The organism is Bradyrhizobium sp. CB82 (assembly GCF_029714405.1).
Classification (GTDB): domain Bacteria; phylum Pseudomonadota; class Alphaproteobacteria; order Rhizobiales; family Xanthobacteraceae; genus Bradyrhizobium.
In genome coordinates this window covers 3436684-3546374 of record NZ_CP121650.1, presented here as the reverse complement: position 1 = coordinate 3546374, position 109691 = coordinate 3436684, and the positions used below count along the sequence as shown (strand labels likewise).

The window sequence follows — 109691 nt, the reverse complement described above, 5'->3', positions numbered from 1 at the left end:
TGGTGGCGCTGGTGTATCTCGTCAATGCTTTGCTCGGGCTGCTGCCAACGATCGGCGGCGCAGCGATCTCGCTGCAACGATTGCTGGGCCTCGTGATGGCTCCAGTGTGCTGGCTGATGGGGCTGCCATGGGATCAGGCGGTGACGGCGGGTAGCCTGATGGGCACCAAGACGATACTCAACGAGTTGATCGCCTATGTCGATCTGTCGAAACTCGCCCCCGACGCGCTCGATGCGCGCTCGCGCCTGATCATGCTCTACGCGATGTGCGGCTTCGCCAATTTCGGGAGCCTCGGCATCATGATCGGCGGCCTCGGTGTCATGGCGCCGGAGCGACGCGAGGAGATCAATGCCCTCGGGCTGAAGTCGATCGTATCGGGCACGCTGACGACGTGTTTGATGGGCGCGATCGTGGGAGTGCTGACGTAGACTCTCTCCGCCCGTCATTCCGGGGCGCCGCGCAAGCGGCGAGCCCGGAATCCATCGGGCCGCAATACGAGCTGTGAAATGGATTCCGGGCTCGCGACTTTCGTCGCGCCCCGGAATGACAGCGTCTTACGCCTTCAATTCCACCGTCTTGAACTCGGCCGGCAGGATGATCTCCAGCAATTCCACGTCGTCGGAATAGTCGAGGATCATGTGCTTGATCTTCGGCGGCTGGGTCCAGGCACTGCCCGCTTCCATCAGCGTTTCGCCCTGGCCTTCCATGTAGGTCTTCACCCAGCCCTTGAGCACGTAGACCATCTGGAATTCGACGTCGTGATAGTGGAGCTTTGACACCTCGGCCGGATTGCACGGCGGCAGCAGGCGGATGACGTGGGCTTGCGCGAGTCCGTGGGTCGCAGCGGCGATGCCGAGATCGCGATATTGCGCGTAGGCGCGCAGGCCGTCGGCCTTGAAATCCTCTTCGCGGTGATGGCTGACGGCGATGCGCTGCTTGGGCCGGGTACGTGTCTTGGCAGGAGTCTTGGCGAGTGTCGTGCGAGCTTTCGCCTTCACTGCCTCGCGGGCTGAAGACCGCGTGGCGACCTTGTTGCCGTGCCATTTCTTCTTTACCGCGGATTGCGCCGCGCTGCGCGATGTCACCTTGCGCTTGACCATTGTTGCCTCCCTGATCTTTGTTCTGGAGGCGAAGGCTAACACAGAATTCGGAATCGTAAGGGTGGGTTAGCCGAAGGCGTAACCCACCGCTTCTGTCGACGCGCGGAGAGCAAAGAGGTGGCTTACGCTGCGCTAACCCACCCTATACGAGGCGCGGCAGCCTCAGTTCAACCTGAACACGCCATCGACCGCGCGCAGCTCGGCGGGCTTGATCAGCTTGGAATGCGCTACCGTCACCGAATAAAGGGGACCGTCGAGCTTCTCCTCCCAGAAGGCGAGGAAATCCGTCAGCGCCGGGAATTTCGGAAACAGATCGTAGTTCTGCCAGATGTAGGTCTGCAGCAGCGAGGGATGATCCGGCATCCGATAGAGGATCTGCGCCGTCGTCAGCCCGTAACCCAGCAACTGTTTCCGGAAGTCGTTGGAAACACCCCCAACCCGCAAGCTCATGCCAGCCTCCTTTGCAGGAGCGCATATTCAAGGGGTGGCCTGCTCGGACTGGCCCAAAGAGCCACCCGGTGGAGATGCGCTCACATGAGAGAAATGTGACGCATACGGCCAACCCATCTCAAGCCCAAAAGTTTAACAAGTTGTTGAAATTCAATGCTTTAGCAGCAGATCGGGGGGTCTGCTAATAGCGCGCGAGGCCTCGTTTAACGATGGTAAATGATTTTGGCAGACAGGCCTTCTGAGTGCTGATTTTTCTGCTAGAAGCCCTTGCTCCCGTAAAAAACCTGTCCTATCTCAGTTCTCGCCTGCGCTAGCACTCGCAGGCAGCGACTGCTAACACCCAAAAATCTCCAACTCGTGCAATTGCTTAGGAGGACTGCATGAAATTCCGTCCGCTTCACGACCGCGTCGTGATCAAGCGCATCGACGCAGAAGAGAAGACCGCTGGCGGCATCATCATTCCCGATACGGCCAAGGAAAAGCCCTCCCAGGGCGAAGTGATCGCCGTTGGCCCGGGCGGCCGCGACGAGAGCGGCAAGCTGATCCCGATCGACGTCCAGGTCGGCGACCGCGTGCTGTTCGGCAAGTGGTCGGGCACCGAGGTCAAGATCGACGGCCAGGACCTGTTGATCATGAAGGAAAGCGACATCATGGGCGTGCTCGAAGCTCCCGCTTCGAAGAAAAAGGCCGCCTAATCCAGCCGCTCGCACCGCTCACCCCTGAGGAGCGCCTGCCGGGCGCCTCGCCAAGGGTGAGATAAGACCAAGACAACTCAGGGAAACCAATATGTCAGCCAAAGAAGTGAAATTCGGCGTCGACGCCCGTGACCGCATGCTGCGCGGCGTCGAGATCCTCGCCAACGCCGTGAAGGTCACGCTCGGTCCGAAGGGCCGCAACGTCGTTCTCGACAAGTCGTTCGGCGCTCCCCGCATCACCAAGGACGGCGTCACCGTCGCCAAGGAGATCGAGCTCGACGACAAGTTCGAGAACATGGGCGCCCAGATGGTGCGCGAAGTCGCCTCCAAGTCCGCCGACGCGGCCGGCGACGGCACCACCACCGCGACCGTGCTCGCGGCCGCGATCGTCCGTGAAGGCGCCAAGGCGGTTGCCGCCGGCATGAACCCGATGGACCTCAAGCGCGGTATCGACCTCGCCGTCGACGCCGTCGTTGCGGACCTCGAAAAGAACACCAAGAAGGTCACCTCGAACGAGGAGATCGCCCAGGTCGGCACCATCTCGGCCAACGGCGACGCGGAGATCGGCAAGTTCCTCGCCGACGCCATGAAGAAGGTCGGCAACGAGGGTGTCATCACCGTCGAGGAAGCCAAGTCGCTCGAGACCGAGCTCGACGTCGTCGAGGGCATGCAGTTCGATCGCGGCTACATCTCGCCCTACTTCGTCACCAACGCCGACAAGATGCGCGTTGAGATGGACGACGCCTACATTCTCATCAACGAGAAGAAGCTCTCCTCGCTGAACGAGCTCTTGCCGCTGCTCGAGGCCGTGGTGCAGACCGGCAAGCCGCTGATCATCGTCGCAGAGGACGTCGAGGGCGAGGCGCTCGCCACGCTCGTGGTGAACCGTCTGCGCGGCGGCCTGAAGGTCGCGGCCGTGAAGGCTCCGGGCTTCGGCGATCGCCGCAAGGCCATGCTCCAGGACATCGCGATCCTGACTGGCGGCCAGGCAATCTCGGAAGATCTCGGCATCAAGCTCGAGAACGTCACGCTCAACATGCTCGGTCGCGCCAAGAAGGTGATGATCGACAAGGAGAACACCACGATCGTCAACGGCGCCGGCAAGAAGGCCGACATCGAGGCGCGCGTGGCCCAGATCAAGGCGCAGATCGAGGAGACCACCTCGGACTACGACCGTGAAAAGCTCCAGGAGCGTCTGGCCAAGCTCGCGGGTGGCGTCGCGGTGATCCGCGTCGGCGGCGCGACCGAGGTCGAGGTGAAGGAGCGCAAGGATCGCGTTGATGACGCGATGCATGCGACCCGCGCGGCGGTCGAGGAAGGCATCCTGCCGGGCGGCGGCGTCGCCCTGCTCCGCGCCACCGAGCGGCTGAAGAACCTGCGTACCGCCAACGACGACCAGAAGACCGGCGTCGAGATCGTGCGCAAGGCGCTGTCCGCGCCGGCCCGCCAGATCGCGATCAACGCCGGTGAAGACGGCTCGGTGATCGTCGGCAAGATCCTCGAGAAGGATCAGTACACCTACGGCTTCGACTCGCAGACCGGCGAATACGGCAACCTCGTCACCAAGGGCATCATCGACCCGACCAAGGTCGTGCGCACCGCGATTCAGAACGCCTCCTCCGTGGCGGCGCTGCTGATCACCACCGAGGCCATGGTCGCCGAGCTGCCGAAGAAGGCCGCTGCCGGCCCCGCCATGCCCCCGGGCGGCGGCATGGGCGGCATGGACTTCTAAGGTCCGACGCTCTCGACGAAGTGCGAAACCCCGGCAGCAATGCCGGGGTTTTTGTCTTTTTAGTATTCTACCAAAGGTCGTACCGCCTTTGTCAGTCCGGGGCGGCGCGCAGCGCGGAGCCCGGAATCCCTTTCACCAATCGCACATGGCCTATACGCATGGCCTATTACGTCTGCCTGCTCGCCAACAAGAAATATGGAACGCTATATATTGGCGTGACGAACGACATCGTCCGTCGCATTCGTGAGCACAAGACCAAGTCGCCCCTGGATTCACCAAAAAGTACTCAGTGGACAAGCTGGTCTGGTTCGAAACCTACGATGACGTCACGACCGCCATTGAGCGCGAGAAAGAATTGAAGAAGTGGCGAAGGGACGAAAGGCTTCAATCGACGCGCGCGACAACGCCGATCTCACCAGACAAACGAAAGGCCGCCCGTGGGCGGCCTTTCTGACGTCACGCGCTCTCAGGCGCCTTGAGGCGCACCAGCCGCGTCAGCAGGGCATCGAGGCCCTCGCCGTCACCGGCATGGAGGTCGATCCGGCCGACCTTCTCGACCAGCCGCTCCAGCGACTCCAGCTCCTTGAGCCGCAGCAGCAGGGGGTTCTCCTCCATCAGGCGGGCGGTGTTCAGAAGCGAGCGCGTCGCCGCGGTCTCTTCCTGCCGGCGGATCAGGTTCGCCTTCGCGACCCGCTCCGCTTCCACCACCTTGTTCACCAGCTCCCGGATTTCGCCGGGCAGGATCACATCCTTGACGCCGAGCTCGGTGACCTCGACGCCTGATACCGCGACGCGTGCGCGCACGTAGTCGCGCAGCTCCGCATCCAGTGCCGCCTTTGCAGACAGCACCTCGTCCAGCGTGCGGCCCGCCACCGCCTCGCGGATTGCGAACTGCACCAGGCGGTACAGCCACGCATCCACGTCGGGCATGGTTGCGACCGTGCGCTCGGGATCGACCACCCGGCGGAACGCCGTCAGCGTCACCCGCAGCGCGATGCGATCCTTGGTCAGCATCTCCTGCGCGGTGATCTCGACCGTCTGGGGCCGCAGGTCGAGGCGCTTCACCTCGATCTTGCGGCCGACGATCCAGAACGCGTGCCGGCCGGGCGCAAGCCGCTCCACGAGCCGGCCCTCGACATAAAGCAGGCCTGCCTCGTGGTTCTCGACCACCGTCTCGCTCACGACGGTCGAGCGGTTGCGCTCGATCATGGTCAGATGCCGCGCGTCGACACGGGGATCGCGCGACACATCGATGCGCTCGACATCGATGCGGGTTGCGACCTTCCAGTAGACGCGCACCTGCCAGGGCGTCATCAGATGCACGGGCCGGCCGTCGAGGCTGACGATGGCGACCTCGTCCGCCTTGGTCTCGACCGCTTCGAACAGCTCGACGGCAAGATCGGGCCGCGCGGCCTTCAGCACTGCGTAGCGATTCGCGGGGAATTCGCTGCGAACCACATCGAGCACCTCGGCCTTCAGCTCGTGCAGGGGATCGAACAGGCGATGCCGACCGGGCGCGAGCACGCGCACGAGCTGCCCGTTGCGCGTCAGCAACGCACGCTCGCCGTCTTTCACCGTCACGTTCAGCATCAGCAAGTGCCGGATCATGGCACGCCTCCATCATTTGCGCCCGGCCGCAAGCGGTCGGACGGCGGGTTTCGTTTGCAAAGGATGCGAGGACGCGGACGACGCTTCCTGAGAAATCGGCGGGCCGAGGCTTGAGCCTGCATGACGACGGGCGCACGCGCGCAATCGCTCGAGGTGTCTCGAGCGGTCGTGCGGAGCCACCCGGTGTCAGCGCAAGCGGTATCCGCCGCGGCGCAAAGCCGGTTTCACAGTGTCGTTGCTCGGACGAAAGCCTTTTGGGCGATGCGGCCGGACGGCGACTGAAGCGCGCGTCCGGTCCTCTTCAGAGGTATCAGCTTCGTAGGCTGAAACGGAGCGCTGGAGCGGGATTCGAACCCGCGTCACGATGATTAAACGTCATCTGCTCTACCACTGAGCTATCCTTTGTGGAGCAAGAGACCGGAATCGAACCGATGCCTTCGGGTTTCAGCCCGACGCTCTCCATGAGCTACGTCCTGCTTTTCTATCCTTCGTTCGGCGGAACACGAAACCGGAGACCGGCCCGCGCCAGTCGGGATCTCAGAGAGCCCGAGCCCGTGGCCATCGCAAAGGAGCGCGGACATAAGGCAAGCGCGGAGCCTTGGCAAGAGATTTTTTGCGTCGTGATTTTCCGATCTGCGAGGTCTTACGCCTGATGAAACGCGAAATCCCGAAAGCAGGCGCGCACCCACTCGATCGTCAGGCGCGCCGCGGGATCGCGCTTGAGATGGTTTTGCACAAGCAACCAGACGTCGCGGCGCTTCGCGAGCAAGGTGGCGCGCAGGCTGCGATCGGCGAGCAACGGCTCGCAGCTATATTCGGGCAGCACGCCAATCGCCTGATGCGACCGGATCATCGTGCGGATGACGCGGATGTTGTCGGTGACGCAGCGCGCATTCTTCAGCCGTTTCGCGCGCAAGAATTGCGCGTCGGGAATCACGTCGAGTTCGTCCGGGTAGGCGCACACGATCGGGTCGCTCTCGCCACGGTCCGCTGGCTCGAAGAAATACAGGCGCACATCGGCGAGTTTCGAGATCGTGAAGTCGCCCTTGTCGGGCTTGCGCAGGCGGACGGCGAGATCGGCCTGCCAGCGCGAGAATTTCACGTTCTCGCTGGAGGTGAGGAATTGCAGCGTCAACCCGGGATTGGTGCGCAGGAAGTCGCTCGCGCGCGGCGACAGCACCTCCTCGGCGACCGTGTTGGTAGAGGCGATGCGCAGGCGTCCCACCGGACATGCCAGGCTCTCACTGAGGCGACCGATCTCGGCGGCATGTGCGGCCATCGCCTCGACATGCGCCAGCACCGCCTCGCACTGCCGCGTCGGCTTGCGGACGCCGTCGGCGGCCTCGAACAGACGCAAACCGAGCGCACGCTCGATGCGCGACAGCCTGCGCCTGCCGCGCATCTCGCCGACCGCGAATTCCTCGTCGGCGACCGCTTCACGGTTGCGGATGCGCATCTCACCTGGGCCTTGCTGCTGCTCCGTCCCGCAGGCGTCGACATTGCGCAATGGCCGCCGCTGGTCAGCTATCTGACCCGCATGCAGGCGCGGCCCGCCGTGCGGGACGCGATCGCGACCGAAATGGCGCTTCGCAAAACGGTGGCGGCTTAGGGACTCACTCGACCCGCGCGAGCACGGCGAGCTTGCGGATGCCTTTGTTGCGGTAGGCGTCGAGGAAGGCGGAGTAGTCGCGGAACGACACGCAGCCGTTGGAATCGCCGTTCGGCCCGAGCATGAAGGTGTGCGCCAGCAGGCCGTCGCGGCCGTAGATCGCGTTCTCGCCGCCGATCGGCGTCAGCCGCAGCGCCGGCACGCCGTGGAACAGCGCCTCGCGCGGCTTGAGCGTGTAGATGTGCGGCGGCGTCACGCCGCGCATGCGGACGCGCGATGAGCGCGGGTCGTCGAGATTGGAGCCGAGGCCGGAATGCGCCTCGAGCTTGGTGCCGTCGGGCAGATACACCGTCTTCGCGGTGATGTCGTAGACCGCGGTGTCGCGGTCATAGGGCGGCGAACCGCCGAGCATCGGGTTCTGCTCCTTCGGCGCGATGCTCGCGGTCACGCTGGCATCGGCTGAAGCGTAAGCCAGCAGGCCGCCTGACGGCTCGCGCTTGCCCCAGAGCTTCTCGACCATCGACTGCCGCGGCGAGGCGATCGCCATCACCGCCGCCTTCGCGCGATCCGCGAAAGACTTCGTGGGCTTCGCTTCTGGCACGCGCGCGGCCTCGGCCGGCTCGGCCGAGGCAACCTGCACCGGCGCATCTGCGCCGCGCTTGGCCTTCGCGGCGTCTGCGATCTTGGCGGGGCCCTGCGCCTTCGGCGCTTCCGCAACCTTCACGGGCGCGGCGGGCTTCGCAGTGTCCTTGGCGTCCGCCACCTTCGTTGCGGGAACCTGGGGCGCGGCGCTCGCCGCGTTGGACTCCACGCTCTGGGGGGCTGCGGCGGCAAAACGCTCGTTGAACATTTCGCGGGTCATCGGCGTGACCACCTGCCCGCGATCGGGCAGCATCGCGAAGACTTCCTTCACCGCCGCGCCGGCCTCGCGCAGCGCAACCTTCGGTGCGCGCTTGATCACGGGCTCGTCGTAGCCGGCGGTGCCCACGGTCGGATAGACGCTCGCGCCGAAAATGTAGTTTTGGACGGTCCAGCCGGCGCCCAGCACGAGGCAGCCGATCGCGGCGGCGCCGACGATGGTCTGGGTGGTCAGTTTCCGGGAAGACTTCCGAGAAGATTTCTTGGACTTCCGTGCCGCGTTACTTTGCGCAGCGATACTCGTACTCATTCGCCTTGCGTCCAGGACGGTGTCACTCAGTCCCCCTTCGAAGTGCCGCTGCTGGTCACGGTCCGAGAGCTGCATCTCGCAGAGGGTCGGAGCGTCATTAAGGCGACTTTTAGTTAAATGCGGATTAAGTTCGGGCGGATGTAGGGCATCTCGTTAGCGCTGTCCCATTTCGAGAAAAAAGCACGTAAAGATACGGACTTAACCAAGGTTGTTAACCATGATTCTCGACCGATTCAGCGAGTCTCATGACGCATCCAACCAAGGCCTTTTCGTGATCTTCAACGCAGCCTCGATCATAACGACCAAGCGTTGCGCGAGGCTGGCGGACTCCTCCGATGCGACACGCGATGCGCTGGCACACATCGATCACATTGCGCGACGAATGACACGCGACACGGCGCGCTGACCGAGAGTCGATCACGCCCTCGTCTGGCAAAGAGCCCCGCGGCAAAATAGGTCCCACCTCGGCACTTTTCGGCAGCCTCCGCGCATGATACGGTCCCGTATCAACATCGCCTTGAAATGTGCCGAGCACGCCAATGGAGGCTGGCATGAGAAGGGTCGCGCACGCCGGATTTTGGGCTCTCTTGTTGATCGGACAGGCTCTCGCTCAGCCAGCCAGCACGGGTTGCACGTCATCGCCGTCAGCCGCCGGAACGCAGGCCGCTAATACGCAGACTTGGCGCTGCGACAACGGCATCACGATTGTTGCGGAAAATGGCGCCAGATTTGAACTTAAGGACGCCAACCGCGACGGACATATCGACTCGGTCGAGTTGAGCAGCAAGGCGCTGCTGGTCGAGGTTCCCAAGAAGCCCGGCGGCAATCCCTTCAAGGTGCTGACGCCGCAGGCGATCGCCGCGGTACGTGGCACGAGATGGGCAGTCGATGCCGCCGACGGCAGCAAGACGTCCGTGTTCGTCGCCGACGGACGCGTCGGCGTCAGCCGCAGGGCCCGCGGACAGGCCGTCGTGCTCGGACCGGGCGAAGGCGTGGACGTCGAGGCGACCGGCATGGCGGAGGTCAAGCGCTGGGGCCAGCCGCGCATCGACGCCTTGATGGCAAGACTCGGACAATAGAGACTCGGACAATAGAGACTCGGACTATAGGTGATGACAGCAGAACGACGGGTATGAGTGGCCGACGCGTTCAGATCCTGATTGCGCTGATCCTCACCGCGCTGTGGGGCGCCGCCATTTACATCGCTCACGCGAACGGCCATCTGCGGTTTCTCGATCGTCTCGAGGCGACGTTGACGGACTTGCGAACGCTGGTGCGCGGCGTGCGGCCAGCGCCAGATCTCGTGACCATCATTGCGATCGACGACGCCGTCGTGAAGCGCGGCGGCCGCTATCCGCTTCCCCGCGCCGACCTGGCGCGCGTCGTCGATGCCGTCGCGCAGTTCAATCCGAAGGTGATCGCCGTCGACCTCCTGCTGGTCGATCGTGGCGCCGGACTCGGCGATGCCATGCTGGCGCGTTCACTCGCTGCCGGCCCAACGGTCCTTGCCGCCGCGGCGATCTTTCCAACCGCCAGCGATACCGTGGCGACGAGCAGCGAAGGGCCACTTGCCGCCCTGCCCCAGGCCGAGCGTTTCCTGCTGCCGCTGCCGGCCTTCGCCGATCATGCCGAGGTCGGCATCGTCAACGTTGCGACGGGGCAGTCCGGCTCCCCGCTCTCGATCCCGATGTTGTTCCGGACGGGCGACAGGGTCGAGCTGTCGTTTCCGCTCCGGGTGGCGAGCCGCGCGCTCGACCAACCGCTGACGATTGCACCCGATCACCTCATGCTCGGCGATCGTACAGTCCCGACCGACACCGACTTTTCGCTACCGATCACCTATTACGGCCCGCGCCGCACGATCCGCACGTTGAGCGCGCAGAACGTTTTCGACGGCACGCTCGATCGCGGGACTATCGAGAACCGGATCGTCGTGATCGGCGCCTCGGTCGCCGGCGGCGGCGATTTCTTCCCGACGCCGTTCGATAGCCTGATGCCCGGCGTCGAGGTCGTCTCGACCGCGATCACGCATCTCGTTGCCGGCGACGGCATCGTGCGCGACCGCAAGGTTCACATCGCCGACGCATTCGCCGCGACCCTGCTGCCAATGGTCCTGGTAGGCCTTCTGGCGTGGCGGCGGAGCGCGATCGGCCTCACTGTGGCGGCCGTGGTGGTGATGGCCTGGGCCGCGCTCAACCTGCTGGCGTTCACGCACGGCATCTGGCTCAACGCCGCAACCACGCTCGCGGCCGCAGTGCCGCCAGTTGCGGTCTTTGCCGGCGTGCAATTGTGCGCGGGAGGTCGCAGAACGCAGTACCTGACCGCAAGGAGCAGATCGCTGGCGCAATTCCAGGCGCCCGCCGTGCAGGAGTGGCTGGCGCGCGATCCCGATTTCCTGGCGGAACCGGTCCGCCAGAATGCCGCCGTCGTCTTCATCGACCTCTCCGGCTTCACGGCGCTCAGCGAACGGCTCGATCCGGACACGCTTCGCGACCTGTTGAAGGCGTTTCATGCGCTGGTCGACAAGACGGCTGTCTCGTGCGGTGGAATGATCACCGGATTTCTCGGCGACGGCGCGATGATCCTGTTCGGCCTGCCGCGCGCAGCGCCTGACGACGCGGCCCGGGCCGTCAAATGCTCGGTCGACCTGCACCGCGTTGTGGAAAGCTGGATGGCATCGCTGCCAGCACCGTCCAGGGATCAGCTCGGCTTCAAGATCGGCGCGCATTTCGGTCCGATCGTCGCCTCGCGTCTCGGCGGAAGCCACCAGCACATCACCGCGACCGGCGACACCGTCAACGTGGCGAACCGGTTGATGGAGGTCGCCGCCCAGCACGATGCGCAGCTCGCGTTCAGCGATACCCTGCTTGACACGGCCGACTTCCGCGGTGGTCCCCACGGCATTCTGACGGGACCGTTGCAGACACCGGTTCGCGGCCGCTCCGGAGCGGTCACCGTCTGGTTCTGGCACGAAGAGCGGCAGCCGGGACAGGCCGCGGCTGAGGCCGACGTCGCCGGCTGAATGCTCGAAACCTCTTACCGGACTTCCGGCGGCGGCGAACGGTCGAGAACCTCGCCTTTGGTGCCCTCCAGCAAATCGATCCCGTAGGTCTCGACGACGAGCGGCCCCCGCTTGCGCTGCAATTCCGCTACGCGCGTCACCTGCGTGAAGTTCTCGTTGAGGAAGGGATGACCGTCGGGACGCAGCTCGTCGACATAGAGCAGCTTGCCGGCGAGCAGCTTTGGATCGGGCTCGCCCATATTGACCCACCGGATGCGCTGGTCCCGCTGGACCACGCACGTGCCGCGCGGCAAATAGAAGGCGAGCCAGGCCGTGGTGCCGTAGTCCGGCGCCAGGATGCAGGTCGCGCCGGTCTTCACGCGCACCGCCTCGATCTCGGCTGCGAGCGGGCGCCAGCCGACGCCGACGCTGCGCACGGTGGCGTCGCGGCGATAGCCGGACAGCCAGCCGGTATTGGCCTGCACGATGAGGGCCGCAAACATCACGATGCCGGCGGGCGCTGCCCATTTGAGGCAGAATGCGACAAGTTCCTGCTGTCGCGGCTTCCATTGCGCGATGTGGGCGGCGACCGCAGCCGCGACCGCGAAGGCGGGATAGACCGGCGCGAACCAGTTGGCCTCGACGCGGGCGTGCAGCGAATGCCAGACAAAATAGACGACGATGGTCCAGAACATCGCCTCGACCAGGATGCGCGAGGCCGACGCGCCGATCCTACGCCATGTCAGCACATGAAGACCCATCGCACCGAGGATGAAGACGAGCGGAGTTGCGAATGCAAACTGCGTCGGGATGAGCTCGGCGATGAAGACGGGACGGAAATCCTCGATCCGCGCGCGACCGAACTGCTTGAGGAACGACACCCATTGATGGTCGGCATTCCAGAGCACCACGGGCGAGAAGATCGCAAACGCCACGATGCCGCCGAGATAGGGCCAGGGCGAGATGAACCAGCGCCGCAGCTTCGGCACCGCGGCGAGCCAGATCAGGATCGCGACGCCGAAGAACAGCGCGGTGTATTTCGACAGCAGCGCAGCGCCGACCGCAGCGCCCACCGCAAGCCACCACACGCCGCGGCCGGTCTCCAGCACCTTGGCGAGGAAAAACAGCACGAAGCTGGAGGCGACCAGCAGCGGCGCATCTGGCGTGACGATCAGCGTTCCGACCGCGGCCATCAGCGTCGCGTTGAGCAGGATCGCGCTGGTTGCGGCAACGCGCGCGCCGCCGAAGAGGATCGCGGCGGCGCGATACACCGCATAGCTCATGGGCAGTGCGAGCAGGATCGAGACCAGCCGCACGCCGAGCTCGGTATCGCCCGCGATAATCGTGCCGGCGCGGATGACGTAGGCGACCATCGGCGGGTGGTCGTAATAGCCGCCCGCAAGGCTCTTCGACCACATCCAGTAATAGGCTTCGTCGAACGTGATCGGCGTGAAAGCGGCGGCGACCAGCCGCAGCACGACCATTGCAATGATGATCAGCGTGGCATTACGGACGATGCGCGCGTCGGCCCCGCCCATGATGCGCTATTTCTTGCGCCAGACGAACAGTCCGGACATCGCGTAGTTCCACACGACGCCCATCAGCGCGCCGGCCATGCCGGCAAGCCACCAGATCGGCTCCTGGTCGTAGACCGAGAAGGCGACGCCGACATTGGCGAACAGGCCGACGCTACAGACGATGTAGAAGGCGATCAGGCCGCGCAGAATCGCAAAGCCCTTCAACCGCTGGTCGCGATAGGTGAGGAAGTTGTTGAGGATGAAGTTGCTGGTCATGGCGACGAGCGCGCCTGAGGCCTGCGCCTCCGCGAACGGAGCCTTGAAGATCTCGAGGGCGATGAACAGCGTCGCGAGATGCACGACGAGGCCGATGCCGCCGACCATCGCGAACAGGAGGAAACGCAGCGACACCGCGTCGTTGGTCAGCTTCGCCAGCACCAGGCCTAAGAAGTCCAACGCGACCATGGAATCGAGCTTGCTCTCGCCATGCTGGCGCGCGCCGAAGGTGTAGGGAATTTCGATCGTGCGCAGCGTGCCGCGCGCGGACGCGACGACGTCGAGCAGGATCTTGAAGCCATGCACCGAGAGTTTTGGCGCCAGCTGCTCGAAGCGGTCGGTGCGCATCATGAAGAAGCCGCTCATGGGGTCGGCGATCTCGACCTGCAGCACCTGCTTGGCGACTTCGGTCGCAAGCGCGCTGGCGCCGGCGCGCTGCTTGTTGAAGCCTTCGCTCTTGTAGCCCTCGATATAGCGGCTGCCGACGACGAGCTCGGCCTGCCCGCTCGCGAGCAGCGAGAGCATCTTCGGCAATTGCGTCTCGTCATGCTGAAGATCGGCGTCGATCACGGCCGCATAGGGCGCGCTGGAGGCCAGGATGCCTTCGATGCAGGCGCCCGACAGGCCGCGGCGGCCGATGCGGCGGATGCAGCGCACCCGGCTGTCATGCCTGGCGAGCGCCCGCACCACGTCCCAGGTACCGTCGGGCGAATTGTCGTCGACGAACACGACCTCCCAGGCGATGCCGTCCAGGGTCGCCTTTAGCCGCCCGTACAGGACCGTGACGTTGTCACGCTCGTTGAAGGTCGGGACGACGACGGACAATTCCGGCGACCGTTGACCGGGCTGCGGAGCTTGCTGTGGGCTTTCGGGGCCCGGTCTGATCGCTTCATTCATGACGGGGAGCGTATATCCGCCGCATCCTGCGATGCCAAGCCGAGGTTTTGAGGGGAGAGCGCCGAAAAGGGGTCCAAAAATGCCAACGACCCCAGAATAACGGGCTCGCGTACATCCGGCGCAGCCGAGCTATTCTAAGGTCGTTTCAGCGCCGGAGGGGTGAGCTGCAACGTCGCTGTTAAAAGGTAAATGGGAACTGCCATGGCCGTCCGCAAGGGCGCAAAATCCCTTCTGAGGCTCTTATTGGTTGGGCACTTCCCGAATGACCGGCCCCCGCGGGGCCGCTGCGGCAGGGGCCGGGGTAGCAGCCGGTGCAGGCTGGGCTGCAGCCTTCGGTTTCGGCGGCTTGCCATACTGGCCGATCGGCCCGAACACTACGGCGACCGCCAGCACGATCGCCGCGACGATCGCGCCAAAAATGCCTCCGACCGACTCAGACGTCATCCTGCCCGTTCCCGCTCCGATGAGCCCTTCTGATATCACGGAAGCGCGGCCGGCCGGAAGGGCCGCGGGTTCCGACGGTTAATTCTGGGGCGAATGGCGATTGCTTCTCCTCCCCGATTCGCTATTCGCCACTCGCTATTCGCCTCGGTCGGAGGCCGGCGCTTCGCGAAGCCTGTCACAGGCAGTGCCAATAGTCGTCGCGGCCCTAAATCGCCAGCTTGTGCGCGCCTCCCGCGTCGTCGTCATCGGCAATGGCAGCAGACGTCACCATGACCAGCGCCAGCGCGATCAGCATCCGCATCTTGTTCTCCTGTTATCGCAGATCCCGATCGCGAGCTTAGACGGGGCGTCGCAGCTGGCCATTCACATCTCGTTTGATTAGGATGTACGCCCTCCTCCCATCCGCGCGAGATCCTCCGTGGCCAAAGCAAAACCCGCGTCGCAAAAATCGGGCAACATCTTCATCGGCATTGGCGGCTGGACCTTCGAGCCCTGGCGCGGGGTATTCTATCCGGAGAAGCTCGCGCAGGCGAAGGAGCTGTCCTATGCCGCGTCGAAGCTGACCTCGATCGAAATCAACGGCACCTATTACGGATCGCAGAAGCCGGAGAGCTTTCGCAAATGGGCGTCCGAGGTACCCGATGGATTCGTCTTCTCGGTCAAGGGACCGCGCTTTGCCACCAACCGGAGGGTGCTGGCGGAGGCCGGCGACTCCATCAAGCGGTTCTACGATTCCGGCGTGTTGGAGCTGCGCGACCGGCTCGGCCCGGTGCTCTGGCAATTCGCGCCGACCAAGAAGTTCGACGGCGCCGATTTCGGCAAGTTCCTCGAGCTGTTGCCGCGCAAGCTCGATGGACGCGCGTTGCGCCATGTCGTCGAGGTTCGGCACGATAGCTTCTGTACGCCCGACTTCGTCGCGCTGCTGCGCGAGTTCAAAACGCCTGTGGTGTTCGCCGAGCACGGCAAATATCCGGCGATCGCGGACGTCGTCAGCGATTTCGTCTATGCGCGGCTTCAGAAGGGCAGTGACGAGTTGAAGACCTGCTATCCGCCGAGGGATCTCGATGCCTGGGGCAAGCGGTTTCAGGCCTGGGCCTCGGGCAGTGAACCGGACGACCTGCCGAAGGTTGACAATGCAAAGCCCAAGAAGGAGCCGCGCGACGTGTTCGCCTATGTCATCCACGAGGGCAAGGTGCGCGCGCCGGCCGGCGCCATGGAACTGATCGCACGGGTCGCCTGAGGTCTGGCATGGCCAAAGCGAAAAAGCTCTTCACCATCGGCTACGAGCAGACGCCGCCCAAGGCGGTGCTGGACGAGCTGGAGCAGGCCGGCGTCAAGCTGCTCGTCGACGTGCGCGCGGTGACGTCCTCGCGCCGGCCGGGCTTTTCCAAGAAGCAGCTCGCGGCCGGGCTCGACGAGCGCGGCATCGCTTATGTCCACCTCGCGGCGCTGGGCACGCCGAAGGAAGGACGGCTCGCCGCGCGCAGCGGCCAGTATGCGGCGCTTGAAAAGATCTACACAAAGCATCTGAAGACGCCGCAAGCGAAAGAAGAGCTCGACCAATTGTCGGCGCTGGTGAAGGAGGGCGGCCCCGTCTGCCTGCTCTGCTACGAGCGCGACCACACCCACTGTCACCGCCAGATGATTGCGGAAATCATCGAAGAGCGCGATGGCATGAAGGTGGAGAATCTGGCGGCGCCACAGCACTAGCCGTCATTCCGGAGCGCGCGAAGCGCGAGCTATGATGCGCAATTGCGCATCCGAGAATACGAACTCTGCGGCCCGACAGATTCCGGGCGCAGCGCTTCGCGCTGCCCCGGAATGACGACGCAGTGAGGGTCATGCCTCCCCCGCCAGCCGGAACGTTCCTTCCATCATCTGCACGCACTGGCCGCCGACATGGGAGGACAGAAGCGCGCCGTTCTGCTTCACCGCGCGCGTCAGCAGGATGCTCGGCCTGCCCATGTCAAAACCCTGGCCGATCGTGAGCTTCAATTCGCCGTCGCGCGAGGGATCGAGATCGGCGAACAACGCCGCCGCCGCGACCGTGGCACTGCCGGTGGCGGGGTCCTCGATCAGGCCGCTGGCGCCGGGGAAGAACATCCGCGCCTGGAGATCGCAAGGCGCTTCCGCCGCAGGCACCTCGCGCGTGTAGAAGTAGATCGCGAAGGCGCCGTCACGCGGCAACACCCGGCCGAAGGCCGCGGCATCGGGCTTGGCCCGCCGCAGCGCATCGCGCGAGCGCACTTCCGCCACCAGGGACGGCGTTCCGACGCTAACGACCTGCGGCGCGTGGCGATCGGCCGTGATGTCCATCGCGGTCAGCGATAGACAGGCTGCGACGTCATCAGCGGAGACTTGCGAGAGGCGGCTCAGCGGCTGTGGCGCGGTGAGCTCGGCGTTGACCACCCTGCCCTGCTCTCGCCGGATGTCCACGGGCACGAGGCCAGCCTTCTCCTCGAACAGCAGACGCGACTTCGGCTCCCTGGCGATCGTCGCAAGCACGAACGCCGTGCCGACATTGGGATGCCCGGCAAAGGGTAGCTCACTGACGGGCGTGAAGATGCGCACCTCGGCATCGTTCGCCTTGTCGCGCGGCGGCAGCACGAAGGTGGTCTCGGAATAGTTGAACTCGGTCGCGATCGCCTGCATCTGCTGCGTCGACAGCCCGCCGGCATCGAGCACGACGGCAAGCTGGTTGCCGCCGAAGGCGCGGTTGGTGAACACGTCGACGGTGATGTAGCGCCGTTGCATCTTTCTTGCCTCACTCAAATTGCAGCCTCAACCGGCTGCATCGGCATGCATGTTACAGGCCGAAGCTATCAGCCGTCATGCCCCAAAACTCGGAGCACTCGGTGCAATCACGTGAAGAGATCAGAAGCGGAAAAGCTGAAACGGCGACGCCAGCACCTGCGCGCGCTCGCCCTTGTCAGGCACGATCTCGTCAAGGAAGCGGCGGTTTTTCTCGTAAGTCTGCGTCGCCTCGAACTGCGTGTGCGGCCAGTCGCTGCCCCACAACAGACGGTCGAGACCGCAGGCGGTGCGCAGCAGCGGATAGGCTTCCTTCGCAAAGCTCTCACCGGCGGCGCCGTTGCGGTACGGCGCGGAGATCTTGACCCAGACGTTTCTGGTCGCACCCAGCTTCAGCACGCCCTGGAAGCCGGGATCGGCGACGCCAAGTTTTGGATCGGGCAGCGCGAAGTGATCGAGCACGACCGTGATGCCGCGGTCGAGTAGCTGCGGCGCGAGCATTGCGAGATCGGAGGCATTGCGCTGGATCTCGACCTGCCAGCCCAGTGATTTGACGGATGCGAGCAGCGCCTTCCATTCGGGGGCAGCAAGATCCGGCAAGGTCTGGCCGACGAGATTGAGCCGGATGCCGACCACGCCGGCGCGATCGAGCGCGGCAAGCTCCTCCGCTGGAACCGCGGGATCGATGACGGCGATGCCGCGCAGCCGGCCACCGGCCGCCTTCAGGCAGTCGACGAGATAGGAATTGTCGGTGCCGAGAAAGCTCGGCTGCACCAGCACGCCGTTGGTCATGCCGTTGCGATCGAGCTGCTGCAGATAGAGATCGAGCGGCGCGTCATAGTCCGGCGCATAGCGCCGGCCGGGCGCAAGCTTGAGGCCGCGATGGAAGACGTGCGCGTGGGTGTCGATCGCCGGCATCGTCACTTCACTCATCGCCCTGCCCGCACTGGCGAGCACTGAGGCGAGGGCAACGGCGCCCGCGCCGAATTGACGGCGCGTGAGGCCGTGTTCGCTTGTCGTCATGTTCGTAACTCCACATTCGCAGGTCAGGCGCGCCCGGCGGCGGTCTGCTCAAACACCTTGCCGCGGGTTTCGGGCACCATCAGCACCGCGATCAGCACCAGCGAATAGGCAAAGGCCGCATCGATTCCGATCGCAGGTCCAAGGCTGATGTGGTCGCTGAGATAGCCGACGAGGAACGGAAAGGCGGCGGAGACGACGCGGCCGAAATTGTAGCAGAAGCCGACGCCGGTACCGCGCACGCCGGCCGGATAGAGCTCGCTGAACAGCGCCGCCATGCTCGCCGGAATGCCCGCGGAGAAGAATCCGAGGGGGAAGCCCAGCACCAGCATCTGCGAATTGGTCAGCGGCGCGAAGATGTAGATGAGCACGGTGACGATGCAGGCGGCGGCGAATGACGCGACGTTCGCGCGCCGGCCGATGCGGTCACTGATGATACCGCTCGTCACGCAGCCGCAGAAGAAGGCAATGATGATCACGGCGAGATAGCCGCTCGAGCCCAGCACCGACAAATGGCGTACCTCGCGAAGATAGGTCGGCAGGAACGTGGTCAGTGCGGCGTAGCCGCCATGTGCGCCGATGCCGAACAGGCCGCCAATCAGGGTCGCGCGCAGCACGTCGGGATGAAAGATGCCTGTGAGCGTGGCGAGGAATGGTGGCTCGACTTCGCGCGATACGGCGCGCTGCGGCTCCTTCAGGCCGCGCCGGATGAAGATGATCAGCAGCGCCGGCAATAACCCGATCGCGAACAGGATCCGCCAGGCGATATCCGCCGGCGCATAGGTGAAGACCAGCGCAGACAAGAGCACGGCTGCGCCCCATCCCACCGCCCAGGCACTCTGCACCGAGCCGAGCGCCTTGCCGCGATGCTCGGGCCGGATGATCTCGGCCATCAGCACTGCGCCGCAGGCCCACTCGGCGCCGAAGCCGAGACCCTGAATGGCCTTGAGCACGAGGAGCTGGGTGTAGCTCATCGCGAACGCGCAGGCGAAGGTCGCAAGTGCGAACGTCGCGACCGTGATCTGGAGTGCCCTGACGCGCCCGAAACGGTCGCCGAGCGCGCCGCCGAGCCAGCCGCCGAAGGCGCCGAAGAACAGCGTGATCGAGCCAAGCAGGCCGGCATCGGCCTTGGTGATGCCGAAAGCCGCGATCAGCGCAGGGATCACGAGACCGAACATCTGGACGTCGAGCGCATCGAGCGCCCAACCGCCAAAGCTTGCCCAGAAGGTGCGCCGCTCGAGCGGCGAGCTTTCGCTGTACCAGTTTGCCATGGTCTCTCCCCTGAATTCTTTATTGCTTGAATGTCGTTGTTATCGGCGCTTACCGGATCTCGGCGTGGTATCGGAAGCGGTTGGCCGGCCCGCGCGAGCGGCGCCATTCGATCGGGCGCCGCTCGAGATCGAGCGCAAGACGCTCGATGACGATCAGCGGCGCATGGGCCCCGAGCCGCAACAGGCGAGCCTGCATCTCGCTCGCGGTCTCGACCGTCAGGATTTCCTCGGCCGACACCACCACCTCGCCGCAACGCTCCTCATAAAGCGGATAAAGCAGGTCGCCGAACTCGGACGGGTCGAGGTCGAGGATCGCCGCGAAGCGCGACTTTTGCAGCCAGATCTCTTCGGCGAGCAGCGGCACGTCGTCGATCAGGCGCAGACGCGACAGGCTGATCACGGGCTCGCCGACGGGAATGCGCAGCGCGGACGCGACGGCGGACGTTGCCGGCACGCATTTCCGCCTGAGGATACGGCTCTGCGGCACGCGGCGCTCGCCGCTCTCGGACTGGAAGCGGAAGAAGCGGAACAGCGAGGAGTTGAAGCGCGCGCGGCGGACGAAGGTGCCGCGGCCCTGTTGGCGCTCGAGGACTGCGTCGCTGACGAGCTGATCGATTGCCTTGCGCACGGTGCCGATCGCAACGCCGTAGTGCGCGGCGAGCTCCGATTCGGACGGGATCGGCTCGCCAGGCCGCCATTCATTGCGATTGATCCGCGCGGCGAGATCGTCGCGCAGGCGCTGATAGCGTGGCAGGCGGTCGTCGAGCGGGGCGGAATTCATATAGTCATATAGATGACTAGATGAAGGGGGAGTCAAGGACTACTAAAATACCATCGATCAGCCCGAATCAATGGGGCTGTCGCTTTGGTCGGCAAGCGTGCGCGGTCATCGCAGACGAAGAACCTACGCAGCGGTTTGCGAGGTCGGGTTGGCACACTTCGCCAACCCGTCCTCGTCTGCTTCGATCGTCAGTTCATCGTCTTCGGCATGCATGGCGGCTCCTTGTAGGGCGCGGTGGCAAACGCTCCCTCTGCTGGAGCCCTCACGCAATCGGCAGCCGCGTGCGGTTGGGGCACGGCGCGCCGTGCGGCGACGTCGCGGGCTGCTGCGGCTTGCGTTTGATAGACGGCAGCGGCGATCAGGGCGGCCGAGACGAAGGTCAATCGGGTCCTTGGTTTTCTCCACGTGACAAACGGAAGCCGGGACGTTTCCGACTTCCAGAATGCAAGAGCGGAAAGCTGCTGGAGATATTTCATCACGCGCCTTCAAGGAAACGCGAGGTCTGTCTGAAGGCGTCGAAAGCACCCCTACCCCAGTTGAAAGACCGCCATCGGCCGCTCGTAGCCGCGCACCTCGACCTCGCCGAGCGCGACGGCGTCGCCGCCGTCATCGCCCAAGGCTTCGCGCACGGCGGACGAGATCAACAGCTGCGAGCCGAAATCCTTGTTCAGCGCCTCGAGCCTTGAAGCGAAGTTCACGGTGTCGCCGATCACCGTGTATTCCTTGCGCCGGGGCGAACCGATATTGCCGGCGACGACCTCGCCGAAATGGATGCCGATGCCGATCCGCAGCGGCCAGCTCGAGCCCGCATTGATGCGATCCATTGCCGACAGCATCTCGCGGCCGGCGGCGACCGCGCGGTGCGCGGCATCGGATGCGGCAAGTGGAGCGCCGAACAGCGCGAGGAAGCCATCGCCCAGAAACTTGTTCACGATGCCGCCGTGGCGGTCGAGGATGTCGACCAGCACGGCGAAGGCGCCGTCGAGCCGGTCGACCACGTCCCGCGGCGAGCGCGAGCGCGCGCCGGCGGTGAAACCGCGGAAGTCGACGAACATCACCGCGACGCGCCTGATGTCGCCGCCGGCGCTGGTGCCCTCCGCCATCAGCCGCTCGACGACCTGCGGCGAGACGTGCTGGCCGAACAGGTTCGTCACGCGGTCGCGCGCGGTCGCGGCGGCAATGCTCGCGGCAAATTGCCGGCGCAGCTGCGCGCCGACGGCGCCTGCCAGCACGCCGCAGACCAGGATGATGACGCTGCGCACCGCGTGGAAGTAGATCAGAGGTTCGTTCGAATCGCTGGCGGCATTGAAGTACATCGCGACCGCAAACAGCTCGGCCGCCGCAACAAAGCCGGTGAATGTGGAGATCCGGAAGTCGAGGCGCAATGTCGAGAGAATGATGAAGATGAAGTAGACCAGCGGCGAGGCGAAGCCGAGCGCCTGGCTCGCGCCCATGCTCCGGACTTGCAGCAACAGGATCACGGTGGGCATTGACGTTTCGATGAATGCGCCGATGTAGCGCCTCACCACCGGCAGGTCGCGGTCGAGCTTGAGGTTTCGCCTGATCTGGAAATGCACCCAGACCTCGAACAGGATGAAGCCGATCAGGAGGCCATAGACCTGGCTCAAGCCGATCGTCCCGCGCCACACCCGTTCCACGACACGGGGATCGAGCAGATCGATCCCCGTGAAGAACAGCACCATGACGCAGCCGGTCACAATCAGCGACCGCACCCGCAGCAGTTCGGTCCGGAGCACCTCGCGCCCCAGCTCGCGCTCGAAGTCCTCGGACATGCCGCCCCGCCGCCGTGCTTTCCTGCTGGCAAAACCGACCATCTCGCCCCCTTGTTGCGGAGGTATTTTGCCTCAATCGAGCGTGCGGCGGAAGCGCGTCACGGCGATGACCATGGCGACCAGCATCAGGGCTGCCAGCGCCAGCGTGTCATATTGCAAGTTCTGGACGGTTGCGCCCTTGAGCATGATGGCGCGGACGATACGTACATAATGCGTCAGCGGCAGCCCCTCGCCGAGATATTGCGCCCAGACCGGCATGCCAGCGAACGGGAACATGAAGCCGGACAGCAATATGCTCGGCAGGAAGAACATCATCGACATCTGCATGGCCTGGAGCTGGTTCTGCACGATTGTGGAGAAGGTGTAGCCGATCGCGAGATTGGTGGTGATGAACAGCGTCGAGAGCAGCGCCAGCAGGGTGAGGCTGCCGAGCACGGGCACGCCGAACAGCAACACGCCTATCGAGAGGATCAGGAAAGCCTGGATGAAGCCGACCAGCACGTAAGGGATGATCTTGCCGAACATCACCTCGACCGGCCTGATCGGCATCGACAGCAGGCTCTCCATGGTGCCGCGCTCGACCTCGCGCGTCACCGACAGCGCGGTGAAGATCAGCATGGTCATGGTCAGGATGGTGCCGACGAGGCCCGGCACGATGTTCAGCCGCGAGGACGCGGCCGGATTGTAGCGGGCGTGCGCGCGGATCTCGAACGGCATCTCCGGGGGATCGCCGATATAGAGATCGTGCGCAAGCGCGGTCTGCACGATCATGCCGAGCGAGCCTAGCGCGGCGCTGGCCGCGACCGGATCGGTCGCGTCGGCGGCGACCAGCAGCGCCGGCCGGTCGCCGCGCCGCACCGCCCGTTCGAAGCCGCGGGGGATCTCGACGCCGAACAGCACCTTGCCGGATTTGAGCAGGTTGTCGAACTCGTCGACGTCGTGCACCTCGCGGGTGAAACGGAAATAGGCGGTGTTCTCCAGCGCCTTCAGCACCGAGCGCGCGAGATCGCTGTCCTCCTGGAGCAGCACCGCGCTCGGCAGGTTGTGCGGCGTGGTGTTGATGGCGTAGCCGAACAGCAGAAGCTGCATCACCGGGATCATCACGATCATGGCGAAGGAGACGCGGTCGCGCCGCAGCTGGATGAACTCCTTCACCACCATCGCATAGGAGCGCCGCCAGAATCCGAAGCGCTCGCGGATGTCGTGACCTTGATCCGATACGTTGATGGCGCTCATTGGAAATTGTCCTTCGAGCGGTTCATGAGTTCGATGAAGACGTCTTCGAGCGAAGGATGCGATTTCTGCCAGTGCAGGCCGGACCTGTCGCGCCAGGGCGCGATGCTGACCTCGAGGGCGGTGACATCGCGGCCCGAGACGTGCAGCGAGGTTCCGAACGGCGCGACCATATCGACACCGGGCTTGCCGGTGAGATCGGCGGCGAGGCCGTTGAGGTCATCCCCAGTGACGGTGTAGGTGGTGAGCGCGGACTTCGCGATCACCTCATCCACCGTGCCGTGCGTCAGGAGATGACCGTAGGCGATGTACGCGATCTCGTGACAGCGCTCGGCCTCGTCCATGTAGTGAGTGGATACCAGCACGGTGAGGCCTTCGGCGGCAAGCGCATGGATCTCGTTCCAGAAATCGCGCCGTGCCTTCGGGTCAACGCCGGCGGTCGGCTCGTCCAGCAGCAGGAGTTGCGGATTGGGCAGCGTGCAGGCGCCGAGCGCCAGCCGCTGCTTCCAGCCGCCGGAGAGCTCGCCCGCAAGCTGCTCCTCGCGGCCGGAGAGACCGAGCCGGTTGATCATCTCGGCTGCCGCGCCGCGCGCGTCGCGCATGCCGTAGAGCCGCGCGACGAATTCCAGGTTCTCGCGCACCGAGAGGTCCTGGTACAGGCTGAAGCGCTGGGTCATGTAGCCGACCTGGCGCTTGATGCGCTCGGCGTCGCGTTTGATGTCGTAGCCGAGGCAGGTGCCCTCGCCGCTGTCGGGCGTCAAAAGCCCACAGAGCATGCGGATGGTCGTGGTCTTGCCGGAGCCATTGGGACCGAGAAAACCGTAAATCGAGCCGCGCTTCACCTGCATCGACAGATCATGCACGACCTCGCGGCCGCCAAAGGACTTTGTCAGCCCCTTGACGTCGATCGCGATACCGTTGCCGGCTGTCCCGTTCATCGCTTGTCCGCTATCGGAGTCTTGATTTCAGAAGACTTGGGATTGAGATAGACGTCGATCGGTTGCCCCACGCGCAGCGCATCGGGCCGCGAGGGCCGCGCCTGGATCAAATAGACGAGCTTGTTGCGCTCATCGAGGCTGTAGATGACGGGCGGCGTGTATTCGGCCGTGGTCGCGATGAAATAGATCTTCGCGGTGAGATCGGCCGCGCAATTGTCGCAGACCACCCTCACCTGGTCGCCGATCGCAAGCTTTGGCAGCTCGGTCTCCGGCACGAAGAAGCGCAGTTTCATGTTGCCGGGCGGCATGATCGACAGCACCGGCCGCTGCGCGGCCACCATCTCGCCCTCGCGGAAATAGATCTGCTGGATCGTGCCGGCGACCGGCGCAAAACCCTTTCGCCGCGCCAGCCGCGTCTCCGAGGTCGCAACGCGCGCCTCCGCGACCCGCAAGGCGGAGACCGCGGAATCGAGATTGGCCTGCGTGCCCGAGCCCGTCTTGCTGAGCGAAGCCGCGCGATCATAGGTCTGCTGCGCATTTGCCAGCGTCGCCTTGTTCTGGTTGAGATCGGCGAGCTGGAGATCGTCATCGACGGAGTAGAGGGCATCGCCGACTTTCACTTCCTCGCCCTCGCGGACGTTGAGCTTGGTCACACGCCCCGCTTCATCGGGGCTGACGAAAATCATGTCGGCCTCGACCCAGCCCTGGAAGCCAGGGTCGCGCTGTTCCTTGCAGCCCGCAAGCCCGGTTGCGAGCACAGCGACCACTGCAAATGCAAAAACTGCTTGCGACGACCTCATGTCGTCCTCCGTTCGCCGAAAATCAGATCAAGATGGACGCGCAGCATCGCCTGCGCATCGAGCGGCGCGTGCCGCGCAAACAGGCTCTGCCAGATCACCGCGGTCAGCGCCGGCGCGACCAGGATCTGCGGAAAGCGCGCCAGGTTCTTCTCGCGGATCTCGCCGCGGGCGATCCCGAGCTCGATCAGCGCGCGCATGCCGGCGATCCCGCGCGACACCACCTCGCGATAGTAGAAGTCGGCCACGGCCGGAAAGCGCGGCCCCTCCGCCACGATCAGGCGCACGAGATCGCCACGCCTAGTGTTCGCAACCTCCTTCAGGAAGTTGGTCGCAAAGGCTTCGACGAGGTCGCGCACCGAGCCGGTTGGCGGCGGCAGCGTGGTAAGCCGCTCGACCACCGGCACGATGACGATGCGCACCAGCTCCTCGAACATGGATTCCTTGTCCTTGAAGTGCAGGTAGATCGTGCCTTTGGCGACGCCCGCGCGCTTCGCGATGTCATCGAGCCGCGTCGCCGCGAAGCCGCGCGCGATAAATTCCTCCAGCGCCGCCTCCACGATCGCAGCGCGCCGCTCCGCCGCGCGCGCGGCGCGGTTCGAAGCGGGAGCCGCAGCCTCTTCGCTGGCTTCGGGCATCTTGGCCTTGGCGCCGGTTGCTGACGGCAAGGCTGCTTTGGTCGGCTTCTTCGTCATTCGGCATTTATGACTGACTAGTCAGTCATAGTCAAGCGTTCAATTCGCCCGATCGCTATTGCGACGAATTAGTATTGACTAATGCATTAGTATGTACTAATTGAATGATCATGCTTGAAGCCGCCCCAAACCCCGTCACCACCGTCATGCGCGCTCTCGCCGATCCGACCCGCCGCGCCGTGTTCGAGCGCGTCTTCGAGAGCAAGGAGATCAGCGTCGCGGAGCTGACGCGCGGCAGCGGCGTGACCCAGGGCGCAATCTCGCAGCACCTGAAATCCCTCAAGCAGGCCGGTCTCGTCGCCGAGCGCGCGGAGGGCCGCAACGTCTATTACCGAGCCGCGCCGCAAGGTCTCGAGCCTCTCGTCGAGTGGATGGATCATTACGGCGTCTTCTGGCGCGAGCGTTTCCACAATCTGCGTGAGCTCTTGAAGGAGATCGACCAGTGAATGCAGCGGAGTTGAAAGCCCAGACCAAGGACATCGTCATCGACGAGGTCTTCCCTCACGCGACCGAGACGATCTGGAAGGCTCTGACGAGCGCGCAGTTGATCGCGCGCTGGCTGATGCCGCCGACCGGTTTTGAAGCCACCGAAGGAAACCACTTCACGTTCCAGACCACTCCGGGAGGCGCGTGGGATGGCGTCATCCATTGTCGGGTTCTGGAGGTCGTGCCGAACCGGCGCCTCGTCTACGCCTGGAAGGGCGGCGACGAACGCAACACCGGCTACGGCGCGCCGCTTGACACCGTCGTGACGTGGTCCCTCACCCCCGTCGAAGCTGGCACGCGGATCCGCCTGGTTCATGCGGGCTTCGTCATGCCCAGGAACGACTCCGCCTACAACGTCATGAGCGGTGGCTGGAAGAAGGTCGTCCGCCAGCTCGGCGAGATCAGCGGCGAAGAGTGAGCAGGAGATATCGCGATGACCAAGCCCTATACCGGCGGCTGCGCCTGCGGCGCGATCCGCTATTCGATTGCCAGTGAGCCCCTCTTCGCCAACCACTGCCAGTGCCGGGACTGTCAACGTGAAAGCGGCACCGGCCACGGCTCGTACCTCACCTTCGCGCGCCCCGGCGTCACGCTGACAGGCGAGGCAAAGCAATGGGACATGGTCGGCGACAGTGGCAACGTGAAGACGCGCGCCTTCTGCTCCGTGTGCGGCTTGCCGGTTTACATGACCTTCGCCGCGATGCCCGACATCTTCACCATCCGCGCCGCGAGCCTCGACGAGCCGGCCCGCTACAAGCCGCAGGTGGTCACTTACGCCGCGCGCGGACACGGCTGGGATCACCTCGATCCGAGCCTGCCGAAGTTCGAGGCCATGCCGCCGGCGTGAGGCGCCGGCGCCAGAGCGCGCGGCCTTTTGGTACCAACAATTTGGCCACGAGTTCGCTTCACCTCTCCCGCTTGCGGGGGAGGTCGGCGCGAAGCGCCGGGTCGGGGGCTCTCTCCGCGTCGGGATTGTCGATTGCGCAAGCACCCCCACCCCAGCACCGCCCCACAAGCGCCCCGCAAGCGGGAGAGGGAGCGCACCTCTTTCGTGGCAGCACTCAAACCTCGCCTCACAACGCTCTAGCCAAAATCGAGCACCATCCGGCCGTCAATCTTGCCGGCCTTCATCTTGTCGAACACCGTATTGATCTCGGCGAGCGGCACCTTGGTGACTTCGGCGTGCACCTTCCCGTCGGCTGCAAAGGCGATCGCCTCGTCGAGATCCCTGCGGGTGCCGACGATCGAGCCGCGCACGGTGATGCGCTTCAGCACGACGTCGAAGATCGGGGTCGGGAATTCCCCGGGCGGCAGACCGACGAGACTGACGGTGCCCTTCCGGCGCACCATCCTAAGCGCCTGCGCGAAGGCGGCCGTCGAGACTGCGGTTACCAGCACGCCATGCGCCCCGCCCCCGGTCGCGGCCAGCACTTTTTCGACGGCATCGGCATTCAGCGCATTGACGGCGAGGTCGGCGCCGATCGAGCGCGCCAGCGCGAGCTTGTCCTCTGCGATATCGATCGCGGCAACCTTGAGCCCCATTGCCTTGGCGTATTGGATCGCGACGTGGCCGAGACCGCCGATGCCCGAGATCACCACCCACTCGCCGGGCCGCGCCTCGGTCTCCTTAAGTCCCTTGTAGGTCGTCACGCCGGCGCACAGGATCGGCGCAACGCCGGCGAAATCGATATTGGCCGGCAGCTTCGCCGCGAAGGCCGCAGAGGCGATGACGTATTCGGCAAAGCCGCCATTCACGCTGTAGCCGGTATTGTGCTGGTGTTCGCACAGCGTCTCCCAGCCGGTCTCGCAATATTCGCAGTGCATGCACGAATCGTGCAGCCATGCGACCCCGACGGCGTCTCCGACCTTGAGGTTGGTGACGCCGGGTCCGAGCGCCGCGACGGTGCCGGCGGCCTCATGACCGGGAATGAAGGGTGGAACCGGTTTGACCGGCCAGTCGCCGGACGCGGCGTGCAGGTCGGTGTGGCAGACCCCGCAAGCCTTCACCTTGACCAGGACCTCACCGGGACCCGGCTGTGGCACCGGCACATCCCGGATCTCGAGCGGCTTGCCAAGCTTGGTGACGACGGCGGCTTTCATGGTCGGCATCGGTCTGCTCCTTTGCATTTGCGCGAAAGGCAGACTAGTGACCGCGCGCGATGCGCCCTTGATTGACGTCAAACGGCACAATGTTTGCGCACGGCGAAGCAGCAGTATCAAAGCAGTGACAGCAATTTCGCGTGAACGCGCCGACAGCGTCAGCTGTGGAACCTCAAGCCGTCGACAATTTTATCGACCACCTTGCGCTCGGCGCGGATCGCGATGCCGACGAGATTGAGATCGGCACGGCTGACCGCCCTCACCGCCTGGCGATTGGCGGCATCGTGCGTGGTCGCGAACATCTCCTCGGTATAGACCGCCGGCGTGACGTTGCGCGACAGCGCGCGATCGAGCGCGCGGGACAAGGCCGGACCATCGGCGCCGTAGATCAGGATCGGCTGGCCGATCAGGGAAAGATATTTCGTCTCCGAGGCGTCCTCGTAGGGCTCGCCGATGCATTCGGGAAAGGCAGCGGCGATGCCGCCAGCGAGGAACGATGCGACGTTGAGCTTCTGCCAGGTCTGAAGGTCGTTGCGGATCACGACGGCGATCTTGGTGTCGAACTGCATCTGTGCCCCTCACGCGTCATTCCGGGGCGCGTCGAAAACGCAGGCCCGGAATCCAGAGGTTTTATGACACAAGATTCCGGGTTCGCGCTACGCGCGCCCGGAATGGCAGAGGAGAGATCACCCCTTGGCGTCGCAGGCCCAGGCGCGGATCACACATTCCTTGCCGCCATATTTGTAGCATTCGCGCGTAGCGGCGTTGAGCGTGGTCGAGATCTTCGGCTTCACGGCATAGCCATAGGCGCCGCAGGGGTTGGCGAGATCGACTGACATCGCGGCACAGGCGCGCTTCATGGTCACAGTCGTGCACTCGCCCTTGCACTGCTTTTGTGCTGCTGCCCGCGCCGCGGCTTCGCCGGGAAAGTCATAGGCATGGCCGTAGGCGCCACATTTGCCGACCGCGAAGGCGCCGGCGGCGTGCGCGTCTGTGACGTAGCGCGCTCCCGCCACGGCAACGCTCAGCCCAAAGAAAAACACCGCGCAACGGCGCGCGACGACGTTGGAAGCCATGGAAATTCCCCTCCCCCCAGGCAGGTGCGGGCGACTCTAAGCGCGGCTCGTTTCCACTTGGTGAACGAGTGGTTGGAAAGGCATATCGGACGAACGAAATATACATTCGAAGCGGTCGCCTGGAACGGCATCAGCGCGGGCGCCGACACGTTCACGTTTAACAGCGGCGACAAGGCCAAGCTGACGAAGGGCGGCGTCGATCTGAAGGCTGCCGGCAGCGAGAAATTGTCAAGCACCAAGAAGTAGGCGAGCGAAGCGATCAGCTTCCCACCGCTTTGGTTTCCGTGAAGACTGTAGTGGGTTACGCCTTCGGCTAACCCACTACACGCATCTACAGCGCCGCTATCCGCGTTTTGCCGCTTCCAGTGCCTGCGGGGTGTCGATGTCGAGGAAGGCGCTCTCGCCGTCGACGGGCACTTCGGCCACGACTTCGGCATGCTTGGCGATCAGGTGGCGCGCGCCGATGTCGCCGTCGAGCGTCATCAATTCGCTGAAGAAGCGGCGCGACCACAGCACCGGATTGCCGCGGCGGCCTTCGCTCACGGGCACCGCAATGAGGTTGCCTCGGTCGGGCGCGAAACTGTCGATGAGGCGGTCGATCAGACCAGCATCGATCAGCGGCATGTCGCCGAGGCAGACCAGCGCGCCGTCGCAGGTCTCCGGCACGGCCGCGATGCCGGCCTTGACTGAACTCGCGATGCCGCCGGCAAAATCCGGATTGCGAACGAATTTCACCTTCAACCCGGCAAGCGCCTGCTCGACCAGCTCGGCCTGGTGGCCGGTTACGACGATCACCTCGGACGCTTTCGAGGCCAGCACCTGTTCAGTCGCGATCTGCACCAGCTTCTTTCCCTCGAGCTCGGCGAGCAACTTGTTCGGTCCGCCCATCCGGGTCGAACGCCCGGCGGCGAGCACGATGGCCGCGACGTGGCTGTTGCCTTCGGCCTCGGGTTTTGCGCGCGGCTGCGGCCGCGTGACGATCTCCATCAGGAGGCCGCCAACGCCCATGCCCATCAGCTCGGCGCGCGTGACCTTGATGCCGGCAAGCAGCCGCATCAGCACCCAGTCGAAACCGTTCTCGACCGGCGAGCGTGCGCAGCCCGGCGCGCCCAGCACGGGCACCCCGCCGGCGCGCCCGATCAACAGCAGATTGCCGGGGTCGACGGGCATGCCGAAATGCTCGATCGCGCCGCCGATCTCGGTAATGGCAGCCGGGATCACGTCGCGACGATCGGCGATTGCGGAGGCGCCGAACACGATGACGAGCTCGGCGCCGAGGCCGAGCAGCGCCCTGATCGCAGCCGACAGCGCCGTCTCCTCGTGCGGAACCCGCCGCTCCGCGATGATGGTCGCGCCGGCGGGCGCGAGCCGCTCGGCGGTCACGCGCAGCGTCTTGTCGACGACCTTGGAGGATAACCCCGGGAGCAGGGTCGAGACCACGCCGACGCGCTTGATCACGTAGGGCGCAACGCGCAGCACCTCGCGGCCGGCCGCCTTCACCGCGGCATCGCGCAACGTTCCTTCAACGCCAAACGGGATGATCTTGACGGTGCCGACCATCTCGCCTTCGACCACCGGCTTGAAGGCAGAGAGTGTTGCAAATGTGATGGCTTCGTCGACATTGTTGATGCGGTCGACCGCAGCGCGATCGATCACCAGCACGCCCGGGCGCGCCGCGAACAGATTGGCGCGGCCGGTGAAGGCGCGCTCGACATGGATGCCCTCGCCGCCGACGGCCTCTGCAATGCCGGCAGCCGCGACGTCCTCGGAGACGTCGCCCTGTTCCATGCGCACCACGACGATGTCCTTGATGCCGGCGCGTGTAAGCGCCTCGACCTCGGCAGGCCCGATCGTCGTGCCCTTCTTCAGCACCAGTGGACCCTGGCGCAGGGTGTGGACGGTCACACCGCCGATCGCATCCTTCGGACTCGCCGGGCCGAACTTCATGCCGCTTCTTCTTTTTCTTTCGGAGGCAGGCGGAGCACCGCCGTGATCTCGGCCATGATCGACACCGCGATCTCCGACGGCGAGACCGCGCCAATTGCAAGACCGATGGGCGCGTGGATGCGGGTGATATCAGAGTCCTTTGCGCCCTGCGCCCGTAGCCGGTCGCCGCGCTTGGCGTGCGTCTTCCGCGAGCCGAGCGCGCCGATATAGAAGCAGTCGCGCTCGAAGGCGTGCAGCAGCGCGGGATCGTCGATCTTGGGATCGTGCGTCAGCGCGACGAAGGCGGTGTAGCGGTCGATGTTGAGCGGCGGCAGCGCGACGTCGGGCCATTCCGCGATCAGCGGCACGTCCGGAAAGCGCTCGGGGCTCGCAAAGGCCGTGCGGGGATCGACGACCGTGACGTCGTAACCGAGCGAGCGCGCCATCGGCGCCAGCGCCTGGCTGATATGGACGGCGCCGATGATCACCATCTTCGCGGTCGGCGCATAGACGTTGAGGAACAGCTTCCTGCCGCCGACCTCGACATTGCCGCTCTTGCCCATGCGGAGCTGCTTTTCCAGCTCGGCGCGCAGCGGATCCTTGGCAAAATCTCCGGCCTTCACCAGCCGCTGCTCGCCACTCTCCGTATCGGTGACGAGGATGACCGGCCGCCGCGCGGCGCGCTCGGCATTGAGTTCGTGCAGGGTTTCCAGCTTCACGGCTAGCCGACCTTTTCGACGAAGACGCGGATGGTGCCGCCGCAGGACAGCCCGACGTTCCAGGCGGTCTCATCGGCGACGCCGAACTCCAGCATCTTTGGCTTGCCGCTCTCGATCACATCCATGGCCTCGGTGACCACCGCGCCTTCGACGCAGCCGCCCGAGACGGAGCCTAGAAATGTACCGTCGTCGTTGATCACGAGGCTCGAGCCCGCGGGCCGCGGTGCCGAGCCCCAGGTCTCCACCACCGTTGCGAGGGCGACGCCATGGCCGGCCTTCTGCCAGTCCTCCGCCGCCTTCAGGATATCCTCGTCGCGATCGAGCATGGCCTACCTCTCAAGCTGCGGAACGGATCAGGCTGCGGTGATGCGGCGGCAGCGGCTGGGAGAGCGTCTTGATCAGCTCCTGGATCGAACTCAAATTATGTACGGCGCGGAATTCGTCAACGTTGGGCAGCATCATTTTGATACCCTGCGCCTTGGCTTCGAAGCCGCCGAACCGCAGCAGCGGGTTCAGCCAGATCAGGCGGCGGCAGGAGCGGTGCAGACGGTCCATCTCGAAGGCGAGCTTGGAATCCGCTTCGCGCTCCAGCCCGTCGGAGATCAAGAGCACGATCGCGCCCTGGCTCAGCACACGCCGCGCCCACAATTTGTTGAAGTTGTGCAGCGAGGTCGCAATCCGCGTGCCGCCGGCCCAGTCTTCCACCGCGGCCGAGCAGCTTGCCAGCGCCTCGTCCGGATCGCGCTGGCGGAGCGCACGGGTGACGTTGGTGAGGCGGGTGCCGAACAGGAACACGGAGACGCGCTTGCGGGCGTCCGTGATGGCATGGAGAAAGTGCAGGAACAGGCGGGTGTACTCGCTCATCGAGCCCGAGATATCGAGCAGCGCCACGATGGGTGCCGGCTTCTCGATCCGCCCGAGGCGGTGGATGTCGATGATGTCGCCGCCGGTATGGAGCGAGGCACGCAGCGTGCGGCGCAGGTCGAGGCGCAGGCCGCGTGGATCGGGCCGGTGCCGGCGCGTCAGGAGCTCGGCCTGCGGCAGCTTCATCTTCTCGATCGCACGCAGCGCCTCATTGATCTCGGCGGCGCTCATCTGCGCAAAATCCTTCTTTTGCAGGATCTCCTTGTCGGAGACCGACAGGCGCAGATCCTGCTCCTGGCGCTGTGGCGTCTCCGTCATATGCGGCTGCGACAGCGCCTCCTGGACCCGGCGCGAGGCCGGCGGCGGCTTCTTCTTGGCGTGATCGGGCAGCGGCACCGAATCCAGCATGTGCTTCCACTCTTCGGAAGGCCGGAAGAACAGATTGAAGGCCTGCCTGAAGATCAGCGCATGCTCGTGGCGCTTGACGAAAATCGCCTCCAGCGTGGTGAAGACGTCGGCGCGGCTGCCGATGTCGATCACCTGGAGCGCGTTGACGGCGTCGATCACCGCGCCGGGGCCGACGGGAAGACCGGCGGCACGAAGCGCGCGGGCGAAGCCGACGATGTTGTCGGCGAGCTGCTCGGTCCTGTCAGGCGCAAGGTGATTGATGGCCATGGTCCAACACCCTCACTCGTCATTCTGGGGCGCCGCGCAGCGGCTAACCCGAAATCCATTCCCCGCAGTCCGTGCGGCCCGATGGATTCCGGGCTCGCGGCTCTGTCGGCCCCCCGGAAATGACGACCTTCCTCATGGCGCGAGCTAACTCTCGCTCGTCGCGTCCTTCAGCACCTTCTGCAAGGCATCGCCCTGCATGCGGACGATGTCGTCCTGATACTTGAGCAGCGCCCCCAGCGTGTCGCCAACCACTTGCGCCGTCAGCGAACGGGCGTCGAGCTCGGACAGTGCCGTCGCCCAATCGATGGTCTCAGCGACGCCTGGCGACTTGTAGAAGTCCTGGTTGCGCAGCGCCTGCACGAAGCGCACGACCTGCTGCGACAGCTTTGCCGCGATGCCAGGCACGCGCGTCTTGATGATCGCGAGCTCGCGCTCGGCGGAGGGGTAGTCGACCCAGTGATAGAGACAACGCCGCTTCAGCGCGTCGTGGATCTCGCGGGTGCGGTTGGAGGTGATGATGACGATCGGCGGATGCGGCGCCTTCACGGTGCCGAATTCGGGGATGGTCACCTGGAAGTCGCTGAGGATTTCGAGCAAATACGCCTCGAATGCTTCGTCGGCGCGATCGAGCTCGTCGATCAGCAGCACCGGCGGGCCTGCAACGTCGGGCTCCAGCGCCTGGAGCAGCGGCCGCTTGATCAGATAACGGTCGGCGAAGATGTCGGACGAGAGCTGCTCGCGATCGGTATCGCCGGCGGCCTCCGCCATCCGGATCGCGATCATCTGCGCGGCGCTGTTCCACTCATAGACCGCGGAGGAGACGTCGAGGCCCTCATAGCATTGCAGGCGGATCAGCTTGCGGCCCAGGGCCGCCGACAGCACCTTTGCGATCTCGGTCTTGCCGACGCCGGCCTCGCCTTCCAGGAACAGCGGCCGCCCCATCCGCAGCGACAGGTACGTCACCGTCGCCAGCGACCGCTCCGCGAGGTAGCGGTGCGAAGTGAGGAGTTCGAGCATCGCATCGACCGATGCCGGCAGTGCCGCTGCAATCATGAAAGAGCCAGTCTCGCTACGCCCGAACCGGGCTCATCACTCTTTGGCGTTGGCAGCGTCGACGGCGCGCCGCGTCAGCACACCGATCAGGTGCGCACGATACTCCGCGCTGCCGTGGATATCGCTGTTGAGGCCTTCCGCCGGCACGTTGATGCCGTCGAGCACCTTCGAGGAGAAGCGCTTCTTCAAGGCTTCCTCGAAGGCGGTGACGCGGAACACGCCGTCCGAGCCGGCTCCGGTGACGGCGACGCGCACATCCGACGGACGCCGCGCCACGAACACGCCAACCAGCGCATAGCGCGAGGCCTGGTTGCGAAATTTGATGTAAGCCGCCTTCTTTGCCAGCGGGAACATCACCTTGGTGATGATCTCGTCACCTTCGAGCGCGGTCGAGAACAGACCCTGAAAAAATTCTTCCGCCTTCAGGCGGCGCTTGTTGGTGACGATGGTGGCGCCGAGCGCGAGCACCGCCGCCGGATAGTCCGCGGTCGGGTCGTTGTTGGCGAGCGAGCCGCCGATGGTGCCCTTGTGGCGGACGGCCGGATCACCGATTCCGCCGGCAAGGCTTGCGAGCGCCGGGATCGCCTCGCCCACGACGGCCGACGTCGCGACATCGGCGTGCTTCGCCGTGGCGCCGATCACCAGCGAACGGCCCTTCATCTCGATCGTGTCGAGACCTTCGATATGCGAGAGATCGACCAGATGCGGCGGGCTTGCGAGGCGCTGCTTCATCACGGGAATCAGCGTGTGGCCGCCGGCGATCACCTTGGCGTCCTCGTTCTTCACCAGGAGATTGGCCGCCTGCCGCACGGTCCCGGGGCGATGATATTTGAATTCGTACATAATGGACTTCCTGATCGCGAGATGCGCGCGAGTGTCGGTTTACGCGAGGTCGGATTTCGCCATCGCCTTCGCGCCGGCGGCGATCGAGGCGACGATGTTCTGGTAGCCGGTGCAGCGGCAGAGATTTCCTTCCAGCTCCTCGCGAATGGTGTGGTCATCGAGCTCGTGGCCCTTGCGTTGGACGATGTCGATCGCGGTCATAATCATGCCGGGCGTGCAGAAGCCGCACTGCAAGCCGTGATGCTCGCGGAAGGCCTCCTGCATCGGATGCAGCGGCGCGCCGTCAGCCGCCAGCCCCTCGATGGTCTTGACCTCATGGCCGTCCGCCATCACCGCAAGCGTGGTGCAGGATTTCACGGCCTTGCCGTCGAGATGCACGACGCAGGCGCCGCACTGCGAGGTGTCGCAGCCGACATGGGTCCCGGTCAGCCGCAGATGCTCGCGCAGGAACTGCACCAGCAAGGTGCGGGGGTCGACGTTGGCGTTGACGGGACTGCCGTTCACGATAAGGGAGATTTTGGCCATCAGGACTCTCTGGTCAGCACCCCGCCGGGTCCCGGCGAAGCGGTTCTTATAGTTATTCCAACCCATCATATGGGCCATTGCACCTTCGGGCAACATCGCCCGAGATGCAGGCAGTTATGCCTTAAGGCGTAGGGCTAACCCTGTACCGCCTTGGCGAAGTTCGCGAAAAATTCGTCGGCGAGCTTTTTGGCGGCGCCGTTGATCAGGCGCTGGCCGAGCTGCGCCAACTTGCCACCGATCTGCGCCTCGACATCATAGGAGAGCAGCGTGCCGCCATCCTTCTCCGACAGCTTCACCGTCGCGCCGCCCTTGGCAAAGCCGGCCACCCCGCCCTCGCCCTCGCCGGAGATCTTGTAGCCGTTCGGCGGGTCGAGATCGCTGAGCATCACCTTGCCCTTGAAGCGCGCCGACACCGGGCCGACCTTCATCTTGGCGACCGCGCGGAAACCGCCGTCGTCGGTCTTCTCCAGTTCCTCGCAGCCGGGGATGCAGGCCTTCAGCACCTCGGGTTCGTTGAGCTTGGCCCATACGGATTCGCGCGACGCCGCAAGCTGGACTTCGCCGTTCATTGTCATGGCCATGGACCGCCTCCCGGGATCACTGATGCGACGCTGCTCAAGTAACGCAGGGCCGCAGCAAAGGAAAGGGCGGCCGACGATCACATGCAATGCATATTCGCACTGCAAAAAGCTTGCGCGAACGGTTTGGGATTGGCAGACGCGGCTCTTGGTGGTTAGGTCCCGCGCAACATGAGCACATCCCTCTCCCCTCTGCTTGCGCCGATGCTGTCGAGCGCGGCCATGCGCGCGGTCTGCGATGACCGGGCTTACCTGCAAAACATGCTCGAATTTGAGGCAGCGCTGGCCCGGGCGGAAGCTGCGACCGGCGTGATTCCGGCAAGCGCGGCCGGCCCGATCGAAGCCGCCTGCAAGGCATCGGCGTTCGACCTTGCCGCGCTCGCGGAGGCCGCCACGAGGTCGGGCAATCTGGCGATCCCCCTCGTCAAGGCGTTGACCGCCGACGTCGCCAAGGCCGATGCGGAGGCCGCGCGCTACGTGCATTGGGGCGCGACCAGCCAGGACGTCATCGACACTGCGACCATGCTCATGCTTCGCGCCGGGATGGACGCGCTGGACTCCGACCTCAGCCGCGCCATCAAAGGGCTTGCCGCACTGGCGCGCAGCCATCGCAACACCGCCATGGTCGCGCGCACCTGGCTCCAGCACGCGCTGCCGATGCCGTTCGGGTTGAAGGCTGCCGAATATGCCGCAAGCCTTGCCCGCGCACGCTGCCGGTTGCGGCGGCTGCGCCGCGAAGGCCTCGCGCTGCAATTCGGCGGCGCCGCGGGCACGCTCGCAGCGCTCGGCGACAAGGGGCTTGTCGTCGCCGAACGACTTGCACGGGAGTTGAACCTGCAGTTGCCCGAAGCGCCCTGGCACACCCATCGCGACCGAATCGCCGAGGCGGCATCGGCCCTTGCGATTCTTGCCGGCAGTTGCGGCAAGATCGCCCGCGACGTCTCGCTGATGATGCAGACCGACGTCGCCGAAGCCTTCGAGCCCGCCGGCGAAGGCCGCGGCGGCTCCTCGACCATGCCGCACAAGCGCAATCCGGTCGCAGCCGCAAGCGCCCTTGGGGCCGCGACGATGGCGCCGCAATTGGCCGCGACGGTATTCGCGGCTCAAGTGCAGGACCACGAGCGCAGCGCAGGCCCGTGGCACGCGGAATGGCCGACGCTGCCGCAATTGATGCTGGTCGTCTCCGGAGCGCTCGCGGCCATCGTCGACATCGCCGAGGGTCTCGACGTCGACACCGCGCGCATGCGCACCAATCTCGATGCGACGCATGGCCTGATCATGGCGGAAGCCGTCACTTTCGCACTCGCCGAGACCATCGGCAAGAGCGACGCGCATCATCTGGTCGAGGCTGCCAGCAAGAAGGCGGTTGCCGAGAACAAGCACCTGCGCGACGTGCTCGGGGCTGATCCGAAGGTCACCGCGCATCTTGCGCCGGAAAAAATTGCGGCATTGTTTGAGCCGATGGCCTATCAAGGCGCTTCCCAAGCCTTGATCGACCGGCTGCTCGACAGCCTCGACCGCGAATAGAATGGAGACACCGCCATGCCCATGATCGATGCCGACGGTTGTCTGCTCAATGTCTCCGTCGAGGGCCGCGATGGCGGGCCGACCCTGATGCTCTCCAATTCGCTCGGCACCACGCTGCAGATGTGGGAGCCGCAAATGAAGGCGCTGACGCAGGTGTTCCGCGTCATCCGCTATGACCGCCGCGGCCACGGCAAATCAAGCGTGGCCCCCGGCCCCTATTCGATGGAGCGCTTCGGCCGCGACGTGCTGGCGATCCTCGACGACCTCAATATCGCGAAGGTGCATTGGTGCGGCCTGTCGATGGGCGGAATGGTCGGGCAATGGCTGGGCGCCAATGCACCCGAGCGGTTCGGCAAGATCATCCTCGCCAACACAAGCTGCTACTACCCCGATCCGACCAATTGGCTGAACCGCATCAAGGCGGTCAGGGAAGGCGGTATCGCGGCCGTCGCCGACACCGTCATCGCCAGCTGGCTGACGGCCGATTTCCGCGAGCGTGAGCCGCAGATCACCGCGAAGATGAAGGCGATGCTGGTGGCCTCGCCCGTCGAAGGCTATCTCGCCTGCTGCGAGGCGCTGTCGACGCTCGATCAGCGCGCGTTGCTGCCGAAGATCAAAAGCCCGACGCTGGTGATCGCCGGCCGCCACGACATGGCAACGCCGATCTCTGCGGGCGAATTGATCCGCAGCCAAATTCCCGGCGCCAGCATGACCATCATCGATGCCGCCCACATCTCCAATGTCGAGCAGCCGCACGCCTTCACCGACGCGGTGGTCGGCTTCTTGACGCAACGGTAGTTTCACACAAAGCGTCATTGCGAGGAGCGTAGCGACGAAGCAATCCAGACTTTCTCTGCGGAAACATATCTGGATTGCTTCGCTACGCTCGCAATTACGGAGGAGGAGACACGCATGGACGACGAGAAGCGCCGCGATGCCGGCATGAAGGTGCGCCGCAAGGTGCTGGGCAACGCCTGGGTCGACAAGTCGGTTGCCAACCGCAATGCGTTCAACACCGATTTCCAGGACCTGATTACCCGCTACGCCTGGGGCGAGATCTGGACGCGGCCGCATTTCGACGAGCGGACGCGGCGCGTGCTCGTCATCGGCACCATGGTCGCGCTCGGGCAATGGGACGAATTCCGTTTGCACGTGCGCGCTGCACTCGCCGAGGGCGCCTTCACCGCCGACGACATCAGGGAAATCCTGTTGCAGCAGGCGATCTATTGCGGCGTGCCGGCGGCCAACCACGCCGTCAAGGAAGCCTCAGCGATTGTGCAGGAGCTCGGCCTGCTCAAAAGCTAGCGGAACCTTGGCCGCCAGAGCATTGGGTGCCAGAGCCTTGGGTGCCAGAACCTTGGCTTCCAGAGCATTGCTTTCAACAGGTCGCCGGGCCGGCTGCTCGATCAGGAGCACGACGGCGGCGCCGAGCAGCAGCAGCAGCTCGGTGGCATGCAACCTGAGGGCGGCCATCTCGCCGACCTTCGAGGCCATCACCATGCTCGCAAATGACATCAGGCTGCCGATGAAAAGCGCAATCCCGAGCGCCTCATCGGAGCCGCCGGACCTGCGCACCCGGGGAATCGAGAGCAACGCCAGAAAAATGGCGAAGAACGCCACCACAGTGAGGCGGCCGAGCGCCAGCAGCCACGCCGCGCGGACCGTGCTCATGCCTGACATCTGGAGCTGGTCGCTGATGAACAGCGCCACCGCGACGCTTGGCCGCTCATAGAGGCCGTGCACGGGGGCGACCATGATGTTGAAGGCAATCAGCGTCCAGGCCGGGATGAAATAGGCGGCCAACAGCACGCCATTGATCGAGCCGATCCGCCAGTTCTTCAGCATTGCCGCTTCCCGTTTGATTCCATTGGACCCGAGCCGGTCGGGCCTTTGCGGCAGCTAACTCCCCTCGACTCGAGGCGGCAATTTAAACTCTTTGTTTACCTTAACTGCTGTGGATAAGCCTCAGCCGGGCAAAAGGAAAAGTCCCGCCTTTCGGCGGGACTGTCACAACTTCAACGTGCTTCGAGATCAACGTTGGTCCTGACCATGCTGACCGGGCTTGTCGCCCTGACGCATCGGATCCTGCTGCTGCTGTCCGGGCTTCTGACCGCCACCCTGCTGCTGCTGATCAGGACGCTGGCCGGGCTTCTGATTCTGCTGGCCCGGATTCTGGTTCTGCTGCTTCGTCATTGCGGGAAACTCCCTTATTGGACGTCAGAGCCAGATAACGGCCGGCCTCTCTTTTGGTTGCTTGGGAACCCGGGTTCCCCCCCAAGGTGGTGGAACCGGGATGCAAAATGAACTCTGTACAAGCCTTTATACCAAGGCCAGCCCAGTTGCGGCGGCCAGTTCCCTCCTGTTACAAGCAACGGAATGCTCAAGGGCTGCCGGGGCCCAAGAACTCTCTCTCAAGAGCTCCCTTTGAGCCGCGTCAGTTCCAGATAACGGCAGCCCATGGACTATTTCGCGCAGCAACTCATCAACGGTTTCGTCCTCGGTTCGATCTATGGCCTGATCGCCATCGGCTACACGATGGTCTACGGCATCGTCGGCATGATCAATTTCGCCCATGGCGACATCTTCATGATCGGCGGATTCATCGCCCTGATCACCTTCCTGATCCTGATCTCGTTCGGCCTGACCACGGTCCCCCTCATCCTGCTGGTCGTGCTGCTGGTGGCGATGGTGATCACCGCGCTTTACGGCTGGACGATCGAGCGTATCGCCTACCGGCCGTTGCGCCATTCCTTCCGCCTCGCCCCGATGCTGTCGGCGATCGGCATGTCGTTCGTGCTGACGAACTTTTCGCAGGTGGCCCAGGGCGCCCGCGTCAAGCCGATACCGCCGATCATCACCGGGGGCTATACGCTGCATGAGAGCGCGGACGGCTTCCTGATCCAGCTCTCCAACATCCAGATCCTGGTCGTCATCGCCACCGTCGTGCTGCTCTCGATCTTCACCTGGCTGGTCTCACGCACGCGGCTCGGGCGCGATATGCGCGCCTGCGAACAGGACCAGACCATGGCGGCGCTGCTCGGCGTCGATGTCGACCGCACTATTTCCATGACCTTTGTGATCGGCGCGGCGCTCGCCGCCGTCGCGGGCCTGATGTACCTGCTGTACTACGGCGTGGTCGATTTCAATATGGGCTTCGTCGCCGGCATCAAGGCGTTCACGGCCGCCGTGCTCGGCGGGATCGGCTCGCTGCCCGGCGCGATGCTGGGCGGACTTGCGATCGGCCTGATCGAGACCTTCTGGTCGGCCTATTTCTCGGTCGAGTACAAGGACGTCGCCGCATTCTCGATCCTGATCATTGTGCTAATCTTCATGCCGACCGGCCTGCTCGGCCGTCCCGAAGTCGAAAAAGTCTGACGGTCCGCCTGCGTGACAGCGCTCTCACACGAAACTATATCCGCAACCCGCACAGCAGCGGGCATCCCCTTCATCCTGAAAAAAGCATTTCTCAGCGCATTCGTCGCGCTGGTGCTGTTCTCGCTGATGATCGGCATCCGCACCGAGGCCGGTCCCGATGGGCAACTGACCTACTGGACGCGGCTCGGCGAGCTCGCCTCTATCGTCGGCATCGTGTTCGGCGGCTCGATCGTCATCGAATTGCTGCGGCAATGGATCGGCCCCGTCGGCACCGAGAAGCTGGTGCCGCCCGCCGTGCAACGCGGCATGTCGATCCTTGGCACATATCTAGCGCCGGCGCTTCTGATCTTCACCCTCCTCGTGCCTGTCATCTTCTATAATCAGCGCTACATCCTCGACCTCGCGATCCTGGTGCTGACCTATGTGATGCTGGGCTGGGGCCTCAACGTGGTGGTCGGACTCGCGGGTCTGCTCGACCTCGGCTACGTCGCCTTCTACGCAGTGGGCGCCTATTCCTATGCCCTGCTCGCCACCAAATTCGGCTGGTCGTTCTGGGTCTGCCTGCCGCTCGCCGGCATTCTCGCCGCCTTCTGGGGCGTCCTGCTCGGCTTCCCTGTGCTGCGGCTGCGCGGCGACTATCTCGCCATTGTGACACTTGCCTTCGGCGAGATCATCCGGCTCGTCATCCGCAACTGGCAGGAGCTGACCGGCGGACCAAACGGCGTCGCTAGTATCCCGCGCCCAACGATGTTCGGAATCCCGCTCGACAACAGTGACGATGGACTTGCGGCGCTGCTCGGCATCGAATTCTCGCCGACCCACCGCATCGTCTTCCTGTTCTACCTGATCCTGGCGCTGGCATTGCTCACCAACTGGGTGACGATCCGCCTGCGGCGTCTGCCGATCGGGCGCGCCTGGGAGGCCTTGCGCGAGGACGAGGTCGCCTGCCGCGCGCTCGGCATCAATACCACGACGACCAAGCTCACGGCGTTTGCGACCGGCGCGATGTTCGGCGGTTTTGCCGGCGCCTTCTTCGCCACTCGCCAGGGCTTCATCAGCCCGGAATCCTTCACCTTCCAGGAATCGGCGCTGGTGCTCGCCATCGTCGTGCTCGGCGGCATGGGCTCGCAGCTCGGTGTCGCGCTCGCGGCGCTGACGATGATTGGCGGCTTCGAACTGTTCCGCGGGCTCGAGGTCTATCGCATGCTGGTCTTCGGCTGGGCCATGGTGCTGATCATGATCTGGCGGCCGCGTGGCCTGATCGGCCATCGTGCGCCGACCGTGTATCTCAAGAAGGCGGAGGCTATCTCCTCCGACCTCGTCAAGGAAGGGCACGGATGAGCGGCGAGCGTATCCTCAACGTCAATCAGCTCACCATGCGTTTCGGCGGCATCGTCGCCGTCCAGGATCTATCTTTGGCCGCCGAGCGGCACAAGATCACCGCGCTGATCGGGCCGAACGGCGCCGGCAAGACCACCGTGTTCAACTGCATCACCGGCTTCTACAAGCCGACCGGCGGCACCATCCGCCTGACGCATGACGACGGCAAGGACATCGCGATCGAACGGCTGAAAGACTTTCGCATCGCCAAGCGGGCCAAGGTCGCGCGCACCTTCCAAAACATCCGCCTGTTTCCCGGCATGACCGCGCTGGAAAACCTGATGGTGGCGCAGCACAATATGTTGATGCGTGCCTCGGGCCTCACCTTTCTCGGCCTGATCGGCGTCCCCTCCTATCGCAGCGCGGAGGCGAGCGCGATCGATCTCGCCACCACCTGGCTGAAGCGGGTCGGCCTGTTGGATCGCGCCGACGACGCGGCCGGCAACCTCGCTTATGGCGATCAGCGCCGGCTCGAGATCGCGCGCGCGATGTGCACCGAGCCCGCCCTGCTGTGCCTCGACGAACCCGCCGCCGGCCTGAACGCGCGGGAGAGCGCGGCGCTCGGCGAACTCCTGCTCTCGATTCGCAACGAGCAGCGCACCTCGATTCTTCTGATCGAGCACGACATGTCGGTCGTGATGGAGATATCGGACCACATCGTGGTCATGGACCACGGCGTCAAGATCGCCGAAGGCACGCCGCGCGAGGTGCGCGATGATCCAAAGGTGATCGCCGCCTATCTCGGCGCCGACGAAGAGGAGGCGATGGCGGTGATGGAGAGCGGGTCGTGACGGCGGCATCCACTCCCTTGCTCGCGATCCGCGGCCTGCGCGCAGCCTATGGGAAGATCGAGGCGCTGAAGGGCGTCGACCTCGAGATCAATTCCGGCGAGATCGTCGCGCTGATCGGCGCCAACGGTGCCGGCAAATCGACGCTGATGATGACGATCTTCGGCAAGCCGCGTGCCCGCGCGGGGCAGATCCTGTACGAGAGCAAGGACATCACCGCCATCCCCACCCACGCGATCGCCCATTTGCGCATCGCCCAATCGCCGGAGGGCCGCCGCATCTTCCCGCGCATGAGCGTCGCCGAAAACCTGCAAATGGGTGCTGACGCCACCGGCTGCACGGAGACGGAACGGGAGACGACGCTGGAGCGCGTGTTCAGCCTGTTTCCACGCCTGAAGGAACGCTTCGCCCAGCGCGGCGGAACCCTGTCCGGCGGCGAGCAGCAGATGCTGGCGATCGGGCGTGCCTTGATGAGCCGCCCGCGCCTGCTCATGCTCGATGAACCCTCGCTGGGGCTCGCACCGCTCATCGCGCGGCAGATTTTCGACGCGATCCGCACCCTGAACCGGCAGGACGGCCTGACCGTGCTGATCGTCGAGCAGAACGCCAACCATGCCCTGAGGCTGGCCCATCGCGGCTATGTCATGGTCAACGGCCTGATCACGCTCGCGGGCAGCGGCGCCGAATTGCTGCAGCGCCCCGAAATTCGCGCCGCCTATCTGGAAGGCGGCCGGCACGCCTGAGCGGCCCCACCGTGCCCGACTACGCGGCTAGATATCTTTGCCTATGCCCGTATTTTGCCGGTGACTTCTCCGTAAATTCATTCAAGAATGGCGCCGGTTTGAACCGGGTCTACCCGGCAACTCCCAACAGACGACTTACCCACGAGGTATCTCATGAAATCACTGAAGCTCATCGGTCTGGCATTTGGCGCGTCCATGGCGCTTTCGACGGCAGCGCTCGCGCAAGACCTCACCATCGCAGTTGCGGGCCCGATGACCGGCACCGAGTCCGCGTTCGGCCGGCAGATGAAGAACGGCGCCGACCTGGCAGTGGCTGACATCAACGCCGCCGGCGGCGTCAGCGGCAAGAAGCTCGCGCTCGATGCCGAAGACGACGCCTGCGATCCGAAGCAGGCCCGCTCGGTGGCGGAAAAGATCGCTGGCGCCAAGATTCCGTTCGTCGCCGGGCATTTCTGCTCGTCGTCGTCGATCCCGGCCTCGGAAGCCTATGCGGACGGCAACGTCCTTCAGATCACCCCGGCCTCCACCAACCCGCTCTTCACCGAGCGCAAGCTGTGGAACGTGGCGCGCGTTTGTGGTCGCGACGACCAGCAGGGCCTGATCGCCGCGCAGTTCATTGCCAAGAACTACAAGGGCAAGAACATCGCGATCCTCAACGACAAGACCACCTACGGCAAAGGTCTTGCCGACGAGACCAAGAAGGCGCTCAACAAGGCGGGCATCACCGAGAAGCTCTACGAGTCCTACAACAAGGGCGACAAGGACTTCAACGCGATCGTCTCGCGCCTGAAGAAAGACAACATCGACCTCGTCTATATCGGCGGCTACCATCAGGAAGCGGGCCTTATCCTGCGCCAGATGCGCGACCAGGGCCTGAAGACCGTGCTGATGTCGGGCGACGCGCTGGTCGACAAGGAGTACGCCTCGATCACCGGCCCCGCCGGCGAAGGCACGCTGTTCACCTTCGCACCCGATCCGCGCAACAAGCCGAGCGCGAAGAAGATTGTCGAGGCCTTCAAGGCCAAGGGCATCGATCCGGAGGGCTATACACTCTACACCTATGCCGCGATCCAGGTCTGGACGCAGGCCGTGAAGAAGGCGGGCACCACCGACGCCAAGAAGGTCATGGAGACCATCAAGGCCGGCAAGTGGGACACGGTGCTGGGCCCGATCGAGTATGACGCCAAGGGCGACATCAAGCAGATCGACTATGTCGTCTACAAGTGGGATGCCAAGGGCAACTACGCCGAGCTCGGCGCCAAGGGCACTTAATCAGGGTTCCCAACGTTTCTGCCTCCATCACAAACGCCCCGGTTCGCCGGGGCGTTTTCGCATCCGGCAGTCAGACCGCCGCCTTGAGCCTGCCAGCCTGTGCCGATTTGAGCGCCAGGAGGAGATCGTTGGGCCGGAACGGCTTCTGGAGGCAAACCACGCCGGCGAGACCGGGCGCCTCCTCCATGAAGTCGAGCGCGGTCATGCCGGAGATGGCGACGATCGGGAAGGCCGGGGAACGCTCGCGGATTGCGGACATGACCTCGAGGCCGCTGGTTTCGGCCAGGAAAATATCCACGATCGCAGCATCGAACGGCGCCTCACTGAAGGCCTTCAGGCCGGCAGCCGCGCTCTCCGCCTCCAGCACCTCGAAATGATGGACCCGGAGCACGATGGACACCATCGCCCGCACGTCCTTCTGGTCGTCGATCAGGAGAATGCGGGGCATGGGAACAACTTCCGGCGTCATGAAAATGGTGGCAGCCGGTAAATCTGCCACCCTGAAAGGGATCCGTTACAGTGGTAGAGATATTATTTCCCCAGTCAGTAAAGGACAGCTTACCCACTGTCGGCTCCTCGCTCTCAGGAAAATTAAGTAAGCTCTAACCTTCGGTTGAGTCGCGTATCTTCCCATCAGAGCGCGTGCCCAGACCCCGCTACCGCGCAGAGAGGTAGCGGGCTAGGATGATCGGGGCAGTGTCTTACTGGAAGTGGCAATGGCGGCTCGCAAGAGGTGAACGTGCTGGCACCGAACGACCGAAGCACCCTCCTTTCGACCTTGCCGGCTGCGCAGAGCGATCGCACTGCAGCATTGGCGATCGTCGCCGCCTCGTCGGTTCTTTTCGTTCTTGCCGTTCCATTCGCCGGCACGCCGCTCGCGCGCATACCGGCCTTCGTCGCGAGCTATCAATCCGCCCTCGCGGTCAGCGACATCATTACGGCCGTGCTGCTGTTGTCGCAATTCGCGGTGTTGCACACCCGCGCCCTGTTGATGCTTGCGACGGGGTATCTCTTCACGGCGGCGGCGGCGATCGTCCACGCCCTCACCTTTCCCGGGCTTTTTGCGCCGACGGGATTGCTGGGCGCCGGCCCGCAAACCACCGTCTGGCTTTATATGCTTTGGCACGGCGGCTTTCCGCTTTGCGTGCTGGCCTATGCGTGGACGAAGGGCCCCGAAGGCGGCGTCAGGATCGCAGGACCGGTCCGCCATGCCATCGTTTGGAGCGTGCTCGGGGTCGCGGCGGTCATGGCCGTCTTCACCTGGGTCGTCACCACCCAGCACGACCTGCTTCCGGTGCTGCTGCGTGAGGGCCGCTACACCACGACCATGATCGTCGTGGTGTCCTTCGTGTGGTCCTTGAGCTTCGCGGCCCTCATCCTGCTGTGGTTCCGCAAGCCTCATTCCGTAATCGACGTCTGGCTCATGGTCGTCATGTGCGCCTGGCTGTTCGACATCGCGCTCTCGGCCATCGTCAACGCCGCGCGTTTCGATCTCGGTTTCTATGCGGGGCGCATCTACGGTCTGTTCGCCGCGAGCTTCGTGCTCGCGGTGCTGTTGATCGAGAATGTCCGGCTGCAGTCGCAGACGATGGATCTGCTCGGCATGCTGCGACGGCAATCCGCCTCGGAGCGCGATCTTCATGGCGAGCGCGAGCGGCTGTTCAGCGCGGTCGTGGAATCATCCAACGATGCGATCATCACCAAGACGCTCGACGGCACCATAACCGCCTGGAACCGTGCCGCCGAACGCGTATTCGGCTACTCGGCGAAGGAGGCCGTCGGCAAGCCGATCGACATCATCATGCCGGAAGGTCACCGCGACGAGATGGAGGAAATCCTTGCTCGCACGCGCAACGGCGAGGTCATCGAGCAGCATGAAACCGTGCGGGTGAACAAGAATGGTCAGCCGCTCGACGTCGCGCTCAGCCTGTTCCCGCTGCGATCGGCAGACGGAAAGATCATCGGTGCCTCAAAGGTCGTCCGCGACATCACGGAGCGGAAGCGAACGCAGGCGGCGCTCAATCGCGAGGTCGAGGAGCGTCAACGCATCTTCGAAACGTCGCAGGACCTGATTCTGGTCACCGACGGCTACGGCAATTTCGTCCAGGTCAGCCCGAGCGTGAAGGACATCCTCGGCTTCGGCCCGGAGGAAATGGTCGGGCATACTGCGACCGAGTTCATCCATCCCGATGATCTCGAAAAAACGCGCGCGGAAATGCGCGCCGCGCGGCGCGGCCTGACCAAGCGCAGCTTTGAGGCGCGTTATCCCCACAAAGACGGGCACGACGTTACGCTGAACTGGATGGGCACCTGGTCGGAGCCGGTGAAGCGCCATTTCTTCATCGGACGCGACCTCACCGAAAAGCAGGCGGCTGAGGCGCAGTTCAGGCAGGCGCAGAAGATGGACGCCATCGGCCAGCTCACCGGCGGCGTCGCGCATGATTTCAACAACGTGCTCACGGTCATCGCGGGCACGATCGAGATCCTGTCCGAGGCGGTTGCCGACCGGCCCGACCTGGCGGCGATCACCAGGCTGATCGACGATGCGGCCGAACGCGGCGCGCAATTGACCAGGCATCTCCTCGCCTTTGCCCGCAAGCAGCCGCTGCAGCCGCGCGAGGTCGACCCCAACGCGCTGGTCGTGGAAGCCGCCAAACTGCTGCATCCGACGCTCGGCGAGCAAATCACCATCACGCCGCAACTGACCGAGGACGCCTGGCCGGCGCTGGTCGATCCGAGCCAGCTCACCACCGCGATCCTGAACCTCGCCTTGAACGCGCGCGACGCCATGCCCGACGGCGGAACGCTGGTCCTGGAGACCCGCAACATCTTCCTCGACGAAGGCTATGCGAGCATGAACCCCGACATCATCGCTGGCAACTACGTGATGATCGCGGTGAGCGACACCGGCACCGGTATTCCGGCTGCGCTGATCGAGCGGGTTTTCGACCCTTTCTTCACGACCAAAGAGGTCGGCAAGGGTACAGGGCTTGGGCTGAGCATGGTGTTCGGCTTCGTCAAGCAGTCCGGCGGGCACGTCAAGATCTATAGCGAGGAAGGTCACGGCACGAGCGTGAAGATCTATTTGCCGCGCTCGACCGGCGTGCAGGAGACCCCGCTCGAGGCGATGCGCAATGCGCCGGTCGAGGGCGGCGATGAAAAGATCCTGATCGTGGAGGACGACGCGCTGGTACGCCAATATGTCGTGACCCAGATCAGGAGCCTCGGCTACGACGCGCTGGAAGCGGCGAATGCGGCGGAAGCGCTGACGCTGATCGACAGCAATGCCGATATCGACCTGCTCTTCACCGACGTGATCATGCCAGGCGCCATGAACGGCCGCCAGCTCGCCGACGAGGCGGCCAAGCGCCGGCCTGCGCTGCGCACGCTGTTCACGTCAGGTTATACCGAGAACGCCATCGTCCATCACGGCCGGCTCGATTCCGGCGTGCTGCTGCTCGCGAAACCCTACCGCAAGTCCGAGCTCGCCAGGATGCTCCGCACCGCGCTCGCCAGTTGAGTGCGGCTTGCACCTGCGCTATCGCTGAAGGCACTGCCGCTTGCAGCGCCGGGAGTGCCGCCTTGAAGAACCTCCTCACCGACGTCGTCGGCGTGCGCGTCGGGCACGCCCACGACGAAAAGCTCGCCTCGGGTGTAACCGCGATCGTGTTCGACGAGCCGGCGGTCGCGGCGATCGACGTTCGCGGCGGCGGGCCCGGGACGCGCGAGGACGCGCTGCTCGACCTTGCCAACACCGTCGAGCGCGTCGATGCCATCGCGCTGTCGGGCGGCTCCGCGTTCGGGCTCGAGACGGGCGGCGGCGTGCAGGCCTGGCTCGCCGAGCGGGGCCGCGGATTCCGGGTTCGCGAGGCGCTGATCCCGATCGTGCCGGGGGCGATCCTGTTCGATCTCCTCAATGGCGGCGACAAGGCCTGGGGCCGCTTCCCGCCCTATCGCGACCTCGGCTACGCCGCGGCAGCCTCGGCCGGCACGGACTTCGCGCTCGGCAGCGTCGGCGCCGGCCTCGGCGCCACGACGGCGAATTTCAAGGGTGGGCTCGGCTCGGCGTCCGCCGTGACCAGCAACGGCGTCAAGGTCGCGGCGATCGCCGCAGTCAACGCGGTCGGTAGCGTGACGGTCGGCGACGGCCCCTGGTTCTGGGCCGCGCCGTTCGAGGTGGGCAGCGAGTTCGGCGGATGCGGCCTGCCGGATACCTTCACGGATGACATGCTCAAGATGCGCATCAAGGGCGGGCCGGCCGCGAGCCCGCGCGAGAACACGACGATCGGCCTCGTCGTCACCGATGCGACGCTGACCAAGGCGCAAGCCAAGCGGCTCGCCATGATCGGCCAGACCGGCTTTGCCCGCGCGATCTATCCCGTGCATGCACCGACCGACGGCGACGTGCTGTTTGCTGCTGCGACCTGCGAAAAGCCGATCGATCCGATCGTCGGCCTGACCGAGCTTGGCATGATCGCGGCCAACGTCGTGGCGCGCGCGATCGCGCGCGGCGTGTACAGCGCCACGGCGTTGCCGTTCTCCGGCGCGCTGGCTTCGTGGAAGGATCGGTTCGGCTAGGGGCGCTGGCCTACACGCTGACCGACAGCGACGAGGCCGCGGTGGCCGACAAGGCTTGCGCCTCGCGCTGGATCATCTGCTCGATCCAGTTGTAGGACGAGGTCGCCGAGTTCGAACCGTTGGAGTTGGAGCCGGAGCTCGACGCAGCTGGCGTCGTCATCGAGATCTTCGAGCCGTCGGCATAGGTGACGGTGGTCGTGGTCGAGCCGTCGCTGTTGGTCACGGACGTCGAGGTCGCCCCGGTCAATGGATCGGAGCTGCCGCCCGAGCCGCTGGCGTCGCCGGAGCCGCTGGAGCTGCCGCCGCTTTCGGCATGGTGGTGACCGTGATGCCCGCCCTTCAGCGCCTTCGACATCTCGTCGAGGCTGACGCTGCCGTCGCCATTGGTGTCGAGTTTGGAGAAGACGTCGTCGGCCTGCCCCAGATTGGTGCCGCCCGCTCCCAGCGCGTTTTCGAATTCCGATTTGGTGATCTTACCGTCGCGATCGCCATCGATCTGCGAGAACAGATCCTTCAGGGCGTGCTGCGGGCTCACCGAGGTCGACGAGGCCGAGCTGGAGGAGCTGCTCGTGCTCGCCGACGACTGGCTTTGCGCCGCAATCAGCGCGCTCATCGTCTCAGGCGAGATCTGCGGACAATTGCTGGAGTTGACCGACGAGCTCGCGCCGCTCGTCGTGCTGCTGCCGCTCTCGATCGAGAACGGGCTGGTCGCTCCTTGCGTGAAGCCGGTCTGCTGCGTCGAGGACGTCTTCGAGGACGTCAACGACTGCAACGCGTCGAGCGCACCCGATACGGCACCAAGGGCGAACAACATTCGACAGCTCCAGACGATGCGGCAAGCCGCGGCCAATGCTCAGACCCAGTCAGCAAGCGGCGTGCCAGCGCAAAAAACTCAATCAAATCCGGCTTTCCCGCGCCTCGCGCCGTCGGAAACACCGGCAATTCGTGCCGGGCGCGGCAGAATTTTCCGCCCATAGGAAGCGCCTCCCCTGCATTGCTCCCCCGCATCGCCCATGTTAGGCGAGGCCCATCGTCACACGGCCCAACGGCTTTTTCGGGAAACTGTGCCCATGACCCAAGCCCTCGCACTCCGCCCCCTGGTGATCGCGCCGTCGATCCTGGCGTCGGATTTTTCCAGGCTCGGCGAAGAGGTGCGCGCTGTCGATGCCGCCGGCGCCGACTGGATGCATCTCGACGTCATGGACGGGCATTTCGTTCCGAACATCTCGTATGGCCCCGACGTCATCAAGGCGATGCGTCCGCACACCAAGAAGATCTTCGACGCGCATCTGATGATCTCGCCTTGCGATCCCTATCTGGAGGCCTTCGCCAAGGCCGGCTGCGACCACATCACCGTGCATGCGGAGGCAGGTCCCCACCTGCACCGCTCGCTTCAGGCAATCCGCGCGCTCGGCAAGAAGGCTGGCGTCTCGCTCAACCCGGGCACGCCGATCAGCGCGATCGAATACGTCGTTGACCTGATCGATCTCGTGCTGGTGATGTCGGTCAATCCCGGCTTCGGCGGACAGGCCTTCATTCCCTCCGCGCTCGGCAAGATCCGCGACATCCGCGCGATGACCGCAGGCAGGCCGATCGACATCGAGGTCGATGGCGGCGTCGGGCCCGACGTCGCCGGGGCGCTGGCGGCGGCCGGCGCCAACGCCTTCGTCGCCGGCACCGCGGTGTTCCGCGGTGGCACGCAAGAGGCCTACAAGACCAACATCGACGCGATCCGCGGTGCTGCCGCAAACGCGCGCGGCGAAGCGATCTGAATCAGCGCGCAAGAAATATACTGCGGGTTTCTACGGGTGTTGCGCCGCGACACACTTCGCATTGTATCGTACCCCCGTATTCATACCAGCTTCCCTGATTCGCACAAATCAATGCACAAGAGCACTCCCCTTCTTGACGGGAGCACATCATGACGATGACCCTGGTCTGCACTGGCGTGACGTTGTGGCTTGGCTTGAATGCAGCGATAGTGGCACGCTGCTTCTATGTCCCGCGACCGGTGAAGGTTGTGGCTCGTTCCGCCCACATCATCCATCTCATTCGTTACCGGAGCTGAACGCCAGCATCCCGCGGCGCCCGCATCCGGACCTCAATTATTTCTTCGGTCACTCGCGCGTACCGCGTGTGAGGCCAATGACGACACCGGGTCCGAGATCGTGGACCTGGACCAGTTCTGGTCACAGCGTCGGCACTGAAATCCCTTTCTGGAATCACTTGATGACACCGCTTTGCCCCAACTGCCTGAACGAGATGTCGAAGGCAGCCACCTCCCGCAATCTATTCCACTGCGAACCCTGCCGCGAGATCATCCAGTTCTTCGGCGTCGGTCCAGACAGCAGCGACGCCGGCCCGGACTTCTGGCTGCCGATCCGCCGCAAGCGCGGCGGGCACGGCGCGCACGCCGTCTAGAGCGGTAGCCCATCTTACTGAATCGTTGGGGATTCCCAAATCAGCGGTTTCCTGATTCAAGCTGTTGGCCGGGACCGGAGGCCGGCGAGCATGGCGAAACCGTTGTCGATGGATCTTCGCGAACGTGTTCTTAGCTGTATTGAGAGCGGCGTTTCAGGCCGGCAGGCTGCTGAGCGATTTGGAGTGAGCCCGGCCAGCGTAAGCCGTTGGCGAACGCGCGAGCGGGAGCAAGGCGATGCTCTGCCAAAGGCTCAAGGCGGTGATCGCAAATCGCACCGGATCGATGCTCACCAGGCGGCGATCATAGCTTTGCTCGAGGCGTCGCCCGATATCACCATTGAGGAATTGCGGCACAGCTTGAGCAAACAAGGCCTATCCTTTGGCTATGGCACGATCCGCCGCTTCTTCGAACGTCACAAGATCACGCGCAAAAAAAGACTGCCCATGCCGCAGAGCAGAACCGTCCGGACGTTTTGAAGGACCGCGAGGCTTGGCGCGAGAGCCAGGACAAGCTCGACCGGGATCGCCTCGTCTTCATTGATGAGACTTGGGCATCGACCAACATGGCGCGAACACACGGCCGCTGCCGGCGCGGTGAACGCCTGCGGGCCAGCATTCCTCACGGTCACTGGAAAACGACAACCTGCGTAGCCGCCCTCACCACGAACGGCATCATCGCTCCATGGGTGCTCGATGGCCCCATCAACCGCGACGCCTTTGAGACCTATGTCGAAAAAGTGCTCGTCCCCGAGCTGCCGGAACACGCCATCGTCATCATGGACAACCTGTCCAGCCACAAAGGACCACGCATACGCAAGATGATCGAGGCGGCCGGCGCCACGCTCCTCTATCTCCCGCCCTACAGCCCCGACCTCAATCCGATTGAGAACGCCTTCGCCAAGCTCAAAGCACACTTGCGAAAGGCCGCCGAACGGACCATCGGCGGCCTTTGGGATGCGATCGGGCGCATCGTCGACACCTACACGCCCGCAGAGTCTAGGAACTACTTCGCCGCCGCCGGCTATTTGCAATCTGATCGGCTAACGCTCTAAGCCACGCTCGCGCTTGAGCTTCGCGCAAACGCGTTCCGCGTTTGTCGCGCCTGAAATCCGCTGCACACTTTTCAAGATCGTGCGCTAGCTAACCGGCAGCTTCGCCTGCCCTCACCGCTTCTGAATCCGCGGCCATTCTCGGCGGCCGCACCACGGTGACGGTGCAGGTTGCTTCCGACGCGACCTTCGATGAAACGCTGCCCAGCAGTGTGCGCCTGAACGAGCTCTGCCGCGCCCCGATGATGACGTGGTCGACCTGATTGATCTCGGCGAATTCGAGGATCGCGGCGGCCGGATCGACCGCTTCCAGCACATGAACCGTAAGCCGGCTCTCGTCGAGCTTGAGCGGCGTCGCCCAATGCCTGAGCGCGACCATCCGGTCGATATGCTTGTTGGATCCGTCGTCGTCGAGCGTCCGGTCGATCACGAGACGGTTCAGCTTCAGCACGTTGACGCAGGCGAGCCGCGCCGAGGGTAGCGTAGCCAGGATCCGCTCGGTCGTGACGAGCAGCGCCTCATTCAATTCAGGCGCGCCTCCGGCGGTATCGAGCGCGATCGCAAGGATCGGGCTCGAGGCGATCTGTGCCGCCACGTCCGATTTCGGCCGCGGCTGCGTCGCCTCCTGATTGAAGCGACGCCGCCAGGCGACCGAAAGCGGATCGCGCTTGAGCCGCTCCGAGCGCGCAGTGAGCCTCACCCTGTCGGGATGGGTGAGATCGAAGGCAAGCTGTGAGGCAGTCGGATAGCGCCGGACCGGCTCAATCTCCAGGCACCGAAGCACGATTTCCTGAAGCCAGGGCGGATAGTCGGGACGCAATTTGCGCGGCGGATGCGGATCGCGCCATAGCCGGCGCCGCATCGCGCGCAGCGTCTCGCCCTCGCCGAACGGACGCTCGCCCGTTGTGAAGAAATAGAGCAGCACGCCCAACGAAAACAGGTCGCTGCGAGGATCGTCGCGCACGCCCAACAGTCGCTCCGGCGCCATATAGGGCGCGGTGCCATAGGGCAGCCGGAACTCCTCCTGCAACAAATCTGGCAGATGGTCGTGGTGCGACAGGCCGTAGTCGATCAGCACCGCCTCGCCGCTTGCCCGGAACATGATGCTGCTCGGCTTGATGTCGTGGTGGATCACGTTCTGCCGGTGCAGATCGGCAAGGGCTGTCGCGATCTTCGCGACCAGGACGCGCGCCTCCTCATATGGCAGCGGCAGATCGGGCAACCGTGGATAGAGCGTGGTGCCGGGAAGCTGCTCGATCACAACATATGCCTGGCGCGCGAAATCGCCGGTGCCGAAGCAGTGCGGCACGTGCGGGCCCGCGAGCCGTGGCAGGATCATCTGCTCCATCTCGAATGAGACGATGGCTGCCGGGTCCTCGCCCTCGGATACCCGCGGAACCTTCATCAGAAGCGGCGCGTCGATTCCGTGATGGGTGACCGTCCACAGCATCGCCATGCCGCCGGCATGCACGCATTCACCGACCATGAAGCCGTCGATCTCAGCTCCGACCTTGACCAGGGATTTCGGCATCGCTCAGCGCCCCTGCGACAGCCGGTCGGCCAGCCAATGCGGCAGGCCGTTCTCTCGGATCCGGCTCGCCGCCGCCTCGATGTCATAGGGTACACGGCAATAGGTGATCTGACAGCTCTCGGTGTCGAACAGCGTGAAACAGGCGGAGGGATCGCCGTCGCGCGGTTGGCCGACCGAGCCCATCACCGCGAGCCATTGCCGGCCCCGCAGGAGCTGCACGGGAACGTCGGTCTTGGGCACGAAGCTCGTCATCTTCGCGGTCACAGACATCGAATAAAGCGCCGGACGATGGATGTGGCCGCAGAATGTGACGTGGCACGGCGTGGCGATCAGGCTTTTTGCGGCGTCCGTCGTCGAGCGGACGTAGTGCCATCGCGTCGGTTGCGAGGCTTCCGAATGCACATAGAGGCGGTCGGCATCCGCAACGGACATCGGCAGCTCGGCGAGGAAGCGGCGCTGCGCGGCATCGAGCCGGCCGCGGGTCCATTCGATCGCGATCTGCGCCTCGGCGTTCATGGTCTCGGAGGACGATTGGACCGCCTGGTCGTGATTGCCGCGCACAGCGACGGCGCCGCGAGCCACCAGTTCCATCGCGGTATCGACCACCCATTCCGGATCGGCGCCATAGCCGACGAAATCGCCAAGCAGGACGAAGCGCTCCGCGCCACGCTCGCGCGCCACCTTCAGGCATGCGGCAAAGGCCTGCCGGTTGCCATGGATATCCGAAAAGACGGCCAGTCGCACGCGTCCTCCATCTTCAAACTCTATTCGTATGCCGATAAAGCCAATTTGAGGGACGTCAACAAGATGCGACAGCACGCGGCTGTTGACCAGCCGGCGCCGCTCAGCCGGTGTCGGGATCTATTGCTCGTCCTTGGGGGGCACTCTGGGCGGCGGCAACGGCGTGAACACCGCGTCCCTGCTCGCTGCCCGCCGGCGGAGCCCTGAATTCGCCGGTCGATGAATCGCCGCCGGCCGTCTCGATCACTGCCTTGGGTGTCACATATTCCCGAACCATGGCGATGATGGTGCCGTCACCGCCGCCAAAATCCGCGGCGCGTCCGCCCTGCGGGCGTCCTGCCGCCATCTCGTTCTCCGCAGCATGGGTCTTTTCAGCGGCGCTACCACCGAGCAGATCGCCTCGTACCTCAATCTCAGTGTGAAGACTGTGCAGAATTATCACTACCTGATCAAGACGAAGACCGGCGCACGGACGGATGCACAACTCGTGCGGCTGGCCGCGAGCTGCGGGCTGACCCGGGTTTAAAGCGGGATGGGGTTAAGTTGAATCGATTTGGGATTCCCAAATCAGCTTGTTTCTGATTCATCATGCTGGCTGGACGGAGGCCAGCATGGATGGGCAAGCCGTATTCTCTGGATCTTCGCAAGCGTGTCGTGGCTGCGATCGAGGGCGGGATGTCCCGCAATCAGGCGGCCAAACAGTTTGGAGTAGCGATCAGCACGGCTATCGGCTGGATGCAGCGGGTCGAGCAGACCGGCAGCGTTGAACCCGGCCAGATGGGCGGTCACAAGCCGAAGGCTGTTTCGGGAGACCACGCCGTCTGGCTGTCGCAGCGGATCAAGGACGGCGATTTCACCATCCGTGGTCTCGTTGCCGAGCTTGCCGGCCGCGGCCTGAAGGTCGACTACCACTCGGTGTGGGACTTCGTACATGCCGAGAAGCTCAGCTTCAAAAAAACCATCTCGGACAGCGTCCGCCTGTGGGCGTAGAAACGGCTGAGGTCTATGCTCGTGACGGAAGGGAGCGGCCGACAGCTTTTTGGTGGCAAATTATCCCGCAAAAAAACATGGTCCATGGGCTGTTGCGCACGTGAGAGTGGTGACGCCGTCAGGCGATCCCGTTTAGGAAATTGATCATCAGCGCGGCCCAGCCCTTCCGTTCTCAGGGAGGATTGGCAATGGGTCGACACAAATCGAAGAGCAAGGGCCGCGACACGATGTCGGTGGTTCATCCAAATGCGGCCGCGATCGACGTCGGGGCCACGATGCACATGGCCGCCGTGAATGCAGATCGCGCGCCTGAGCCGGTACGCAGCTTCCGTACCTTCACAACCGATCTGCATCGGCTGGTCGACTGGTTTGCAGAGTGCGGCGTCGACACGGTCGTCATGGAGTCGACCAGTGTCTATTGGATCCCGATCTTTGAGCTCCTCGACGCTCGTGGCTTTGCAGTGTTCCTTGTCAATGCGCGCGATGCCAAGCACGTGCCCGGTCGCAAGACCGACGTCAGTGATGCGCAGTGGCTGCAGCGGCTTCACACCTTCGGTCTGCTGCGTGCAAGCTTTCGGCCCAGAGGTCAAATCGCCGAATTGCGTGCCTACCTCCGTCAGCGTGAACGTCTGCTGGAGTATGGGGCATCTCACATCCAACACATGCAGAAGGCGTTGACTGAAATGAACGTGCAGCTCCATCACGTCGTCACCGATATTACTGGCGTGACCGGGCTGCGGATCATCCGCGCGATCCTTGCCGGCGAGCGCAATCCGACAGTGCTCGCGCGCATGCGGGATCGGCGTTGCCACGCCACTGTCGAGACGATCGAGAAAGCGCTCGCCGGTAACTACCGCGTTGAGCACCTGTTCGCCCTCGAACAGGCACTCGCCCTCTACGACACGTACCAACAGAAGGCATTTGCCTGCGACGCTCGGATCGAGGCCGTGTTGAAAGAGCTCAGCGGCCTTCGTCGTCGCGAAGGAGGTCAATTGCCAGCAGCACGTCAGAATAGATCCCATCAACAAAATGCGATGCTCTTTGATGTCCGCGCAGCGCTGTTCGCGCTACTCGGCAAGGACGTTACCCAGATCGACGGTCTCGGCCCCTACCTCGCACTTAAGCTTATCGCTGAGTGCGGCGACGACCTCTGCGCTTGGCCGAGCGCAAAACACTTTACGTCTTGGCTCTGCTTGGCGCCGAGTAACAAGATCTCCGGCGGCAAAGTGCTCTCGGCGCGCACACGCCGCTCGGGGAACCGAGCCGCGGCCCTTCTGCGGCTTGCTGCGGCAACCGTGGGACGAACCGATACAGCGCTAGGCGCTTTCTACAGACGACTCTCAGCTCGCATCGGCAAGGCCAAGGCAGTGACCGCCACGGCGCGCAAGATCGCAGTGCTGTTCTATAACGCGGTGCAACACGGGATGCACTATGTAGATCCGGGCGCGTCCTCCTACGAGACCCGATACCGTGCGCGGGTGATTGCCAATCTGCATCGGCGAGCCAAGGCCTTCGGCTTTGTACTCCAGCCCATAGACCCACCTCCCAGCATCGCCGTTTCTTAGGAAAGCGTGGCGGCTGGCGAACGCGATCGTCCCGAGGTCGCGCGGCGGCGAGCCCAGTGGGCAAAGTATCAAGGTCGCGTCGAAGCTGAGCGACTGGTCTTCATCGACGAGACCTGGACCAGGACTGATATGGCCCCCTTGCGGGGATGGGCGCCGCGCGGGCTCAGACTTCACGCCAAGGTTCCTCACGGCCGCTGGAAGACCATGACCTTCCTGGCGGCCCTGCGCCATGACCGGATCGATGCGCCATGGTTCCTCGAGGGGCCGATCGATGGCGTGAGCTTCCGCACCTACGTCGAGAAGATCCTCCTGCCGACCCTTCAGCCCGGCGATATCGTCATCTTGGATAACCTCGGCAGCCACAGGAGCAAGGCAGTTCGCCAGCTCATCCGTTCGGTCGGCGCCAAACTCTTCTTCCTGCCAAAATACTCGCCCGACCTGAACCCGATCGAACAGGTCTTTGCCAAGCTCAAGCACCTGCTCCGCAAAGCTGCCGCGCGAACCGTCGATGCGGTCTGCGCCGCTATCGGCCACGCGCTCGACGGCTTCACCTCCGAGGAATGTGCCAACTACCTCAAAAATTCAGGCTATCGAACTTAATGCCATCACGCTTTAGCAGCAGGGCTGCCGCAACTCTGGCAGATGCCTTCGGACCATCCTGATGCTGTGCAAAGATGGAACGAGCCCCCTCGGCTCTCGTTAGCAAAGTCGAGGAGGAATGCCATGAGTAAGGCTATTCGCAAGGCAGTCGCCCATCCCCCGATCATCACCGTAGGCGAGCTCATCGACGAGCTTTGCCGCTTGCCAGATACGGCCGCCGTCAGCTTCCGCTGCCCGATGCTCGAACAGGAGCTTACATTCTATCGATTGCGCAAGCGGTCAAAGGACATCGTCGAAGTCGAAGTGAATGTATACCCCGAGAGTCCACCGGTCGTACCATCGGCCGGCGACGGCTTTCACGCGCGAAGGCATGCCGCTCACCCGACATCGCCCCGCGACAGCGCTCACCTCCACAAAGCCAGGGGGTGAGTAGCGGTCAGGCTGCCTGTAACCCGCGCAGCAGCAGCGCCAGCAGCGCATCTACGCGTGCGGGCAGATCGGCGTCCTTCCACTCGTCGGCGTGAGCGGGATGGTGATAGCGGCTGGTCGCATCGAAAATCGCGCGTGCGGTGGCCTTCGTATCAGCGACGTCAAACACGCCCTGCTTCACCCCGTCGGCCAGAATGGCCGACATCTGCTCGACGAGGGCGTCCTTGTGGCACTTCACCGCCGCGCAGGCTTCACGCGCGAGCGTCAGATAGGTCTGGAACATCTCGGGATCATCGCACACACGCTCGCGCTTGGCTGCGAACAGCGTCCGCAGCCAGGCCTCGAGCCGGGCCGGAGCTGGCCCCGTATCCTGGGCGATCTTGCGCAGCGGCGCATCCATGCGCTCGAGCCAGCGCTTGGCCACGGCCTCACGTAGCGAGGCCTTGCTCGGAAAATGGCGATAGACGCTGCCATGACTGACATCGAGCGCACGGGCAACGTCGACCACGGTGGCCTTGGCAAGCCCATAGCGCCTCAGCACGTCCTCGGTGACTTCGAGGATGCGCTCCGGCGTCAAGACAACGGCTTCGTTCATGCCAGCACCATGTTCCCGTCAGAGGGGCCGTTTCACCCGGCGATCAGGCCGCGTTCCGAAGCGGCCTGCCGGTCGTTCGGAAAGCTCTTGCCTTAATGCGGCAGTTTTGCAGCCTGCGCCGCGATCTGGCGCGCCACCAGCACATTGAGCCAGTGCCCAATCTGCCCGGCGATATTGAGGATTTCGGTCGTCATAGTCGTAAGTCTCCACTCGTCCACGACCCACCCTTCAATTACGGCCCAAGTGTCCGATTGTTTCGGACCTTCGGCTCCCTGGGCGGGACCGCGGGACGCCCAATCGGAGCGTCCGCAAGCCAATATACACGTCTCGATGACAGATTTCAATATCTGTCAGTCAGATTTCTGTGATCGACAGGTTCCTCGAAAACCCTCGCTATCCCCCGTTCGCGAGGCCAAGTCGTTTGTTTCGCCCTCCCCGCTCTGCTAAATCGCGGCGTAAAAAGCATTTTGGCCGTTGTGCGCGCCCTCAAGGCGCGCCCCGCCCCACCCGGAGCCTAGCGATGATCCCCCGTTATACCCGCCCGGAAATGGCCTCGATCTGGGAGCCGCAGACCCGGTTCAAGATCTGGTTCGAGATCGAGGCGCATGCGGCCGACGCCCTCGCCGAGCTGGGGACGATCCCGAGAGAGGCCGCCAAGACGGTCTGGGACAAGGCCAAGAACGCCACCTTCGACGTCGCCCGCATCGACGAGATCGAGCGCGAGACCAAGCACGACGTCATCGCCTTCCTCACCCACCTCGCCGAGATCGTCGGCCCCGAGGCGCGCTTCGTGCACCAGGGCATGACCTCCTCCGACGTGCTCGACACCTGCCTCAACGTCCAGCTCACCCGCGCCGCTGACCTGTTGCTCGCCGATCTCGACAAGGTGCTGGCCGCGCTGAAGAAGCGCGCCTTCGAGCACAAGATGACGCCGACCATAGGCCGCTCCCATGGCATCCATGCCGAGCCGGTGACGTTCGGCCTCAAGCTCGCCTTCGCCTATGCTGAATTCTCGCGCGCCAAGGAGCGCCTGATCGCGGCGCGCAAGGAAGTTGCAACCTGCGCCATCTCGGGGGCCGTCGGCACCTTTGCGCAAATCGATCCACGCGTCGAAGAGCATGTGGCGAAGGCAATGGGCCTGACGCCGGAGCCGATCTCGACCCAGGTGATCCCGCGCGATCGTCACGCGATGTATTTTGCCACGCTCGGCGTGATCGCCTCCTCCGTGGAACGTCTCGCGGTGGAAATCCGCCATCTCCAGCGCACCGAAGTGCTCGAAGCCGAAGAGTTCTTCTCGGAAGGACAGAAGGGTTCCTCGGCCATGCCGCACAAGCGCAACCCCGTGCTGTCGGAAAATCTCACGGGTCTGTCGCGCATGGTGCGCGCTTATGTGACCCCGGCGCTGGAAAACGTCGTGCTCTGGCACGAGCGCGACATCTCGCACTCCTCCGCCGAGCGCATGATCGGGCCTGATGCGACCGTGACGCTGGACTTCGCGCTCGTCCGACTCGCCGGCCTGATCGACAAGCTCCTCGTCTATCCCGTCAACATGCAGAAGAACCTCGACCGCCTTGGCGGCCTCGTGCATTCGCAGCGCGTGCTGCTGGCGCTGACGCAGAAGGGCGCAAGCCGGGAGGACGCCTACAAGCTCGTGCAGCGCAACGCCATGCCGGTCTGGCGCGGCGAAGGCGACTTTTTGCAGCTCCTGAAGAAGGATGCCGAGGTGAAGAAATATCTCACCGACGCCGAGATCGAGGAGCAGTTCGACCTCGGCTATCACCTCAAGCACGTCGACACGATCTTCAAGCGCGTGTTCGGGGAGAATTGATCACATCTCCGCAGCCCGGGTGAGCGCAGTGCTACCCGGGACCACTCGCTTCGCTCATCCTGGCTACAACTCAAAGAAAGCGGACCCCTCCCATGCCCGTCATCAACCGCGTCGCCGCGCTCTCCGACGAAATGGCCGCCTGGCGCCATGACTTCCACGAGAACCCCGAGTTGCTTTACGAGGTGCACCGCACCGCCGGCATCGTTGCCGACAAGCTGCGCGCGTTCGGTTGCGACGAGGTGGTAACCGGCATCGGCCGCACCGGCGTGGTCGGCGTGATCCGTGGCCGCAAGGCGACGTCCGGCCGGACGATCGGCCTGCGCGCCGACATGGACGCGCTGCCGATCATGGAAACCGCTGACGTGCCCTACGCCTCGAAAGTTCCGGGCAAGATGCACGCCTGCGGCCATGACGGGCACACCGCAATGCTTTTGGGCGCCGCGAAATATCTCACGGAGACGCGCAATTTCGACGGCACTGCTGTCGTGATTTTCCAGCCTGCGGAAGAAGGCGGCGGCGGCGGCAAGGCGATGGTCGACGACGGCCTGATGACCCGCTGGGACATCCAGGAGGTCTACGGCATGCACAACATGCCGGGCCTGCCCGAGGGCCATTTCGCCACGACCCCCGGCGCGATGCTCGCCTCCTCCGACAACATCCAGATCATCGTTCACGGCAAGGGCGGCCACGCCGGAGCCACCCCGCACAAGGCGATCGACAGCGTTCTGATCGGCTCGCAAATCGTCAACGCGCTGCAGTCAATCGTCGCGCGCAACGTCGACCCGCTGAAATCCGCGGTCGTCTCGATCACGCAATTCCATGCCGGCACCGCCTTCAACATCATCCCGGAGGTCGCTGAGCTTAGCGGCACGGTGCGCACGCTCGATCCGGAAGTGCGCGATCTCGTCGAGCGCCGCATCGGCGAGGTCGCCGACAGCGTGGCGCGCGCCTATGGCGGATCGGCCGAGACCAACTACACCCGCATGTATCCGGTGACGATGAACCACGCGCGCGAAGCCGGAATTGCCGCCGAGGTCGCCCGCGACATTGCCGGCGCCGATCGCGTCAACGAAAAATTCATTCCGATGATGGGCGCCGAAGACTTCTCGTTCATGCTGGAAGCGCGTCCCGGCGCGATGATCCTGGTCGGCATGGGCGACGGCAACGAGTGCCACCATCCCGCCTACGTCTTCAACGACAACATTCTCGGCCACGGCGCGTCCTATTGGGTGCGCCTGATCGAGAAGACGATGCCGGCGGGCTAACCCCCCTATCGTTACGCGGCACCGGCACGCTTGCCGGCAAACTCGATGAAGCTGCGCTCGTCGTCGTCGGACTGAAAGGCGATGCGGGGGATGAAGACCCCCGCGGTGCGGTCCATCCAGAGAACGACGATGTTCCTGGCGACGCTCACCCCCTCGATCGCCGGCCAGTCCACGCTGAGCGCGGTGCCGTTGCCGGCGTCGACGAAGCCCTGCTCCGTCATGGTGATCTCGCGGCTGCCGAGGACCCAGCCGGCGTCCTTGCGGCAACGCGCCGGCTGCCAGGAGCGCGAGCCGCATCCACTTCCATAGACGCGAGCCTGCGCAAGACGCACGAACTCTGTCCAGTGCGCCAGATCGCGATGGTATTTCAGCGGCGACATCCGTTGATCCCTGAGAAGAAACCGCTGCCCGGAGGCAGGTGCCGGGCCACCATTGCCCGACAAGGATTCGTCGCCCGACCGCTCCGCGAGGTTCGGACAAGTGTGCCGATTTGCCGAGCCGATTAGGAGGCCCGGCGGCGGACGTCTTGCAGATCCGCATCCATGCCGGCGGCAAGCCCGTCAGCGACAATTCGCGCGATCTTGGCGAACGGCTTGCGCGCATCGATGGCAACGCTCACGGTCTGCGGATCGCCCTTGTCGCGCACGGGCACGAAGACCAGCGCGCCGCTGACCAGCTCGGGAGCGGCATCGAGCTCGGAGGTGAAGGCGACGTAATTGCCGCTGCCTGCCAGGCGCTTCACCAGTTGCAGCGAATTGGTCTCGATCGTCTTCTCGGATAACAGCCAGCCATGTCGCGCCTCGAGGTAGCGCCTGATCGCCAGCGCCTTGTTCTGCAGGACGAACGGATAGCCTGCCACCTCCTGCATGCTGGTGGTCTTGCCCCTAGCCAACGGATGGTTCGGCGAGACCACGCAGCCGAACGGCAGCTCGCGCCGCCACAGCACGTGGATCTCGCGATGTGGGTTGAGATTGAAGGCGGCGATCAGATCGGCGGCCCCGGACAACAGCGCCGCCTGCGCCTCGTCGGTGCTGGCGATCTGAATCTCCAGCGAGATTCGCGGGTGGCGCTCGTTCAGCTCGCTCACGAAGCGAGGCAGGAATCCATTGACGTGGCTGTCCATCGCGACGAGGCGCACATGGCCCTGGTTGACGCCCTGCAACTGCTTGAGCTCGGCGTTGGCCCGCCGCTCGTCCGAGCGCCACCGCCGCGCGAGCGCCACCAGCGCGTCGCCGGCTGGCGTCAGCCGCATGCCGCCGGTCACACGCTCGAACAGGGTGACGCCGAGATCGCGCTCCAGAAGCAGGATCTGCCGGTTGATGGCAGAGGCCGCGATGTTCATTTCCCGGGCGGCGCTCTGGATCGATCCCGAGCGCGCCACCTGGTCGACATAGCGCAACGCCGCCGGAACCAGCGATCCTCTCACGTGACCTGCACCTGACCCACGTCCATTCCAATTTGCCCATTCTAATTTTGAGTACAGAGAATTGCCTATTCTGTGCTGGACGGCAATGGGTGATTGCGCCGAACATGCGCGCTGAGGTGATCTCCTTCGGCCGCGTCGAGAACCCGGTCGCAGGCTTTGGGGCAAGCGATCATGACTGCGTCTCGCTCGCATCGGCTCCGGCTCGATGCCATCACGCACCGGTTCGGCGCGAGCACGGCCGTGCAGGATATCAACCTCGACATTGCGGGCGGCGAGCTCGTCGCGCTGCTCGGCCCGTCCGGCTGCGGCAAGTCGACCCTGCTGAGGATCATCTCCGGCTTCATCCGGCAAAGCGAGGGCCGCGTGCTGTTCGACGACAGCATGGTCGATGCCTTATCGCCGGCGGAGCGTGGCGTCGGCATCGTCTTCCAGAACTACGCGCTGTTTCCGCACATGAGTGTCGGCGAGAACGTTGCTTACGGCCTTCAGGCGCACAAATGGCCGCGCGAGCGCATCGGCAAGCGCGTCGCCGAGATGCTCGACCTCGTCCATATGGGTGAATTTGCCGGCCGGAAGCCGCGCGAGCTATCCGGCGGCCAGCAGCAGCGTGTGGCACTCGCCCGCTGCCTCGCCATCGATCCCAAGGTACTGCTGCTCGACGAACCGTTCGGAGCCCTCGACAAGAATTTGCGCCTCGACATGCAGATCGAGGTGAAGCGCCTCCAGCGGCAATCCGGCATCACCACCATTCTGGTGACTCACGACCAGGAGGAAGCGCTGTCGATGGCCGACCGCATCGCCGTGATGTCGCGCGGGCACATCGAGCAGGTCTCGACCCCGACCGGCATCTACGATACCCCGCGCACGCTGTTCGTGAACGAGTTCGTCGGCACCACCAATGTCCTGCGCGGCGAGATCATCGAAGGTCCTGCCGTGCGGCTCGAGCACGGCCCCATTCTACCCGTCGGCCCGGACAAGACATTCCAGCAGGGACGCGCGGTCGTGGTTTCCATTCGTCCCGAACAGCTGCGCTTCCGACCTGCTCCGTCCGATGGCGCCTTCGCCGCGGTCATCACAACCGTGCTGCCGCTCGGCGCGCAGGTCGTCTACGACGTCGCGCTGACTGGCGGTCCCTCGCTCAAGGTCGCGGAACCCCGCGATGCCGAGGGCGGGCTGCGCCCGGTCGGCGCAACCGTGTATCTGGCGCCGGCTTCGCCGGCGGCCTGCCATGTATTCCCCACATCCTGAACCTGGAGAGGACACCGCCATGACATCATTCAGGACCGTTACGATCGATCGCCGGCGCCTCTTGCGCAGCGCCGGCGGCCTCGCGCTCGCGGCGAGCCTGCCCCGCTTCGCGCGCGCGCAGAACAAAACACTGATCGCGGCAACCTTCCCCGGGACGTGGAATGAGGCGGACCGCGACGTCATCGCGCCGGCTTTCAAGCAGCTGACCGGCGCCGCCGTCACGCAATCCATCATCCTCGGCACCGACCAGGTATCGCGGCTGGTCGCCGCCAAAGGCAACAAGCCGCCGTTTGACGTCGCCTTCTTCGATGCGCCTCAGGTAATCGATGCGGTCCGCGAAGGCCTGATCACGGAATATCCCATCGCGCAGTCGCCCAACTACAAGGACTTGCTGCCGACCGCGCAGGACAAATGGGGCCCGAAGATCACCATGCAGGTGATCGGCCTCGGCTACAATCCCGACAAGATCAAGACGGCGCCGACGAGCTGGGACGACCTGCTCGATCCCCAATACAAGGGCCGCGTCGGCCTGACCGCGCTCAACAGCCAGCTCGGCATCGCCTTTCTCGCCGAGCTCAACCGCGTCAAGGGCGGCACCGACGAGGATTTCGAGCCGGCCTTCAAGTTCCTGAAACAGCTCCTGCCGAATGTCGGCGCGATCGGCGCCAATCTCGGTGCGTTTGCGACGCTGTGGCAGCAGGAACAGATCGACATCGCGCCCTACAATTTCAATTTCGTGCAGACGCTGAAGGCCAAGGACGTGCCGGTCGAGTTCACGATTCCTGCGACGGGCGCGGTCGGCTGGTCGACCAGCCTGCACATCGTCGCAGGCGCAGCCGAGCCCGAGCTCGCCGTCCAATATATCGACCTGCATCTGGCCGTGGCGACCCAGGAGAAGCTGCTGAAGCCGCCCTATGACGTCATTCCGACCAATGCCAAGGTCAAGATCGAAGGCGCCATCACCAAGTCGCTCGCCAAGACGCTCGATGACGTCGCCAAGATCCGCACCATCAACTGGGAGAAGATCAATCCACAGCGCGGCGCGCTGATCGATCGCTTCAATCGCGAGATCAAGCTCTAGGGGAGCGCCGGCGATGGAGGCCGATTCCAGGCTCGCCCTGCCACTTGCCGCCATCTTCACGGCGTTCTTCGTCGCGCCGCTCGTGGTCCTCCTGCTACTGTCCCTGCATGGCGACATCGCCATGCAGGGCTGGACGCTTCACAACTACGTCAAGTTCTTCAGCGATCCCTTCAGCTACTCGATCCTGATCGAGACGCTCCTGCTCGGCGTCAAGGCGACGCTGGTGTGCCTCGTGTTCGGCTACCCCGTCGCCTGGCTCTGCGCGCGCGCCGGGGCGCGCTGGCAAAGCGTGCTGGTGTTCCTGGTCATCCTTCCGATCCTGACCTCTGTGGTGGTCCGCACCTTCTCCTGGATCGTGATTTTGGGACGGCAGGGCCTGCTCAACCAGGTCGTGATGGGACTCGGCCTCAGCAACGAGCCGCTGCGGCTGCTCTACACCGAGGTTGGCGTGGTGATGGTGCTCGCCCAGGTGCAGATGCCGCTGATGGTGCTGCCGATCCTCACCGTGCTGTCGAAGCTCGACCCGAACCTTGCCGATGCCTCGCGAGTGCTCGGGGCCGGCGAATGGCGCACCTTCTTCCGCGTCACGCTGCCCTTGTCGCTGCCCGGCATCATTGCCGGCTGTATCCTGACCTACGCCGCGAGCATCACCGCGTTCGTCACGCAGACCCTGATCGGCGGCGCGCGGCTGATCTACATGCCGCTCAACATCTACCAGCAGGCGGTCGGGGCCAACAACTGGCCGTTCGCCGCGGCGCTGTCGATCATCTTCATGATCACGGTGATGATTGTCGTCGGCGTGCTCGGCGCTGTCGGCCGCAGGAGTGAAATCCATGGCCGCCGCTAAGCGCATTCGCTGGGACGCCCTGTCGCTGAAGGTCGTATTCGGGCTGCTCGCGGCCATCGCCCTGCTCTTCCTGGTGCTGCCGACCGCAGTGGTGCTCCTGACCTCGTTCACCTCGTCGCAATCCCTGCGCTTTCCGCCGCCCGGACTGTCGTTGCGCTGGTATGTCGCGCTCATCGATGCCGACCAGATGCAACGCGCAGCCTGGAACAGCCTGGTCGTCGCGTTGTGGACCACGCTGCTGTCGGGTGCTTGCGGCACGGCTGCGGCGCTCGCGATCACGCGCAGCCGCTCGCCCCTGATGCGTGCGGCGGACCTCCTGTTCATGTCGCCGCTGCTCCTGCCTGCGCTGTCGTTTGGCTTTGCGGCGCTGATCTTCATCAACCGGCTCGGCCTCTCGCCGAGTATTCCCCTCCTCGTGCTCGGCCATGTCATCGTCTGCGTGCCTTTCGTGCTGCGCACAACGCTGGCCTCCCTATCGCAGCTCGACGCCAGCCTGCTCGAGGCTTCCGAGAGTCTCGGCGCCGATCGCCTGACGACGTTTCGCCGCGTCACGCTGCCGCTGATCGGGCCCGGCATCGGGGCGGGCGCCTTCCTCGCCTTCATGGCGTCCTTCGACAACGTTCCGGTGTCGCTGTTCCTTGCCGACGAGCGTACCGAGATGCTGCCGATCCATCTCTGGCAACAGATCGAGACCAATCTCGACGTCCGCACCGCGGCCGCGTCCGGTGCGATCGTGATCGCCACCTTGATCCTGATGCTGCTTGCCGAACGCTTCGCCGGACTGACCCGGCAGATGCACTGAACGGAGATTTTCGTTGCCGGGACACTTCACCCTCGATACCCTCAACCGCGCCGCCACAGCCGATTTCATCGCCGCCCTCGGCGACGTCTTCGAATATTCGCCCTGGGTCGCGACGGCCGCCGCAGCGCGGCGGCCGTTCAAGAACCTCGCCGCCTTGCGCGATGCGATGATCGCCTCGATCGAAACCGCGCCCGCAGAGCAGCGCCTCAACCTGATCCGTTCGCATCCCGATCTCGCCAACAAGGCGCAGCGTGCCCAAGGCCTCACCGCGCATTCGACGCGCGAACAGGACGGCGCCGGCCTCGACCGACTGTCGGAGCCCGAGTTCGCAACGTTCGAGAAGTTGAACAACGCCTACAGGGCGAAGTTCGGCTTTCCCTTCATGATCTGTGTCCGCCGCCACACCAAGGACTCGATCCTCGACGCCTTCGCACGCCGGCTGAACAATGACCCGGCGCAGGAGGAAAAAGAGGCGCTGACCGAGATCGCGCGCATCGCAAGCCTCCGCCTTGCAGGCATGATCGCGAGCGAGGAGGCGCTTCCAGTTCACGGCACGCTGTCTGTCCACGTCCTCGACGCGCATTGCGGGCTGCCGGCCGACGGTATGAAGTTCAGCCTGGTCGAGCTGTCACGTCACGGCGAGGAGCGCCTGATCGGCGATCTCGTGACAAACGCCGACGGGCGCACCAGCCCGGAGCCGATCGAGGGGCGGCCCGTGCCGATCGGCACTTACGAGCTGCGCTTTCAGGCGGCTGCCTATTTCGCCGGCCGCGGCGTCCTGCTAAGCGATCCGCCCTTCCTCGACGTGATCCCGCTGCGCTTTGGCGTGTCGGAGCCGGAGCAGCATCTGCACGTGCCGCTGCTGATCACGCCATGGAGCTATTCGACCTATCGCGGCAGTTGAGGCAACGGCGAGCCCGGGCTCGTCCGCACCTAGGCGTACACCACCTCATGCCGCATCACGAACGGATCGAGCAGCCTGTGCACCTCGCCTGCGACCCCTTCGCGCTTGCCTTCCGGCACGCCCGCGATGGTCACCGTCGCGATCGAACCGTGGCTGCCATGCGCGCCGACCTTCACCTTGCAGTCGATGCCTTTCTCGGTGAGCGAGGTGAGCACCTTCGTGAACACACGCTGGGCCGCATCCCAGCGCAATTGCGGCTTGAACACCTTGCCGACGCCGGTGACGGGCATGGGATCGATCGGAATGATCTGCACGGGCACGGCGGCGCGCTCGGGCGTGCGTTCGCGCACCCAGGTCTCGAGCTCGCCCGGCTCGATCTTGGCACCGGGTTTCAACTGCACATAGCCGACGGGGAGTTCGCCGGCATAGGCGTCGGGTTGGCCGACCACGGCGGCAAAGCCGACGGCCGGATGCTGGAACATGATCTCCTCGATCGGTGCGGGATCGATGTTGTGGCCGCCGCGGATCACAAGATCCTTGGCGCGGCCGGTGATCCATAGATGGCCGTCCGCATCGAGGCGGCCGAGATCGCCAGAGTTGACCCAGATCTCGTCGACGAACGCGCCCTCGTTATGGGCATCGTTGAGATAGCCGCCGAATACGCCGGGCCCGGCCATAATCACGACGCCGATCTCGTCCACGGCGCAGTCGCGCTCGAGCCGCCCCTCAACGTCGAGCTTGACGATGCGCACGCGGGCGTAAGGCATCGGCAGGCCGACCGAGCCGAGGCGGATGGGGCGGTCCGGATAGGCCATGGTGTGCACGCTCGAGGTCTCGGTCATGCCGTAGACCTCGACCACCGGCAGCTTCAGCTTGTCCTGGATCGCCGAGCCGACCGCGACCGGGATCGCCGAGCCGCCGCCGGCGGCAAATTTCAGGCTCGAAATGTCGGCACCACCCGGCGGCACCGCGAGCGTCGCCGCAAGCACGGTCGGCACGCTCGACAGCGCCTCCGGCTTGAAGCGTTCGACCAGCCGCCAGATGTTCTTCACCGCATTGGGATTGCGCCAGCCGGACGGCGACAGCACCACGAGGCAGCCACCGCCCGCGAGCGTCGTCAGCACCTGCGTCAGCGAGCCCCCGACGTGAAACAGCGGCATGCCGAACAGGAGATTGCCGCCGGGCTTCGACTTCAGGAGCAGGTTGAGAGCCCAGGCCTGATAGACCTGATTGGCATGGGTGTGACGCACGAGCTTTGGCGTTCCGGTGGTGCCGCCGGTATGGAAATAGGCCGCGATATCGCTGCCGGGAATCTTGCGACCGCTGACGAGCCGGTCCGCCGGCTGCTGCTTCATGAGATCGTTGAACGCGAAGATGCCGTTCGCGGGATCGCCGCCGCCGACCTGCACGATCGCCTTGAGGCGTTTCAATGACGGGCGGATCTGCTCGACCTTTTGCCAGATATCGGTGCCGGGCATCGGGCCGAGCGTGACCAGGATCGTGGTGTTGGCGGCCTCCAGGATCTCCGCGATCTGATGCGGCTCCAGCAGCGGATTGACGGGATTGGCGATGCCCGTGGCCTCCGCGCCGAACAGCGTCACGAAAGCATCGGGCAGGAGCGGCAGCATGAAGCTGATGACGTCGTCTTTGCCTGCTCCCAGCGCGTGAAACATGTTGGCGGCCTGCGTGACGCGCGCGACGAAATCCCGGTGAGAGATGACCAGCGGCGCATCAGCGGGATCGGCATTGGGCAGGAACTGGATTGCCGGCGCATCGGGATTCCGGGCCGCCCCGAGCCTGATCGCATCATAGGTGCTTTCGGCCGCGATACGCTCGGCGTAAGGCACCCGCTCCAGCGTCCGGACCTGCTCGTCCGTGGCCAATTCCGGATAGTCCTCGCCGATGATCCGATCGAGCGCGTGAATGCCCGCCATTCCGTTCGTCCTCCCTCATGACTGGTGCCCGCGCCTGGCTTGTTTGAAGTTTGCTTTCAGGCGGGGCTCGATCCGCCCGCGCGGATCAAGAGCGGACAGAATGATCGATGATCGGGCCCCCGTCCATGCCCGGATTGCTCACCGGCGACAGACAGGCGCACTCAGCCAGCGGAATCCCTCCATTGTGGCGGTTCGGAACGCGGCCGGTTAGTCGTAGTTCACCTTGGGAAAGAAATCGCCGCGGCCTTCCGGGGTCATGTCCAGGAGGCCCCACAGCGGGTCGACGAGATCACCGGCACGGTGGTGCTGATTTGGCGCGGACGGCGCATAGGCCATCTCGGAGCCCCAACTGTGTCTGATCGCTCCGTCGCTTTTCTTGAACACGTTGAAGATCGTCTCGTCCCAGTTCTCGTTGTCCGGCACGCGGTGCTGGCCACGCATGCCCGCGGACAGCTTCGAGGTATCGCCGAAATAATCGGCGTCGTAGGAATTGCCGGCCGTCGAGAGCAGCAGCAGGTGATTCCAGCCGCGCTCGTGAGCCCAGGCCACAAGGCGCGCTATCGGCGATTTGGCGACGATATACATCGCGGCGCGCTGGCCGACATGCCTTGCCGTACCATCGAGACCATCGAGCAGATGCGTGCAACCCGGACATGGCAGCGCGCGTTCGGGTCCGTACATGAAGCTGTAGAGGATAAGCGTGTTGCTCGGCCCGAACAGCTCGGACATCCTCACCTTTTCCGGCATGCTGTTCTTACCGATCCGCTCGAACAGGTAGTCCTCGGGCACTTCGCCGCCGAGCGGCAGCGCGCGACGTTTGGCCGCGACGGCCTCGATCTGTGCACGGAGCGCCATCTCCTCCTCGAGAAGCGCGTTTCGAGCCGCACGATATTCGCCGCTTTCATTGGGATAGCGAAGATGCTCCATCACGGCCTCCGGATACTCAGGGATGAACAGGGGCGATGGCCCAACGTCCCAGCGACAGGCGGGTTCCGGCGCCTAGGCACCCCGCCCGTTGCATTCCGGTGGCCGCCTGCACCCGGTGCTCGACGACAAGGTGCTCTCGGCGCCCGTCATCCGCGAGCTGATCACCGGTGGCCAAGGGCAGATTTCAGGAAACTTCACGGTTCAAGAGGCCAGCAGCGTCGCCAACAAGCTGCTCTCCGCGGCACTGCCCGGAGGTCTGACGCTGGTCGAGCAGCAGGTCGTGGAGCCAAACGGCGCGAGCCGGTAGGCGCGGGATGCCGGCCTTCACCGTCCGGACAGGCCTTGCAACCATTCGCCCAGGTTCGGTGGAAGGTCCGCCGGATCCGTGCTCTGGGTCACGACGGCGGTGTTGCCGCCGCTCTTGCGGTAGACGGTCGTCCGTCCGGGCTCTTTCACGATGCGCACCTCGGCCCGGGCGGGATCGCCGCTCTGGGTGATCACCGTCTGGCCGTTGGCGTCCTGGACGATCGTCGTGTGACCGTCTCCATCACTGCCGCCTGCCGACACCGGTCCCGTTCCACCAGACATCATCATCGCCACTCCTGCTGCAAACAGAATGAGCTTCATGACGCGCCTCTTCCGATCACCGCCCGAACTGGAAGATGCCTGCCCAGTTGAAGCGGCCGAACTGACTGACCGTTCCCTTGTTCATCTCACCAACCTGGACGAGAAGCGCGCCGGTGGCATTGCCGAGCTGCGTGGCCTCGGCGGTATTGCTCGCGCCAAACTGACCGATTGCGGCGCTGGTCGTGCTGCCAGTCTGGTAGACGCTGGCATAGTTTTGTGTTCCGGTCTGGATGATCGTGGCATCGAACGGACTCGTGCCACCGAGCTCGATGACCCTCGCGAAATTGAATTGACTGCTTTCCTTGACCTGCACCGCGCCCGGATCATTGCCGGAGGCAAGCACAGTCTCGATATCGATCGCGCTCGTCGATAGGCTGGTCTTGATCGAGCCCGCTGATGCCGCCGAGCTCCCGCCGATCGCGGAGGCCAAGAGTGCGGCGAAAATCGAGGCTTGAGCACTCCATTTCATGGCCGCCCCCTGACGCTCCGGAATGTAAACGCCTTCAGATCGGAGTTCCAGACTCAATGTCCAATCTGAGTGATGCTCGAAAGGTTGATGCCGCCGGCCTGGGCCACCGCGCTGCTATTGCTCAATTGACCCAATTGCCCAACTGAGGTGACGTTCAACGCTCCGGTTTGACCGACCGCCGCGCCGTTGGTCCCGCCGAACTGCAGCACGCCGGTGGCGTTGTTGGTTCCGGTCTGGGTGACGGTCGCGCTGGTCGTGCCACCGATCATGAAAATGCCGGCCATGTTGGTCGAGCTGCTTTGGTTCAAGACGACTGGCGGCCCGTTGACCGAGACGATCGTCTTGATGTCGGCGCTTTGCGCCTTCGCCGGGCCGTTCGCTGCGCAACAAGAGATGAGGACTGCCATCGCAGCGATCAGAAGATGCTTGTTCATCACATGCCTCCATATTGTTGCCGAGATCTTGGCAGGACCTCAGGTCACGGAGCTGCCTGCAGAATCGTGGAGCCGTTCAGGATCCCGAGTTGGCCGACGGCGGCAGTGTTGTTCAAGCCAATCTGACCGATCAGGCTCGTGTTGGCACCGCCGACCTGACCGACCGCAGCATTGTTGGTCGCGGTAGGCATCGTGCCGCCCTGTCCGATCGTCGCCGAATTGACCGACGATAGTGATCCCAACTGCACGCTCGTCGCCTGGTTGTTCGCACCGAATTGCAGCGTCGTCGCGGTGTTGTTCACCGGGCCGGTCTGCGTTGTAGACGAAGAATTCGCCGTACCGAACTGCAACACGCTGGCGGTGTTGTCGGCTTTCGCAGCGACAGAGGTCAACGCACCGAACATGACGGCGGTCGCGACTAGATAATTGATCCGCATGTGAATTCCTCCGTAGTAGCAACTGGTCGATCCGCCGTTTCATCAACAGGCGTGATCGCAATAATTCGGAGCATGGCCCGGGCGCGCCGGCGCTGTGACGCGCCCAGGGAGGTACGGGGCTGGCTTAGTGCTGCACAATGCCGCTCAGGTTGACGCCGCCGCCGATCTGCCCAACGGCAGCGAAGTTGTTCGGCGCGCCGCCGATCGAGAACTGGCCGATCGAGCTGGTGTTGTTGCCGGTCGCAACCTGGCCGGTAGCGGCCGCGTTCGCGGCGCCGACCTGAGTCACCGTGCTGGTGTTGTTGAGCGAAGGCGTGGTCGTGCCTTGCAGCGTGAGCGCACCATTAACGAAGCCGACCTGAGTCGTGGTCGAGCTGTCGTTCACGTGACCCTGCTGGTTCACGGAGGAACCATTTGCGAGGCCGATCTGGAAGGTGGTCGCGGTATTGTCGGCGCGGGCGCCGGCGGTGAGTGCGATCAGTGCGACGGAAGCGAGAATCAACTTACGCATGGAGTATCCCTTTCGTGCCAAGGTTAGCGATGTCGTATGCAAAACTCTGCGACATCATGCGGGATACTGTGAACCGTCGACGGGGCGCTTGATAGACTGAGGTTCATGCTAGTCCGGACGGACTAGATGCCGCGCGTGACTTCGGCTCCGTTCGATGCACCGGCGCGCTGACGCATCGTCGCAACGTCCGGCCTGATGCTGTCGACGAGCCTCACAACCTCGATCGGCGAGCGCATCTGCAGCTTCCGCATCATGCGCGCGCGGTGCACCTTCACCGTCACTTCGCTGACATTCAGCCTGGCCGCGATCTGCTTGGCGACGAGTCCCTCCGCCATCAGCAGCAATATGTCGCGTTCGCGCACCGTCAGCTCCTCGAAGCGCCGCCGAGCTTCGCGCACGACGTGCTCGCGCTCCAGCCGCCTGCGGTCGCGCTCCACGCCGAGCCGCACCGCGTCGAGAAACTCCTGCTCGCGAAACGGCTTGGGCAGAAATTCCACCGCTCCGCGCTTCATCGCCTCCACGGAGACGCGGATATCGGAATGACCGCTGATGAACACGATCGGAACCGGGACCCCGGAGTCGGCCAGCGTTCGCTGCAGATCGAGCCCGGTCGGCGAGGTCCCAGGAAAGCGAACGTCGAGCACCAGGCACGATGGGCCATTGGAGAGTTGCTCCGCCGAGAACTCGTCTGTCGAACCGAACAGCTTCACTTCAAGTCCGGCGTCATGGCAGAGATTTCCAAGCAATGTCCTTATTTGCTCATCATCGTCAATCACATAAATCGTTGCCGGGCTCGTACTCATGGCACAGAGACTCCAGATTTGAAAATTGAGTCGTAATCTCGCGAGAACCGACGGGCCCCAGCTCCTCGATACAATCAAACATTCATACTAATTCAGCGTCGTGACATCTGCGGGCCAGTTCACACTTCCTGCGTTTGCTTCTTCTTGGCAAAAAGAAAATCGATAGCGTCGCCCCCACGGGCGAACGGCGCACCGCGTCACTGGTCCGCATTTGACGGAGATCTCTCATCGTCAGCGAGATCGCACTATCGCGGCAGAGATGACAAAGCACGCCGAATGCGGAAGCACGGGCTTCCGTGCGACGAATGTGCTGAAGCCGCTGCCGTGTCGCCCGTGTGCTCATGGCGCGCTCTCATCCACGAACAGAAATCAGTATGCTCCGCCCGGCCCATACCCCTCCACACCATAACACATCTTGCAATTAGTGATTGAGAAAGATCGATTCCGAGTCCGGATCGAGTCCCGGAGTATATGCACCATCCTAAAAGTGGCGGTTCGGCGACTCACAACTTGACGTTTGTTTCAGGGAGCGCACACGTCCAGAGACCTAACACCGGCGACATATTGCTTGACCGTCAAGCGAGAGCACGGAAATTACTACCTGTGCGCGAAATTGTGCATGACGGTCTTCTTTTTTGATAAGGCCGGGGTTTCAATATGCGTTTTGTGCCGATCCTCATTGCGCTGGGTGGCGTTTCCGCATTTTCGGCGGGTTTTGCCATTGATCCCGCCGGTATGCGCTCTTCGGCCACGTGGATCGCGAACCGAGCCGGACACGCTTATCGCGCAACCACGCAGACCATCCTGCCCGCCGTGCAGGAAGCTCCGACCATCGGCTCCGACCCGCCGATGTTCCGCTATGCCTCGATCCAGCGCGGCAGCATCGAACAGACGATCACGGTCACCGGCGCGCTTCAGCCCGTGAAGACGATCGAAGTGGGATCGCAACTGTCGGGGCAGATCTCGAAGGTCCACGTCGACTTCAACGACAATGTGCGGAAGGACCAGCCGCTGGCACAGATCGACCCGCGGAGCTTTGCGGCCAAGGTCGACGAAGCCAAGGCGGCGGTCGAGATGGCGCGCGCCAATGTCGAGCTGGAGCAAGCCAAGCTCGACCGCGGCAAGATCGACCTTGAGAATGCGAAGGGCACAAGGGCGGTGCTGGCGGCCAAACTGGACAGCGCCCAGGCGGTCAAGGCTTCGGCGCAGCGGACGCTCCAGCGCAAACTGGCGTTACAGTCGCAGAACGTGGTAGCGACCACGACGGTCGAGGACGCGCAGACCGATTTCACCGCGCGCCTCGCACAGGAGCGCGAGGCGGAGGTTCTCGTGACCCTGAACGCCTACGCCGTCGAAGGTGCCACCGCCGACGTGCGCCGGATCGAGGCCGAGCTCCAGCAGGCGAGGACAGCCGTGCCGGAGAAGGAGGCCATTCTCCGCGCCGCCGAGGCCGATCTCGACCGCACCATCATCCGCTCTCCGATTGACGGTGTGGTCGTCGGCCGGTTCATCAACGAGGGACAGACGCTCGCGGTCGGTCTTGAGGCGCGAACTGCCTTCCTGGTGGCGCACCGGCTCGAGGACATGGAGATCCACGCCCAGGTCGACGAGGCAGATATCGGACGCATCGCCGCCGGCCAGCGCGCGCACTTCACGGTCGATTCCTATCCGGACCGCCGCTTCGAGGCAGTCGTGCGGCAGGTCCGCAAGGCGCCCAAGACGCAGCAAAATGTGGTCACCTATACCGTCGTGCTGTCGACCTCCAATCTCGACGGCGCGCTGCTTCCCGGCATGACCGCGCTCGTCAAGATCGTGATCGACCGCCAGGACGACGTTCTGAAGGTGCCGGTCGCGGCGCTCCGCTTCCAGCCGAGCGGCACGCAGCCGTCCACAACCCAAAGCCGGGACGGCGTATGGCTGCGCACGTCTACGGGCTCACTCAAGCGCATCGCTGTCACGGTCGGCACCGACGGCGCCGAACAGGTCGCGCTCAAAAGCGGCGACCTGACCGAAGGCAGCCAGGTGGCGGTCGGTCAGGCGATCCGGCCCGCGGGCATGGAACTGCTTGGAATAAGGTTCGGGTCATGACAGCCCTCCCCGCACTCGTCAGCCTCAGATCGGTCTGTCGCACCTACCGGACCGACGGTGTCGCGGTGACCGCGGTGCGCGACGTCAGCTTCGACATCCGGCGCGGCGAAAGCCTTGCCATCATGGGCCCTTCGGGGTCAGGGAAATCGACCCTGATGAACATGATCGGACTACTCGATCGTCCGAGCGAGGGCGAGATCCTCCTGGAAGGCGGCGACGTCGCCGACCTGCCTGATGACCGCAGGTCCGAATTGCGCGCGCACAGCATCGGCTTCGTGTTCCAATCCTACAATCTGCTCGCGCGCCACAATGCGCTCGAGAACGTGGCGCTGCCGCTCGTTTATGGCGGCATCCGCCACAAGCAGCGGATGCTGCGTGCCGAACAGTGCCTTGAGGCGGTCGGCATGCTGCACCGGGCGCGGCATTTTCCGCGACAGCTCTCCGGCGGCGAGCAGCAGCGTATCGCGATCGCGCGGGCCCTCGTCGCATCGCCTGCGATCTTGCTCGCGGACGAGCCGACCGGCGCGCTGGACAGCCGGACCGGCGCCGAGATTCTGGCCCTGTTCGACGCTCTCCACGACGGCGGCCAGACCATCGTGATGATCACGCACGATTCCAGCGTGGCCGCGCGCTGCGAACGAACCATCCGCCTGCATGACGGCGAGGTCGTCGCGGATGAGATACGTGATCCAATGCCGAAAAAGGTCTGGGCATCATGACGGCATATCAGGCCCTTCAGACCGCCCTTCATGCGCTGCGCTTGAACCCGCTGCGCAGCATCCTGACCATCCTGGGCATCGTGATCGGCGTGGCCTCGATCGTCACCGTCTTCGCCATCGGCAAGGGCGCACAACTTCGCGTCGAGGAACAGATCCGTTCGATCGGCTCCAACGTGCTGATGATCATGCCGGGCGCGGTCCAGCAGGGTGCCGTTCGCATGAAGGCCGGCACCAAGCTGACGATGACCGAGGGCGACGTGCAGGCGATCCTCGATCAGATTCCGGAGATCCAGACCGCGGCAGGTTCGGTCTCGGGCACAGCGCAAGTCATCCGGGAAAGCAAGAACTGGAACACCACGATCAACGGCACGACCACATCGCACTTCATGGTGCGCGACTGGCAATTGTCGTCCGGTCGATACTTCTCCACGGCCGAGGAAGCGAGCGCCGCGAAGGTTGTCATTCTCGGCAGTGCCGCCGCCAAAGAGTTGTTCGCGCTGGGCGACGATCCGATCGGCGCGCAAGTCCGGATCATGCAGGTCCCGCTCGAAGTCATCGGCGTGCTCGATCGCAAGGGGCCCTCGCAGGACGATGTCGCCTTCGTCCCACTGACCACGGCCAAGCTGCGCTTTCTCGGCAGCGCAAGCGGTATCAACCGGGACGCCATCGCCTATATCCTCGTCAAGGTCGCCTCCGATACTCAGATGGCGGGCGCGATCAGCGAGATCGAAGGCCTGCTGCGGCAACGACACAGGATTCCCGCCGGCCAGGCCGACGATTTCAAGGTGCAGGATCCCGCGGCCGCCATGGAGGCGCAACAGGGCGCCATCCGCACCGTGGCGCTGCTGCTGTTCGCGATCGCCTCGGTCTCGCTCCTCGTCGGCGGCATCAGCATCATGAACGTGATGATCGTTTCCGTCACTGAACGTACCCGAGAGATCGGAATTCGCCGCGCCCTCGGTGGCCGGATGCGCGATATTCGTTTGCAATTTCTTTGTGAAGCTCTCGTCCTTTGTCTTCTTGGTGGCGCCATCGGTGTCGTCGGCGGCATCACGCTGTCGATGACGGTGGCGCGATTGGCCGGCTGGATCACTGCGATCGACATGCGGTCGATTGGCCTTGCCGTTGGATTTTCAGCCATGACCGGTGTGATCTTCGGGTTCTATCCCGCCCACATGGCTTCCAAGCTCAGTCCGATCGAAGCGCTCAAGGTGGAGTGAGAATGCTGGGGCGATCGAATGAACCTTCAGGCCAGGGAGGAGTTGGTCATGACTACAAGCGTACCGATTACACCGACGCCGCGTGAGCGCGAGCTCATGATGCTGATTGCCCGCGGCATGCAGAACAAGAACATCGCCTACGAGCTCAAGATCTCCGAAAATACGGTTCGCGCGCATATCGGCAACATCATGCGCAAATACCGCCTTCAGAACCGGACCCAGATTGCCATTATCTTCGCCCTTCACGCGGCTTCGCCATCACTGCGCAGTGATCTCGTAAGCGCCTCCGGGCCGACGCTCACTTCGGCTCCCGTGTCGATCCAGCATCGTAGCGTGAACAGCGCCGCGAAGTGAACGCGTTACATTGGCCGCCGTCAGCCGGCCGAACACCGATGAGCGCGGGGATACTCCCTCCGCTGCGCTCAATCGGAATCATCGGCGATCCGCACGATGGCGGCAACGGGGCCGCCGCCCGGAGGCCCCTGATGCTCGGCCCCGCCGGAGACGTAGACGGCGCCGGTTCCAGCAAGCCCGCCGATCAGGCCGCCAGCGGCAGCGCGGGCATGCCGTGTCGCGCTGATATCGGTATCCTCCAGCATCGTGTGACGAAAGCCGCGGACGCTGCCGTTCGGCGAGGCCTCCGCCTTGGCGAAGATGTTGACGAGCTCGCGGCCCGCTTCCGCCGTCGATCCGCCCTTTAGCCCCACGCTTGCGAGCGCCTCGATCACGGCAGCCGCGTCGATAGCATCGCGCATGACGGCATGACCGATCTCGAACGGGCTCGCCGAAGTTACCGAGTTGCCAAGCACGATGACGACGTTGTGCATCAGTTCGATCCCAGCCGACGTCGAGGCGACGCTTGAGAACAGATCGAACCGCCGCAGCACGTCCTCGTCGCGGATCACGCCCTCGATCTCGCCGAGCGCCACCGCGACGCCAAGCGCGGAGGCGCCGCGCGAATAGGCCATCGAGCTGTAGGCGCTTGTTGTCACGGTTGTGTTGCCGCGCGCTGAGGCCGCCTCGACACGGTCGCTGGTCAGCAGCGGGCATTTGATCTGCACGAAATGCACATCCGTCGGTTCGGTGATGCCGGCATCCGCCATGGCTGATACCACCGCTTTCGCAGTTTGCTCGATCTGCGCGCTGCGACCGAGCTCCTCGGGCAAAAAATCACGGGTCTGTGCCATACCGATGCTGAGCCGCTTTCCCGCAAGGCCAGCCGGCGCCATCGCGATGCTTTGGCGCGTGAAAACGGTGATGTGCGGGCTGAGCACGCCTTCGGTGCCGCCGGACATCACGAACGCGATGCGCTGCTCGACCTGATGAGGCTCGAGCCCGACATGCGGCGCCAGCGCCATGCAGAGTGCGGCCACGGCGTACTCGCGCGTGAAGTCGTTGACGCCGCCATTACCCTCGGTCTTGCCCAGGATCGCGAGGATCGCCTGCGGATCGATCTCGCCCTGCTCGATCATCCCCAAAAGGCCCGCCACATCGCCCGGCCCTTTGGTGGCAATGCGAACGACGCCGACCGATGTTGTGCGCATGCCATTCCCCCCGCGGCGCGGAGCCGGCCGCGCAACGAGCATAACGGTCGAGGCGCGGATTTCCAGACTGCAAATTTGCCGTTCGTTTCGTCAGGCTGTCATCGAACCTTGCACACTATTGCAGCAGACGGCGCCGACGACCGCTCCACGTCGTCAAAGGCTGCTGCGCCGGCTCAGCCAGGCTGGTTGGTGGGCGTCGGCTTGGTCAATTTCCTGCGGACCGTCGTCGACCTCGGCGAGCGCGCGCTCGGCACCGTGCCGGAATGCGTCGGCGTGGCCGCCGGCTTCTTCCCAGAGCTGGTGGGCACGTACGCGAATCTGCTCGTCGGTCGGGAAGCCATCACAAGTCTCCCGGCGGTCAACCGGTGCCCGTGATCTGCCGCTCCAGGCGCTGCGCCGCGCGAAACTCATCCAGATGATGGATATTGGGCGCGAACGCCGCCTCCCTGGACAAGAGATGATAGACGCGCGCGACGGTTCGCTGCTTGCGCTTTGCCGGACCCGCCGGCAAGGCGCGCGCCTTTCGGGTGGCCACGATCGCGTGCTCACGAAAATAGTCGCAAGAATCGGACATGACGGCTCACCGGACATTGCTTTCGGTGCTAACGGCGTCGAATGGGGTCCGTTCCCCCCACCCGGCCAGACCGGATTTTCGGTCCCGACGAGTGGACAATTGCCGAAACCGCCGCGCGGGCTAGAATTGGCCGCTTGCATCGAATCCGCAGGTCATCTTACTCAAACGATCGTTATCGGTTTCGATTATCCGTATCCGGAAGCACCGACGGCTTGAGGCGTGGGGAAACATGATGGCGTCCAGCGCAGATATCTCGTCGATTTTGAACCGTATTCTCGATACGGCTGCGGACAATTTCAGGGTCGCGAAGATCCTGATGCAGATGGGCCTCGACCCCAACAACATCACCTACGATGCCCTGTTCAACCGGCTCCTGGAAATCTTCCTGGCCAACATCACGCTGGCCAATCTGTTCGCAGTCGTCGGCGCGATCTTCTTCGTCGCGACGCTTCTGATGCAGACGATGGTGCCGCTGCGGGTTGCCAACATGATCGGCTGCGCGTTGTTCGCCGTCTATGGGTTGCTGTCCGGCAACACCTCGACCTTTCTGCTCTATCTTCTCTTGGTCCCGATCAACGGCGTTCGCCTCCGCCAGATGCTCAAGCTCGTCAAGAAGGCGCGCCACGCGACGCAAGGCGACATGTCGATGGAATGGCTCAAACCCTTCATGACCGAGCGCAAATACCGCCGTGGTGACACACTCTTCAAAATACACGACCCCGCCAACGAGATGTTCCTGACGGTGACCGGCAAATTTCTGGTCAAGGAGATCAACATCGAGATCCCGCCTGGCCGCCTGATGGGGGAGCTCGGCTTCCTGACACCGAACAACCAGCGGACCGGAACGGTGGAGTGCATCGAGGACGGCCAGGTGCTGACCATCACCTATGAACGGTTGCTCGAGATCTACTTCCAGGATCCGCAATTCGGCTACTACTTTCTCGTCCTCGCCAGCCAGCGCCTGCTCGAAAACATCTCGCGCTTGCAGGAGCAGCTCAAGGCGGAACGCGCGGCGACCACGAACCGGATCGCGTAGAGCAGTCAGCCGTTCGCGCGAGGATCCAACCGACGCGTCGGGCAACCCATTTGAAATGCCGTCAAAGCGCTCGCCCCAAAAGAGCGATGGCGCTGCCCACTCTCCGTCATTGCGGCACGCTTATCCCGCCTTCGCTTCCTCCGTCAGCATCCGTACCGCGACGCGGTCGCGGCGGATGTAGTGGTGCCAGGCGGCGGCTGCGATGTGAACCACGATCAGCGCCAGCAACACGTAGGCAAAGAGGATGTGGCGATCTTCATAGGCGCGCGCTGCCTCGCGGTCGGGAGAGGTGAATTGCGGCACGTGAAACAGGCCGAAGAAGCTGGAGTAATCGGGCGCATGCGCGCCGGAATGGGCCCAGCCGAGCATCGCGACCATGATCGTGATGAGATAGAGCGCGGCGTGGCTGATGCGTGCGGCGATCTTCTGCCAGGGACGGCTGTCGTCCGGCAGCGCCGGCGTCAGGTTGCCGACACGCCAGAGCAGGCGAAGGATCGTGAGCAGCAGGACCACATAGCCGATATCGGCGTGGATCGAGCGGTAGAAGAAGCGGTCGGGCCTGGCCGGCACGTGGTTGACCCACCAGCCGAAGCCGATCATCCCGATGGTCGCCGCCGCGAGGATCCAGTGAAACCCGCGGGAGATACTGCCCCAGCCGGCGGGCGTGTTCCTGATCATGTCGGCTCCCCCGAATTTTGCGGATGTCCCCAAGTGCGGCGCAGCATGCCGCGATCTGATAGCGAGCGAGCGTGATCGAGGCGATTTGAATCGTTCAAAATCGTGTTCCGCCGGCTTCCGCCGCAAAAGGGCCCCAAAAACCGATTGGTAACCATCGCAGGGCTAGGGTAACCAAGTGGCAGAGTCCCCGACGATATTGGTGTTCGATTCCGGCCTTGGCGGGCTTACCGTGCTGCGCGAGGTCGTCGCGGCGCGTCCCGACGCACATTACGTCTACGTCGCCGACGACGCCTTCTTTCCCTACGGCCATCACAGCGAGGACGAGATCATCGCCCGCGTGGTGCCTCTGATGGGCGAGCTGATCGATACGCACGATCCCGATCTCGTCGTCATCGCCTGCAACACCGCCTCCACGCTGGTGCTGTCGCATTTGCGCGAGGCCTATTCCGTGCGCTTCGTTGGCACGGTGCCGGCGATCAAGCCGGCCTGCGCGCAATCGAAGACGCGGCGCGTCTCTGTGCTCGGCACCAAGGGCACCGTGAAGCGCGAATACACGCGCGCCTTGATCCGTGATTTCGCACAAGGCTGCGAGGTGACGTTGGTCGGCTCGCCCGAACTCGCCTCGCTCGCGGAGGCTGCGCTCGGCGGCAATGCAGTCAGCGACGGCGATATCCTGGCCGAGTTGAAACCCTGCTTCGTCGGCAATGCCGGCGACGCGACCGCGCGCACCGACACGATCGTGCTCGCCTGCACGCACTATCCGCTGCTGCTCGACCGGCTGACCAAGCTTGCGCCTTGGCCGGTGGACTGGATCGACCCGGCACCCGCGATCGCGCGCCGCGTCTCGGACCTGCTCGGCCCGCGCTCCGCGCAGATTGCGCCGACTGGTGCGGAAATGATCTTTACGTCCCGCCGTGCGCATGGGCTCGGCCCTGCGCTGACGCCATTCTTCGGCGGGCGCGTCCCGGCCTGACTTTTCGCTTCGCTGGCACACTGCTACGTTGCGTCGCCCCTATCCCCGCAGGTTCTGGCCATGTCAGCCACACCAACGCCGCTCAACCGTCTCCGCCAGCTCTGGCGCGAAGGCCGTCCCGCCTTCGGGGCGATCGCAACCATTCCGAGCGTGCAGACGGTGCAGATCATGGCGCGCTCGCTCGACTGGATCATCGTCGATCTCGAGCACGGGCCGATCGGCCTCACCGAAGCGCATGCGATGATATCAGCCACCACCGGCACGCCATGCACGCCCCTGGTGCGGATCGCTGCCAACGAGCCCTGGCTTGCGAAGGCCCCGATGGACATCGGCGCCTTCGGCATCAACTTCCCGATGATCACGAGCCGCGAGGAAGCCGAGAAGGCGGTGCGCAGCGTGCGCTATCCGCCGCGCGGCGATCGTCTCTGGGGTCCCTTCCATGCGCCGTTCCGCTGGGGCCAGTCGATGCCCGACTACATGGCTTCAGCCGACGACGAGATGCTCTGCATGATCACCATCGAGCATGTCGAGGCGGTCAACCGTATCGACGAGATCATGGCAACGCCCGGCATCGACATCGCGGTGATCGGTCCTGGCGATCTTGCCACCTCCATCAACAAGCGCGGCCAAATGGACGACCCAGAGCTGTCGGACCTCGTCGCCCGGGCCGAAGCCGGCATCCTTAGGAGCGGCGTGCCGATCGGCGGGGTGGCGCGCACCGCCGATCAGGCCAACCGCCTGATCGACCGCGGTTACCGCGCCATCGCTCTCGGCTTCGACTGGTCGCTGTTCCAGCGCGGCATCATGGCAGCGTTCGAGGGGATCAGGCGATAGATTGCCCTTTCGAGCGGTTCTCAAGCTCGGTTGCAGGTTACATCAAATTAACCATTTAAAGCATTGAAGAGACATTATTTTACCGAAATTCTTGAACCTTCTTCTGAACCTGAGAAAACCGTGATTCATGAACCCGCTGGCTCCAACCGGACTGGTTCGTGCTAGATCAGTGCGGCGGGCGAACGAGTGACTCGCCACACCTATTCGAGCCCGCGGAAACCCGAGGACGATGCGCGGTACACCCAGAAAAATCTCGCTGCTGCGGCGCATGGTCTTCGACCTCATGCACGCCTCGATGGGCGTTCCCTTCGTCTCGCTGTCGCGGCCGCTTCAGATTCGCCCCCTGCTCGAGGCCCGCGCCGGCGCAAAGCTGCCGGCTGGCTGGGCCGCAATCTTCGTCAAGGCCTTCGCGCTCGTCGCCCGGGACGAGCCGATCCTGCGCACCCTCTATGCCAAATGGCCGTGGCCGACCTTCTATGAGCTGCCCAAAAGCGTGGCGATGGTGGCGATCGCCCGCGTCGTGGACGGCGAGGAATGTGTGGTAGCGCAAAGGATTGCCGGCCCGGACGCCCTGCCATTGGCCGAGATCGACGCCATGATCCGGCACGCCAAGGAGGCTCCGCTGCAGGACGTGCCGATGGTTCGCAAGATGATGCTGGCGATGCGCCTGCCACTGCCGCTGCGCCGGCTGGCGTGGCTGGTCGGCCTCAATTTCGGCCGTCAGCGCGCCAGCTTTTTCGGTAGCTATTCGGTCACCTCGGTTGCAGCCTATGGCGGGGGAGAACTCCACGCCATCACGCCAGGACCGTTCATCCTGAGCTATGGGGTAGTCGAGCCGGACCAGACCATCAATGTCGTCCTTCGCTGGGACCACCGGATTACCGATGCCGCCCCGATCGCCCGGGTCCTGACCCGGCTGGAACAGGGCCTGAACACTGAAATCGCTGCCGAATTGCGCGGCAGCCGGCAGGCTGCCGAGCCCAAGCCGATCCGGGCTGTGGCGACGTAAAAGATTGACAGGACGGCCCGATTTCCCCTAAAAGCCGCCTGCTCGCGGGCCGGTTTCGGCCCGCGAAGCGTTTCGCGACCCGTGGTCTTGTCCCTTGAAGCTTTGGGGATGGGACCTGTCGGTGCCGGGGTTTCCCGGTCACACAGGAGGGCGCGTTTCCTCAAACCAACCTAACTCTATCAAGAGGACGCGATGACTAAGCGCAGTGAGGCGAAGTACAAGATCGATCGCCGTATGGGCCAGAACATCTGGGGCCGCCCGAAGAGCCCCGTGAACCGCCGCGAATACGGCCCCGGCCAGCACGGCCAGCGCCGCAAGGGCAAGCTCTCCGACTTCGGCGTGCAGCTGCGCGCCAAGCAGAAGCTCAAGGGCTATTACGCAAACATTTCCGAGCGTCAGTTCCACGGTATCTATGTCGAGGCGAGCCGCCTCAAGGGTGACACCGGCGAGAACCTGATCGGCCTCCTGGAGCGTCGTCTCGACGCGGTCGTGTACCGCGCCAAGTTCGTCTCCACGATCTTCGCCGCCCGTCAGTTCATCAACCACGGCCACGTCAAAGTGAACGGCCGCAAGGTCAACATCTCGAGCTATCAGCTCAAGGTCGGCGACGTGATCGAGGTCAAGGAAGCCTCCAAGCAGCTCGCCCACGTCCTCGAAGCGAGCCAGCTCGCCGAGCGTGACGTGCCCGACTATCTTGAAGTCGACCATGGTAAGATGACCGCGAAATACGCGCGCATCCCCGGCCTCTCCGACGTGCCGTTCCCGGTGCAGATGGAGCCGCACCTGGTCGTCGAGTACTATTCGCGCTGATAACGACCTTCGAAAGGCCCCGGCAAAACCGGGGCCTTTTTGCTTAAGAGACCCGACAAGGGCCGTCCCAATCCAAGAGGCGCCGCATGCTCTACACCCCTCCTCCGACCGATCCCAACGCACCACCCGTCCGCATCAACCTGCTCTCGGATACGCAGACGCGGCCAACGCCCGCAATGCGTGAGGCGATGGCGCGCGCCGAGGTCGGCGACGAGCAGGTCGGCGACGACCCGACCACGAATGCGCTCTGCGAGCGCGTTGCGGACCTGCTCGGCAAGGAAGCCGCGGTGTTCATGCCCTCGGGCACGATGTGCAACGTCACTGCGACGCTGGTGCACTGCCGTCCCGGCGACGAGATCCTCGCGCATGAGACCGCGCACATTATCGCGCGCGAAGGCGGCGCACATGCCGCGCTCGGCGGCTTCCAGATCACGCAGCTCCAGGGGCCCGACGGACAGTTCACGCCGGAGACCCTCCGCAAGGCGCTCCATCCGCGCACGCGCTATCAGCCGCCGCAGAAGGTGGTCAGCGTCGAGCAGACCGCCAATATCGGCGGCGGCACGATCTGGAAGAAGGCGGCGCTCGACGAGATCGTCGCGATCGCGAAGCAGAATGGGCTGGCCACCCACATGGACGGCGCGCGCCTGCTCAACGCGACCGTCGCCACCGGCATCGCGGCGCGCGACATGATGGCCGGCTGGGATTCGGCCTGGATCGACTTCTCGAAAGGCCTGGGCGCACCGATCGGCGGCGCGCTCGCCGGCTCGCGCGAGTTCATCGACGCGGTCTGGCAGTGGAAGCAGCGCCTCGGCGGCTCGATGCGGCAATCCGGCGTCTGCGCGGCCGCCTGCATCTATGCGCTCGACCACCATGTCGATCGACTTGCGGATGACCACGCCAATGCGCGTGCGCTGGCGCGCGGGTTGTCGCAGATCGCGGGCATCGAGGTGCAGGAGCCCGAGACCAACCTCGTGTTCTTCAAGCCCGACGGCGCCGGCGTCTCCGGCGACAAGATGGTCGCCGCCTTGCGCCAGCGCGGTGTGATGCTCGCGATGATGGACGGACGCATCCGCGCCTGCACGCATCTCGACGTAACGGCTGCGATGATCGAGGAAGCGGTCGGCCATGTGCGCGAGATCGTGCGCGGGGCGTGATCAGAGTATGATCCGGAAAAGTGTGCAGCGGTTTTCCCTCGCGACAAACGCGGAACGCGTTTGCGCGGAGATCATGCTCAAACAATAGGCTAATGCGCGATGACGATCCTTGCCAATCGCATCGCGCTTTAGCGGCCCATCGCCTCGTAGACCAGTCGCTTCAATTCAGTCTGGATCGGCCCACGCCGCGACGGCGACTGCATCATGCAGATGACGAACATGTCGTCGGCGGGATCGATGAAGAAGAACGTGCCGCCGACGCCGTCCCAGCGATATTCGCCGATGGGCAGCGGCGCTGTCGCTCTGGTCTGTACGGCGAAGCCCAGGCCAAAACCACTCTGGGTGCCCGGAAAGTCGAAATCGCTATCCCTCGCGATCCCGGTCCCCGGCCCGATGTGATCCGACGCCATCAGCGCCACCGTCTCGCGCTTGAGATAGCGTCGGCCGTCGAGCTCGCCGCCATTGAGCAGCATCTGCGCAAAGCGCGCATAGTCGCCGATGGTGCCGACCATGCCAGCACCACCGGATTCCCAGCGCCGCGCAACGGTCGAGTCGCCGATGCCGGCGATGGGACGGTCGAACCAATCGTTGGGCAGAGGTTCGGCGATCAGCGGACGCTTGGCATCATCAGCAACGAAGAACGCCGTGTCGCGCATGCTCAAGGGACCGAGCAGCCGCTCTTTCTCGAATCCATAGAGCGACTGCCCCGACACGACCTCGATCACTCTCCCTAACACGTCTATCGAGTGGCCATAGTCCCATAGCGTCGCCGGCTGTTCAGCCAACGGCAGGCGCGCCAGCCGTTCGACGAATTCCGCGTTGTCGGGATCGCCTTCGAACAGCCCCCCGTTCGCATAGAGCTTGCGGACGGGGCTGTCGCCGTAGAAGCCATAGGTGATCCCGGAGGTGTGGCGCAAGAGATCGAGGATCGTGATCGGCCGCGCCAGCCGTTCGAGTGCCAGCTTGCCATCGGGCTGTGCAACGCCGACATTCACGTCGGCGAAGGCCGGAATGAATTTCGAAAGAGCGTCGTCGAGGGCAAGCTTGCCGTCGTCGACCAGCATCATCGCCGCGACCGAGGTGACCGGCTTCGACATCGAATAGAAACGGAAGATGGTTTCGTCCGTCATCGGCTGCGCCGTCTTGACGTTGCGCAGGCCAAATTTCTCGTACAGCACGGGCTTGCCGTGCTGCTGGATCAGCAGGATCGCGCCGGGAATTTTGCCGGCCGTAACCTCGCCACGGAGATAGTCGGAGACGGGCGCAAGCTTCTGCGGATCGAGTTCACGGCCCGCAAGCAGGTCCTCTGCCGTTGCAACCGCGGCGAATGCCAGGAGCCCAGCACAGACAAGCAGCCAACGTAGGAGGGCCAACCGTCCTTCGGCGGAAAGACGGCCCAGCCTCATCGTCAATCGCCGGCGCTGTGCGCCAACAGCGCCTCACGATGCAAGACAGCACTTCTCTCGGAGAAGCAGCAGAAGATGACCTGAGTGACCGAAGGGGTCGTAGCCAGAGCTTCGATCGTGGTCGCGACCGCAATCTGCGCGGCGCGGTCCGCCGGGAAACGGTAGATTCCGGTCGAAATCGCCGGGAATGCCACGGAAACGAGCCCGTGCTTGCGGCAGAGCTCCATTGAACGGCGATAGCAGGAGGCGAGCAGATCGTCTTCGCCTTGGGCGCCGCCATTCCACACCGGTCCGACGGTGTGGATCACATGCGCCGCCCTCAGCCGGTAGCCTCGCGTGATCTTGGCATCACCCGTCTTGCAGCCGTGGAGCATGCGGCACTCGGCGACGAGATCCGGGCCGGCGGCCCGGTGGATCGCACCATCGACTCCGCCCCCACCGAGGAGCGACGTGTTGGCGGCGTTGACGATGGCGTCAACGCCGAGCGTCGTGATATCAGCGACAATGATCTCGAGCTGCGCACCACCGATCCGGCGCGTCAGCATCGCCAAGGATCAGGCCGCCGCGTTGACCGCAACGCCCTTGTCCGCGAAGAGCTGCTGCAGCTCGCCCGCCTGGAACATCTCGCGCACGATGTCGCAGCCGCCGACGAACTCGCCCTTCACGTAGAGCTGCGGAATGGTCGGCCAGTTCGAATAGACCTTGATGCCGTTGCGCAGCTCGGCGGACTCCAGAACGTTCAGGCCCTTATAGCCGACCCCGAGATGGTCGAGGATCTGCACGACCTGGCCGGAGAAACCGCACTGCGGAAATTGCGGCGTGCCCTTCATGAACAGAACCACGTCGTTCGACTTCACTTCGCTGTCGATGAATTCCTCGATGCTCATATCCATGTCCTTCCGGGGCGGAGCCCTCGTCGCTTCGGGCCGGCTCAGCCATCTAACCCGATACCTGCCCTATATGTAGCGCAAACTATTGGACATCCAAAGTAAAATGGCGGCGACGAAGCCCTGCCATGCACCCGGCTTGCCAGTTCAGGGCCGGCGGGGCCATAGCCTGATGGCTCTAATATCATCACCGAGGAGGACTTTTATCCCGTAAAGGAGGCCCTATCTAGGACGAACCTGTCTCTTGGAACCGAGCTACGTCTGCAACGTTCTCTTGTCCACCTGGAGAAGACCGTGACGAAACAAGCCTCCGCGACGGCCAGCCCGCTCACACCTTTCTCCGAATCCGGCAGCTTGGCTGAAGCGCTGGTGGATGCCTTTGTGGCGGTCCGCCGCGAGACCGAGCGGCGCGCAGGCCCGCTCAGCGCAGAAGACCAGCAGATCCAGTCCATGCCGGATGCGAGCCCCACGAAATGGCACCGCGCTCATACGACCTGGTTCTTCGAACAGTTTCTGCTCGGCGAACACTGTCCGGGCTATGAGCCCTTCCATCCCGACTTCGCATTTCTGTTCAATTCCTATTACGTGACTGCCGGTCCACGGCACGCCCGGCATCGCCGCGGCGACATCACACGGCCGAGCGCCGATCAGGTCACCGCCTATCGGACCTACGTCGATGCCGCCGTCGTGAGATTCTTCCGCGAGGCGGACGAGGCCAAGCTTCGCGCCATCGGCCCGCTGGTCGAAGTCGGCCTCAATCATGAGCAGCAGCACCAGGAGCTGATGTTCACGGATATCCTGCACGCCTTTGCGCAGAATCCGGTCTTGCCTGCTTACGACCCCGACTGGCGCTTCCCGACCTCAAACAAGACTGGCGCGCAGTGGCTGCCCCTGAACGAAGGCATTCACAGTATCGGCCACGCCGACGACAGCTTTCATTTCGACAATGAGAAGCCGGCGCATCGCGCGCTCGTAGGGCCCGTGAGGATCGCGCGCAATCTCGTCACCAATGCCGAATGGCTCGCCTTCATGAGCGACGGCGGTTACCGAGCCGCGCCGCTCTGGCTGATGGACGGCTTTGCCGCGGTCAGCAACGAGGGCTGGCAGGCGCCGGGGCACTGGCGCGAGATCGATGGCAGCTGGCAAATGATGACGCTCGCCGGCCTCAAGCCGGTCGATCCCAACGCGCCGGTCTGCCACGTCAGCTATTACGAGGCGGATGCGTTCGCGCGCTGGGCCGGAAAACACCTGCCGACCGAGATGGAATGGGAGGTCGCGGCCCGCGCCGGTCAGCTCAACGATGCCTTCGGCATCGTCTGGCAATGGACCCGCAGCTCATATTCGCCCTATCCCGGTTACCGCGCAGCGGAAGGCGCGCTTGGCGAGTACAACGGCAAGTTCATGGTCAATCAGCTGGTGCTGCGCGGCTCTTCGCTTGCAACTCCGGACGGGCACAGCCGTACCACCTATCGCAACTTCTTCTACCCGCACCACCGTTGGCAATTCACGGGATTACGCCTCGCCGACTACGACTAGAGCATGATCCGGACCCGAAGGGCCGCGTTAGCGCAAAGTGTGCGGCGGTTTTCCGAAAAGATCATGCTCAACAATAATCTAAAGCGCGATCCCATCGCGCTTTAGCGTTCTCATCCGACGACAACCGCGCGCCGGAATGCGCGTTCAGGAGAGTATCATGAATGTGCACGCCAGCGCTTTGGCCGAAGCCCATCTTCCTGACGAACAGACCACCGCCTTTGCCCGCGACGTCATCGAGGATCTGTCGCAGCAGCCGAAAAAACTGTCGCCGAAGTATTTCTACGACGCGACGGGATCAGAGCTGTTCGAGGCGATCACACGTCTGCCGGAATATTATCCGACGCGCACCGAGCTCTCGATCCTGCGCGAGCGCGGCAGCGATATCGCGAAAATCATCCCGGACCATGCGGCGCTGGTCGAGTTCGGCGCCGGCGCAACCACGAAGGTCCGCCTGCTCCTGAAGCATTGCAGGTTGGCCGCCTACGTGCCCGTCGACATCTCAGGAGATTTCCTTCAGGGGCAGGCAAACGGCTTGCGGCGGGATTTCCCCTCGCTCGGCATCCATCCGGTCGCCGCAGACTTCACTGCGCCGTTTGAACTGCCGTCCGCAGTCGCCTCGCCGCCGAAGGTCGGCTTCTTCCCGGGCTCGACCATCGGCAATTTCGAGCCGCACGAAGCCCAGGCGTTCCTGAAGAGCGCGCGGGAGATTCTGGGCCAGGGCGCGCTGATGATCATCGGTGCCGATCTCGAAAAGGACGAGCGCGTGCTCTACGACGCCTATAACGACGCGGCCGGTGTGACTGCGCGCTTCAATCTCAACGTGCTGGTGCGCATCAACCGCGAGCTCGGCGGCAATTTCGATCTCTCCGCCTTCACCCATCGCGCGATCTACAATCGCGAGCAGCACCGCATCGAGATGCACCTGATCAGCAGGAAGAGCCAGACCGTGCGCATGCTGGGAACGAGCTTCTCGTTCCGGCCGGGCGAGAGCATTCATACCGAAAACAGCTACAAATACAGCCTGGAGCGGTTTGCAGCGCTGGCGCGCGGCGCCGGCTGGCGGGTACGGGAGAGCTGGACCGATGCGGCGCGGATGTTCTCCGTGCATGCGCTGGTCACGGCGGAGTAAGCCTCTCCATCGTGTCGCCAGACAGACCGGCTCAGGAAGTCGTCAGCCATCGGTCAATATCCCGCGCCGACCACTGGTGGTGTGGATGTTGTCGATCCGCCAGCAACCATCCTCCCGCACGAAGTTGCAGGTCACGACCGCCGGCGGCCCCGCGGTTCAATGCCCCTCCGCCCCTTCAAGCTTCGTGCGCAACGACACCGACTCCCACACTGCCACCACGATCAGGATCGCCGTCGTCGCGATCGAGAGCCAGAGCGGCGATAGCTCGCCGCCGAGCCAGCCCAGCGCCAGAAGCAGCAGGATGCCGACGCCGTGCGAGAGCTGGAGGAAGCCGCGGATCGCATGCTTGAACAGGATGGTGCCGACCAAGAACACCAGCGGGCCGCCGACCGTGCTCAACACCGTCCTGAGATCGGGATGTCCGGTCGGATGCTTCAGCACCAGCTCATCGGACACGGCGGTCAGGATGATGCCGGCAATGATCGGCATATGCAGGTAGGTGTAGGCGAGCCGCGCCAGCCGGCCGGACTCGGCGGATTTCGAGATCAACTCGGAGCCTGCCTCGGCGCCCTTGTGGAAATAGATCCACCACATCGCGATGCTGCCGAGGAGCGCGGCCAGGAAGGCAAAGATGTTCTCGCCGGTCCAGCTCAACTCTGCAAAGGTCGCGCCGTTGACGACGACGGCCTCGCCGAGCGCGATGATGATGAAGCCTGCGCAGCGCTCGGCCATATGGCCGCCCTCGACGGCCCAGGCCTCCATGGAGGAGAATCCCAGCTTCGGGACCCAGAAGCGCGCAGCCGGAGAGATGTATTCGAACACCACTGCCGCGATCCAGAACCACAACCGCGTCTCGCCCTCCGCAAGGCCGCCTGCGATCCACAGTACGGCCGAGACCGAGAGCCAGGCCAGGATGCGAATCGCATTGTGCCGCACCAGGATCCGGTGCGGCGGGGTTGCGAACAGCCAGAACGCGGTACGCCCGACCTGCATGGCTGCATAGGCGATCGCAAACCACAGCCCACGCCCCTCGAACGCCGTCGGGATCGAGGTCGACAGCACGAGGCCGCCCAGCATCATCAGGAAGAGCAGGACGCGGACCGGCGTCAGCTCGGGGTTCAGCCAATTGGTGACCCAGGCGGTGTAGACCCAGACCCACCATACCGCGAGGAACAGCAGCGTGACCTGCACCGCGCCGAGCGGTGTGAAACGGCCGAGCAGCGTGTGCGAAATCTGCGTGACGGCGTAGACGAAGACGAGATCGAAGAACAGCTCGACATAGGTCACGCGGCTCGGCTGGTCCGGCACGATGACACGAAACATCGCGCCGCGTGGATTGTCCGCAGCCATCGTTGACCCCGCCGTCAAAAAGTTCAGCTTGCCCGTCAGCTTCCCGGCACGCCGGTCTGCAGCGCCAGCGCATGCAATACGCCGCCCATCTGGCCGCGCAGCGACTGATAGACGATCTGGTGCTGCTGGACGCGGGACTTGCCGCGGAAGGATTCCGAGATCACGGTCGCGGCATAATGGTCGCCGTCACCGGCGAGGTCGCGGATCGTCACCTCGGCATCGGGGATCGCTGCCTTGATCATCGCCTCGATATCGTGGGCGTCCATTGGCATTCTGCTCTCGCTCCTGTCTTCGCAATTCAGGCCTTCGAATCACTTGCCGGGGTCCCCGGGACCGGCAGGCCCAAACTTAGCGTGAACGGCCTTCTAGGTCACGCTTCCAGCGACTATATTCGCCCCTCGAGCGGGATAAAGGCACGACAAAGGCCGCGCGCGGCCAATCGACCAAAAAGGCGTGAAATCATGAAGCTTCCGGGCCCCGACCACCCCATCACCATCACTCACAATCCGAGGCGCGTCCGCGTGACGGCGGGCGACGTCGTGATCGCAGACACCACGAAGGCGCTGACGCTGAAGGAGGCCCGGTATCCGGCCGTGCAATATGTGCCGCGGGAGGATGCCAACATGGCCTTGCTCGAGCGGACCGACCGCGTCACCCATTGTCCCTACAAGGGGGACGCCAACTATTTCAGCGTCACAGCCGACGGCAAGACGCTGGACAACGCGATCTGGACTTACGAGACGCCGTTCCCCGCCATGACGGAGATCTCCGGCCATCTCGCCTTCTATCCGGACAAGGTGAAGATCGAGGAAGTCGGATAGCCGCCGTAGGGTATAGTGCCGCTACGCCCTGAATATCGTGAGCCCCAGGATCAGGAGCACCAGGAAGATCACGACGAAGACGTAGAACAGGAAGCGCGCGACGTCGGCAGAGGCGGCCGAAAGGCCGGTAAAGCCGAGCACGCCGGCCACGATCGAGATCAACAGGAAGATCAGCGCCCATTTCAGGATGGTCATCGCCTGCTCCGCGAGCTCCGCGCCGCCAACGCCGGCGGGCAGTTGAAGATTTCGTGAACTCTAACGTGCAGGGGACAGACCGGTTCCTCCACCGCTGGTGCGGCGCGAGACGGCCGTGGCCGACCGAAACAGACCTTGCTGAATACTCGTCCCGGCGGCAACATCCGGGACAGTGAGAACGCCACCGGGGGGTGAATATGACAACCATCTCAGATACGGCGATTGGTGCGGATGTCCGCCCGGCCTCCAAAAGCAAAGCGCGAAACCTATCCCTCGATCGTGCCCGGACGTTCCTGACCCTTGTGGTGCTGCTGCACCATGCGGTCATCCCCTATACCTATTTCGGTCACACCGATCCGACCGAGTGGATCGGGTTCGACCTGATCGTGCTCGCCAATGACTCCTTCTTCATGGCGATGTTCTTCTTCCTGTCGGGACTGTTCGTATGGCCCGGCCTCGGCCACAAGGCGCCGCTGACCTTCATCCGCGACCGCCTGCTGCGCCTCGGCCTGCCGTTTGCGATCTGCGCGCTGACGCTGATCCCGCTCGCCTACTACGCGCTGGCATTACAGGGAGGCTCTGATCTCACCTTCTCGGCGTTCTGGTGGAAGACGGTAACAGTCGGGCCATGGCCGAGCGGCCCGATCTGGTTCGTGTGGGTGCTGCTCGCCTTCGACGTCACGGCGTGCCTGCTGTACCGTGTCTCGTCGACACTGGTGTTTCCGATCAACCGGGTCTCACAATTGGGCTTCAAGGAGCCGTGGCGGTTCTGGCTGCTGCTCTGGATCGTCACCGAGATCGCCTACATCCCGATGCTGGTCCACTACGGCGTCAATCACTGGTTCGAGTTCGGTCCGTTCTCGGTGCAGGCGAGCCGCGTGCTGCTCTATGCGTCCTACTTCTTTATCGGCGCCGGTGTCGGCTGTGCCAGCATGGCCACCGGTGTGCTGGGCCCGGACGGCCAGTTACCGAAGAGCCGATGGAACTGGCTGTTTGTCACACTGCTCCCCTACGCGGGCATGTGGTGCATGATCTTCGTCAAGCGCGAGATCCTGGGCAATCCGCCTCATCTGCCGTCGTGGTATCATGCAATCTACGGCTCATTCTTCGTGCTGTTCTCGGCCGCAATCCTGCTGACGATCCTCGCCTTCTTCCTGCACTCGAAAGCTCCGGGACCGACGTTGCTCGACCGCATGCAGGGCGAAGCCTACGGCATGTTCCTGGTACACTATCCGATCGTGCTGTGGATCCAGTATTATCTGTTCGACGTCAGCGTGCCGGCGATCGTCAAGGCGACGATTGCGTTCGTGCTCACGGTGATTTTGAGCTGGGCCGCCACCGCGGCGCTCCGAAAGATTCCCGGCGCGACGCGGGTGTTGTAGCGCCAATATCGATCAGATCGTCCTTTGCGAGGAGCCACCCGGTCCCGCCTTTGGCGGGCCGGATGACAGGCTCCGACGACGCAATCCAGACCGTCTCCGCGGACAGATTCTGGATTGCCCCGCTTCGATCGCAATGACAGAAAATGAGGCGGCGACTTACGCCACCTTCGCGCCCATGTACTCCGGCAGCCAGCGCTCGAACGCCGTTCGCAACGTCTCGATCCCGACCGGCGCCTCGCCGGCAATCGAGATCGCATCCCCGCCCGTGGTGCCGATGCGAACGCAAGGTACCTCGCAGCCGCGCATCTTCGCCAGCACAAGGCCGGCCTGCGTTTCGGGAACGGTCACGACGTAACGCGCCTGGTCCTCGCCAAACCAATAGGCGTGCGGCACGAGCGCGGCCGGCGCAGCCAACAGGCGCGCGCCGATGCCGCTGGCCATCGCCATCTCGGCCAGTGCGACCAGAAGACCGCCGTCGGAGAGGTCATGTGCCGCGGTCGCGGTACCCGCATGGATCATGCCGCGCACGACATCGCCGTTGCGCTTCTCGGCGGCGAGATCGACCGGCGGGGGCGCGCCCTCCTCGCGACCACAGATGTCGCGCAAGTAGACCGACTGGCCGAGCCAGCCATGGGTCTCGCCGATCAAGAGGATCGCCTCGCCTTCGTCCTTGAAGGCGAGCGAAGCGGACTTGGTGAAATCGTCGAGCACGCCAACGCCGCCGATCGAGGGCGTCGGCAGGATCGCCCGGCCATTGGTCTCGTTGTAGAGCGAGACGTTGCCGGATACGACCGGGAAGTCGAGCGTGCGGCAGGCTTCCGAAATGCCCTTCAGGCAGCCGACGAACTGGCCCATGATCTCGGGCCGCTCCGGATTGCCGAAGTTGAGATTGTCGGTGATCGCGAGCGGCTTGCCGCCGACCGCGGTAATGTTACGCCAGGCTTCGGCCACCGCCTGCTTGCCGCCTTCGAACGGATCAGCCTCGCAATAGCGCGGCGTCACATCCACCGTCATTGCGAGCCCCTTCGGCCCGTCCTCGACCCGCACGACGGCGGCATCACCGCCGGGGCGTTGCACCGTGTTGCCGAGGATGACGTGGTCGTACTGCTCCCAGACCCAGCGCTTGCTGCACAGCTCGGGCGTGCCGATCAGCTTCTCGAGCGCAGCACCAAGGCCCACCGGCGCCGACACCTCGCGCGCATGCACGACCGGCAGCGCAACGGACGGAACATGCGGCCGGTCGTAGACCGGTGCCTCATCGCCGAGCTCCTTGATCGGCAGGTCGGCCATGACGTCGCCGCCATGCTTGACCACGAAGCGCTTCGTCGGCGTGGTGTAGCCGACCACGGCGAAATCCAGCCCCCACTTGCTGAAGATCGCCTCGGCCTCTTTCTCCTTCTCGGGCTTGAGCACCATGAGCATGCGCTCCTGGCTCTCGGAGAGCATCATCTCGTAGGCGCTCATGCCGGTCTCGCGCGTCGGCACCGCGTCGAGGTCGAGATCGACGCCGAGGTCGCCCTTGGCGCCCATCTCGACCGCCGAGCAGGTCAGGCCCGCCGCGCCCATGTCCTGGATCGCGATGACGCAGCCCTTCTCCATGATCTCGAGGCAGGCCTCGAGCAGCAGCTTCTCGGCGAAGGGATCGCCGACCTGCACGGTGGGACGCTTCTCCTCGGACTTGTCGTCGAATTCGGCCGACGCCATCGAGGCGCCGTGAATGCCGTCACGCCCCGTCTTGGAGCCGAGATAGACGATCGGCATGTTCACGCCGGAGGCGGCCGCATAGAAGATCTTGTCGGCATCGGCGAGGCCGACCGCCATGGCGTTGACGAGGATGTTGCCGTCATAGCGGGTGTGGAAGCGCACCTGGCCGCCGACCGTCGGCACCCCGAAGGAATTGCCGTAGCCGCCAACGCCGGCCACCACGCCGGAGACGAGGTGCCGCGTCCTGGGATGCTCGGGCGCTCCAAAGCTCAACGCATTCAGACAGGCGATCGGCCGCGCGCCCATGGTGAAGACGTCGCGCAAGATGCCGCCGACGCCGGTGGTCGCCCCCTGATAGGGCTCGATGTAGCTCGGGTGGTTGTGGCTCTCCATCTTGAAGACCACGGCCTGGCCGTCGCCGATATCGATCACGCCGGCGTTCTCGCCAGGACCCTGGATCACCCAGGGTGCTTTCGTGGGCAGACCGCGCAGATGGATACGCGAGGATTTGTATGAGCAGTGCTCGTTCCACATCGCCGAGAAGATGCCGAGCTCGGTGAAGGTCGGCTCCCGCCCGATCAGCTTCAGGATGCGCTCATACTCATCTGGCTTGAGCCCGTGGGCGGCGACGAGTTCGGGAGTGATCTTCGGTTCGTTCTTGAGCATGGATTCGGCGCTTTCGGCGGGGTCTGGCCGTTCTTAGGAACATCCACGGCCTGGGAAAAGCCCTTTAAGGTGCATTTTCCCACTGTCCATAGTTTTGCAGAAGAGGCCCGCGGGAACGGGGAATTGCACGGCGCGGACGGATCGGATTTAAGGGCAAAAACCTCGCATTTGAAGGCCCCATTCCTTGCACGAGCTGACCAAAACGACGTCTCCCCACCGCCCGGACCTGCATGTCGCGACCGAGGGGGAATTCAAGGGCTGGCAGACCTGGATTCGCGACAGCTTTGAGAACCATATCGGCCCCTTCTGGCACCGTTTCGAGGAGGACGGCCGCGTCCGCTGCGCCTTCCGGGTCGAGAAAAAGCACCTCAACGGGTCCCAGAACGTCCATGGCGGGTGCTTCATGGCGTTCGCCGATTACTGCCTGTTCGCGATCGGCCGCCATGCGCTGGACGGCCGGGGCGTGACCGTCAATTTTGGCTGCGAATTCCTCGATGCCGGGCACGAGGGCGAGCTGATCGAATGCAGCGGCGAGGTCACCCGCGCCGGCGGCTCGCTGATCTTCCTGCGCGGGGAGATGATGGCAGGCGGGCGCAGGCTGTTCACCTTCTCCGGCACGATCAAGCGGGTGAAGCGGAAATCGCCATCGCCGACCGGCGCCTAGCCCGGGAGCCGCACCGCCGCGCCGAGGGCAAACTAGCGCGCCCCGCTCAGGTCGAGAGCTGCTTTTCGGCGATCGAGAGCCACTCGGCCTGCGCATCGCGCAGATATTTCGGTGCGCGCCGCATCTGGATCAGAAGCTCGTTGAAGACCACCCGCGCGTCCGCGGTGCGGCCGACCATTTGCAAGAGCCTGCCGTAGCGCACCCGCGCCTCGGCGCCGGGGAAGTAGCCCGACACGGCATGATATTCCTCGAGCGCCTCGTCGAGGCGTCCGACCTCGGCGACCGCGCGAGCGTACAGCAGATGCGCTTCGGCCGAGTCGGACTCCGGCCACTGCTGCTGGAGATCGTCGAGGTGGCCAGCGCATCGGCCGGACGATTGCCGGGAAATTCCGCCTGCGCCTTGCCGAGCGCATAAACCGGGTCGTGGCCTATCGGCAGCTTCAGGATCAAAGCGCAACGCGCCGCGCGATCTTCGCGCGTATCGAACAACCTTCCGTCAGTCGCGATGTCGCGTGATGAGGTTCACGCCGCGTGGTCGAGATGTGCGACGAGGCCGGCGAACAGGCCGCGCCCATCGGTGCAGCCCATGATGTCTTCGACGTGATTTTCCGGATGCGGCATCATGCCGAGCACGTTGCCCCTGTCGTTGACGATGCCGGCGATGGAATGTGCCGCGCCGTTGATGTTGTAGGCCTCGTCGACGAGGCCTTCGGGCGAGCTGTAGCGATAGAGCACCCGTCCCTCGCCTTCGAGGCGCTTGATGGTTTCTTCATCCGCCTCGTAATTGCCCTCGCCGTGGGCAACCGGCACGCGGATCACCTGGCCGGCATTGTAGCCGCGGGTGAACGGCGTATCGGAGCGCTCGACGCGCAGATGCACGTCGTGGCAGATGAATTTCAGCCGCGCATTGCGCATCAAGACGCCCGGCAGGAGCCCGGTTTCGCAGAGGATCTGGAAGCCATTGCAGACGCCGAGCACGAGGCCGCCGTTCGCCGCATAGTCGCGCACCGCATCCATCACCGGCGCCCGCGCCGCAATCGCGCCACAACGTAAGTAATCGCCATAGGAGAAGCCGCCGGGCACCACGACGAGATCGGTTCCTGGTGGAAGCGAGGTCTCGGCGTGCCAGACCATCGCCGGCTCCTGTCCCGAGATCAGCTTCAGCGCACGCGCCATGTCGCGCTCGCGGTTGATTCCGGGAAAGACGAGAATCGCGGCTTTCATGCTTCAAGTTCCGGCGCGGAATGGAATCGGGGCTGGCGCAGCGCGCCAAATCGTGAGGAGACATAACCATTTGACGCGGATTTTACCAGTGCTAGCCTCGCCGGACCGCGTTGTGCACAGGCCATGGCCCACGATTTGGCCGAACGATTTTGCCCGGGATTGAAGCCATGAACGTCCCGTCGTCCCCCACCTCCCCAGCCGAACTGGTCTCCACTGAGGGTATCGTTGCGGCCGGCGCCTATGTCGACGGCCGGCGCGTCGCCAACATCGCGATCGGTGAGGCCTCGAGCTGGCGGGCAAAGCCCGGCCACGTCGTCTGGATCGGGCTGCACGAGCCGGACATGGCGCTGCTCAGCGCCGTGCAGAAGCAATTCGATCTGCACGAGCTCGCGATCGAGGACGCCAACCACGCCCATCAGCGGCCGAAAATCGAGCAATATGGCGAGGCCCTGTTCATCGTGGCGCGCACCGCGCAACTGATCGAGGGCCGGATCGCCTTTGGGGAGACCCACATCTTCGTCGGCGACGGTTACCTCGTCACGGTCCGTCATGGCGCCTCGACATCCTATACGGCGGTGCGTGAGCGCTGCGAGAGCTGCCCGCGGGCGCTGGCCCGCGGCGAGGACTACATCCTCTATGCCATCCTCGATTTCATCGTCGACAACTACTCCCCGGTGCTCGAGAGCATTCACGAGGAGGTCGAGGGGATCGAGGACTACGTGCTGTCGAATGTGATCACCAAGGCGCAGATCGAGCGGCTGTACATGCTGCGCCGCGACCTCCTGCGGCTGCGCAACGCCATCGGCCCGCTGGTCGAGGTCTGCCGGCGGCTGGAGCATGACGAGCTGTCGATGGTCCGCCCGACCATGCAGCCGCTGTTCCGCGACGTCACCGACCACGTCAGGAACATCCAGGAGCGCATCGATTCCATGCGCGAGGTGCTGGCATTCGCGTTCGAGGCGAGCCTGCTGGTCGGGCAGGCGCAGGAGACCGCGGTCTCCAAGAAGCTCGCCTCGTGGCTCGCGATCCTCGCTGTCCCAACAGCGGTCGCCGGCATCTACGGGATGAACTTCAAATACATCCCGGAGCTGCAGCTGGAATACGGCTACTTCATCGTGATGGGACTGATGGCGCTCGCCTGCCTCGGATTGTACTGGCGCTTCCGCCGCGTCGGATGGCTGTGACGCCTGCGCAAGCTGCGCCGATGCTAAACGATCTCGACGCGATAATTCTCGATCACGGTATTGGCGAGCAGCTTGTCGGCGGCTTCCTTCAGTACTGCCTCGGCCTTGGCCTTGTCCGCGCCGGCGAGCTCGATGTCGAACACCTTGCCCTGACGGACGCTGGCGACGCCGTCGACGCCGAGCGATTTCAGCGCGCCTTCGATGGCCTTGCCCTGCGGATCCAGAATGCCCGTCTTCAGGGTAACGGTGACACGTGCCTTCACGTCGATAGTCCCTCTTAGCTCTTCACCAGCACCGGGCCCGAGCCCGCCGGACGCTCGTTCTCCATGAGGATGCCGAGCCGCTTTGCAACTTCCGTATAGGCCTCGAGCAGGCCGCCGAGGTCCCTGCGGAAGCGGTCCTTGTCGAGCTTCTCGTTCGACTTGATGTCCCAGAGCCGGCAGGAATCCGGCGAGATCTCGTCGGCGACGATGATGCGCATCATCTCGTTCTCGAACAGGCGGCCGCATTCCATCTTGAAGTCGACGAGGCGGATGCCGATGCCGAGGAAGAGACCGGTGAGGAAATCGTTGACGCGAATGGCGAGCGCCATGATGTCGTCGATCTCCTGCGGCGTCGCCCAGCCGAAGGCGGTGATGTGCTCTTCGGACACCATGGGGTCGTTGAGCTGGTCGTTCTTGTAGTAGAATTCGATGATCGAGCGGGGAAGCTGCGTGCCCTCCTCGATGCCGAGCCGCTGCGACAGCGAACCGGCGGCAACGTTCCTCACCACCACCTCCAGCGGCACGATCTCGACCTCGCGGATCAACTGCTCGCGCATGTTGAGGCGGCGGATGAAATGGGTCGGCACCCCGATGTCGTTGAGGTGCTGAAACAGGTACTCCGAGATCCGGTTGTTGAGGACGCCCTTGCCCTCGATCACCTGGTGCTTCTTCGCATTGAACGCAGTGGCGTCGTCCTTGAAGTGCTGGATCAGAGTGCCGGGCTCGGGACCTTCGTAAAGAACCTTTGCCTTGCCTTCATAAATGCGACGCCGACGGCTCATGGGGATGTACCGTGTTTTGTTAAAATCCATGAATTTGGTGTGCTCCGGTTGACAAGGATTAGGACCCACAGCGGAGCTGCCGTGAACGGCCTGGAACCCATAGAAACAGAACAGGAACCAAACCTTTAGGCAACCTATCCGATTGGCTGTCCCAGCACAATCGATCCGGCTCTTCCGGCACCAACTTATACCGTCTTGCCTGCGGCTTAACGGCTCGTTGTTCTGCCGATTCGTGCCCCTTATCTAGGCATGGGCCGGGGTAACCGCAACGCGGCGTCACGGCCGGATTCAGCCAGGGAATTGGAACGGAAAAGCATGACCACGTTCGACAAGCGCGAGGAAGGTTTCGAGAAGAAGTTCGCCCTCGACGAGGAGCAGAAATTCAAGGCCGAGGCTAGGCGCAACCGGATGCTCGGCCTGTGGGCGGCCCAGCAGCTCGGCATCTCGGGCGATGCGGCCACGGCTTACGCCAAGGAGGTGGTCGCGGCCGAATTCGAGGGACCAGGCGACGGGGGCGTGCTGCGCAAGATCATGGCCGATTTTGCCGTCAAGAATGTCGCCATCACCGAGCAAGCGATTCGCGCCAGGATGAGCGAGCTCGCCGCGGTGGCGATCGCCGAGGTGAAGGCGGGGAAATAAGGATTAGGGAGTGGCGAATAGCGAATGGAAAATCCCCATTCGCTACTCGCGCTTCGTCATTCGCGGCCTTCACCCCTCCTTGAACCCATACTCCGGCACGTTGCCGCTGGCGCCATAATATTTGTACGGCAGGAACTTTCCGCTCATGGTGATCTTGACGCGGTCGCCCTTCGGGTTGGCGACACGCTCAATCGCCATGTCGAAATCGATCGCCGACATGATGCCGTCGCCGAACTCCTCCTCGATCAGCGCTTTCCAGGCCGGACCGTTGACCATCACCATCTCGTAGAAGCGGTAGATCAGCGGATCAGTCGGCGGCATCGGCGTGCCGGTGCCGCGCATCGGCACCTCATTGAGCATCGCGGTCTCAGCCTTCGACAGGCCGAACAGCTCGCCGGCGTTAGCGGCCTGCGGCTTCGTCAATTTCATCTGGCCAAGGATCGCACCAACGATCAGCACCTCCGAATAGCCGCCAATTGTCTCGCAGATGTGTTTCCAGCTCCAGCCCTTCTCGCGCTTGATGTCGAGCAGCTTTTCGGTGAGGTCGGAACGCTTCATGTTGAGGGTCTCCCTTGACTAAGCATTGTGTCGCGTCAGTGCATTACCTTGCGGGAGACGATGCCACAACGTCGTTTCGTGTCGTCTTGAGTTGCACGAAACGTGCCAGCAAAGCCTGTCGCAGTGGGCAAAGGCGCGCAGCGCCGTGCCCACCCCTTCTGTCTCGGTCCTGTTGACCAAAGAGGTGGGCAAGTCGCTTTGCCCACCCTAGGAGTTTGGCGATCCTTCGCGCATCATCGCTTGCAGTGCCGTAAGCTGCGGCTCGATGTCTTGCTCCACGTCTGCGGCGCGCATCTCAATCACCCGATAATCCCGCGCCTCCAGCCACGCCCGCCGCGCGGCACGGTCGGCGACGATCGTCTCGCTCTCGCCTGGATTGACAAGCTCGATCGCGATCCGGTGCGCAAACGAAACGAAGTCCGGAATATGCCGGCCGACTGGAGTCTGGCGTTTGAACTGGCCGGCGAAGCGGCGGTCGCGGGTGAGCGCCTGCCAGAGCAGGCGCTCGGCGTCGGTCGGGTTGCGGCGGAGCAGGCGCGCGAGTCCGCGCACGGTAGAGCCGCTGTCGGGCACCCCACCCTGGCCGTGCTCGGCGAGCAGTGCGCGCAATCGCGTCGCCTGCTCGCCGTCGAGCACCCCGCCCTTGGCGGGCCCTTTCCGCCCCTCCGCGATCGCCATCACCACCCCGTGCAGGGTGTGCATGTCCTGCTTGGTCGGCTCCATGCGGGTGAAGATGTTGCGCAAATTGACCAGCATGGTGTCGCGCTTTTCGGCCGGGCGCAAAAACTCGACGCGGTCGAGCTCGCGCACGAGATTCTCGAAGAAGGCCTGGATCTGGTGTTGCGAGGCGCGCTCCGAGCGCTCCGGCATCGTATGGGGTAGCGCGCCTTCCATCGCGCGCTTGAACCACTCGTAGCCGACGAGCAGCACCGCCTGCGCGAGGTTCAACGAGGCGAAGCCGGGATTCACCGGAAAGGTGATGATGCGGTTGGCAAGGGCGACTTCCTCGTTGGTCAGCCCCCAGCGCTCCCGGCCAAAGAGGATGCCGCACCTGCCGCCCGTGGCGATATGGCCGGCAATCTCGGTCGTCGCCGCTTCCGGGCCGACCACCGGCTTGGCCTGGTCATGCGCGCGGGCGGAGGTTGCGAACAACAGATCGAGATCGGAGACTGCCTGCTCGACGGTGTCGAACAACTCGACCCGTTCCAGAATGTGGTCGGCACCAGCCGCCGCGCGCTGGGCGGCGATGTTCGGCCAGCCATCGCGCGGGTTGACGATGCGTAAGCGGCTCAGGGCGAAGTTGCCCATGGCACGCGCCGCCATGCCGATGTTCTCGCCGAGCTGAGGCTCGACCAGGATCACGATGGGACCGTCGAGGGCGAGGCCCGCCTTGCTCTTGTCAGTCCCCGACATCTCGTTCTGCTTTCACGCTGGTTCTCAAGGCCTTGGAGAGGCCGCCTTAGGAATTGATTCAAACCGGCCACCGACCGGCGCCGCCTGGTTGCGCCTCGTTTGCCTGTCCTGACAGAATTCTCAAGCGAAATAACGGGGTTAGATTCGGCTTTTGAATCTCGCCCGAAACTCCAGCTCCCCCGCTGGGCACAGCGCCGCCGCGGCTCCCCATCTCAAGGATGCGGGATGGGCTAAAAGTGCATAATCCCTTGGCTTTCGCGCGTCGCTTCCCGGTGCTAAGAGGCGGCGGATATTCCCTTTGGCGCCCGTCAGCGCCGTTCCCAAGAGGCTCCCCCGATCATGGCAAAAATCAAGGTGTCCAACCCCGTCGTCGAGCTCGATGGCGACGAGATGACCCGGATCATCTGGCAGTACATCAAGGACAAGCTGATCAACCCGTTCCTCGATGTCCAGCTCCTGTATTTCGACCTAGGGATGGAGTATCGCGACCAGACCAACGATCAGGTGACCATCGACGCCGCCGAGGCCATCAAGAAGGTCGGCGTCGGCGTCAAGTGCGCCACCATCACCCCGGACGAGGCCCGGGTGAAGGAATTCAACCTGAAGCAGATGTGGAAGTCGCCGAACGGCACCATCCGCAACATCCTCGGCGGCGTGATCTTCCGCGAGCCGATCATCTGCAAGAACGTGCCGCGCCTCGTGCCCGGCTGGACCAAGCCCATCATCATCGGCCGCCACGCCTATGGCGACCAGTACCGCGCCACCGACATCAAGTTCCCGGGCAAGGGCACGCTGTCGCTGAAGTTCGTCGGCGAGGACGGCACCGTGATCGAGAAGGAAGTGTTCAAGGCCCCCGGCGCCGGCGTCGCCATGGAGATGTACAATCTCGACGACTCCATCATCGACTTCGCCCGCGCCTCGTTCAACTACGGCCTGATGCGCAACTACCCGGTCTATCTCTCGACCAAGAACACTATTCTCAAGGTCTATGACGGCCGCTTCAAGGACATCTTCCAGGACGTCTTCGACCGCGAGTTCAAGAAGGAGTTCGACGCCAAGGGCCTGACCTACGAGCACCGCCTGATCGACGACATGGTGGCCTCGGCCCTGAAGTGGTCCGGCGGCTACGTCTGGGCCTGTAAGAACTACGACGGCGACGTGCAGTCCGACACGGTCGCGCAGGGTTACGGCTCGCTCGGCCTGATGACCTCGGTCCTGCTCACGCCGGACGGCAAGACGGTGGAAGCCGAAGCCGCCCACGGCACGGTGACCCGCCACTACCGCGAGCACCAGAAGGGCAAGGAGACCTCGACCAACTCGATCGCGTCGATCTTCGCCTGGACCCGTGGCCTCGCCCACCGCGCCAAGCTCGACAACAATCCGGAGCTGGCGAAGTTCGCCAACACGCTGGAGAAGGTCTGCGTCGATACCGTCGAAGACGGCTACATGACCAAGGACCTCGCGCTGCTAGTCGGCGCCGACCAGCGCTGGCTCTCGACCACCGGCTTCCTCGACAAGGTCGCGGACAACCTGGCGAAAGCGCTGGCAGCGTAAGTGCCGTTCGCATTTTCGCCGGACCACGGTTAGACATCATCACGGGCCGCGCCTCAGCGCGGCCCTTCATTTTGACGCCATCGCGGAGCCGGCCATGTCCATCAAGCTCGCCGTTCGCACTTTGCTGCTCTCCGCCCTGATCGGACCGGCCGCAGCCGCGGAGCAGGCACTGCCCGAGGCGATTGCCGCATCCGGCGAGACGGTCGTGCTGAACGTCCACGCCGAGGGCGCGCAGGTCTATGAATGCAAGGCAGGGGCCGACGGCAAGCTCGCCTGGGCCTTCCGCGAGCCGATCGCGACGCTGCTCGTCGACGGCAAGACGATCGGCCGCCACTATGCCGGTCCCAACTGGGAGCATGTCGACGGCAGCGCCGTGGTCGGCAAGGCCATCGGCAACGCGCCAGGCGCTAGCGCAGGCGATATTCCCTGGTTGAAACTCGAGGTCGCCTCACGCCGCGGCAGCGGCGTTCTGACACCCGTCACCACCGTCCAGCGCATCAACACCCATGGTGGCAAGCTCGAGGGTGCTTGCGAGAAGGCCGGCGAGTTCAAAAGCGCGCCCTACTCGGCCGACTACATCTTCCTGCGCAAGGGCTGACCCGGGACTGCCTGGTTAGCCCGCCCCGCCGCCCCCCTCTTTCTTCGCCTGCGCGAGCTCGGCGACCGCGAGATCGCCGGCCTCGCCGAGACGCGCCTCGGCGGTCTTGCGGACGTGAGCAGCGAGCGTCGGCATGCGCTCGATCAGCGCATGAAAGTCCTGCGCGTCGAGCAGCAGAAGCCGCGTCTTCCGCGTCGCGGTGACGGTGCCGCTCCGCTTGGTCCTGTGCAACAGGGCGATCTCGCCGAAGAAAGTGCCGTCGGTCAGCCGGACGTGCTGGTTCGGCAGCGCGATCTCGACCTCGCCCGCCGTGATGAAATACATCGATGATGCGACCTCGCCGCGGCGAACCAGAATCTCGCCCTGCTCGATGGTGCGCGCGCGCAACAGGCGCATGATGTCGGCGATCTCCGATGCCGTGAGATGTGAGAACAACGGCACCCGCGCCAGCATGCCCCAGGTGACGACGAAGTCGCGGCGCTTCACCTCTTCCGCGAAGGCGCTCGAGATGATCGCGACCGGCAGCGCGATCATGGCAAAGCCGCTGATGATGGCGAACACGGAGACGAACTTGCCGAGCGGGGTCACCGGAACGACGTCGCCATATCCCACCGTGCCGAGCGTCACGATCGCCCACCACATCGCCTGCGGGATGGTGCCGAGCTTCTCCGGCTGCACCTCGCGCTCGATGGCGTAGAGGAGCGAAGCGAAGGTGAGCACCACGCCGATCAGGATGACGATGCATCCGATCAATGCGCGCCGTTCGGCATGGACGGCGGCGAGCAGCGAACGCATCGCTGGCGAATAGCGGATCAACTTGAAGAACGGCAGCACGCCGAGCGCCGCCATCGTCGAGTGCCGGCCGGTGGCCAGCACGAACGCTGCAGGGAGGAACGCCATGAGATCGATGATGCCGAGCGCGGAGAAGACGTAGGAGAACCGGTCGGCAAGTGGCGACGCCTTGCGCTGCGTATGGCCGGCGACGGTCCAAAGCCGCGCCGCATATTCCAATGCGAACACGATCACCGCGAGAATGGCGACGCCCGTGAACAGCGCGCCGAATTGAGCGTCCAGATCCGGTACCGAGGCGAGCGTCATCGCCACGACGTCGAGCACGATGACGGCCACGATCACCTGGATGAAGTGCGACCCGGCGGAATAGGCCAGCGGATCGTGCTCCAGCAATTCGTACAAGCGATCCCTCAAATTGGGATCGCGAAGCCCACGTCCTCGCGGAACGAGGCGCACGGCGATCTACGCGCCGACCATGGCTTTTTCGATCGCCGACAGTGCCGCCGCCGCATTGGCGCCGTCGGGCCCGCCGGCCTGCGCCATGTCAGGCCGACCGC

At 64.1% G+C, this 109691-nt stretch carries 119 protein-coding genes, 2 tRNA genes and 6 pseudogenes (2 of these 127 only partly in view); 59 read left to right on the top strand and 68 right to left on the bottom strand.

Annotated elements, in window-relative coordinates:
• Positions 1-428 carry the final stretch of a nucleoside transporter C-terminal domain-containing protein gene (locus tag QA640_RS17020; protein WP_283041744.1) on the top strand. It extends 823 nt beyond the left edge of the window, so 428 of the gene's 1251 nt are visible here — the last part of the coding sequence; the start codon falls outside the window, past its left edge; its stop codon occupies positions 426-428.
• A 126-nt stretch (positions 429-554) separates the two neighbouring features.
• Here QA640_RS17020 and QA640_RS17015 read toward each other — a convergent pair whose 3' ends face one another.
• On the bottom strand, positions 555-1100 hold the full coding sequence (locus tag QA640_RS17015) for a cupin domain-containing protein (RefSeq protein ID WP_283041743.1): 546 nt from the start codon (positions 1098-1100) through the stop codon (positions 555-557).
• A 162-nt stretch (positions 1101-1262) separates the two neighbouring features.
• A complete protein-coding gene (locus tag QA640_RS17010) occupies positions 1263-1550 on the bottom strand; it encodes an usg protein (RefSeq protein WP_283041742.1) in 288 nt (95 codons plus the stop codon).
• Positions 1551-1930: 380 nt separating this feature from the next.
• On the opposite strand from QA640_RS17010, the gene groES reads away from it, so the two are divergent.
• From groES to QA640_RS16995, 3 genes and pseudogenes are all read left to right on the top strand, one after another.
• Positions 1931-2245, top strand: a complete 315-nt coding sequence (gene groES / locus QA640_RS17005; protein WP_283041741.1) for a co-chaperone GroES — start codon at positions 1931-1933, stop codon at positions 2243-2245.
• Positions 2246-2336: 91 nt separating this feature from the next.
• Positions 2337-3977, top strand: coding sequence for a chaperonin GroEL (gene groL / locus QA640_RS17000; RefSeq protein WP_283041740.1), 1641 nt, complete (start codon positions 2337-2339; stop codon positions 3975-3977).
• A gap of 158 nt (positions 3978-4135) precedes the next feature.
• Positions 4136-4431: pseudogene (locus QA640_RS16995) on the top strand (GIY-YIG nuclease family protein).
• 2 nt (positions 4432-4433) lie between these two features.
• On the opposite strand, the gene QA640_RS16990 reads toward QA640_RS16995, so the two are convergent.
• From QA640_RS16990 to QA640_RS16975, 4 genes are all read right to left on the bottom strand, one after another.
• Complete coding sequence (locus tag QA640_RS16990; RefSeq protein WP_283041739.1) at positions 4434-5585, bottom strand: SPFH domain-containing protein; 1152 nt, start codon at positions 5583-5585, stop codon at positions 4434-4436.
• A gap of 337 nt (positions 5586-5922) precedes the next feature.
• Positions 5923-5986: transfer RNA gene (locus QA640_RS16985), tRNA-Lys, on the bottom strand.
• Between the two features lie 4 nt (positions 5987-5990).
• Positions 5991-6062: transfer RNA gene (locus QA640_RS16980), tRNA-OTHER, on the bottom strand.
• A 166-nt stretch (positions 6063-6228) separates the two neighbouring features.
• Positions 6229-6987: a LysR family transcriptional regulator gene (locus tag QA640_RS16975; protein WP_283041738.1), complete on the bottom strand. Its 759-nt coding sequence runs from the start codon at positions 6985-6987 to the stop codon at positions 6229-6231.
• On the opposite strand from QA640_RS16975, the pseudogene QA640_RS16970 reads away from it, so the two are divergent.
• A pseudogene (locus tag QA640_RS16970) lies at positions 6976-7194 on the top strand (glutathione binding-like protein); the annotation flags it as partial. The gene QA640_RS16975 and the pseudogene QA640_RS16970 sit on opposite strands and share 12 nt — an antisense overlap.
• Before the next feature lie 4 nt (positions 7195-7198).
• On the opposite strand, the gene QA640_RS16965 reads toward QA640_RS16970, so the two are convergent.
• Positions 7199-8287, bottom strand: a complete 1089-nt coding sequence (locus tag QA640_RS16965) for a tlde1 domain-containing protein (protein WP_283042811.1) — start codon at positions 8285-8287, stop codon at positions 7199-7201.
• Positions 8288-8913: 626 nt separating this feature from the next.
• On the opposite strand from QA640_RS16965, the gene QA640_RS16960 reads away from it, so the two are divergent.
• Both QA640_RS16960 and QA640_RS16955 read left to right on the top strand, forming a co-directional pair.
• Positions 8914-9441, top strand: coding sequence for a FecR domain-containing protein (locus tag QA640_RS16960; protein WP_283041736.1), 528 nt, complete (start codon positions 8914-8916; stop codon positions 9439-9441).
• 53 nt (positions 9442-9494) lie between these two features.
• On the top strand, positions 9495-11384 hold the full coding sequence (locus QA640_RS16955) for an adenylate/guanylate cyclase domain-containing protein (protein ID WP_283041735.1): 1890 nt from the start codon (positions 9495-9497) through the stop codon (positions 11382-11384).
• A gap of 14 nt (positions 11385-11398) precedes the next feature.
• Here QA640_RS16955 and QA640_RS16950 read toward each other — a convergent pair whose 3' ends face one another.
• From QA640_RS16950 to QA640_RS16940, 3 genes are all read right to left on the bottom strand, one after another.
• Positions 11399-12901 carry a glycosyltransferase family 39 protein gene (locus QA640_RS16950; protein WP_283041734.1) on the bottom strand — a complete coding sequence of 501 codons (1503 nt, stop codon included), beginning with the start codon at positions 12899-12901 and terminating at the stop codon, positions 11399-11401.
• A 6-nt stretch (positions 12902-12907) separates the two neighbouring features.
• Positions 12908-14053 carry a glycosyltransferase family 2 protein gene (locus QA640_RS16945; RefSeq protein WP_283041733.1) on the bottom strand — a complete coding sequence of 382 codons (1146 nt, stop codon included), beginning with the start codon at positions 14051-14053 and terminating at the stop codon, positions 12908-12910.
• A 240-nt stretch (positions 14054-14293) separates the two neighbouring features.
• Complete coding sequence (locus QA640_RS16940; protein ID WP_283041732.1) at positions 14294-14497, bottom strand: hypothetical protein; 204 nt, start codon at positions 14495-14497, stop codon at positions 14294-14296.
• Positions 14498-14915: 418 nt separating this feature from the next.
• Between QA640_RS16940 and QA640_RS16935 the strand changes: the two genes are divergently transcribed.
• Both QA640_RS16935 and QA640_RS16930 read left to right on the top strand, forming a co-directional pair.
• Entirely contained in the window at positions 14916-15737 is an 822-nt protein-coding gene (locus tag QA640_RS16935) for a DUF72 domain-containing protein (protein ID WP_283041731.1), read from the top strand.
• 8 nt (positions 15738-15745) lie between these two features.
• Positions 15746-16207: a DUF488 domain-containing protein gene (locus QA640_RS16930; RefSeq protein ID WP_283041730.1), complete on the top strand. Its 462-nt coding sequence runs from the start codon at positions 15746-15748 to the stop codon at positions 16205-16207.
• Positions 16208-16336: 129 nt separating this feature from the next.
• On the opposite strand, the gene QA640_RS16925 is transcribed toward QA640_RS16930, so the two are convergent.
• The 10 genes from QA640_RS16925 to QA640_RS16880 all read right to left on the bottom strand — a co-directional run bounded on the left by QA640_RS16925 (position 16337) and on the right by QA640_RS16880 (position 25776).
• A complete protein-coding gene (locus QA640_RS16925; RefSeq protein ID WP_283041729.1) occupies positions 16337-17251 on the bottom strand; it encodes a PhzF family phenazine biosynthesis protein in 915 nt (304 codons plus the stop codon).
• A gap of 120 nt (positions 17252-17371) precedes the next feature.
• Complete coding sequence (locus QA640_RS16920; RefSeq protein WP_283041728.1) at positions 17372-18271, bottom strand: amidohydrolase family protein; 900 nt, start codon at positions 18269-18271, stop codon at positions 17372-17374.
• A 23-nt stretch (positions 18272-18294) separates the two neighbouring features.
• Complete coding sequence (locus QA640_RS16915) at positions 18295-19539, bottom strand: MFS transporter (RefSeq protein ID WP_283041727.1); 1245 nt, start codon at positions 19537-19539, stop codon at positions 18295-18297.
• Between the two features lie 49 nt (positions 19540-19588).
• Positions 19589-20320 (bottom strand): GntR family transcriptional regulator, encoded by a 732-nt coding sequence (locus tag QA640_RS16910; protein ID WP_283041726.1) that lies wholly within the window; start codon positions 20318-20320, stop codon positions 19589-19591.
• 188 nt (positions 20321-20508) lie between these two features.
• Positions 20509-20703: a hypothetical protein gene (locus tag QA640_RS16905; protein ID WP_283041725.1), complete on the bottom strand. Its 195-nt coding sequence runs from the start codon at positions 20701-20703 to the stop codon at positions 20509-20511.
• A gap of 144 nt (positions 20704-20847) precedes the next feature.
• Positions 20848-22155 (bottom strand): adenylate/guanylate cyclase domain-containing protein, encoded by a 1308-nt coding sequence (locus tag QA640_RS16900; RefSeq protein ID WP_283041724.1) that lies wholly within the window; start codon positions 22153-22155, stop codon positions 20848-20850.
• 30 nt (positions 22156-22185) lie between these two features.
• Positions 22186-23349, bottom strand: a complete 1164-nt coding sequence (locus tag QA640_RS16895; protein WP_283041723.1) for an ABC transporter permease — start codon at positions 23347-23349, stop codon at positions 22186-22188.
• On the bottom strand, positions 23346-24284 hold the full coding sequence (locus QA640_RS16890; RefSeq protein WP_283041722.1) for an ABC transporter ATP-binding protein: 939 nt from the start codon (positions 24282-24284) through the stop codon (positions 23346-23348). The genes QA640_RS16895 and QA640_RS16890 overlap by 4 nt, the downstream gene beginning before the upstream one ends.
• Positions 24281-25084, bottom strand: a complete 804-nt coding sequence (locus QA640_RS16885; protein ID WP_283041721.1) for an efflux RND transporter periplasmic adaptor subunit — start codon at positions 25082-25084, stop codon at positions 24281-24283. Before QA640_RS16885 ends, QA640_RS16890 begins: the two co-directional genes overlap by 4 nt.
• The gene (locus QA640_RS16880; RefSeq protein WP_283041720.1) at positions 25081-25776 is read right to left on the bottom strand and encodes a TetR/AcrR family transcriptional regulator; all 696 of its coding nucleotides are present in this window, start codon (positions 25774-25776) and stop codon (positions 25081-25083) included. Before QA640_RS16880 ends, QA640_RS16885 begins: the two co-directional genes overlap by 4 nt.
• Before the next feature lie 110 nt (positions 25777-25886).
• On the opposite strand from QA640_RS16880, the gene QA640_RS16875 reads away from it, so the two are divergent.
• Genes QA640_RS16875 through QA640_RS16865 form a run of 3 tightly spaced genes read left to right on the top strand, consistent with a single transcriptional unit; the run spans position 25887 to position 27109 of the window.
• On the top strand, positions 25887-26222 hold the full coding sequence (locus QA640_RS16875; RefSeq protein ID WP_283041719.1) for a metalloregulator ArsR/SmtB family transcription factor: 336 nt from the start codon (positions 25887-25889) through the stop codon (positions 26220-26222).
• On the top strand, positions 26219-26680 hold the full coding sequence (locus tag QA640_RS16870; protein ID WP_283041718.1) for an SRPBCC domain-containing protein: 462 nt from the start codon (positions 26219-26221) through the stop codon (positions 26678-26680). Before QA640_RS16875 ends, QA640_RS16870 begins: the two co-directional genes overlap by 4 nt.
• Before the next feature lie 15 nt (positions 26681-26695).
• Positions 26696-27109 (top strand): GFA family protein, encoded by a 414-nt coding sequence (locus tag QA640_RS16865; protein ID WP_283041717.1) that lies wholly within the window; start codon positions 26696-26698, stop codon positions 27107-27109.
• Positions 27110-27345: 236 nt separating this feature from the next.
• Here the strand turns inward: QA640_RS16865 and adhP are convergent, their stop codons facing one another.
• The 3 genes from adhP to QA640_RS16850 form a co-directional block, all read right to left on the bottom strand.
• Positions 27346-28371, bottom strand: coding sequence for an alcohol dehydrogenase AdhP (gene adhP / locus QA640_RS16860; RefSeq protein ID WP_283041716.1), 1026 nt, complete (start codon positions 28369-28371; stop codon positions 27346-27348).
• A 149-nt stretch (positions 28372-28520) separates the two neighbouring features.
• Positions 28521-28931, bottom strand: coding sequence for a DUF2000 family protein (locus QA640_RS16855; RefSeq protein ID WP_283041715.1), 411 nt, complete (start codon positions 28929-28931; stop codon positions 28521-28523).
• A 117-nt stretch (positions 28932-29048) separates the two neighbouring features.
• A complete protein-coding gene (locus QA640_RS16850) occupies positions 29049-29438 on the bottom strand; it encodes a DUF4189 domain-containing protein (protein ID WP_283041714.1) in 390 nt (129 codons plus the stop codon).
• A gap of 72 nt (positions 29439-29510) precedes the next feature.
• On the opposite strand from QA640_RS16850, the gene QA640_RS16845 reads away from it, so the two are divergent.
• A complete protein-coding gene (locus tag QA640_RS16845) occupies positions 29511-29684 on the top strand; it encodes a hypothetical protein (protein ID WP_283041713.1) in 174 nt (57 codons plus the stop codon).
• 96 nt (positions 29685-29780) lie between these two features.
• Here the strand turns inward: QA640_RS16845 and QA640_RS16840 are convergent, their stop codons facing one another.
• The 8 genes from QA640_RS16840 to QA640_RS16805 form a co-directional block, all read right to left on the bottom strand.
• Complete coding sequence (locus QA640_RS16840; protein ID WP_283041712.1) at positions 29781-31385, bottom strand: molybdopterin-binding/glycosyltransferase family 2 protein; 1605 nt, start codon at positions 31383-31385, stop codon at positions 29781-29783.
• Positions 31382-32083 carry an XdhC family protein gene (locus QA640_RS16835; protein ID WP_283041711.1) on the bottom strand — a complete coding sequence of 234 codons (702 nt, stop codon included), beginning with the start codon at positions 32081-32083 and terminating at the stop codon, positions 31382-31384. The genes QA640_RS16840 and QA640_RS16835 overlap by 4 nt, the downstream gene beginning before the upstream one ends.
• Before the next feature lie 2 nt (positions 32084-32085).
• Positions 32086-32409, bottom strand: a complete 324-nt coding sequence (locus QA640_RS16830) for an XdhC family protein (RefSeq protein WP_283041710.1) — start codon at positions 32407-32409, stop codon at positions 32086-32088.
• A gap of 10 nt (positions 32410-32419) precedes the next feature.
• Positions 32420-33622 (bottom strand): VWA domain-containing protein, encoded by a 1203-nt coding sequence (locus QA640_RS16825; RefSeq protein WP_283041709.1) that lies wholly within the window; start codon positions 33620-33622, stop codon positions 32420-32422.
• A 144-nt stretch (positions 33623-33766) separates the two neighbouring features.
• The gene (locus QA640_RS16820; RefSeq protein ID WP_283041708.1) at positions 33767-34675 is read right to left on the bottom strand and encodes a MoxR family ATPase; all 909 of its coding nucleotides are present in this window, start codon (positions 34673-34675) and stop codon (positions 33767-33769) included.
• A gap of 36 nt (positions 34676-34711) precedes the next feature.
• Positions 34712-35518, bottom strand: a complete 807-nt coding sequence (locus QA640_RS16815) for a xanthine dehydrogenase family protein subunit M (protein WP_283041707.1) — start codon at positions 35516-35518, stop codon at positions 34712-34714.
• Between the two features lie 39 nt (positions 35519-35557).
• Positions 35558-36043 (bottom strand): (2Fe-2S)-binding protein, encoded by a 486-nt coding sequence (locus QA640_RS16810; protein ID WP_283041706.1) that lies wholly within the window; start codon positions 36041-36043, stop codon positions 35558-35560.
• Positions 36044-36177: 134 nt separating this feature from the next.
• Complete coding sequence (locus tag QA640_RS16805; protein WP_283041705.1) at positions 36178-36624, bottom strand: carbon monoxide dehydrogenase subunit G; 447 nt, start codon at positions 36622-36624, stop codon at positions 36178-36180.
• 168 nt (positions 36625-36792) lie between these two features.
• Between QA640_RS16805 and QA640_RS16800 the strand changes: the two genes are divergently transcribed.
• The 3 genes from QA640_RS16800 to QA640_RS16790 all read left to right on the top strand — a co-directional run bounded on the left by QA640_RS16800 (position 36793) and on the right by QA640_RS16790 (position 39453).
• Positions 36793-38148: a 3-carboxy-cis,cis-muconate cycloisomerase gene (locus QA640_RS16800; RefSeq protein WP_283041704.1), complete on the top strand. Its 1356-nt coding sequence runs from the start codon at positions 36793-36795 to the stop codon at positions 38146-38148.
• Between the two features lie 15 nt (positions 38149-38163).
• On the top strand, positions 38164-38946 hold the full coding sequence (gene pcaD / locus QA640_RS16795; protein ID WP_283041703.1) for a 3-oxoadipate enol-lactonase: 783 nt from the start codon (positions 38164-38166) through the stop codon (positions 38944-38946).
• Positions 38947-39060: 114 nt separating this feature from the next.
• Positions 39061-39453 (top strand): carboxymuconolactone decarboxylase family protein, encoded by a 393-nt coding sequence (locus QA640_RS16790; protein WP_283041702.1) that lies wholly within the window; start codon positions 39061-39063, stop codon positions 39451-39453.
• On the opposite strand, the gene QA640_RS16785 is transcribed toward QA640_RS16790, so the two are convergent.
• Together QA640_RS16785 and QA640_RS16780 are read right to left on the bottom strand one after the other, a co-directional pair.
• Complete coding sequence (locus QA640_RS16785; protein WP_283041701.1) at positions 39415-39993, bottom strand: hypothetical protein; 579 nt, start codon at positions 39991-39993, stop codon at positions 39415-39417. The two genes, QA640_RS16790 and QA640_RS16785, sit on opposite strands and share 39 nt — an antisense overlap.
• A gap of 186 nt (positions 39994-40179) precedes the next feature.
• Complete coding sequence (locus QA640_RS16780) at positions 40180-40341, bottom strand: hypothetical protein (RefSeq protein ID WP_254111720.1); 162 nt, start codon at positions 40339-40341, stop codon at positions 40180-40182.
• Positions 40342-40605: 264 nt separating this feature from the next.
• On the opposite strand from QA640_RS16780, the gene QA640_RS16775 reads away from it, so the two are divergent.
• The 5 genes from QA640_RS16775 to QA640_RS16755 all read left to right on the top strand — a co-directional run bounded on the left by QA640_RS16775 (position 40606) and on the right by QA640_RS16755 (position 45706).
• Positions 40606-41523, top strand: a complete 918-nt coding sequence (locus QA640_RS16775; protein WP_283041700.1) for a branched-chain amino acid ABC transporter permease LivH — start codon at positions 40606-40608, stop codon at positions 41521-41523.
• A 12-nt stretch (positions 41524-41535) separates the two neighbouring features.
• Positions 41536-42864: a high-affinity branched-chain amino acid ABC transporter permease LivM gene (livM, locus tag QA640_RS16770; protein ID WP_283041699.1), complete on the top strand. Its 1329-nt coding sequence runs from the start codon at positions 41536-41538 to the stop codon at positions 42862-42864.
• Positions 42861-43694 (top strand): ATP-binding cassette domain-containing protein, encoded by an 834-nt coding sequence (locus QA640_RS16765; protein ID WP_283041698.1) that lies wholly within the window; start codon positions 42861-42863, stop codon positions 43692-43694. The genes livM and QA640_RS16765 overlap by 4 nt, the downstream gene beginning before the upstream one ends.
• Entirely contained in the window at positions 43691-44434 is a 744-nt protein-coding gene (locus QA640_RS16760) for an ABC transporter ATP-binding protein (RefSeq protein ID WP_283041697.1), read from the top strand. The genes QA640_RS16765 and QA640_RS16760 overlap by 4 nt, the downstream gene beginning before the upstream one ends.
• 153 nt (positions 44435-44587) lie before the next feature.
• Positions 44588-45706 carry a branched-chain amino acid ABC transporter substrate-binding protein gene (locus QA640_RS16755; RefSeq protein ID WP_283041696.1) on the top strand — a complete coding sequence of 373 codons (1119 nt, stop codon included), beginning with the start codon at positions 44588-44590 and terminating at the stop codon, positions 45704-45706.
• Positions 45707-45776: 70 nt separating this feature from the next.
• Here QA640_RS16755 and QA640_RS16750 read toward each other — a convergent pair whose 3' ends face one another.
• Entirely contained in the window at positions 45777-46154 is a 378-nt protein-coding gene (locus QA640_RS16750; RefSeq protein ID WP_283041695.1) for a response regulator, read from the bottom strand.
• Positions 46155-46445: 291 nt separating this feature from the next.
• Between QA640_RS16750 and QA640_RS16745 the strand changes: the two genes are divergently transcribed.
• Both QA640_RS16745 and QA640_RS16740 read left to right on the top strand, forming a co-directional pair.
• On the top strand, positions 46446-49226 hold the full coding sequence (locus tag QA640_RS16745) for a PAS domain S-box protein (protein WP_283041694.1): 2781 nt from the start codon (positions 46446-46448) through the stop codon (positions 49224-49226).
• A gap of 62 nt (positions 49227-49288) precedes the next feature.
• Positions 49289-50284, top strand: coding sequence for a P1 family peptidase (locus QA640_RS16740; RefSeq protein ID WP_283041693.1), 996 nt, complete (start codon positions 49289-49291; stop codon positions 50282-50284).
• A gap of 10 nt (positions 50285-50294) precedes the next feature.
• Here QA640_RS16740 and QA640_RS16735 read toward each other — a convergent pair whose 3' ends face one another.
• Positions 50295-51098 (bottom strand): EF-hand domain-containing protein, encoded by an 804-nt coding sequence (locus QA640_RS16735; protein ID WP_283041692.1) that lies wholly within the window; start codon positions 51096-51098, stop codon positions 50295-50297.
• A gap of 256 nt (positions 51099-51354) precedes the next feature.
• Between QA640_RS16735 and rpe the strand changes: the two genes are divergently transcribed.
• The 3 genes from rpe to QA640_RS16720 all read left to right on the top strand — a co-directional run bounded on the left by rpe (position 51355) and on the right by QA640_RS16720 (position 53757).
• A complete protein-coding gene (gene rpe, locus QA640_RS16730) occupies positions 51355-52056 on the top strand; it encodes a ribulose-phosphate 3-epimerase (protein WP_283041691.1) in 702 nt (233 codons plus the stop codon).
• A gap of 457 nt (positions 52057-52513) precedes the next feature.
• Positions 52514-52705: a hypothetical protein gene (locus QA640_RS16725; RefSeq protein ID WP_283041690.1), complete on the top strand. Its 192-nt coding sequence runs from the start codon at positions 52514-52516 to the stop codon at positions 52703-52705.
• A gap of 90 nt (positions 52706-52795) precedes the next feature.
• Positions 52796-53757 (top strand): IS630 family transposase gene (locus QA640_RS16720; protein WP_283037252.1). Its coding sequence is split into 2 segments (ribosomal slippage): positions 52796-53132 and positions 53132-53757, totalling 963 coding nucleotides; the frame shifts between segments, so codons are not numbered across the junction.
• 88 nt (positions 53758-53845) lie between these two features.
• Here QA640_RS16720 and QA640_RS16715 read toward each other — a convergent pair.
• The 3 genes from QA640_RS16715 to QA640_RS16705 all read right to left on the bottom strand — a co-directional run bounded on the left by QA640_RS16715 (position 53846) and on the right by QA640_RS16705 (position 56372).
• Positions 53846-55285, bottom strand: a complete 1440-nt coding sequence (locus tag QA640_RS16715) for a bifunctional serine/threonine-protein kinase/universal stress protein (protein ID WP_283041689.1) — start codon at positions 55283-55285, stop codon at positions 53846-53848.
• 3 nt (positions 55286-55288) lie between these two features.
• Positions 55289-56029, bottom strand: a complete 741-nt coding sequence (locus QA640_RS16710; protein WP_283041688.1) for a metallophosphoesterase family protein — start codon at positions 56027-56029, stop codon at positions 55289-55291.
• A gap of 100 nt (positions 56030-56129) precedes the next feature.
• A complete protein-coding gene (locus QA640_RS16705; protein ID WP_283041687.1) occupies positions 56130-56372 on the bottom strand; it encodes a hypothetical protein in 243 nt (80 codons plus the stop codon).
• 21 nt (positions 56373-56393) lie between these two features.
• Here QA640_RS16705 and QA640_RS16700 point away from each other — a divergent pair.
• The 5 genes and pseudogenes from QA640_RS16700 to QA640_RS16680 all read left to right on the top strand — a co-directional run.
• Positions 56394-56552 (top strand): annotated as a pseudogene (locus QA640_RS16700) (helix-turn-helix transcriptional regulator); the annotation flags it as partial.
• 89 nt (positions 56553-56641) lie between these two features.
• Positions 56642-56989: pseudogene (locus tag QA640_RS16695) on the top strand (transposase); the annotation flags it as partial.
• A 215-nt stretch (positions 56990-57204) separates the two neighbouring features.
• On the top strand, positions 57205-58581 hold the full coding sequence (locus QA640_RS16690) for an IS110 family transposase (RefSeq protein ID WP_283042810.1): 1377 nt from the start codon (positions 57205-57207) through the stop codon (positions 58579-58581).
• Between the two features lie 12 nt (positions 58582-58593).
• A pseudogene (locus QA640_RS16685) lies at positions 58594-59181 on the top strand (IS630 family transposase); the annotation flags it as partial.
• 123 nt (positions 59182-59304) lie between these two features.
• Positions 59305-59610, top strand: coding sequence for a hypothetical protein (locus tag QA640_RS16680; RefSeq protein ID WP_283041686.1), 306 nt, complete (start codon positions 59305-59307; stop codon positions 59608-59610).
• Positions 59611-59617: 7 nt separating this feature from the next.
• On the opposite strand, the gene QA640_RS16675 is transcribed toward QA640_RS16680, so the two are convergent.
• Positions 59618-60205, bottom strand: a complete 588-nt coding sequence (locus QA640_RS16675; protein ID WP_283041685.1) for a TetR family transcriptional regulator — start codon at positions 60203-60205, stop codon at positions 59618-59620.
• Between the two features lie 520 nt (positions 60206-60725).
• Between QA640_RS16675 and purB the strand changes: the two genes are divergently transcribed.
• Positions 60726-62033 carry an adenylosuccinate lyase gene (gene purB / locus QA640_RS16670; RefSeq protein ID WP_283041684.1) on the top strand — a complete coding sequence of 436 codons (1308 nt, stop codon included), beginning with the start codon at positions 60726-60728 and terminating at the stop codon, positions 62031-62033.
• A gap of 92 nt (positions 62034-62125) precedes the next feature.
• Positions 62126-63298, top strand: a complete 1173-nt coding sequence (locus tag QA640_RS16665) for a M20 aminoacylase family protein (protein WP_283041683.1) — start codon at positions 62126-62128, stop codon at positions 63296-63298.
• Positions 63299-63309: 11 nt separating this feature from the next.
• Here the strand turns inward: QA640_RS16665 and QA640_RS16660 are convergent, their stop codons facing one another.
• Positions 63310-63678 carry a YcxB family protein gene (locus QA640_RS16660; protein WP_283041682.1) on the bottom strand — a complete coding sequence of 123 codons (369 nt, stop codon included), beginning with the start codon at positions 63676-63678 and terminating at the stop codon, positions 63310-63312.
• A gap of 122 nt (positions 63679-63800) precedes the next feature.
• Positions 63801-64724, bottom strand: coding sequence for a LysR family transcriptional regulator (locus tag QA640_RS16655; RefSeq protein WP_283041681.1), 924 nt, complete (start codon positions 64722-64724; stop codon positions 63801-63803).
• A gap of 171 nt (positions 64725-64895) precedes the next feature.
• Here QA640_RS16655 and QA640_RS16650 point away from each other — a divergent pair, with 171 nt between their 5' ends.
• Genes QA640_RS16650 through uraD form a run of 5 tightly spaced genes read left to right on the top strand, consistent with a single transcriptional unit; the run spans position 64896 to position 69606 of the window.
• On the top strand, positions 64896-65972 hold the full coding sequence (locus tag QA640_RS16650) for an ABC transporter ATP-binding protein (RefSeq protein ID WP_283041680.1): 1077 nt from the start codon (positions 64896-64898) through the stop codon (positions 65970-65972).
• Positions 65973-65991: 19 nt separating this feature from the next.
• The gene (locus QA640_RS16645; protein ID WP_283041679.1) at positions 65992-67053 is read left to right on the top strand and encodes an extracellular solute-binding protein; all 1062 of its coding nucleotides are present in this window, start codon (positions 65992-65994) and stop codon (positions 67051-67053) included.
• Positions 67054-67066: 13 nt separating this feature from the next.
• Positions 67067-67900, top strand: a complete 834-nt coding sequence (locus QA640_RS16640) for an ABC transporter permease (protein ID WP_283041678.1) — start codon at positions 67067-67069, stop codon at positions 67898-67900.
• On the top strand, positions 67887-68702 hold the full coding sequence (locus tag QA640_RS16635) for an ABC transporter permease (protein ID WP_283041677.1): 816 nt from the start codon (positions 67887-67889) through the stop codon (positions 68700-68702). Before QA640_RS16640 ends, QA640_RS16635 begins: the two co-directional genes overlap by 14 nt.
• A gap of 13 nt (positions 68703-68715) precedes the next feature.
• On the top strand, positions 68716-69606 hold the full coding sequence (uraD, locus tag QA640_RS16630) for a 2-oxo-4-hydroxy-4-carboxy-5-ureidoimidazoline decarboxylase (protein ID WP_283041676.1): 891 nt from the start codon (positions 68716-68718) through the stop codon (positions 69604-69606).
• Positions 69607-69635: 29 nt separating this feature from the next.
• Here uraD and QA640_RS16625 read toward each other — a convergent pair whose 3' ends face one another.
• Together QA640_RS16625 and QA640_RS16620 are read right to left on the bottom strand one after the other, a co-directional pair.
• On the bottom strand, positions 69636-71540 hold the full coding sequence (locus tag QA640_RS16625; RefSeq protein ID WP_283041675.1) for an acyl-CoA synthetase: 1905 nt from the start codon (positions 71538-71540) through the stop codon (positions 69636-69638).
• Positions 71541-71747: 207 nt separating this feature from the next.
• Positions 71748-72467 carry a DUF899 family protein gene (locus QA640_RS16620; RefSeq protein ID WP_283041674.1) on the bottom strand — a complete coding sequence of 240 codons (720 nt, stop codon included), beginning with the start codon at positions 72465-72467 and terminating at the stop codon, positions 71748-71750.
• A gap of 115 nt (positions 72468-72582) precedes the next feature.
• Between QA640_RS16620 and QA640_RS16615 the strand changes: the two are divergent.
• Positions 72583-72774, top strand: a pseudogene (locus QA640_RS16615) (preprotein translocase subunit SecD); the annotation flags it as partial.
• Between the two features lie 17 nt (positions 72775-72791).
• On the opposite strand, the gene QA640_RS16610 reads toward QA640_RS16615, so the two are convergent.
• From QA640_RS16610 to QA640_RS16585, 6 genes are all read right to left on the bottom strand, one after another.
• The gene (locus QA640_RS16610) at positions 72792-73094 is read right to left on the bottom strand and encodes a hypothetical protein (RefSeq protein WP_283041673.1); all 303 of its coding nucleotides are present in this window, start codon (positions 73092-73094) and stop codon (positions 72792-72794) included.
• A gap of 16 nt (positions 73095-73110) precedes the next feature.
• Positions 73111-73563 (bottom strand): curlin, encoded by a 453-nt coding sequence (locus tag QA640_RS16605; protein WP_283041672.1) that lies wholly within the window; start codon positions 73561-73563, stop codon positions 73111-73113.
• A gap of 53 nt (positions 73564-73616) precedes the next feature.
• Positions 73617-73997, bottom strand: coding sequence for a curlin (locus QA640_RS16600; RefSeq protein WP_283041671.1), 381 nt, complete (start codon positions 73995-73997; stop codon positions 73617-73619).
• 44 nt (positions 73998-74041) lie between these two features.
• The gene (locus tag QA640_RS16595) at positions 74042-74434 is read right to left on the bottom strand and encodes a curlin (protein ID WP_283041670.1); all 393 of its coding nucleotides are present in this window, start codon (positions 74432-74434) and stop codon (positions 74042-74044) included.
• A gap of 124 nt (positions 74435-74558) precedes the next feature.
• Complete coding sequence (locus QA640_RS16590) at positions 74559-74945, bottom strand: curlin subunit CsgB (protein ID WP_283041669.1); 387 nt, start codon at positions 74943-74945, stop codon at positions 74559-74561.
• A 122-nt stretch (positions 74946-75067) separates the two neighbouring features.
• Positions 75068-75748 carry a response regulator gene (locus QA640_RS16585; RefSeq protein WP_283041668.1) on the bottom strand — a complete coding sequence of 227 codons (681 nt, stop codon included), beginning with the start codon at positions 75746-75748 and terminating at the stop codon, positions 75068-75070.
• A 657-nt stretch (positions 75749-76405) separates the two neighbouring features.
• On the opposite strand from QA640_RS16585, the gene QA640_RS16580 reads away from it, so the two are divergent.
• Genes QA640_RS16580 through QA640_RS16565 form a run of 4 tightly spaced genes read left to right on the top strand, consistent with a single transcriptional unit; the run spans position 76406 to position 80129 of the window.
• Positions 76406-77836 carry an efflux RND transporter periplasmic adaptor subunit gene (locus tag QA640_RS16580; RefSeq protein ID WP_283041667.1) on the top strand — a complete coding sequence of 477 codons (1431 nt, stop codon included), beginning with the start codon at positions 76406-76408 and terminating at the stop codon, positions 77834-77836.
• Positions 77833-78555 carry an ABC transporter ATP-binding protein gene (locus tag QA640_RS16575; RefSeq protein ID WP_283041665.1) on the top strand — a complete coding sequence of 241 codons (723 nt, stop codon included), beginning with the start codon at positions 77833-77835 and terminating at the stop codon, positions 78553-78555. The genes QA640_RS16580 and QA640_RS16575 overlap by 4 nt, the downstream gene beginning before the upstream one ends.
• On the top strand, positions 78552-79775 hold the full coding sequence (locus QA640_RS16570) for an ABC transporter permease (RefSeq protein WP_283041664.1): 1224 nt from the start codon (positions 78552-78554) through the stop codon (positions 79773-79775). Before QA640_RS16575 ends, QA640_RS16570 begins: the two co-directional genes overlap by 4 nt.
• 48 nt (positions 79776-79823) lie before the next feature.
• A complete protein-coding gene (locus QA640_RS16565; protein WP_283041663.1) occupies positions 79824-80129 on the top strand; it encodes a LuxR C-terminal-related transcriptional regulator in 306 nt (101 codons plus the stop codon).
• Between the two features lie 68 nt (positions 80130-80197).
• Here QA640_RS16565 and QA640_RS16560 read toward each other — a convergent pair whose 3' ends face one another.
• From QA640_RS16560 to QA640_RS16550, 3 genes are all read right to left on the bottom strand, one after another.
• The gene (locus tag QA640_RS16560) at positions 80198-81319 is read right to left on the bottom strand and encodes a ring-opening amidohydrolase (protein WP_283041662.1); all 1122 of its coding nucleotides are present in this window, start codon (positions 81317-81319) and stop codon (positions 80198-80200) included.
• 153 nt (positions 81320-81472) lie between these two features.
• Entirely contained in the window at positions 81473-81730 is a 258-nt protein-coding gene (locus QA640_RS16555) for a DUF2934 domain-containing protein (protein ID WP_283041661.1), read from the bottom strand.
• The gene (locus QA640_RS16550; protein WP_283041660.1) at positions 81678-81893 is read right to left on the bottom strand and encodes a hypothetical protein; all 216 of its coding nucleotides are present in this window, start codon (positions 81891-81893) and stop codon (positions 81678-81680) included. The genes QA640_RS16555 and QA640_RS16550 overlap by 53 nt, the downstream gene beginning before the upstream one ends.
• Positions 81894-82122: 229 nt before the next feature.
• Between QA640_RS16550 and QA640_RS16545 the strand changes: the two genes are divergently transcribed.
• Complete coding sequence (locus QA640_RS16545; protein WP_349253725.1) at positions 82123-82929, top strand: cyclic nucleotide-binding domain-containing protein; 807 nt, start codon at positions 82123-82125, stop codon at positions 82927-82929.
• Positions 82930-83049: 120 nt separating this feature from the next.
• On the opposite strand, the gene QA640_RS16540 is transcribed toward QA640_RS16545, so the two are convergent.
• Positions 83050-83607 carry a cytochrome b gene (locus QA640_RS16540; protein ID WP_283041658.1) on the bottom strand — a complete coding sequence of 186 codons (558 nt, stop codon included), beginning with the start codon at positions 83605-83607 and terminating at the stop codon, positions 83050-83052.
• 175 nt (positions 83608-83782) lie between these two features.
• Between QA640_RS16540 and murI the strand changes: the two genes are divergently transcribed.
• The 5 genes from murI to QA640_RS16515 all read left to right on the top strand — a co-directional run bounded on the left by murI (position 83783) and on the right by QA640_RS16515 (position 88387).
• Positions 83783-84580, top strand: coding sequence for a glutamate racemase (gene murI / locus QA640_RS16535; RefSeq protein WP_283041657.1), 798 nt, complete (start codon positions 83783-83785; stop codon positions 84578-84580).
• Positions 84581-84640: 60 nt separating this feature from the next.
• Positions 84641-85414 (top strand): aldolase/citrate lyase family protein, encoded by a 774-nt coding sequence (locus QA640_RS16530; protein ID WP_283041656.1) that lies wholly within the window; start codon positions 84641-84643, stop codon positions 85412-85414.
• A 229-nt stretch (positions 85415-85643) separates the two neighbouring features.
• Positions 85644-86423 carry an acyltransferase gene (locus tag QA640_RS16525; protein ID WP_283041655.1) on the top strand — a complete coding sequence of 260 codons (780 nt, stop codon included), beginning with the start codon at positions 85644-85646 and terminating at the stop codon, positions 86421-86423.
• Positions 86424-86615: 192 nt separating this feature from the next.
• On the top strand, positions 86616-87233 hold the full coding sequence (gene rpsD, locus QA640_RS16520; RefSeq protein ID WP_283041654.1) for a 30S ribosomal protein S4: 618 nt from the start codon (positions 86616-86618) through the stop codon (positions 87231-87233).
• Between the two features lie 86 nt (positions 87234-87319).
• The gene (locus QA640_RS16515) at positions 87320-88387 is read left to right on the top strand and encodes a threonine aldolase family protein (protein ID WP_283041653.1); all 1068 of its coding nucleotides are present in this window, start codon (positions 87320-87322) and stop codon (positions 88385-88387) included.
• A gap of 128 nt (positions 88388-88515) precedes the next feature.
• Here the strand turns inward: QA640_RS16515 and QA640_RS16510 are convergent, their stop codons facing one another.
• The 3 genes from QA640_RS16510 to grxD are packed head-to-tail and all read right to left on the bottom strand — an operon-like array spanning position 88516 to position 90680.
• The gene (locus QA640_RS16510) at positions 88516-89793 is read right to left on the bottom strand and encodes a serine hydrolase domain-containing protein (protein ID WP_283041652.1); all 1278 of its coding nucleotides are present in this window, start codon (positions 89791-89793) and stop codon (positions 88516-88518) included.
• A gap of 2 nt (positions 89794-89795) precedes the next feature.
• The gene (locus QA640_RS16505) at positions 89796-90344 is read right to left on the bottom strand and encodes an O-acetyl-ADP-ribose deacetylase (protein WP_283041651.1); all 549 of its coding nucleotides are present in this window, start codon (positions 90342-90344) and stop codon (positions 89796-89798) included.
• 3 nt (positions 90345-90347) lie between these two features.
• On the bottom strand, positions 90348-90680 hold the full coding sequence (gene grxD / locus QA640_RS16500; RefSeq protein WP_027525374.1) for a Grx4 family monothiol glutaredoxin: 333 nt from the start codon (positions 90678-90680) through the stop codon (positions 90348-90350).
• Between the two features lie 294 nt (positions 90681-90974).
• Between grxD and egtB the strand changes: the two genes are divergently transcribed.
• Positions 90975-92216 (top strand): ergothioneine biosynthesis protein EgtB, encoded by a 1242-nt coding sequence (gene egtB, locus QA640_RS16495; RefSeq protein ID WP_283041650.1) that lies wholly within the window; start codon positions 90975-90977, stop codon positions 92214-92216.
• Positions 92217-92373: 157 nt separating this feature from the next.
• Positions 92374-93345: an L-histidine N(alpha)-methyltransferase gene (gene egtD, locus QA640_RS16490; RefSeq protein ID WP_283041649.1), complete on the top strand. Its 972-nt coding sequence runs from the start codon at positions 92374-92376 to the stop codon at positions 93343-93345.
• Positions 93346-93501: 156 nt separating this feature from the next.
• On the opposite strand, the gene QA640_RS16485 is transcribed toward egtD, so the two are convergent.
• Positions 93502-94695, bottom strand: a complete 1194-nt coding sequence (locus QA640_RS16485; RefSeq protein ID WP_283041648.1) for a low temperature requirement protein A — start codon at positions 94693-94695, stop codon at positions 93502-93504.
• A 35-nt stretch (positions 94696-94730) separates the two neighbouring features.
• A complete protein-coding gene (locus tag QA640_RS16480; RefSeq protein ID WP_027525381.1) occupies positions 94731-94967 on the bottom strand; it encodes a BolA family transcriptional regulator in 237 nt (78 codons plus the stop codon).
• A 189-nt stretch (positions 94968-95156) separates the two neighbouring features.
• On the opposite strand from QA640_RS16480, the gene QA640_RS16475 reads away from it, so the two are divergent.
• Complete coding sequence (locus tag QA640_RS16475; RefSeq protein ID WP_283041647.1) at positions 95157-95516, top strand: DUF427 domain-containing protein; 360 nt, start codon at positions 95157-95159, stop codon at positions 95514-95516.
• A 21-nt stretch (positions 95517-95537) separates the two neighbouring features.
• Here the strand turns inward: QA640_RS16475 and QA640_RS16470 are convergent, their stop codons facing one another.
• A complete protein-coding gene (locus tag QA640_RS16470) occupies positions 95538-95711 on the bottom strand; it encodes a DUF1328 domain-containing protein (RefSeq protein WP_211388242.1) in 174 nt (57 codons plus the stop codon).
• A gap of 197 nt (positions 95712-95908) precedes the next feature.
• Between QA640_RS16470 and QA640_RS16465 the strand changes: the two genes are divergently transcribed.
• Entirely contained in the window at positions 95909-97093 is a 1185-nt protein-coding gene (locus tag QA640_RS16465; protein ID WP_283041646.1) for an acyltransferase, read from the top strand.
• 156 nt (positions 97094-97249) lie between these two features.
• Here the strand turns inward: QA640_RS16465 and purL are convergent, their stop codons facing one another.
• Complete coding sequence (purL, locus tag QA640_RS16460) at positions 97250-99463, bottom strand: phosphoribosylformylglycinamidine synthase subunit PurL (RefSeq protein ID WP_283041645.1); 2214 nt, start codon at positions 99461-99463, stop codon at positions 97250-97252.
• 184 nt (positions 99464-99647) lie between these two features.
• On the opposite strand from purL, the gene QA640_RS16455 reads away from it, so the two are divergent.
• Positions 99648-100127, top strand: coding sequence for a PaaI family thioesterase (locus tag QA640_RS16455; RefSeq protein WP_283041644.1), 480 nt, complete (start codon positions 99648-99650; stop codon positions 100125-100127).
• 46 nt (positions 100128-100173) lie between these two features.
• On the opposite strand, the gene QA640_RS16450 is transcribed toward QA640_RS16455, so the two are convergent.
• Complete coding sequence (locus QA640_RS16450; protein WP_283041643.1) at positions 100174-100362, bottom strand: hypothetical protein; 189 nt, start codon at positions 100360-100362, stop codon at positions 100174-100176.
• Positions 100363-100365: 3 nt separating this feature from the next.
• Here QA640_RS16450 and QA640_RS16445 point away from each other — a divergent pair, with 3 nt between their 5' ends.
• Positions 100366-100542 (top strand): hypothetical protein, encoded by a 177-nt coding sequence (locus QA640_RS16445; RefSeq protein WP_283041642.1) that lies wholly within the window; start codon positions 100366-100368, stop codon positions 100540-100542.
• A 107-nt stretch (positions 100543-100649) separates the two neighbouring features.
• On the opposite strand, the gene purQ is transcribed toward QA640_RS16445, so the two are convergent.
• Positions 100650-101351: a phosphoribosylformylglycinamidine synthase subunit PurQ gene (gene purQ / locus QA640_RS16440; RefSeq protein WP_283041641.1), complete on the bottom strand. Its 702-nt coding sequence runs from the start codon at positions 101349-101351 to the stop codon at positions 100650-100652.
• Positions 101352-101518: 167 nt separating this feature from the next.
• Here purQ and QA640_RS16435 point away from each other — a divergent pair, with 167 nt between their 5' ends.
• Positions 101519-102535: a magnesium and cobalt transport protein CorA gene (locus QA640_RS16435; RefSeq protein WP_283041640.1), complete on the top strand. Its 1017-nt coding sequence runs from the start codon at positions 101519-101521 to the stop codon at positions 102533-102535.
• Positions 102536-102558: 23 nt separating this feature from the next.
• Here QA640_RS16435 and purS read toward each other — a convergent pair whose 3' ends face one another.
• Complete coding sequence (purS, locus tag QA640_RS16430; RefSeq protein WP_027552583.1) at positions 102559-102798, bottom strand: phosphoribosylformylglycinamidine synthase subunit PurS; 240 nt, start codon at positions 102796-102798, stop codon at positions 102559-102561.
• A 14-nt stretch (positions 102799-102812) separates the two neighbouring features.
• Positions 102813-103580, bottom strand: coding sequence for a phosphoribosylaminoimidazolesuccinocarboxamide synthase (purC, locus tag QA640_RS16425; RefSeq protein ID WP_008974302.1), 768 nt, complete (start codon positions 103578-103580; stop codon positions 102813-102815).
• Between the two features lie 315 nt (positions 103581-103895).
• On the opposite strand from purC, the gene QA640_RS16420 reads away from it, so the two are divergent.
• Positions 103896-104219: a DUF1476 domain-containing protein gene (locus QA640_RS16420; protein ID WP_283041639.1), complete on the top strand. Its 324-nt coding sequence runs from the start codon at positions 103896-103898 to the stop codon at positions 104217-104219.
• A 69-nt stretch (positions 104220-104288) separates the two neighbouring features.
• Here the strand turns inward: QA640_RS16420 and cynS are convergent, their stop codons facing one another.
• Together cynS and QA640_RS16410 are read right to left on the bottom strand one after the other, a co-directional pair.
• Positions 104289-104777: a cyanase gene (gene cynS, locus QA640_RS16415; RefSeq protein WP_283041638.1), complete on the bottom strand. Its 489-nt coding sequence runs from the start codon at positions 104775-104777 to the stop codon at positions 104289-104291.
• Positions 104778-104984: 207 nt separating this feature from the next.
• The gene (locus QA640_RS16410; RefSeq protein WP_283041637.1) at positions 104985-106190 is read right to left on the bottom strand and encodes a TrmJ/YjtD family RNA methyltransferase; all 1206 of its coding nucleotides are present in this window, start codon (positions 106188-106190) and stop codon (positions 104985-104987) included.
• A 339-nt stretch (positions 106191-106529) separates the two neighbouring features.
• Here QA640_RS16410 and QA640_RS16405 point away from each other — a divergent pair, with 339 nt between their 5' ends.
• Both QA640_RS16405 and QA640_RS16400 read left to right on the top strand, forming a co-directional pair.
• Positions 106530-107744, top strand: coding sequence for an NADP-dependent isocitrate dehydrogenase (locus QA640_RS16405; protein ID WP_283041636.1), 1215 nt, complete (start codon positions 106530-106532; stop codon positions 107742-107744).
• 94 nt (positions 107745-107838) lie between these two features.
• Positions 107839-108342 (top strand): DUF3455 domain-containing protein, encoded by a 504-nt coding sequence (locus QA640_RS16400; RefSeq protein WP_283041635.1) that lies wholly within the window; start codon positions 107839-107841, stop codon positions 108340-108342.
• Positions 108343-108357: 15 nt separating this feature from the next.
• Here QA640_RS16400 and QA640_RS16395 read toward each other — a convergent pair whose 3' ends face one another.
• Positions 108358-109590 carry a cyclic nucleotide-gated ion channel gene (locus tag QA640_RS16395; RefSeq protein ID WP_283041634.1) on the bottom strand — a complete coding sequence of 411 codons (1233 nt, stop codon included), beginning with the start codon at positions 109588-109590 and terminating at the stop codon, positions 108358-108360.
• A gap of 6 nt (positions 109591-109596) precedes the next feature.
• Positions 109597-109691, bottom strand: partial view of an alanine--tRNA ligase gene (gene alaS / locus QA640_RS16390; RefSeq protein WP_283041633.1) — the 3' end only. 2584 nt of this gene lie beyond the right edge of the window; 95 of the gene's 2679 nt are visible here — the last part of the coding sequence; its start codon lies off the right edge, out of view; it ends in the stop codon at positions 109597-109599.

Excerpts from the sequence above, each read along its gene's own strand:
- QA640_RS17015 (WP_283041743.1), bottom strand. The coding sequence starts at position 1,100 with ATGGTCAAGCGCAAGGTGACATCGCGCAGCGCGGCGCAATCCGCGGTA.
- QA640_RS17010 (WP_283041742.1), bottom strand. The coding sequence starts at position 1,550 with ATGAGCTTGCGGGTTGGGGGTGTTTCCAACGACTTCCGGAAACAGTTG.
- groES (WP_283041741.1), top strand. The coding sequence starts at position 1,931 with ATGAAATTCCGTCCGCTTCACGACCGCGTCGTGATCAAGCGCATCGAC.
- groL (WP_283041740.1), top strand. The coding sequence starts at position 2,337 with ATGTCAGCCAAAGAAGTGAAATTCGGCGTCGACGCCCGTGACCGCATG.
- QA640_RS16990 (WP_283041739.1), bottom strand. The coding sequence starts at position 5,585 with ATGATCCGGCACTTGCTGATGCTGAACGTGACGGTGAAAGACGGCGAG.
- QA640_RS16975 (WP_283041738.1), bottom strand. The coding sequence starts at position 6,987 with ATGCGCGGCAGGCGCAGGCTGTCGCGCATCGAGCGTGCGCTCGGTTTG.
- QA640_RS16960 (WP_283041736.1), top strand. The coding sequence starts at position 8,914 with ATGAGAAGGGTCGCGCACGCCGGATTTTGGGCTCTCTTGTTGATCGGA.
- QA640_RS16955 (WP_283041735.1), top strand. The coding sequence starts at position 9,495 with ATGAGTGGCCGACGCGTTCAGATCCTGATTGCGCTGATCCTCACCGCG.
- QA640_RS16950 (WP_283041734.1), bottom strand. The coding sequence starts at position 12,901 with ATGGGCGGGGCCGACGCGCGCATCGTCCGTAATGCCACGCTGATCATC.
- QA640_RS16945 (WP_283041733.1), bottom strand. The coding sequence starts at position 14,053 with ATGAATGAAGCGATCAGACCGGGCCCCGAAAGCCCACAGCAAGCTCCG.
- QA640_RS16940 (WP_283041732.1), bottom strand. The coding sequence starts at position 14,497 with ATGACGTCTGAGTCGGTCGGAGGCATTTTTGGCGCGATCGTCGCGGCG.
- QA640_RS16930 (WP_283041730.1), top strand. The coding sequence starts at position 15,746 with ATGGCCAAAGCGAAAAAGCTCTTCACCATCGGCTACGAGCAGACGCCG.
- QA640_RS16925 (WP_283041729.1), bottom strand. The coding sequence starts at position 17,251 with ATGCAACGGCGCTACATCACCGTCGACGTGTTCACCAACCGCGCCTTC.
- QA640_RS16920 (WP_283041728.1), bottom strand. The coding sequence starts at position 18,271 with ATGACGACAAGCGAACACGGCCTCACGCGCCGTCAATTCGGCGCGGGC.
- QA640_RS16915 (WP_283041727.1), bottom strand. The coding sequence starts at position 19,539 with ATGGCAAACTGGTACAGCGAAAGCTCGCCGCTCGAGCGGCGCACCTTC.
- QA640_RS16910 (WP_283041726.1), bottom strand. The coding sequence starts at position 20,320 with ATGAATTCCGCCCCGCTCGACGACCGCCTGCCACGCTATCAGCGCCTG.
- QA640_RS16900 (WP_283041724.1), bottom strand. The coding sequence starts at position 22,155 with ATGGTCGGTTTTGCCAGCAGGAAAGCACGGCGGCGGGGCGGCATGTCC.
- QA640_RS16895 (WP_283041723.1), bottom strand. The coding sequence starts at position 23,349 with ATGAGCGCCATCAACGTATCGGATCAAGGTCACGACATCCGCGAGCGC.
- QA640_RS16890 (WP_283041722.1), bottom strand. The coding sequence starts at position 24,284 with ATGAACGGGACAGCCGGCAACGGTATCGCGATCGACGTCAAGGGGCTG.
- QA640_RS16885 (WP_283041721.1), bottom strand. The coding sequence starts at position 25,084 with ATGAGGTCGTCGCAAGCAGTTTTTGCATTTGCAGTGGTCGCTGTGCTC.
- QA640_RS16880 (WP_283041720.1), bottom strand. The coding sequence starts at position 25,776 with ATGACGAAGAAGCCGACCAAAGCAGCCTTGCCGTCAGCAACCGGCGCC.
- QA640_RS16875 (WP_283041719.1), top strand. The coding sequence starts at position 25,887 with ATGCTTGAAGCCGCCCCAAACCCCGTCACCACCGTCATGCGCGCTCTC.
- QA640_RS16865 (WP_283041717.1), top strand. The coding sequence starts at position 26,696 with ATGACCAAGCCCTATACCGGCGGCTGCGCCTGCGGCGCGATCCGCTAT.
- adhP (WP_283041716.1), bottom strand. The coding sequence starts at position 28,371 with ATGCCGACCATGAAAGCCGCCGTCGTCACCAAGCTTGGCAAGCCGCTC.
- QA640_RS16855 (WP_283041715.1), bottom strand. The coding sequence starts at position 28,931 with ATGCAGTTCGACACCAAGATCGCCGTCGTGATCCGCAACGACCTTCAG.
- QA640_RS16850 (WP_283041714.1), bottom strand. The coding sequence starts at position 29,438 with ATGGCTTCCAACGTCGTCGCGCGCCGTTGCGCGGTGTTTTTCTTTGGG.
- QA640_RS16840 (WP_283041712.1), bottom strand. The coding sequence starts at position 31,385 with ATGAAGTTCGGCCCGGCGAGTCCGAAGGATGCGATCGGCGGTGTGACC.
- QA640_RS16830 (WP_283041710.1), bottom strand. The coding sequence starts at position 32,409 with ATGCTCGATCGCGACGAGGATATCCTGAAGGCGGCGGAGGACTGGCAG.
- QA640_RS16825 (WP_283041709.1), bottom strand. The coding sequence starts at position 33,622 with ATGGCCATCAATCACCTTGCGCCTGACAGGACCGAGCAGCTCGCCGAC.
- QA640_RS16820 (WP_283041708.1), bottom strand. The coding sequence starts at position 34,675 with ATGATTGCAGCGGCACTGCCGGCATCGGTCGATGCGATGCTCGAACTC.
- QA640_RS16815 (WP_283041707.1), bottom strand. The coding sequence starts at position 35,518 with ATGTACGAATTCAAATATCATCGCCCCGGGACCGTGCGGCAGGCGGCC.
- QA640_RS16810 (WP_283041706.1), bottom strand. The coding sequence starts at position 36,043 with ATGGCCAAAATCTCCCTTATCGTGAACGGCAGTCCCGTCAACGCCAAC.
- QA640_RS16805 (WP_283041705.1), bottom strand. The coding sequence starts at position 36,624 with ATGGCCATGACAATGAACGGCGAAGTCCAGCTTGCGGCGTCGCGCGAA.
- QA640_RS16800 (WP_283041704.1), top strand. The coding sequence starts at position 36,793 with ATGAGCACATCCCTCTCCCCTCTGCTTGCGCCGATGCTGTCGAGCGCG.
- pcaD (WP_283041703.1), top strand. The coding sequence starts at position 38,164 with ATGCCCATGATCGATGCCGACGGTTGTCTGCTCAATGTCTCCGTCGAG.
- QA640_RS16790 (WP_283041702.1), top strand. The coding sequence starts at position 39,061 with ATGGACGACGAGAAGCGCCGCGATGCCGGCATGAAGGTGCGCCGCAAG.
- QA640_RS16785 (WP_283041701.1), bottom strand. The coding sequence starts at position 39,993 with ATGCTGAAGAACTGGCGGATCGGCTCGATCAATGGCGTGCTGTTGGCC.
- QA640_RS16780 (WP_254111720.1), bottom strand. The coding sequence starts at position 40,341 with ATGACGAAGCAGCAGAACCAGAATCCGGGCCAGCAGAATCAGAAGCCC.
- QA640_RS16775 (WP_283041700.1), top strand. The coding sequence starts at position 40,606 with ATGGACTATTTCGCGCAGCAACTCATCAACGGTTTCGTCCTCGGTTCG.
- QA640_RS16765 (WP_283041698.1), top strand. The coding sequence starts at position 42,861 with ATGAGCGGCGAGCGTATCCTCAACGTCAATCAGCTCACCATGCGTTTC.
- QA640_RS16755 (WP_283041696.1), top strand. The coding sequence starts at position 44,588 with ATGAAATCACTGAAGCTCATCGGTCTGGCATTTGGCGCGTCCATGGCG.
- QA640_RS16750 (WP_283041695.1), bottom strand. The coding sequence starts at position 46,154 with ATGCCCCGCATTCTCCTGATCGACGACCAGAAGGACGTGCGGGCGATG.
- QA640_RS16735 (WP_283041692.1), bottom strand. The coding sequence starts at position 51,098 with ATGTTGTTCGCCCTTGGTGCCGTATCGGGTGCGCTCGACGCGTTGCAG.
- rpe (WP_283041691.1), top strand. The coding sequence starts at position 51,355 with ATGACCCAAGCCCTCGCACTCCGCCCCCTGGTGATCGCGCCGTCGATC.
- QA640_RS16725 (WP_283041690.1), top strand. The coding sequence starts at position 52,514 with ATGACACCGCTTTGCCCCAACTGCCTGAACGAGATGTCGAAGGCAGCC.
- QA640_RS16715 (WP_283041689.1), bottom strand. The coding sequence starts at position 55,285 with ATGCCGAAATCCCTGGTCAAGGTCGGAGCTGAGATCGACGGCTTCATG.
- QA640_RS16705 (WP_283041687.1), bottom strand. The coding sequence starts at position 56,372 with ATGGCGGCAGGACGCCCGCAGGGCGGACGCGCCGCGGATTTTGGCGGC.
- QA640_RS16690 (WP_283042810.1), top strand. The coding sequence starts at position 57,205 with ATGGGTCGACACAAATCGAAGAGCAAGGGCCGCGACACGATGTCGGTG.
- QA640_RS16680 (WP_283041686.1), top strand. The coding sequence starts at position 59,305 with ATGAGTAAGGCTATTCGCAAGGCAGTCGCCCATCCCCCGATCATCACC.
- QA640_RS16675 (WP_283041685.1), bottom strand. The coding sequence starts at position 60,205 with ATGAACGAAGCCGTTGTCTTGACGCCGGAGCGCATCCTCGAAGTCACC.
- purB (WP_283041684.1), top strand. The coding sequence starts at position 60,726 with ATGATCCCCCGTTATACCCGCCCGGAAATGGCCTCGATCTGGGAGCCG.
- QA640_RS16665 (WP_283041683.1), top strand. The coding sequence starts at position 62,126 with ATGCCCGTCATCAACCGCGTCGCCGCGCTCTCCGACGAAATGGCCGCC.
- QA640_RS16660 (WP_283041682.1), bottom strand. The coding sequence starts at position 63,678 with ATGTCGCCGCTGAAATACCATCGCGATCTGGCGCACTGGACAGAGTTC.
- QA640_RS16650 (WP_283041680.1), top strand. The coding sequence starts at position 64,896 with ATGACTGCGTCTCGCTCGCATCGGCTCCGGCTCGATGCCATCACGCAC.
- QA640_RS16645 (WP_283041679.1), top strand. The coding sequence starts at position 65,992 with ATGACATCATTCAGGACCGTTACGATCGATCGCCGGCGCCTCTTGCGC.
- QA640_RS16640 (WP_283041678.1), top strand. The coding sequence starts at position 67,067 with ATGGAGGCCGATTCCAGGCTCGCCCTGCCACTTGCCGCCATCTTCACG.
- QA640_RS16635 (WP_283041677.1), top strand. The coding sequence starts at position 67,887 with ATGGCCGCCGCTAAGCGCATTCGCTGGGACGCCCTGTCGCTGAAGGTC.
- QA640_RS16625 (WP_283041675.1), bottom strand. The coding sequence starts at position 71,540 with ATGGCGGGCATTCACGCGCTCGATCGGATCATCGGCGAGGACTATCCG.
- QA640_RS16620 (WP_283041674.1), bottom strand. The coding sequence starts at position 72,467 with ATGGAGCATCTTCGCTATCCCAATGAAAGCGGCGAATATCGTGCGGCT.
- QA640_RS16610 (WP_283041673.1), bottom strand. The coding sequence starts at position 73,094 with ATGAAGCTCATTCTGTTTGCAGCAGGAGTGGCGATGATGATGTCTGGT.
- QA640_RS16605 (WP_283041672.1), bottom strand. The coding sequence starts at position 73,563 with ATGAAATGGAGTGCTCAAGCCTCGATTTTCGCCGCACTCTTGGCCTCC.
- QA640_RS16600 (WP_283041671.1), bottom strand. The coding sequence starts at position 73,997 with ATGAACAAGCATCTTCTGATCGCTGCGATGGCAGTCCTCATCTCTTGT.
- QA640_RS16595 (WP_283041670.1), bottom strand. The coding sequence starts at position 74,434 with ATGCGGATCAATTATCTAGTCGCGACCGCCGTCATGTTCGGTGCGTTG.
- QA640_RS16590 (WP_283041669.1), bottom strand. The coding sequence starts at position 74,945 with ATGCGTAAGTTGATTCTCGCTTCCGTCGCACTGATCGCACTCACCGCC.
- QA640_RS16585 (WP_283041668.1), bottom strand. The coding sequence starts at position 75,748 with ATGAGTACGAGCCCGGCAACGATTTATGTGATTGACGATGATGAGCAA.
- QA640_RS16580 (WP_283041667.1), top strand. The coding sequence starts at position 76,406 with ATGCGTTTTGTGCCGATCCTCATTGCGCTGGGTGGCGTTTCCGCATTT.
- QA640_RS16575 (WP_283041665.1), top strand. The coding sequence starts at position 77,833 with ATGACAGCCCTCCCCGCACTCGTCAGCCTCAGATCGGTCTGTCGCACC.
- QA640_RS16570 (WP_283041664.1), top strand. The coding sequence starts at position 78,552 with ATGACGGCATATCAGGCCCTTCAGACCGCCCTTCATGCGCTGCGCTTG.
- QA640_RS16565 (WP_283041663.1), top strand. The coding sequence starts at position 79,824 with ATGACTACAAGCGTACCGATTACACCGACGCCGCGTGAGCGCGAGCTC.
- QA640_RS16560 (WP_283041662.1), bottom strand. The coding sequence starts at position 81,319 with ATGCGCACAACATCGGTCGGCGTCGTTCGCATTGCCACCAAAGGGCCG.
- QA640_RS16555 (WP_283041661.1), bottom strand. The coding sequence starts at position 81,730 with ATGAGTTTCGCGCGGCGCAGCGCCTGGAGCGGCAGATCACGGGCACCG.
- QA640_RS16550 (WP_283041660.1), bottom strand. The coding sequence starts at position 81,893 with ATGTCCGATTCTTGCGACTATTTTCGTGAGCACGCGATCGTGGCCACC.
- QA640_RS16545 (WP_349253725.1), top strand. The coding sequence starts at position 82,123 with ATGATGGCGTCCAGCGCAGATATCTCGTCGATTTTGAACCGTATTCTC.
- QA640_RS16540 (WP_283041658.1), bottom strand. The coding sequence starts at position 83,607 with ATGATCAGGAACACGCCCGCCGGCTGGGGCAGTATCTCCCGCGGGTTT.
- QA640_RS16530 (WP_283041656.1), top strand. The coding sequence starts at position 84,641 with ATGTCAGCCACACCAACGCCGCTCAACCGTCTCCGCCAGCTCTGGCGC.
- QA640_RS16525 (WP_283041655.1), top strand. The coding sequence starts at position 85,644 with ATGCGCGGTACACCCAGAAAAATCTCGCTGCTGCGGCGCATGGTCTTC.
- rpsD (WP_283041654.1), top strand. The coding sequence starts at position 86,616 with ATGACTAAGCGCAGTGAGGCGAAGTACAAGATCGATCGCCGTATGGGC.
- QA640_RS16515 (WP_283041653.1), top strand. The coding sequence starts at position 87,320 with ATGCTCTACACCCCTCCTCCGACCGATCCCAACGCACCACCCGTCCGC.
- QA640_RS16510 (WP_283041652.1), bottom strand. The coding sequence starts at position 89,793 with ATGAGGCTGGGCCGTCTTTCCGCCGAAGGACGGTTGGCCCTCCTACGT.
- grxD (WP_027525374.1), bottom strand. The coding sequence starts at position 90,680 with ATGAGCATCGAGGAATTCATCGACAGCGAAGTGAAGTCGAACGACGTG.
- egtD (WP_283041649.1), top strand. The coding sequence starts at position 92,374 with ATGAATGTGCACGCCAGCGCTTTGGCCGAAGCCCATCTTCCTGACGAA.
- QA640_RS16485 (WP_283041648.1), bottom strand. The coding sequence starts at position 94,695 with ATGGCTGCGGACAATCCACGCGGCGCGATGTTTCGTGTCATCGTGCCG.
- QA640_RS16480 (WP_027525381.1), bottom strand. The coding sequence starts at position 94,967 with ATGCCAATGGACGCCCACGATATCGAGGCGATGATCAAGGCAGCGATC.
- QA640_RS16475 (WP_283041647.1), top strand. The coding sequence starts at position 95,157 with ATGAAGCTTCCGGGCCCCGACCACCCCATCACCATCACTCACAATCCG.
- QA640_RS16470 (WP_211388242.1), bottom strand. The coding sequence starts at position 95,711 with ATGACCATCCTGAAATGGGCGCTGATCTTCCTGTTGATCTCGATCGTG.
- QA640_RS16465 (WP_283041646.1), top strand. The coding sequence starts at position 95,909 with ATGACAACCATCTCAGATACGGCGATTGGTGCGGATGTCCGCCCGGCC.
- purL (WP_283041645.1), bottom strand. The coding sequence starts at position 99,463 with ATGCTCAAGAACGAACCGAAGATCACTCCCGAACTCGTCGCCGCCCAC.
- QA640_RS16445 (WP_283041642.1), top strand. The coding sequence starts at position 100,366 with ATGATATTCCTCGAGCGCCTCGTCGAGGCGTCCGACCTCGGCGACCGC.
- purQ (WP_283041641.1), bottom strand. The coding sequence starts at position 101,351 with ATGAAAGCCGCGATTCTCGTCTTTCCCGGAATCAACCGCGAGCGCGAC.
- QA640_RS16435 (WP_283041640.1), top strand. The coding sequence starts at position 101,519 with ATGAACGTCCCGTCGTCCCCCACCTCCCCAGCCGAACTGGTCTCCACT.
- purC (WP_008974302.1), bottom strand. The coding sequence starts at position 103,580 with ATGAGCCGTCGGCGTCGCATTTATGAAGGCAAGGCAAAGGTTCTTTAC.
- QA640_RS16420 (WP_283041639.1), top strand. The coding sequence starts at position 103,896 with ATGACCACGTTCGACAAGCGCGAGGAAGGTTTCGAGAAGAAGTTCGCC.
- cynS (WP_283041638.1), bottom strand. The coding sequence starts at position 104,777 with ATGAAGCGTTCCGACCTCACCGAAAAGCTGCTCGACATCAAGCGCGAG.
- QA640_RS16410 (WP_283041637.1), bottom strand. The coding sequence starts at position 106,190 with ATGTCGGGGACTGACAAGAGCAAGGCGGGCCTCGCCCTCGACGGTCCC.
- QA640_RS16405 (WP_283041636.1), top strand. The coding sequence starts at position 106,530 with ATGGCAAAAATCAAGGTGTCCAACCCCGTCGTCGAGCTCGATGGCGAC.
- QA640_RS16400 (WP_283041635.1), top strand. The coding sequence starts at position 107,839 with ATGTCCATCAAGCTCGCCGTTCGCACTTTGCTGCTCTCCGCCCTGATC.